The organism is Leclercia sp. UBA2479 (genome assembly GCF_002341985.1).
GTDB classification, from domain to species: domain Bacteria; phylum Pseudomonadota; class Gammaproteobacteria; order Enterobacterales; family Enterobacteriaceae; genus Enterobacter; species Enterobacter pneumoniae.
In genome coordinates, this window is sequence record NZ_DDPB01000009.1 from 1 (window position 1) to 112763 (window position 112763).

The following is a 112763-nucleotide window of genomic DNA, read 5'->3' on the forward strand; positions in this document are numbered from 1 at the left end:
GCCTCAACGGCGGCTTTGCGTGGATCTACGGGCTCCGCCGGGATGACTTCCTGCGCCCCGGCTTTACGGGCCTTGGCTCGGGCGATGGCGGCCCCAACGGCGGCTTTGCGCGGGTCGACCGGCTCTGCCGGGGCGTCAACCGGAGTTTCCTCGGCCTGTGCTTTACGGGCTTTAGCGCGAGCTATAGCCGCCTCTACGGCAGCTTTACGCGGATCCACGGTTGCTGAGGAGACCTCATCATGATCTTCCGCTTTACGCATCTCCGCCTGCGCAATCGCTTCTTCGACCGCCTCGACGGAGGGATCAATTTTCGGATCGTGAAGCTCGGCGGTTTTCTCAGCCTGACGCGCGCGGGCCTGGGCTTTACGCGCTTCCCGTGCGGCAATCGCTTCGCTGTTATCCGGACGGGTGCCGGACTGAATCACCACCTCTTCGGTGGCGTTGGCATTTTTCTCACGTACGCGCGCCAGCGCCGCCTTGATAGCATCCTGATCTTTCGCTGCAGGCTGCACCGCAGCCTGCTTGTGACGTGCCTGTCGCGCCTCTTTTTCACGCTCAAGACGAGCCTGACGGGCTTCAAAACGGGCTTTTGCTTCTGCAGCACGTTTCTCTTCCATCGAAATGGCATAAATTTCAGCCTTCTCGACGCGGAAATACTGCACCAGCGGAATATTACTTGGGCAGACCCAGGCGCACGCGCCGCACTCAATGCAGTCGGCCAGATTGTGCGCTTTGGCTTTATCGTGCAATTGACCTTTGCTGTACCAGTAGAGCTGCTGGGGCAGCAGATCCGCCGGACAAGCATCGGCACAGGCGCTACAACGGATGCAGCCTTTCTCTTCCTGCTCCTCGCCCATCTCGCTGGCCGAGGGAGCCAGCAGGCAGTTCGTAATTTTTACGACCGGGACGTCCAGCCAGGGCAGGGTAAAGCCCATCAGCGGGCCACCCATAATCACCATCTGCTCAGGGCCTGGACAGAAACCTGCCTGCTCAAGCAGATGGCGAATTGGGGTACCCAGGCGCGCCCAGACGTTACCCGGACGTGAAACGGATTCACCAGTCAGGGTCACGACACGTTCGGTCAGCGGCTCGCCGTCAATCACCGCGCGTTTAACCGCATAGGCGGTACCGACGTTTTGCATCAGCACGCCGATATCCGACGAACGACCGCCGTGAGGAACCTGCTTGCCGGTTAAAATCTGGGTGAGCTGCTTCGCACCGCCAGAGGGGTATTTCGTGGGGATCACCCGCAGGCTGATATCATGGCTGCCCGCCAGCACCGCACGCAGCATGGAGATGGCCTGCGGTTTATTATCTTCAATGCCAATCAGCACTTCGCGTGGCTGTAACACGTGCGCCAGAATGCGGATACCTTCCACAACCTGCGCTGCGCAGTCCTGCATCAGACGGTCATCGGCGGTGATATAAGGCTCGCACTCGGCGGCATTGATAATTAAGGTTTCAATCTTATCGCCACCGCCACGCAGTTTGGTGCCAGTAGGGAAACCCGCCCCGCCAAGGCCAGCCACGCCGAACTGGTGGATACGCTCAATCAGCGCCTCGCGGCTTTGGCTGCGATAATCACTCCAGCCCTCGCGCTCACACCAGCGATCCTCACCATCGGCTTCAATCACGACGCACAGTTCAGATAAGGCGGAAGGGTGGGGGACGGTATGAGGCGCGATGGCCACCACCTGACCTGACGTTGGCGCATGTACCGGCAACATCCGGCCACGACCAAAGGTCAGCGGCTGGCCGCGCAGTACAGTATCACCCGGCTTCACGCACAGTTCACCCTCAGCACCAATGTGCTGTTTAAGCGGGATGATAAAACGCGTTGCCAGCGGAATCTGACGCAGCGGCGTACCGCTGGACTGGTTTTTCATCTCCGGCGGATGAATACCGCCATCGAAATCCCAGATCTTCTCTTTTCTGAAGGCAGAAAATAACTTAAGCATGGTGTTCCACAGGAATAATACGAACCGGAATGGTTTGAAGATCCCATTTCCAGCTGTCAGTCGTAGGGCTGACCGGACGCAGCTCAATACATTGCGTTGGACACGGCGCAACGCAGAGATTACAGCCGGTGCACAGATCTTCAACCACGGTGTGCATGGCGCGGGTGGCACCGATGATGGCATCTACCGGACAGGCCTGAATACATTTGGTGCAGCCGATGCAGTTTGGCTCATCAATAACCGCCAGCATACGCACGGGCTCAGCGGCCTCTTCGCCGTCGGTCGGCTGCGGATCGACGTTAAGCAGCTCAGCGATTTTGAGCATTACCGCTTCGCCGCCAGGGGCGCAACGGTTTATTTTCTCTCCGCCGTTACCGACCGCTTCGGCATAAGGGCGGCAGCCGGGGTAGCCACACTGCCCACACTGGCTCTGCGGCAGTAGTTCATCAATTTTTTCAACAACGGGATCATCCTCGACCGCAAAGCGGCGGGAGGCATATCCAAGAATGAGGCCAAACACCAGACCCAGCACGCTGAGCGAGGCGATGGCGATCCAGATTGCATTCATTACAACTTCACCAGACCACTGAAGCCCATAAAGGCCAGAGACATCAGTCCTGCGGTCACCAGCGCGATGGCGTTACCACGAAACGGCGCCGGAACATCGGCTGCAACCATGCGTTCACGGATGGCGGCAAACAGTACCATCACCAGCGAGAAGCCAACCGCTGCAGAAAAACCATACAGCGCGGACTGCATAAAATTATGCCCAAGATTGATATTGAGCAGCGCCACGCCAAGCACCGCACAGTTAGTGGTGATCAAGGGCAGGAAGATGCCGAGCAGGCGATAGAGCGCCGGGCTGGTTTTACGCACTACCATTTCGGTGAACTGCACCACGACGGCAATGACCAGGATAAACGCCAGGGTGCGAAGATAGGTCAGACCCAGAGGAATCAGGATCCAGTTATCGATCCACCAGGCGCAGATAGAGGCGAGGGTCATGACGAAGGTGGTTGCCAGCCCCATTCCCATCGCGGTTTCGAGCTTTTTGGAAACGCCCATAAACGGGCACAGGCCGAGAAACTTCACCAGGACGAAGTTATTCACCAGCACTGTGCCGACAAAAAGCAGTAAGTAGTCAGTCATTATTCAGCCTGAAATAAAAAAGCCGCCTATTATCGGACAAAGCCCGGTAAGCGACAACAGGATAACTGTAAGGTTATTACGGGTTCACAAAGGTCTGCTTCACGCGTACAGAGCGCTTAAAGTAGGGAACGAAGAGCGCCGTAACCAGTAGCGGGAAGAGCAGTTGACGAACGGCCAGCGCATCAGAAACCGGCGAGAAAGCGAAGGCTTTCACCGCTAATAACACCGCAACCAGCAGCCAGATAATATAGTGTTTTGGTACGCATTGACGTCGCTTAAAGAAGGCGATAGTCAGCCACAGGGTGTAGTACCACATGGCGATGGCGAAACCGAAGGAAATAAACCACATCACTTTATTACTGGTATTTTGCGCACTGAGGGTCTCGAGAGCATGCGGCGTAATTAAAGCGGTTGAATAAAGCACCAGCGCCAGCGATGCGCTTAATAGTGCCACCAGCAACCAGGCCAGAGGGGCAAGTAACCAGCCTCCAATTCTTTCTCCAGCGGTTGTGGTCATGGTATCTCCCGAAAGTTAGCGCGAAATCGTAGGCAGAATAGCCGGGGCAAGATTATATAACATTTCGCGCTAATGGCTACTTTCTTATTGTACGAAGCGCCAGACGGACTTGGGCACCTCGCCGATATTAAACAAACGCCCACCGGAGACCAGTTCTGCGCGGCGGTGATCGGCGGCGCGGTACATACTAATAATATCCTGATTATCTGTAAGGGTGTAGTTCAGGTGATCAAACAATTTTTCCAGACTTTCAAGAGAATTGATCTTACGAAATTTTAATAAATAGTCCTGAACTGTCATTTTAATAAGTTTCCATTTAAGAGTTAGTAATACCAGCAGGGTAATTCGTTCGAATAATAAACGGATAAAAAAAGAGGTAAACAAATTGCACAGCGCACCATGCACAATTAAGAGTTTTCTTTGCCGATGAAGTCAGGCGTCGACCGACGCCTGGGGAAGAAGATTAGCGCTGTTCATCATCGCTGGCAATAAGCAACTGACATCATATGTCACCCTTTTTTAGGAGGGCGTTACTTATGCGGCGCCTCGCTGGTTACGGGGACGGGAGGCTGATAGTTATCAATATGGCTGGCGACACCCAGCAGGATCACAGAGACCCCCAGGACAATCCATCCCGTTAACTCAATAATTCGATTAATAATTGACGTCATCATCGTTGATATTTGTTTTATCCATAAATACAGGGGCTAAATTTTACAGCGCAGTACGCGTGGCGGCAAGCGCTTTGCGGACTGGGTTTGTGATGGTAAACAGTAGGTTATAATTTGATATAAGATTTTACTTATTTAAGGCGCGCCGGGGCTGCCTCCCCTTCGGTATTAATTTATTGTGAGGGCAGGAGAGATCGTGTGAAATAGAAGGGTCATAAGATGAGAGGCAACGTCATGAGCGATAAAATCCGCGTTGGATTAATAGGTTATGGTTACGCCAGTAAAACATTCCACGCCCCCCTGATTGCGGGAACGGCAGGAATGGAGCTGGCGGCAATATCAAGTAGTGATGCCACGAAAGTTCATGCGGACTGGCCAACCGTCCCGGTGGTTTCTGAGCCGAAGCAACTCTTCAACGACCCCAATATCGATTTAATCGTTATACCTACCCCGAATGATACACACTTCCCCCTGGCGAAAGCGGCACTCGAAGCGGGCAAACATGTCGTGGTCGATAAACCGTTTACCGTGACGTTGTCACAGGCCCGCGAGCTGGACGCGCTGGCGAAAAGCCTGGGACGTTTACTGTCGGTATTTCACAACCGTCGCTGGGATAGCGATTTCCTGACGGTAAAAGCGTTGATTGCCGAGGGTGCGCTGGGCGAAGTCGCTTTCTTTGAATCACATTTTGACCGCTTCCGTCCGCAAGTGCGCGACCGCTGGCGTGAACAGGCAGGGCCGGGCAGCGGCATTTGGTACGATTTGGCTCCCCATCTGCTGGATCAGGCGGTCAACCTGTTTGGCCTGCCGGTCAGCTTGTCGGTGGACCTGGCCCAGTTGCGCCCTGGCGCGCAGGCGACGGACTATTTCCATGCGGTTCTGAGCTATCCCCAGCGTCGCGTTGTACTGCACGGCACCATGCTGGCGGCGGCGGAATCGGCGCGCTATATCGTGCACGGTACCCGGGGTAGCTATGTGAAATACGGCCTCGACCCGCAGGAAGATCGCCTGAAGAATGGTGAGCGTCTGCCGCAGGAAGACTGGGGTTATGACATGCGTGATGGCGTGCTAACCCGCGTGGAAGGTGAAGAACGCGTCGAAGAGACCTGGCTGACGCTGCCGGGGAACTACCCTGCGTACTACGCGGGGATCCGCGATGCCCTGAACGGCGACGGCGAAAACCCGGTACCGGCCAGCCAGGCGATTCAGATTATGGAGCTGATCGAGCTCGGTATCGAGTCGGCGAAGCATCGCGCAGCATTGAATCTCACCTGATAGCCTGTTCCCTGGCGGTGGCTATGCCGCCAGGGACAACAACGCTAAACCCCGCCAGGCGGCGGGGAATCACTCAGCCGTTCTGCACGCGGGCAATCAGCGCCGTTTTTTCTGCCTGGCTGAGGAACGCAATATCCAGTCCGTTAATCTGCGCCTGGCGGATCTGCTCTCGGCTAAGCCCCGCTTGCGGTGCCGCTACGTTGTACTCATGAATGATATCCACGCCCTGAACAGCCGGGTCGTCAGTGTTAATCGAGGCCAGTACGCCCTGTTCCAGGAAGTTTTTCAGCGGATGCTGTGCCAAAGACGGCACGGTGCTGGTCTGGATATTGGAGGTCAGGCAGGATTCGATGCCGATGCGCTGCTCGGCAAGGAACGCCATCAGCGCGGGGTCTTCTACGGCTTTCACCCCGTGACCGATACGCTCAGCGCCCAGCTCACGAATCGCTTGCCAGATACTTTCAGGGCCTGCGGCTTCGCCCGCATGAACGGTAATGTGCCAGCCCGCATCACGCGCCCGGTTAAAGTGGGACAGGAAGAGGCTACCCGGGAAGCCCAGCTCGTCACCGGCAAGATCGATTGCCGTGATCTGATCGCGATGGGCCAGCAGCGCTTCCAGCTCTTGCAGGCAGGCGGACTCACCAAAGGTGCGGCTCATAATGCCAATTAAACGCGCCTCTACCGGAAACGCGTTACAGCCTTCACGTACCCCGGCGATAACCGCTTCTACCACACCGGCTACCGGCAGCTGGTGGGTCATAGCCATATACCCCGGCGAGAATCGCAGCTCCACATAATGCAGACCATTGCGCGCGGCATCTTCAATATTTTCAAATGCTACACGGCGACAGGCGTCCAGCGAGGCGAGCACTTTCACCCCCCAGTCCAGTTTGCTAAGGAAACTCACCAAATCCGGTTCGTTTTTAGTCACCTGAACGTGCGGAATTAGCGCCTCAAGCGACTGGGCGGGCAGGGTCAAATTAAACTGGCGACCAAGGTCGAGGATAGTCTGGGCGCGAATATTGCCATCAAGGTGACGATGGATGTCGGTTAAAGGCAGGCGGGTATCAATCATGGACGCACTCTTATTTAGGTGAAGTGCAGGTCATTATACAACAGGTCAATAATGTATTTAAAATGCTGCGTTAACCCGCAGGTAAAAAGGTTGCTGCGGGGGAAGCTTACCGCAGGAGCAGTTTCTTTCGCTATCCAGCGGACCGGCAGCGCAGCGTATACCCGCTATAAACACGCAGGGTCACTAACACTCCATGAGCCACTCGCGAACCGCCGCCGTTAAGCGGAAAGACTGGCTATTATCACAATAATATCCTTAACTCATTGATGTAATGAACAAATATCGACGCGGTGCGACAAAAAAGCAAGCGCCCCGGTTACGACCAGGGCGCGGCTCAGGTAGGGTATCACTCGTTTAAGGCATGAATACCGGCAATTAAGCGCGCCACCCCTTGTTCCAGTTTGCTGCGTGGACAACCCGCATTAAGGCGCACAAAGCCAACCCCCTCCTGGCCATAGGTATAGCCGGGCATTATCGCTACCTTTTGTTGCTCAATCAGCACTTTCTGCAGCGCTTTGTCGTCAATACCGAGCGGGCGAAGATCGATCCAAGCGAGGTAAGACGCTTGCGGCGGTTGCCAGTTCAACTGCGGGAAAGCGTGGTTAAGCGTCGTGGCGACGAAGCGCAGATTCTCTTCAAGATAGTGGCGAAGGGCATCCAGCCAGGGTTCGCCCTGCTGATAGGCGGCGATGTGGGCAACCAGCGCCAGCACCGACGGTGATGACAATCCATCCCGGCCTTTGAGCGCATCCAGATAAGCCGCCCGGGTCGCCTCATCCCCAATCAGACCATACGCCCCCGTGAGCGCCGGAATATTAAAGCTCTTGGAGCCCGAGGTGAGTAACGCCCATGGCCCCTGCGCCACTGCGCTCCAGGGAGTATGTTGATGGCCGCTCCAGACCATATCCATATGAATTTCGTCGCTAATTACTGCCACGTTGTGGCGTGCGCAGAGCTGGGCCATCCGGGTCAGTTCTTCCCGGGACCAGACTTTCCCCGTCGGGTTTTGCGGGCTGCACAGCAGTAAAATTTTGTTCTGCTGTTGCGCAAGAGCATGCTCCAGAGCCGTCATATCGCACTGCCAGCCCTCAGCATCCCTGTGCAGGGGGAGGGCGACAACCTGGCGTCCATTTCCTTCAATTGCTTTGTAAAACGCATCGTATGCGGGGGTATGAACCACGATGCCGTCGCCGGGCTGCGACCACTGGCGAATCAGTTCCGAGACCATATAGATAACCGACGGGCCATAAACCAGGGCCTCGGTGTCGATTGCGCAGTGAAAACGCTGGCGGAACCAGTGGGCCACGGCGGCAAGAAACGCATCATTCTTCCAGCGGCTATAGCCAAATACGGCGTGGTCAATTCGCTGATGCAGCGCGTCGATAATGCAGGGGGCGGTGGCGAAATCCATATCGGAGATGGTAAACGGCAGCAGATCGGCAGCACCGAAGCGGTCTGCCACATAATCCCACTGGGTACACCAGGTGCCGTGGCGATCCACGACGGTGGAAAAATCAAACATTTTTCGTCCTTAATGAAAAAGCCCCCTTCTGCAGAAGGGGGCGAGACGTCAGGCTTCTACCGTTCGCATCAGCGTCGCCAGCTCATCTTTTACTGACTGTACCTGTGGGCCAATGACTACCTGAAGGTTGTGCTGATTCAGCTGCACGACGCCGATGGCGCGGTTTGCCTTCAGGGCGTTGGTGTCTACCAGGGACATATCCTTAACCGACAGACGCAGGCGGGTAATGCAGTTATCCAGCGAAGTAATGTTATCAGCGCCGCCCAGCGCCGCCAGAATAGCCGGGGTATTATAGCCCGATTTACCGGTCACGCCGGCCACGGCCTGCTCAACGGCAGCCGCGGTATCGATATCGCGGCCCGGCGTCTTCAGGTTAAAGCGGGTGATGGCGAAGCGGAAAATGGCGTAATAGACCACAAACCAGATCGCGGCCACCACCGGCACCAGATACCATTTGGTCGACAGACCATGCAGGATTCCAAACACCACAAAATCGATAACGTTGCCGTCGGTATTGCCGATAGTCACGCCCAGCACCGCCATGGTAGTAAAACCAATCCCGGTCAGTACGGCGTGGATAAGGTAAAGCACCGGGGCGACGAACAGGAACAGGAATTCGATTGGCTCGGTAGTGCCGCCGACTACGCAGGCAATTACGCCGGAGATCAGCAAGCCCTTAATTTTATGTCGGTTCTCAGGGCGAGCGCAGTGGTACATCGCCAGCGCAGCACCCGGCAGGCCGCCGAGGAAAGCGGGCATTTTGCCCTGCGACAAGAAACGGGTGGCGCTTTCAGAGAAGCCGTGGGTGGTCGGGCAGCTCAGCTGCGCCTGGAAGATGGTCAGCGCCCCGCTTACGGAGTTGCCACATACGTCCATGGTGCCGCCGGCTTCGGTGAAGCGGATGAGCGCCACCAGTATATGCTGTAAACCAAAGGGCAGTAGCAGACGCTCGCCGGTACCGAAAATCATCGGTCCAAAGTCGCCCGCGCTGTTGATGATGTGACCAATGCCGGTAATACCCAGCGCAAATACGGGCCAGATCAACGGGATCACCAGACCAAACAGCCCCATCACCAGGGTAGTGATGATGGGGACAAAACGGGTGCCGCCGAAGAAAGCCAGCGCATCGGGGAGGCGGATATTGTGGAAACGCTCATGCAGTAACCAGATAATGACCCCTGCGATCACCGCCCCGAGGATACCGGTATCAATGGACTGAATGCCGATCACGTTCTGGATATTGTTGGCCTTCAGGATGGCGGCATCGGTCGTTGGCAGGATACCTTTCGCCGTCAGCCAGAAGTTGACAGCGAGGTTCATCACCGCATAACCAACGAAACCGGCAAACGCGGCCACGCCTTTATTTTCGCGCGCCAGGCCCAGCGGGATAGCGATACAAAACATGACGGGCAGGAAGCTAAACGCAAAAGAACCGACCTTGCTCATCCAGACGAAAATGGCCTTCAGCACCGGGTTGCCCAGCACCGGGATCAGACTGATTACGTCGTGACTGCTTAATGAACTGCCGATACCGAGCATAATCCCACAGAAGGAGAGCAGGGCAACGGGCAGCATGAAGGTCTTTCCTAACTGCTGGAAAAATTCCCATAGCGAGACTTTTTGTGTTGTTTTCGTCGTCATCAAACGACTCCTTTATTGTTAAAATCAGTGTAGCGGCTTCGATGCTGCGAAAAGATAAAACGTTTTATCAAGATTTAGTGCGGTGTAAATCACATTCTCAGGCTTTGACAGGCAGTATAAATATAACCTATTGATAAAACGTTTTACCGGAATGGAACACAAGGGTGGCGGGAGCGTATGGCAGTAGCAAAAAAAATCACGATTAACGATGTCGCGCTGGCGGCGGGGGTCTCTGTCAGCACGGTATCGCTGGTTCTGAGCGGCAAAGGGCGAATCTCTCCCGCGACCGGCCAGCGCGTTAACGACGCCGTGGAGCAGTTGGGTTTTGTGCGTAATCGCCAGGCGGCATCGCTGCGCGGCGGGCAGAGCGGGGTGATTGGGCTTATCGTGCGCGACCTGACCTCTCCCTTTTACGCTGAACTGACCGCGGGGCTGACCGAAGCGCTGGAGGCGCAGGGGCGGATGGTCTTTCTGCTGCATGGCGGGCGTGAGGCCGGGCAGTTAGTGCAGCGTCTCGAAATGTTATTAACTCAGGGTGTAGACGGGGTGATCATTGCCGGTGCTTCGGGAGTGAGTAGCGAGCTGTGTGAACGCGCGGCCGAAAAGGGCATCCCGCTGGTGTTTGCCTCGCGGGCAAGTTATCTCGATGAAGCCGATACGCTACGCCCGGACAATATGCAGGCCGCACAAATGCTGACCGAACATCTTATTCGCCGCGGTCATCAGCGCATCGCCTGGCTCGGCGGTAAAAGTTCTTCTCTGACCCGCGCCGAGCGCGTCGGCGGATACTGCGCCACCCTGCTGAAATATGGCCTGCCTTTCCATAGCGAGTGGGTGGTGGAGTGTGAATCCAGTCAGAAAAAAGCGGCCGAAGCGATGGGCACACTGCTGCGCCACAATCCGACCCTGAGCGCGGTGATCTGCTACAACGAAACCATTGCCATGGGGGCGTGGTTTGGCCTGATTCGCGCCGGGCGGCAGAGCGGGGAGAGCGGGGTGGGGACCTTCTTTGATCAGCAGATCGGGTTGGGAGCCTTCGCTGACGTCGCAGAAAACGCATTGGACGATCTGCCCATTGTCTGGGCGACCACGCCTGCCCGTGAAATGGGTTATCAGCTGGCAGACCGTATTATGCAGCGTATCGAAAAAACCGAATTGCCGATGGGGCATCACATTTTCCCTGCACGCCTGGTTGCAACCAGCTAAGTCGTTCTCTTCATTCCGGTTCCCGGCGACGCGTTTCGCGGGAACCGCCCCCTTGATGCAAATCTCCCCACTAATTATGTGAATGCGAATGATCTTGATAATTATTATCATTACTGAATATAATTCTGCGCAAATTAATAGCATATAAAAATAATGCTAAAAAATGGCGTCTGAAACTGGGATTACGTATGGAATACGCTTTTACTTCGTTCTTGCTCTGCAGCGCATTGCTGCTTGGCGGCTGTCACAGTCTGCCGACCGAAAAGCAGCCACTCTCCTCTATCGACACAGCGCGCGCCTCGATACGCGATACCGCAACTGGCGAGACGTTGACCCCGGAGCAACTGTTTGCCCGCCTGGCGACCGCCCCCATGGTGATTGTTGGCGAAGAGCATACCAATGTGGAACATCACCGTATTGAAAATGCGCTACTGCAAAACCTGAATAAGCGTCGTCCGCAGGGGAGCGTGTTGCTGGAGATGATCAACAGCAGCCAGCAGCAGGCGGTCAATCGGGTGAAGGAGGCGACGCAATCTGGCACGACGGTAAGCAGTAACCGCGCGGCGCATGCCTTACGCTGGGATCCAGGCTGGCCGTGGACGCTATATGGTGAACTGGTTATGACGGCATTGGAAGGACCTTATCCGCTGCTCGCCGCAAATATCAGCCGCCAGCAGGTCAGCGAACTTTACACGCACCCGGTTTTCCCTGCGGGGGAGCATGCCTCGCAGCCGAAGGTGCATGAAGCCCTGTCGGCCATCATCTGGCTGATGCACGACGGGAAGATCGAAGACGACCAGATGCGCGCGATGATCGCCATCCAGCAACAGCGAGATCGCTTTATGGCGGAACAGCTGCGCAAGGCGCCGCGCCCGGCTTTATTAATTGCAGGAGGCTACCATGCAGCGAAAGACATTGGCGTGCCGCTGCACATGGCGGATTTACACGCGGAGGCGCCGATAGTGGTCATGCTTACCACGGACGGCACCACGGTATCGGCAAAACAGGCTGATTTTGTCTGGTCGGTGCCCGTTTCCCGATGAACGCTCAGATAACGGTCCTACCGCGCGCTTCATGGCTCAGAAGCGGTGCTGCAAGCGTCCTCTTTCATTTTGCACTGGCCATGCCTTTTCTTCTTCACTTCACGCGGGAGCAGGACGCGCCGATGCCTGCCGCCGTAATGATGGAACAATCTACAGAGTTTGAGGTTTCGCTGATCCATCCCGATTCACCGCCCGGTATTAGTCAGCAGCGTAGCCTGGAGGCAATGAGTGAACAGGAGACCGCGCGGCAAAAGGAAGCGCCAGTGCTGCCTGAACGCGACGACGCTGAGGTTAAACTGGCCGCTGCCAGCCCGAATCCCGAAAGTAAAAAAAAGAGGGAAATAAAGAAAAAAGCCCAGCGAGAGCAAAAAGAGGAGAAGGGCAACGCAAGCATGACCAGTCTGGCTGCCCCGCCAGTTCAGACGGTGCAGACGCAGCGTACCGCCGCCCCGCTGGATACCGATTCGGCGCATATCAGCCAGCGTAAAATCGGCTGGGAATCGCTTGTTAAAGGCAAGATCAACAAAATGCGCAACTATCCACAAGATGCTCGTCGGCGTAAACGCTCCGGTACGGCCGTGATTATGTTTCGCGTCAATGAGCGGGGCGATGTGCTGAGCTCACAGCTGGTCTCCTCGTCCGGCACGCTGTCACTGGACAGAGCGGCACTCATGGCGCTGGAGAAGGCGAGCCCGCTCCCACCGCCGCCAAAGGAGATTGTCAAAAGCGGCATGCAAATAGTCACATTGCCGGTGGAATTTGGTTTAACAAATATCTAATAAAAAACAGATCCACGTAATTCATTTTCGCGAAGTCGATTTCATTACATGCAGGGGCGCTAATTAACTAACACGCGCTCTGCGGATTTTTTTGCTCTGAGCAATGCGCTGTCATCCTTCGAAATAAGAAGGAGGGGCGCGGCTGCTCATTTTTCCTTGAAAATAAAAATATCAGGAATTGATTATGGAAAAGTCACACATGGTTAAGGGGCTGCTGACCGGGCTGCTTATTGTGCACGGTCATGCCTTTGCGGCGGAACAGGAGGGGGAATCGGTCTTTTCACCGCTGACCATTACCGATAATCCGCTGGAGGAGAAACAACAGGTTGGCTCTTCTGTCGAGAGCTATACCCGGCCGGGCGCTTACAGCTCAAGGACGCTGAATAAAAATTTGCAGAGTCTGGATGCTTCGCTTCGCAGCATGGCGGGGACCTATACCCAAATCGATCCTTTACAGGGAACGGTGAGCGTAAATATCCGCGGGATGAACGGGCTGGGTCGCGTCAATACGATGGTGGATGGCGTTACCCAGACCTTCTTTGGGATGGCTCCGGCGAACTATCACGGCGGTGCCAACACCGCGGCAGGCGTGCCGCTCGATCCTAACTTCCTGGCCGAGGTTGATGTCACACGTGGAAATAGCGCCGGTTCTCAGGGAGTTAACGCTCTGGCCGGAAGCGCCAATATGCGTACCCTGGGCGTTGATGATGTGCTGATGGCGGGGCGACAGATCGGGGTGCTTTCACGCTTTAAGGTTGGTGATAACGGCCTGGGGCGCACCGGCATGGTGGCGGTTGCCGGGAAAACGGATCCCTTTGCCAACGGTGGCGGACTCGGGGCAATGGTCGGCATTAGCGGCACGCGGACCTATGCCACCTATAAAAACGGCGGGGGGCGCAGCAGTAAAGATTTTATCGGCGAAGATAATAAATACCTGCGCCAGGAGCCGCATTCAGAAATCTATAAACTGAATTTCAATCCGGACGAATTTAATAAAATCGAACTCTCCGGCAGAAATTACAGTAATACCTTTACCCGCAGGGATATTACCAGCGACGATTACGCTGTGCGTTATAACTATACACCGCTGAATGAGCTGATCGATTTTAATCTGCTGGCCAGCACCAGCCGCGGGAATCAATCTTATAAGCCCGAGTCGCTCTATAATTTTAACCGCTCGTCCACCACCAATAAATCCAATGCTGTCGATCTGAATAACACCAGCCGGTTTACGCTGGCAGAGGATCTGTATGCCGAATTTCAGGTAGGCGGCAAGGTGATGGACACGCGTTACAGTCGCCGTTTTGTGCAGAGTACGGAAACCGATCGCAACGCCTTTGCCCCGGCAGGAAAACAGAAGATTTCCGCCCTCTATACAGGACTGACGCTGAATAAAGATATCTACCAGCTGGATCTCAACCTCAATTATACCCGCAGCCAGGTCGAGGGGCATAAACCCGCCTGTGCCGATAACGAGAAATGTTTCCCACAGGGGGCCACCACGCTCCGGCTGGATGACACGGCCTTTAACCCGTCGGCCACGCTCTCTGCACAGGTCACCCCGTGGCTGCAACCTTTCGTGAGCTGGAGTCACTCGTCACGCGCGCCAAACGTGCAGGAGGTCTTCTTCGCTAACGAGGGCGGCGCCTCGATGAACCCCTTCCTTAAGCCCGAGAAGGCCGAGACCTGGGAGGCCGGTTTTAACGTGAACAAGAAAGGCTTGCTGCTGGAGCAGGACAGTTTCCACCTGAAGGCGCTGGCTTATCACACCCGGATAAAAGATTACATCACCAGTGAATCCTTTATGCTCTGCTACAGCGGCCAGCTCTGTCATGACCTTGAGAACTCCTTTGGTGGCTTCAACGCGAACGTCTACGTCAACACCACGTCACCTGTCACCACCAAAGGGTATGAGATCGAGGCGGGCTACGATGTGGGCTTCGCTTATGCCAACCTCGCGTGGAGCAAACAGCAGACCGACCAGCCCACTTCTATTGCCAGCACCGTTTACAGCTTCGCCTACAGCGATATGAGTGATCTTCCCGAGAGCTACGCCACGCTGGATATTGGCGGGCGTCTGTTCGATCAAAAAGTCACCCTTGGCAGCCTGGTGAAATTTACCGGTAAATCCAAACGCCTGAGCACTGAAGGGATAAGCTCCGACACCAACAGCGTTCCTAAAGAGAAGATGCCCAATATCCCGACGGTGATCGACCTCTATAGCAGTTGGCAGATGACCGACAGCGTCCTGCTGCGCTTTAGCGTACAGAACGTGACGAACCGCGATTACGCCGAAGCCCTCAATCGCATGAACCAGAGTCTCGATTACGCCCAGGAGGGCGCCAGCGTGAACACCACCGCGCGCGGGCGGACTTACGTCTTCGGCGGCGAAATTCAGTTCTGAGCATCAACTTTTTGTACACTGATCAGGAAAATTTATGAACCGTTCTCGTTTATCACTACAACTTGCCGGGCTCTGTCTGGCCACGCTCATCCCCACCCTGGCGCTGGCCATCGATCCACCCGCGCGCGAACTGACTCGCTTTGCGCTCTCAACGAACTATCTTGAGGATGCCAACGAAGGTCTTTACGAGCTGGCCTACGACAACAGCGGCCACCATCTTTTCGTCGCGGTGACAGACCGCATGAACCGGGCGGCCAATAAGGGCTTTCTCTATGCCTTTAACCCGGAAACGCTGGCGGTAGAGCAGCGTCTTGAGATGCCATACCGCGCCTTCTCTCTGGCGCTCGCCCCGACGCGGCATCGGCTTTATGTGGGCCATACCCAGTCGGCTTCGCTGCGTATCAGCCTGCTGGACAGCGAAACGGGTAAACTGCTCAACACCAGCGACAAGCTGAGTTTCAATCTCGCCAACGCGGCCGATGCGCGCTTCGAACATCTGCGTCATATGGTTTACAGCCCGGCCTCTGACACGCTTTTCGTCAGTTACAGCAATATGCTGAAAAGCGGGGAAGGAATGCAGCCAGTGCATAAATTGTTGATGCTGGATGGGGCAACCCTGGCGCTGAAGGGTGAAGTGGAGGGGGCCTATAGCGGCACCGCCTATGGCCTGACGCTGGATGATAAGACACAGAAAATCTACGTGGGCGGCCGGGATTATATCAATGAGATCGATGCGAAGACGCAGAAGGTACAACGCACCCTCGCCCTGAAGAATGTTAAGCCGCAGATCAGCAGCGTGCAGAATCTGGCCGTGGATTCGGCTTCGCAGCGCGCGTTTGTGGTGGTCTTTAACCATGAAGATCGCAGCGGCCCCGATGACGGCCTTTATATTTTCGATCTGCGCGATGGCAAACAGCTCGGCTTCGTGCACACCGGGGCGGGCGCCAATGCGGTAAAATACAACCCGAAGTATAACGAGCTTTACGTCACGAATTTTACCAGCGGTACCCTTAGCGTTATCGATGCGAAAAACTATAAGGTGACCAGAGAATTTGTGGTACCGGTCTACCCGAACCAGATGGCGCTCTCAGCGGATATGGATACGCTCTTTGTCGGCATCAAAGAGGGCTTTAACCGCGACTGGGATCCGGACGTGTTTGTGAAAGGGGCAAAAGAGCGCATTTTGCGTATCGATTTGAATAAATCCTGAAGCCAGATATAAAAAAAAGCCCCGCACTGGCGGGGCTTTTCAGGTTCAGACTTACTGCTGAGGAACAGCAGGCGCCGCAGGAGCAGCAGGTGCTGCCGGTGTCGGCAGACCCAGCGTTGGCATACCGAACATACCGATAAACTCTTCCAGCGACATCTTCTGTCCGTTCAGGGTGACCTGGCCGTTAGCGTACTGCAGGCTGGCGCCAATCACGTTATCTTGCAGGGTAGTGATGCGGAACATCTGGCCCATCGCCGCAACGCCTTTCACCTGTTGATTCGCCAGCTTGCCGGCATCCTCGTCCTTATACCCTTCCAGCTTCGCAATCTGGGTCATCAGCTCGGTCGCCATATCCACCGGCACCGTCAGTTTGCTCTCGAGCGATTTCACGCTGCGATCCACTTCCTGGGTCAGGGTCTGGGCTTCGCCGGTCGCGGTGGCCGGATCTTTCAAGAACAGCGACAGGTTGAAGTTCGTTTCGCCTTTACTGTTTTTCCAGCTCAGCGGCGCAATGGTGATCACCGGTTCGCCTTTCAGCAGCAGCGGCAGGTTGCCATAGAATGCGTCCATCACTTTCTGCTGGTACAGCGCCGGGTTGCTTTCCATCAGCGCTTTGTCCGCCAGCGCCGCCTGGCTCTGGGCGCGATACTGCTGGCTAAACTGGTGCCATGCCTGGCCATCAATATTGCCAATTTTGAGGGCCAGCTTGCCGCTGCCCAGATCCTGATTCTGCACTTTCAGGCTCTTCAGGGTGTAATCCAGCTGGCTATCGATGCTCTTGCCATCTTTAGAGACCTCGGACTTGCCGTCCAGATCCATACCCTCCAGCACCGCCATCTCTTTCCCTTCCACGGCGATGGCCAGCTTATCCAGGGTCAGTTTCTGATCGCCGATGCGTTCGTCAAAGGAGGTCAGTCGGCTGTTGCCATCGGTTTTCAGGTTGTTGAAGGTCAACTGAACCTTCTGGCCATATTCGTTAACCGCGTTCACCAGCCCGCTGGCGGCGTCACCGGTCAGCGAGAAGACGTTGCCCTCGCGATCGGCATCCAGCTTGAAGTGACCGCCGCTAAAGGCCACTTTTTCGTCGCCTTGTTCATAGTTCAGCGCCTTCAGGTCGATGTCAGAGGAGGTGTCACCGCCGTAACTGATGCGCGTATTGACCTCAAACGGGGACTGGTTCTTCGCCAGATCAAACAGCGGCTTTGTCGCTTCGTTATTCACCAGCGTGGTTTTCACCGACGCCATCGAGGGGATGAGGTTGAAATGTTTTAGCTGCGCCGCAGGGAAGGGACCATGATCGACCACCTCATCCAGCACCACGCTCTGGCCTGGCTTCAGCCAGCTCTCCTGGCTGCCTGCAACTGGCTTAACCACTAGCTGCATTTTGCTGCTAAACAGCCCGCGCTGATAATCCTGATAGCTCAGCGCCAGCCCGGCTTCCGGGGCGGTGCGCTTAATTTCGTTGTTCGCCTGCGCCACCATCTCGGCCAGACGGCTTTCCAGCTGTTTTCCGGTGTACCAGGACGCACCCGTCCAGATCACGCCTAATGCAACAATAACGCCAACCGCTACGACCGATTTTTTCATTCTGATTATCCCTAAAATGAAACCAGGCGGTAAATACCGCCTGGTGATGGAAAAGGCTCTCACTAGCTTAGCAAGAGTTGTTAAAAAATTCAGTAAGTGACTATAGCTTATTGAAAACCCGGGCCAGTCGACCCACGCCGCTAACGCTGACCGGCGGCTCACTGGCGCTGATAATGGCCGATTCGCCAGGTTTGAGCACCAGACGCTGCTCGCCCTGGCTGAGTACCGCTTCCCCTTCTACGCAGAAGAGAATTGCCGCGCTTTGCTGGGCAATCGCCGTTTCGTTGTGGCTCAGGTCGTGCAGAGCAAAGGCAAAATCATCAACCGGGATAGGGAAGTCCAGTTCCGCACCGTTTTTCACCGGCTGGGTTAACAGCTCTGCCGCCGGTTTAGCCTCGAACTTGACGTTGGCCACCAGCTCCGCGATATCGATGTACTTCGGCGTCAGGCCTGCGCGCAGCACGTTATCGGAGTTGGCCATCACCTCCAGCGCGACACCCTGCAGATACGCATGCGGCGTCTCGGCAAAGAGGAACATCGCTTCCCCTGGATTCAGCTTCACCACGTTCAGCAGCAGCGGAGAGAAGAGGCCGCTGTCGTCCGGATAGAACTGCGCAATCAGACGGATGGTCTCCCACGGCTCACCCTGCTGGCTGTTCAGCGCAGCGGCCAGCACGGCCAGCGCATGGGCTTTCTCCTCGCCCTGCATGTTCAGCAGACTGGCGAACAGCTGGCTTAGCCCTTCGGCGTTGGGATTTTCCAGGAAATGGGCGATAGCGGTATGGGCCCCGGCTACCGGCTGCAGCAACGAGACGATTTCCGAAAACTCGCGGAACGCATTCATCGCCAGGAAGGGGGTAAGGGCAAAGACCAGCTCCGGCTTATGGTTCGGGTCTTTGTAATTCCGCTCGGCGGCATCAATCGGGATACCCGCCGCGTTCTCTTTGGCAAAGCCGATTTCAGACGCCTGTTTATTCGGATGCACTTGAATGGAAAGAGGCTGTGCGGCGCAGAGCACTTTAAACAGGAAGGGCAGTTCGCCAAAACGTTGGTTAACGGCGTTGCCAAGCCATGCGGCTTTGTCACCGTCAATCACGTCACGCAAGGATTTCACTTCGCCGTGAACGTCAATCTTTGAGCTGCTCTTCGGGTGGGCACCCATCCACAGCTCGGCCATGGGCTGCTGGTCTGGGTTGGCGATACCGTAGAGTTCCGTTAACGCAGTTTTACTTCCCCAGGCATAGTTCTGCACTGAGTTGATGAGTTTTTGCATTATCAAGCCCTGTTTCATAAGTAGAATTAACTGCCCGTATTAAAGCAATAAACCGCCCGGAAGTAACCTGCGGGCGCAAAAAGTCGTACTAGTCTCAGTTTTTGTTAAAAAATTGTGTAGGATAAGCTAACTCGCTTTTATAGAGGGCAACGGAAAATTGCCCGAACCATAATCTGCAATGTCGTAAGTGAGAGCACAATGTCGAACAAACCCTTTCATTATCAAGATCCTTTCCCTCTTGCGAAGGATCAAACCGAATATTACCTGTTAACCCGCGACCACGTTTCCGTCACTGAATTTGAAGGCCAGGAGATCCTGAAAGTGGATCCGCAGGCCCTGACGCTACTGGCGCAGCAGGCCTTCCACGATGCGTCCTTTATGCTGCGCCCGGCGCACCAGCAGCAAGTAGCGGATATCCTCAGCGACCCGCAGGCCAGCGAAAATGATAAGTACGTAGCCTTGCAGTTCCTGCGTAACTCCGATATCGCCGCCAAGGGCATTCTGCCTACCTGCCAGGATACCGGCACCGCGATCATCTCCGGGAAAAAAGGTCAGCGTGTCTGGACCGGCGGCGGTGACGAAGCCGCTCTGGCTCGCGGCGTGTATAACACCTATATCGAAGACAACCTGCGCTACTCGCAAAACGCGGCGCTGGATATGTATAAAGAGGTCAACACCGGCACGAATCTGCCCGCGCAGATCGACCTCTACAGCGTGGATGGCGATGAGTATAAATTCCTCTGTATCGCCAAGGGCGGCGGCTCCGCGAACAAAACCTATCTCTACCAGGAGACCAAAGCGCTGCTAAGCCCCGGTAAGTTGAAAAACTATCTGGTGGAGAAGATGCGTACCCTGGGCACCGCGGCCTGTCCGCCGTACCACATCGCCTTTGTGATTGGCGGTACCTCCGCCGAGAGCACCCTGAAAACCGTTAAGCTGGCCTCCACAAAATATTACGATGGGCTGCCAACGGAAGGTAACGAACACGGTCAGGCGTTCCGCGATATCCAGCTGGAGCAAGAGCTGCTGACTGAAGCGCAGAATCTGGGCCTGGGGGCACAGTTTGGCGGCAAATACTTTGCGCACGATATTCGCGTGATTCGCCTGCCGCGTCACGGGGCTTCTTGCCCGGTGGGGATGGGCGTGTCGTGCTCTGCGGACCGTAACATTAAAGCTAAGATCAACCGCGACGGCATCTGGATCGAGAAGCTGGAGAACAATCCGGGTAAATACATTCCGGCCGAGCTTCGCAGAGCGGGAGAGGGTGAAGCGGTGCGTGTAGATCTGAACCGCCCGATGAGTGACATTCTGGCGCAGCTCTCTCAGTACCCGGTCTCTACCCGTCTGTCGCTTAACGGCACCATTATCGTGGGGCGCGATATCGCCCACGCGAAGCTGAAAGAGCGTCTGGATAACGGTGAAGGGCTGCCGCAGTACATTAAAGATCACCCGATCTATTACGCCGGCCCGGCCAAAACGCCAGAGGGCTATGCGTCTGGCTCCCTGGGGCCGACCACCGCAGGGCGTATGGACTCTTACGTCGATCAGCTACAGGCCAACGGCGGCAGTATGATCATGCTGGCGAAGGGTAACCGTAGCCAACAGGTGACCGATGCGTGCCATAAGCACGGCGGTTTCTATCTGGGGAGCATTGGCGGCCCGGCAGCGGTGCTGGCGCAGGGCAGTATTAAGAGCCTGGAGTGCGTTGAATACCCTGAGCTGGGGATGGAAGCCATCTGGAAAATTGAAGTAGAAGATTTCCCGGCGTTTATCCTGGTGGATGACAAAGGCAACGACTTCTTCAAACAGATCCAGTCCTCTCAGTGCGCGGCTTGCGTGAAATAAAGATGTTTCTGCCGGGTAGCCCTGGGCTACCCGGTCTTAATAAGAGCGCACAAAGCGCCATGCGTTTTCTTTGAAGCCATCAATACTTATTCCTTAAGCACGTGAGCAATCCCATTTGTTTATCAAGGAGAAAGTAATGACAACGTTACGCAGTGAGAAAGATTCCATGGGCGCCATCGACGTCCCGGCGGATAAGCTCTGGGGCGCGCAAACGCAGCGCTCGCTGGAGCACTTCCGCATCTCGACTGAAAAGATGCCCGTCTCGCTGATTCAGGCCCTGGCGCTGACCAAACGCGCCGCGGCGAAAGTAAACCAGGATCTTGGCCTGCTGGTGGCCGAGAAATCCACCGCCATTATCAGCGCCGCCGATGAAGTGCTGGCAGGTCAACATCCCGACGAGTTTCCCCTCGCCATCTGGCAAACCGGCTCTGGCACCCAAAGCAACATGAATATGAACGAAGTGCTGGCTAACCGGGCGAGCGAACTGCTGGGCGGTGTGCGTGGGATGGAGCGCAAGGTTCACCCGAACGATGACGTCAACAAAAGCCAGAGTTCTAACGACGTCTTCCCGACGGCGATGCACGTGGCGGCGGTGATCGCTCTGCGTGAGCAACTTATCCCGCAACTGAATGTGTTAAAGCAAACGCTGGCGGCGAAATCCCAGGCGTTCAGCGATATCGTCAAGATTGGTCGTACTCACCTGCAGGATGCCACCCCACTGACGCTGGGTCAGGAGATCTCAGGCTGGGTGGCGATGCTGGAGCACAACCTGCGCCATATCGAACACAGCCTGCCGCACCTGGCGGAGCTGGCGCTCGGCGGCACGGCGGTAGGCACGGGTCTGAACACCCATCCGGAATATGCCGTGCGGGTGGCTGAAGAGTTGGCGGCCATCACCGGCCAGCCGTTTGTAACCGCACCAAACAAATTTGAAGCGCTGGGCACCTGCGATGCGCTGGTTCACGCTCACGGCGCCCTGAAAGGGCTGGCCGCCTCGCTGATGAAAATTGCCAACGATGTCCGCTGGCTCGCCTCGGGCCCGCGCTGCGGCATCGGCGAAATCAGCATTCCAGAGAACGAACCGGGCAGCTCCATCATGCCGGGTAAGGTCAACCCTACCCAGTGCGAAGCCATGACCATGCTCTGCTGTCAGGTGATGGGCAACGACGTGGCGGTCAATATGGGTGGTGCATCCGGTAACTTTGAGCTGAACGTCTATCGTCCCATGGTGATCCATAACTTCCTGCAGTCGGTGCGACTGCTGGCGGACGGAATGGAGAGCTTCAACGAACATTGTGCGGTGGGCATTGAACCGAACCGGGAACGCATCAGCCAGCTGCTGAATGAGTCTCTTATGCTGGTGACCGCGCTCAATACCCATATCGGCTACGATAAGGCGGCAGAAATCGCCAAAAAAGCCCATAAAGAGGGGCTGACCCTGAAGGGAGCAGCCCTGGCGCTGGGCTATCTTAGCGAAGCCGAGTTCGACAGCTGGGTCCGTCCGGAAGAGATGGTCGGCAGCATGAAATAATCAGGTCGCCACATAGAGGTGCAGCCGCGGAATAATCAGATGCAGCGGCTGCGCCTCGGGCTTATAGCGATGCTGAATATTTTCAGCATCGTAATTGAGCAGTTCCCCGATATCCGGCATCACCGCCCCCTGATCCGCATCGTACAGCGCAATCAACGGCGTGGGGCAGGCGTACTGTACCTGCTTCTGCTGCCCGGCATACCAGACGCGGGCGATAGGCTGCACCTTCACCGGACGTTTTATTTTCAGCCGCGCATCGGCCGGCAATGCGGCGATGGCCGTGTATTCCGCCTCCAGACGCTCCAGCCACTGTTCCCGTGACCAGGGGGCGACGGTGCGGGGTGCTTTAATGCTCTTTTCCAGCATCTCCAGCACCTCGTTGCGGGTAAAGTTCTTAATGATGTGTTTATTCGCCCAGCCGAAGCGCAGCGTAGCCGGGTGGCGCAGCACCGTGAGGGTACGGTAGGCATTAAGCGTGATCAAGCCGGGCAGGTGGCGGTGCACCCATTCAAAGCGGGCGGCGGGGGCGAGGCCCGACTCCTCAACGACGATCTTCTCGAACGCCGCTTTCAGCTCATTAATCTGCGTAATGCGGTTTTCAACCGTTTCCCGCCGTTTGCTCTCTAACTGCAGGCAGATCACCCCTGGCAGCCTGACGGCGGCTTTGCTGCTGCGCCGTTCGGATTGCTGCTGAATAAACAGGTGCCGGTAGTGCTGCAAGGCCATCGAGAGCGCCTCTTGCCCAAGATGTTGTTTTACCTCAATCGTATTCAGCGGATCCTGTTCGGCCCCTTTCACCACCTCCGGCAGGGAAAACACCCGGGCGGCCAGCAGGCGGCACTGCTGAAGATCTTCGGTTAGTGAGGCCAGAGCCTGCTCCATCTCCCGGAAGGTTCCGTTAAGCCGCTCGATAAGATCGTAAGTCGCCATAGTCAGTCTCATTAGTTACAACATACTTACTGTATAGCACAGCACGCCGGGTCAGGCCAGCGTGCGCGTGGGGTCAGGCAGGGGTGGGGAGGGTAATGGCGTGGTAAACCGGCCAGCTAAAGCAAAAACGGGCGCCGCCCAGCGTGCTCTCATCGCACTGTACATCGCCGCCCATGGCCTGCGCGATTGAGTGAACAATCGCCAGCCCCAGGCCGCACCCGCCGGTAGCACGGTCGCGGCTTGGGTCAAGACGGACAAAGGGCTCGAAGACCCGCTGGCGTGATTCCGGAGCGATGCCGGGGCCATCGTCTTCCACCGTCAGGCTTGCCCGGCTTCCCGTCAGTTCCAGCACGATGTGCAACGTCTGGTTGCTGTAACGCAGCGCGTTATTCACCAGATTATCCAGCACGCGCTCCATCAGGCGCATATCCAGCGCGCCGTACTCCCCGGCGGTCACCTGGCTCAGGACCAGCGTGCGCGTGGGGGTGACGCTCTGGACGTCATCCACATAGCTGCGGATCCAGGCAGGGAGGTCAGGGGTGCTGAGCTGCAGCTCATTTTGCGGGCGATCGAGGCGGGCGTAAGTCAGAAGCTCCTCAATCAGTGCCTCAAGCTGTCCGATATCCCGGTTCAGCGCCTGCGACTCCCCGGCGGTGAGGTTTTCGCTCATCTCCAGGCGATAACGCAGGCGTACCAGCGGCGTACGCAGCTCATGGGCAATCCCATCGATAAGCTGTTTTTTGCTGGCAATCAGGGCATTGATATTGTCCGCCATCTGGTTGAACGCGACGCCGAGCCGTTCGAAGCTGGAGGCGCTGTCAAAATGGATGCGCTCGGTCAGGTGCCCCTCACCAAAACGCTGGGCGGCGGCCTCCAGCCGCAGCATCTCTTGCCAGTGAGGGCGCATCCAGATAAAGACCGGAAAGGCGAGAGAGATGGCGATAAAAGCCAGCAGGCCAATATCCAGCAACCGCATCTGATGTAAGAAATAGAGATAGGGCACAGGGCCGACTGCCAGCACGTAATGGCTGCGGGGGATGCGCTGGATGAAGGTGTATTCATCATCCAGCGCGACGATATCGCCGTCGCGAAGGCGCTGAGCGGTGGCAGCATCCAGCCGGTAATGGTTCAGCGGCTCGATGCGCAAATCGAAGGAGAGGTTCAGATCCAACTCTTTCAACGTCTGCGCCCAGTCGCGCGGCGGGATCTCGCGCAGCTCGCTGCGCATCAGGTAGAGCGAGCTTTTCATTAAATCATCCAGCGACTGTCGGCCCGCGCGCTCGGCGGTAAATTTATAGACCAGCCCGACCAGGATAGTCATCACCAGAAAGCAGACGAACAGCAGGAGATAAAACTGCACAAACAGTTTTTTCACGGATCACCACCAAAACAACGATTTAACCTTGCAGTATTGCAGCAGAGTCGTACGAAGGCGCTAGTGTATCGCTAATTGCACTGCTTCTGAACCGGGCTGCTTCAGTTACCTTATTCGTCAGGCTAACCGTGGCCGCCACTGGCGCTAAGCCTGTTGAGCCGGTTCATCTGCTCCGGTGAGAGCAGCACCTCCGCTGCCGCCAGATTTTCCCGCAGATGCGCCACCGAAGAGGTGCCGGGGATAAGCAGAATATTTGGCGAGCGATGGAGTAGCCACGCAAGGGCTATCTGCTTCGGCGTGGCGTCCGCCTCATCGGCAATCTGATTGAGCAGCGACGACTGTAGCGGTGTGAAGCCGCCTAACGGGAAGAAGGGGACGTAAGCAACGCCCAGCCCGGCAAGTGAGTCGATAAATGCGTCATCGTTTCGGCTGACGATATTGTATTGATTCTGTACACAAACAATGTCCGTGATGGCTTTAGCCTCGGCGAACTGGGCAGGCGTGATGTTGCTCAATCCCAGATGGCGAATAAGACCCTGTTCCTGCAGCCTGACCAGCGCCTCCAGAGGGGCTGCAAGCGATCCCGCTTCGGGCCCGTTTACCCCGCCAAGCCTCAGGTTAACCACATCCAGCGCCTGCAGGCCCAGCGTCTCCAGGTTTTCATGCACGGCACGTTCAAGTCCGTCCGGGCTGATCTCAGGCCGCCATGAGGCGTCAGCGCCGCGCACGTAGCCCACCTTGGTGACCAGCGTCAGGTTTTCAGGATAGGGCCAGAGCGCTTCGCGTATCAGCTGGTTGGAAACGTCAGGGCCATAAAACTGCGCCGTATCCAGATGATTTACACCGAGCGCAACAGCCTCGCGCAGTACCGAAAGGGCCGCCTCTTTATCTGGTGGGGGACCCCATACATGTGGGCCGGGTAACTGCATGGTGCCATAACCCATCCGGCCCAGATTAAGCCGGGTGCCGGCGGGGGTGTACGTTTTAGGCATGTGATTGATCATGAAATTATCCTGGAATGGGAGAAAGAAGGCCGGTGGAGCGCTTGTAGAGGCCGGGTTTGCCGGGCTAATATTGCACCGGGTGCAAATAAATATATTGCACTGAGTGCAATATTTCAATGGTGACGGAAAAGTAACGTGTCGGACGGATTAAAAAAAGCAGAAGGTACCCGTGAAAGAAAGCGACGGGAAACGCATCGAAAGCTCACCGAAAGGGGGTTAACTCTGTTTGCGCAGAAAGGGTTTGAGGGTACAACGCTGGATGACATTGCCAGTGCGGCGGGCATTGCACGCCGGACCTTTTTCCACTATTTCAGCTCCAAAGAAGAGATTATCCTCGCATGGCAGAACGGCCTGCCCGAATCTTTGTATGCAGAAATAGTCAGCCGTGGCAACAGCACGACGCCGTTCGGCGTGGTCAGTGAAGCGCTGCTGGCCATGACTATCAGCATGGATCCGGATATTGCCGCACTGATTGCCCGACTGACGCAGTCGAACGAACAACTGCGCATGGGTAATCAGATGAAGTTTCTCAGAATGGAAGAGGCCGCTTATGCCGCACTTTGCGCGCTCTGGCCTGCACCACAAGGCGCGCCGGCGCTAAAAATGGCGGCCATGGCAGCCACAGGCGCGATGCGCCTCGCAGTCGATGACTGGCTGTGCGAAGCGTGCCAAAAGCCGCTTGGCGATTACCTCAGGGCGAACATTCTCTCTTTGCAGTCTGAACTGTTTGGCGATTAAGCCCCGGGCGCCGGCCATTCCAGGGTTCGCTTAACGATCGGTCTCCCAGACAATGGCCGCGTCCACTGCAGTCAGGGCATCCTTTAACTGCGGCATGCTGACTGAACCAAGGGCGAGGCGAATGGCGTGCGGCACATGCGTTGAGGTGCAGAACGGTTCTGCCGTTGAGACCGAAATCTGTTGCTGGGCTAACTGCTGAACTAGCCGGTCAGCCCGAACCTCCTGCGGAAGCGGTAACCAGAGAAAGTAAGCGTTGGGATGGCTTACGCAGGCATAGTTAGAGAGTATTTTTCGGGCCAGCGCCTGGCGTTGACGTGCATCCCGTCTTTTGAGTGATTCGAAGCGTTTAATCGTGCCATCTTTAATCCAGCCGCAAACGATGGAGACCATCAGGGAAGGAGCATTCCATGTCGTTGCTCTGATAGCCCGTTCCAGCGCCCCCCGCATCATCACAGGGCAAACGACGACGCCGACGCGTAAGCCGGTCGCCACGTTTTTCGCGAATCCGGTTACGTAAACCGTCCGTTCGGGCGCGTAGGCGGCAAGCGGGGGCAGGGGGCGCTGAACAAGAAAAGCATAGGCTGCATCTTCAATGATGAGCAGATTGTAGGTTCTGGCGATCAGCGCGAGTTCGCGTCGTTGGGCGTCGTTCAGAACCCAGCCAAGCGGATTATGTAGCGTGGGCATCGTATATATCGCGCGAATGCGTCTGCGCTGGCACAGCTCCCTGAGCGCGTTCAGATCGGGGCCGGTAGCTTCAACAGGTATGGCGACAAGCTCCAGATGATACAGACGGGCCAGCGCGATAAAACCGGGATAGATCAGCGCATCAACAGCCACCACATCCCCCGGATTCAGTAACCCCATCACCGTAACCGTCAGACCGTGCTGGGCACCATTCACGATCAGAACGTCATCTGCAGAACGCTGAATACCGGCCGAACTAAGCCATGATGCAATGGTTTCCCTGTCGTTTTGTCTTCCGGCGTGCGGCTGATAACGCAGCAGGGAAGCCAGATCGCCTGAGGTGGCCAGTTGCCGCATGGCTTCGCGTAACTGTTCCGCCTGATCCGGCAGAGAGGGGTAGTTGAAGTTGAGGTCCAGAATATCCGAGGCTACCGCGTACTGATCAATGCCCAACCCCGCGGGCAGGGAAATTTCTCTGACGAACGTTCCTCTGCCGGTTTCTCCACTCACCAGACCCATGGCTTCCAGCTCAGCGTAAACGCGGGTAGCGGTGGCCAGCGAAATATGTTTCTCAGCAGCAAGTGCCCGGTGGGTAGGAAGACGTGTGCCCGGAGCAAGCGTGCCGCTGCGGATGGCGGAGGCAAACGCATCCACGATGGATTTATACCGCGCTTTCATAGATTGTATCCATGACGATTATTTGATTGTCATAAATGGTGGGCCTTAGCATAGCGGGCGTCAACTTAAGTCGCTGAAGTAGTGTCCTAACTTTGAGAGGTCTAAAGTGGGAACAAACGAAGTCAGTGAAACGCGCCCAGGGGGAAGATCTGGCTGGCTAAGCGGCCTGATTGGAGTGGTTATTTTCAGTGGTTCGCTCCCCGCAACCCGGATAGCGGTTCAGGAAATCGATCCCTTTTTTCTGACATTTCTGCGCGCCTCCCTTGCCGGTGGGCTGGCCTTAGCATTGGTCTTGTTTTGCCGACAACAACGCCCCAGGGCTCAACAATGCCTGTCGCTGATTATTGTCGCCCTGGGCGTAGTGGTGGGTTTTCCTTTGCTGACTGCCATGGCGCTGCAGCATGTGACCTCCGCTCACTCCATTGTATTTTTGGGGCTGTTGCCAATGGCGACCGCTACGTTTGGCGTTGTCCGAGGGGGGGAGAGGCCCCGGCTGGCTTTCTGGCTATTTTCTGCGATTGGCAGCCTGCTGGTGATGGGTTTTGCGCTGTCGCAGGGATCCACCGTCTCCTTCACGGGCGATCTGCTGATGCTGGCCGCCGTGGTTGTCTGTGGTCTTGGCTATGCTGAAGGCGCAGTGCTCTCACGTGAACTGGGAGGCTTGCAGGTGATCTGCTGGGCGTTGATCCTCTCCCTGCCGCTGATGCTGCTCGCTACTTATGCGACAATGCCAGAAAACATGGCGGTGATAAGCCTGCAAGGGTGGGCCGCGCTGGGGTATGTCTCCCTGTTCAGTATGCTGATCGGTTTTATTTTCTGGTACCGGGGACTGGCGGCTGGCGGCATTGCCGCGGTAGGGCAGCTCCAGTTGCTGCAGCCCTTCTTCGGCCTGGGCCTCTCGGCAACACTGCTCTCCGAAACAGTCAGCCCACTAATGCTATTGGTTACGCTGGGGGTGATCCTCTGCGTCATCGGATCCCGCAGGTATGCTCAGGTATGAGGGCGGGCTTCCGGGTATCGGCTATGGCCGAACACGGGTGGTGCTGTATGCACTCTGCGTCCGCCTTTGAGCCCTGCACAACCGTCAGGCGGTTTCGTTTCATGTATTACGTAAGCCGCCTGCAAGTAGGGTAAATACCTCAATCACTTTTGGCAGCGTCTGTTGCGGAGCATCGCTGGCGGCGATCAAAAGTGCCGCATTCAGCGCAGCGCTGTTCAACAGGTGAGCCGCGGCTTTCGCGTCTACCTCTTTGAGAATGTTGCGCTCGATTAGCTCAGAAACAGTCTGGCGGGTGGCTTCCAGACAGCTATTCTGGCTTGGCCATTGGGAGGGATCGCCCAAAAAAGCGGGGCCATCAAGCAGCACGATGCGCCTGACTTCAGGATCCAGGGCCATTTTTATGTAGGCAATGCCTTCTGCCAGTATCCTCTCCCAGTCGTCGCGGGCCGTCACGGCGGCCGCTTTAGCACGTTGCGCCATTTCACCATCCACCTGCGCAACAACCGCGGCGAGTAACCCTTTTTTATCGCCAAAGGTGTGGTAGAGCGCCCCGCGGGTGAGACCTACGCTTGCGGTCAACTCATCCATTGAAACCTCGGCAAAGCCTTTTTCAGCAAACGCCTTACGCGCTGCGGCAATCATTTTTGCGCGGTTTTCTTCCATCATCTCGACGCGGCGTTTCGCAGCCATAGCACTCTCCTTTTGACATACGCTGTGTATCTCACTTGACATACATCGCGTATGTGATATCTATTTAACATACATAGCGTATGTTAAACCAACTGCAGCTCTCTAGCTTATCGAATTCTACCCTGGAACAAAAAGAGGAATCCCTGTGATCCAACGCGAACCTGTTTTTCCCCCAAACCGCCATGCGCTTTATGATGCGCACGGTTATTCTGCGGCAATTCGTTCAGGCGATTTGCTTTTTGTTTCAGGCCAGGTCGGAAGTCGCGATGATGGCACACCCGAACCGGATTTTGCCGCCCAGGTTCAGTTAGCCTTCGATAACCTGGAAGCGACGCTTTCGGCGGCCGGCTGCACATTTGATGATCTTATTGATGTCACGACCTTTCATACCGATCCAGAAAACCAGTTTCCTGTCATTATGCAGGTTAAAAACGCAATATTTCAGCAGCCCCCTTATCCAAACTGGACCGCAGTTGGCGTAACCTGGCTTGCTGGGTTTGATTTTGAAATTAAGGTTATTGCCCGTATCCCTGGCGCTGCGCAATAACGCTGAATCTTTATCCACGCTGGCGGGTCGGTTGTGAGACTCGCTAGCGAAGCAGGCCAAAACGTTAATTCTCTGAAATCAAGGTTAACGACCCGCCTGGCGCTGCTCTGTAGGCGATTCCCTGGCGATAAACACCCCTGGCTAGCACAACCAGAATTAATGTCAGGCTTATCGGCTTAAGAGCCTTCTCTTCCCTGCCGTATAAAGATGCGCTACTCTGATAAATGCGTTTGCACTCAATGCGATATGGAATCTGTGTACTTGCTTAATTCATCAAAGCAGGTGGCCTGACATTTATAGGTAATTGTCATCAAAGGTTAGAGAATGAAAAAAATAACGCCTGGATATACGCCTGTCGATTTATCTCGTTGGCCCAGAAAAGAGCACTTTGAGGTATTTCAGTCCTTTGCGCAAAGTACAATCAACCAGACCGTAGAACTGGATATTAACGCGCTGCACAAACATATCAAAAACGTTGGCTGGAAGTTTTACCCGACGATAATTTTTCTTATTTCGAAAATCGTTAATAGCCATGCGGAGTTCCGCATGGCTATAAAAGATAACGAGCTTGTCATCTGGGATGAAATACATCCGCAATACACTATTTTCCATAATGAAACGGAGACCTTTTCATCATTATGGAGCCATTACGATGGCAATATTCACCATTTTCAGCAGGTCTATTCAGAAGATGTGGCACGCTATGGGGATAATTTAGCCTATTGGCCTAAAGAACAGTCGCTGGAAAATGTCTTTTTCGTCTCGGCTATTCCCTGGGTCACCTTTACCAGTTTCAATGTCAACGTCGCGAACATGCAGAACTTTTTTTCTCCGATGTTTACGCTTGGTAAATATCATCAAAAAGAGGAAAAAATGGTCTTGCCGCTCGCCGTTCAGGTGCACCATTCCGTGTGCGATGGCTTCCATCTGGCAAGACTGTATAACGAGTTGCAAGCGCTGTGTAATGACATCGAGAGCCTGGCAGATGCCCAGCAAGCGTAGAAGGGCACCTGCATAGATTCAGTCCGCAGGAGATTGTTGCAGTGACTGTAAATGACTCATTGTGTCTCCTGTTTTCTGAATGATTTCGACAACGCGGTGGCACTGTCGCGTTGAATTCAGGAACACGTTAAGACGAAGGCGGCGGAGGAAAAAGAGGGCTTTTCAGGTAGGTGTTTCTCTCTGAAAGAGAAAATGCCAGCCAAATGAGGGCGCGACCGCGTTGCCGGGATCGCGCCCATTCGTCAGGATTTAAACAGGTTTTTCAGCGTATGGGGCTGGCAACGCAGATACTGATCCGGGGCATGCACCTGGGCTCCCAGCGCAGCGGCGGCGTGCCATGGCCAGCGCGGGTTATACAGCGCGCCACGGGCAATGCCGATGAAGTCGGCGTCGCCGCTGGCCACGATCGATTCCGCATGTTCAGGCTCGGTGATGAGTCCGACCGCCACCACCGGAATGTTAACGGCCGCTTTCACCGCTCTGGCCAGTGGAACCTGGTAGCCGGGATAGACCTCAATCTTTTGATCCGGATGCAGGCCGCCGCTGGAGACGTGAATCACATCCACCCCACGCGCTTCCAGCATTTTAGAAAAGGCGACGGCCTCTTCCAGGTCAAAGCCGCCTTCCACCCAGTCCGTTGCCGAAATTCGCACGCTGATTGCTCTCTCTGCCGGGAAGGCTTCGCGTACCACGTCGAAAATTTCCAGCGGGAATCGGGCACGGTTTTCCAGGGAACCGCCGTATTCATCTGTGCGCTGGTTAGAAAGTGGAGAGAGGAACTGATGCAGCAAATAGCCATGTGCGGCATGGATCTGGATCAGGTCAATACCCAGCCGGGCGGCGCGTTTAGCAGCGCTGGCGAACTGCTCGCGGATTTCGGCTAGACCCTCCCGGTCAAGGGCGGTGGGAACGGTATAGCCTTCGCTGTAGGGGAGCGGAGAGGGGGCCAGCGTCTGCCAGCCACCCTGCTGGTCGGGTGCGATTTGTCCCGGCTTCTCCCAGGGTCTGTGGGTGGAGGCTTTACGGCCTGCATGCGCCAGCTGAATGGCAACAGGGATAGGGGACCACTTGCGAATGGTTTCCAGCACCCGGCCCATTGCCGCTTCGGTTTTATCATCATATAGCCCGACGTCCGCCCAGGTGATCCTCCCTTCCGGGGAGACGGACGCCGCCTCAATCGTCAGCAAGCCAGCACCGGAGAGGGCCAGCTGCCCCAGATGGAGCGTGTGCCAGTCAGTCATGCAGCCCTCTTCGGCGGAATACTGACACATCGGGGCGATGACGATACGGTTTTCAATTTCCAGATTACGAATACGTAACGGTGTAAACAATTTCGGTTTAGACATGCTTATCGCTCCAGCTTTAACGTAAAGATTCTCTACCTTACTGATACTTATTTCTAATCCGGTTACGCATTTGTGCCCTAAAGGCGCGGTGACTGGCAATGCAGGTCAGGGGGCTTGCTGCACGATTTTACAGTAGAGCGCTCCCAGTAGAGCCAGATCGACCAGCAGGGCGACCGCAGGGGTTACGCCCAACAGCGCAGAGACGTTCAGGATCAGCAGGCTGCTCAGGATGACAAAGAGTACAATGACAAGGCGCAGTAAACGTCCGGGACGTTCGCCCTGCCACTGGCATTGCACTGCTCTGCTCGCTACTCCCTGCCCAGCCCCAACGCAGACCATGCCGACAAGCTGCCCATACTCCTGAAGGTAATGATGCGTAGCAAAGCGTATCAGTATCAGTCCGCCAGCAGTGGCGACAAATCCATAGCATAGACGACGTAACGTCGGCAGGGGGGACATCATGCCTCTCTTTGTCAGCCGGTAGCTGCACAAGAAGGCCATCAGCCAGACTGCGGCATCTATGAGGCTGAGACTGGTTTCAGCCGTGAAAAACAGCGTCAGCTCAGCGCCCAGCAGACTGAATAGCATACAGGAGGCGATGTTTCGCGCCTCTGCCGGGAGGCGACCTGTGTTGTGTAAAGTGGACAGTGACATAAAAACCTCAGGGTAAGCGAAAATAAAATTCATCCATTAAGAGATGTGTAATAAGCTTATTGCCTGCGTTATCAGTGAATCAAAGTCATTGTTTTCAGCCATAGATGAGATTAATTCATCATGAAATTATCCCGTTTACCGCCGCTCGGCGCGCTACGCGCTTTTCATGCCGTTGCCATCGCGCTGAGCTTTAAAGAGGCTGCTAAGCAGCTTAACGTGAGTGCGACCGCTGTCAGCCATCAGATCCGGCTCATCGAATCGACGCTGGCGTGCCGGGTATTCGAACGTAATGCCCAGGGGGTAAAGATGACCCTGGCCGGGGAGCTGCTTTATGCGGGAACCTCCAGCGCGTTTACCGCGTTATCATCGGCGGTTAAGCAGATAGAGCGGGCCAGACATCCGCCTGCGCTGACGATCACTACCACCTCCAATTTTTTAACGAACTGGCTGGTGCCGCGTCTGGCGGATTTCAAGGCGCAATTTCCGCAGATAGATTTGCACCTGCACACCAGCGTTGAAAAAGTGGATTTAACACAGCGTACCGTTGATGTGGCGATCCGCTATCGCGAAACCCCTGAGGAGGGGCTGCACAACACGCTGCTGTATGAGGACAAGTTTGTCGTGGCGGCCAGCCCGGCACTCAGGTTGCAAAACCCGGAGGATCTGCTTAATGCCACGCTTTTCCATGTGGAGAACCGGCACGTACCGGCTGAATCCCCGGACTGGCAGCACTGGAAAAGGCGTTACGGGCCGGAAACGCTCAACGCCAGTAAGGGGCTCTATTTTAGCGATGAAACTCACGCGCTGCAGGCAGCCGTGGCGGGACAGGGGGTCGTCATTGCCAGCAGTCTGTTGGCGGAAGATCTGATTACGCGCAACATGCTGACGACGCCGTTTAATTGCTCGTTACCGGGTGCCAATTATTATCTGGTGACGATGAACGAGAGTGCCGGGCGGCCGGAGGTGGTGCTGCTTCGGGAGTGGATAATTCAGGAGATGCAGCGATCGACCGCCTCTGTACACGCGAACACGTAAAACGTAGCCATAAAAAAAGGGGCCTTCGGGCCCCTTGCTGTTGACTGGCACTTTACTCAGGCAGCGCGTAAACCACTACCTGGTCGCCCACCTGATCCTTCAGGATAGTGTTCCCCCCGGCAACGAACGCCACGTACTGGCGGCCTTTGTACTCATACACGGAGGGGTTGGCCACCGCAGGCGCTTCAACCTGATCGGACCATAGCTCATCGCCACTCTCCACCGAGTAGGCGCGCACTTTGGCATCCATTGAGGCACCGATGAAGACCACGCCTCCCGCCGTTACAGCCGGCCCGCCAATGGTCGGCGAGCCCCAGCTTTCCGGCATAAAGAAGCCATACTGCTGCGATGCGCCAACCGGACGACGCCATTTGACATCCCCGGTGTGCATATCCAGCGCGACAATCTCGCCGAATGGCGGTTCCCAGCACGGCATGCCCAGCCAGTTATTGGCGACCATCAGACGCAGGCCGTAAGGTGCCCCTTCCTGTGGCGCAAAGCCGCTCTCATTGCCAGCACTTTTGTCCGCCTTATCGTAATCTTCGCGGCTATAAAGCTTCACGTACTGCACGATATGTGAGGTGTTAACGATAGCAATCTGCTTATGCGGATCAAAGGCCACGCCGCCCCACTGAACGCCACCGGCGCTGTCCGGATAGGTTAATGCACCTTCACCTTTCGTGGTGGGCGGGGTATACATCCCCTCGTAGGTCAAATTGTCCCACAGGCGGCTACACTGCCCGGCGCCGACAATATCCGCCAGTTTCCAGATAGCGGGCTTTTTCGACTGATCGAGCAGCGGCGCGGGTTTGGTCGGGAACGGCTGCGTAGGCGAGAGGACTTCCCCCTGCACCGAGCCATCACCCTGTGGTACCGGACGCTCTTCGATAGGCCAGACATCTTCCCCGGTCAGGCGGTTAACCACAAACAGGAAGCCCTGTTTAGTGGCCTGAATCAGCGCCGGGATCTGCTTGCCGTCGACGGTGATATCCATCAGGGTTGGCGCAGAGTTGATATCGTAATCCCACACGTCATGGTGCACCCACTGACGGGACCAGACCACTTTACCGGTGTTGATATCCAGCGCGGTGGTGGAGGTGCCAAGAGGGATAGGCTTGGTGCGGTTACCACCCCAGTAGTTAGGTGACGGGGAGGAGACCGGCAGATAGACCAGGCCATGAGCCTCGTCGGCAGACATATGCGTCCAGACGTTGGCCGTACCGGTGCGTTTCCGGATGTCGGCCGGTATTGCATCAAAGGTCCACTCGCGCTCGCCAGTACGTGCATTAATTGAGAACACGCTGCCCGGAGGCGCTTCCGCATAGGCCCAGTCCTTACCGGCCCAGCCTACGATCAGGTGATCACCCACCACGGTTGGCGGCTGCAGGATAGAGAGCGGGAATTTGGCATTCACTGTATTCCACTGGTTAACGTCCAGCATGCCGTTATCTGCAAAGTTGCTGCATGGCTTGCCGGAGTCAGCGTCTATCGCGTAGAGCTTGCCATCGACCGTGCCCATATAGACGATCTTCTGGCAGGCTTCGCCGGCAACCGGATTTTTGGCCTGCCAGTAAGAGACGCCGCGGTTCTTCAGCACCGGCTGGGTCAACGCCTTGCGCGGTGATTTGGTGTCATAGTGCCACTTCTCTTTGCCGGTACCCGGATCCAGCGCAATCAGGCGATCGAAGGGGGTACCAATATAAAGGGTGTCATTGGCAAAAATAGGCGTCGCTGACCAGACGGTAGCGGGCGTGTCGCCTTTACCATCCGACACGTCGCCCGTATGAAACTCCCACACCTTGGTTAACTTGCCCACGTTCTCTGCCGTAATCTGCTTCAGCGGGCTGTATTTCTGCGCGTTTAGCTGCCCGTGGAAGCTGTCCCAGGTGGCCGTAGAGGGCACCAGCGGCGTAGCCGGCTGGTTGGCCGAGGCGACTTTTTGCCCCTCGCGTTTACCAGTGGAGGCTTCATCGGTAGTTTTAGTGGTGCCCGGCTGTTGTTGATCGGCCGCGTCCACATTGAGCTCTTCCTGGGTCCCCTGGGAGGCCTCAGCGGCTTTATCCTGCGCCTGCAGCGAGAGCGGAGCAACCAGCAGCGCTATCGCCGTCAGGCTGACCTTCATGAAGGGATAGTGTTTATCGTTATGCACGGGTGGCTCCTCAGACGTTGACGTGGTGATTGTGACGAACGGAATTGCTGCTCAACGCAATCAGACCAATCAGGCCGACCACCATCGCTGCCGTGATGATGTACTGGTGCAGCAGCGCGGCCGCAAAGCCAATACCCACCAGTACCACAAGGGTGATAATAATCAGGAAAATGCGGGAACCGCGACGGGAGGCGGCCCGTAACATCAGGGTAAGTACCGCCAGCACCACGCAGGCGATAGCCACGCCCAGCGCGCCGATAGTGCCGGTGACGCCGGTTAGCGGCGTCAGCCAGGCGTATAACGCCACGGCGAAGCCAATGACCGCGGCCAGCAGCAGCAACAGGCTGCCGACGCGCGAAGGTTGAGATTGCAACATACCAGGAACTCCCCCTATCAAAAAAAAGAACAAATCATCACTATGTTGTTATCGGAAACACTGCGGCCGGGACCCTGAAAGCAACCATAAATAAATCAAGGTGCTGGGAATAACGACCACAGAATTCTCTGAACGTAAATGAGTATAGAAGAGGATTTTTTTAAGGGGAGAGGAAACCTGGCGCAAAATGATGCTTTGCGTCCAGGTGATGGGTTTTACATCTCCCAGGCATGGGGTGCAAAGAGATAGCCTTTGTTACGCACGGTTTTAATACGGAACGGCTCGGTGGCATTATCGAGCAGCTTCTTACGCAGGCGCGAAATAGCCACGTCAACGCTGCGATCCAGGCCGTCATAACTGACGCCGCGCAGGTTTTTCAGTAACGCATCCCGATCCATTATCTGCCCCGCGTGGGTGGCCAGCTCCCATAACAGATCAAAATCGGCAGTTGAGAGCGCAACCTCATCGCCCGAGAGCATCACCTGGCGATTAACCGGGTCGATGGAAAGCGTACCGAAGCGCAGCATTTTATGGGGCGTTAGACCCGGGGCATCCGCCGGGGCACCCACGCGCTGGCGTAAATGCAGACGCAACCGCGCTAACAAGACGGCGGGCGGTGTCGTCTTCAGAATATAGTCATTTGCCCCCATCTCCAGCGACAAAATGTGGTTCATGTCGCTATCAAGCGAGGTGAGTAAAACGATGGGGCCGCTATATTGTGAACGCAGATCCCGGCACAGGGTCATGCCGTCTTTGCCGGGCAACATGATGTCCAGCAGCACCAGATCCGGTTTTTGCTGGGCCACCACCTCCTCGGCGCGATCGCCGCGAGGTTCAACGATGACCTCGAAATCATGTTTTCCCAGGTAGGCTGCAATCAGCTGGCCCACTTCCGGTTCATCTTCTACATATACAATCTTATTCATACAACGTCTGAGATGGCGAAAAAAGCCAACATACACCGCACTCCCTTAACCTTCCATTAATCTTTCGCAAATTGCAGCCGTTCCGTTATGCTGCTCATTATTGTGAATAAATTGTTGCAGGGAAGAGTGATGGGATTGCTCATTAAAGCCGCGCTGGGTGCGTTGGTGGTCGTACTGATAGGGGTATTGGCCAAAACCAAAAATTACTATATCGCGGGGCTCATTCCGCTCTTTCCGACCTTCGCCCTGATTGCCCACTATATCGTTGCGTCAGAACGGGGAATCGAAGCCTTACGGGCAACGATTGTCTTTGGCATGTGGTCGATCATTCCCTATTTTCTTTATCTACTGTCATTGTGGTACTTCACCGGTTTTCTGCGTTTGCCCCTGGCGCTGGGCGGGGCCGTGGTCTGCTGGAGCCTCAGCGCCTGGGTACTCATCTTCTTCTGGAGCCGTTTCCACTAACGCAGCGGGCGTCCGCCGTCGACGCCAAACGTGCGACCCGTTACGTAGCAGCTGGTAAAGATATAATCGATAAGATCGATCACCTCTTTCTCGCCCGGCGCGATCTTCATCAGCGATTTATTCAGCGCCTCACGACGGTAATCCGCGTCGTCGTGGTCGTTAAACAGAATGAGAGAGGGGGCGATGGCGTTCACTTTCACTTCCGGTGCCAGCTTGCGCGCAAATGAACGCGTCATATTATCCAGCGCCGCTTTACTGGCAGCATAAGCGATGTGCTTATCGCTGCCGCGCTCCACGACATAATCGGTGAAATGAATAATATCGCTCGCTGCATGCCCGTGCCCGCGCAGCAGATCCTGCAAAGCATGGTTAAGAAGATAGGGGGCGTGAACGTGGATCTGCAGCATGCAGGAGAGTGTCTCGCTCAGCGAGGTGCCCGGTTTTTCAGCGCGCCAGTCGCTGGCATTATGAATAATTCCGCGCAGGCCGCGATTATCGGCTTTCACTTTATCGGCAAAGGCCAGAATACCCTCGTCGGTGGAGAAGTCGGCCTGAACGCAGACCGCGCCAGCCTTGCGCAGGGTATCAATGGTGGGATATTCCGTACGATAACTGACGATTACGGGCTGGCGTAGATTTAAAAAATGGTGAGCCAGAGCGAGGCCGATACGACGGCCTCCACCGGTGATCAGAATCGGGAGCGGTTGCGCGTTTCCCATCGTTTTCTCCTTAACCGTAAGACGATGGGTAACGACAAGTTAGCCCATCAGCATCCACGTTGCCGGCACAGCGGCAACCAGTAACAAACCTATTAACCATATTTCTTTGCGCTGCAGCGAACTTTCAATCTCATGTGTTCTGCGGGCGTAGATAAACACCAGCAGGCCAGGGGCATAGAGCACTACAGAGAGCAGCAAGTGCATCGGACCGGAGGCATACAGCAGCCATAGCCCGTAAAGGCAGGCGCCGATCCCCACCGCCTGATGCAGGGGTCTGGTGGCTATTTTTAACAGATATGCGCCTACCAGGAAATACGGTACCAGAATCATCTCTGAGGCGATGGTTAACAAGGTGTTATAGTCAGAACCTGTGAGCCAGATCAGTACCAGACACGCTTGTACGCTGATATTGGTCAGCCACAGCGAGGCCGCCGGGGCATTATTTTTATTCTGGCGGGCAAACAGGCGGGGGAACGCTTTATGCGTTGCGGCCAGGAAGGGCACTTCCGCCGCCATAATTGTCCAGCTCAGGTAGGCTCCGCATACCGAGATAATCAGCCCTGCGGCAATCACCACTTCGCCCCAGTTGCCCATCATTTTGACCATCAGACCGGCCATCGACGGGTTACGCATACCAGCCAGCTCAGGACGGGCTACCACCCCCAGCGACAGCAGAGTGACCAGCAGGTAGACCCCCAGCGCCGCCAGTACGGCAAGCAGCGTGGCGCGGCCGACGTCACGCTTGTTACGGGCACGGGCAGAAACCACCACAGCCCCCTCTACGCCAATAAACACCCACAGGGTGATGAGCATAGTGTTTTTGACCTGCTCCCAGACGGGCACGCCCAGCGCCAGGCCGGAAAAATCCATACTGAAGACATCGAGGCGAAAGCCAATAAAGGCCAGCACAACAAACAAACCCAGCGGCACCAGCTTCGCCAGCGTAGCGACCAGGTTGATGCTGGCCGCCGTCTGCACGCCACGCAGCACTAACCAGTGGACAAACCACAGCAGGACCGAGGATCCCACAATAGATTGCCAGGTGTTGCCGTCGCCAAAGAGCTTCAGCTCCGGCGTATCAGTGAAGAAACTGAGGGCAGAGAAGACGATGACCAGATAGGAGACATTGGCGATCACCGCACAGAGCCAGTACCCCCACGCCGAGCAGAAGCCAATGAGCTCGCCAAAGCCTTCACGGGCGTAGGTGAAAATGCCGCCGTCAAGATCCGGGCGAAGCCGCGTGAGCAACAACATGGCGAAGGCCAGCAGCAGAATACCCGCACCGGTTATGCCCCAGCCAATCAGCAGGGCGGCAGGGCTGGCGACGGCGGCCATGTTTTGCGGCAGGCTGAATACGCCTGCCCCGAGCATGGAGCTTAATACGAGCGCAGTTAATGCACTCAGGCCAAGTTTCTTTTCCATTGGCTTCCTGTTAAAAAACGGACCGAATCCAGAATAATTATTTCGCTATGGCGCATAAAAATGGTGGATCACACTAAGGCGCGGGATTTTACGGAGTGTCAGGAAGTCATGCAATGCGCAACGCTCTAAAAGTGCATAAAAAGCATAAAAAAAGGCGGCTACGCGCCGCCTTAATCAACCTGGATAATTACTTATACAGGTCAGCACTGATGGTCATGTTATTACCACGCTCCTGCCACTGGCGGGTGATGTGGTAATACTTAGCCCCTTTTTTGGCTGCACGCTTCGCGACCTGGTAGGAGATCTCGGTCATGTTCGGGTAGTTACCCGTGAACTTAATGCTGTCGAACGGAACCATCTGCGCTGCGGTGGCGTTGTTCAGCTCTTCTACTTTCGTCCCATCCGGCAGCGTGACGCTGTAACGGCCACCTTTGGTGGTCTGGGTTTCGAAGAAACGGCCAACGTCAGAACTTGGGGTGGCAGTCGTCGCGACGCCCGGAATTTCAACGTTTTTCGCCGCTGCGCCGCCTGCAGCGATCGCCGCACGGCCTGCGTCAGAATCTGCCGGAATCACGTCAGGACTCTGCAGTACGCGTTTCTTCGCATCTTTTTTATAGATGAAAGCGGTAATACGCTGGTTACCACCCGAGTTGGCATCGATCTGACGCACAATGTAGAAAGAGTCCGCGCCTTTGTTTTTGGCCGCTTTGGTAATGGCGTCGTTCACGTCAGGCTGGCTACGGTAGAAGCCCTGAACGGTCACGGTGTCGTACGGCTCTAGTAAGATGGCCTGATCTTTTGGCAATTCCATTACGCCATTAATGACGCGATTGCCTTTGGTTTCAGCTTTTGGCGCATCTTCTTTATAGAGATCGGCAATGACGCGCTGGTTGCCGCTGTTGCCATAATCTGCGGAGTCCACTACATAAAATGATGCGGCACCTTCTTTATCCGCGCGGCGGGAAGCGGCGTCTACCCCATCGCCGATGGAATTAAAACGTCCTACGATAGTAATACGATCAAAGGGTTTTAACGCTGCCGCTTGCTCCGGCGTTAACTCTGTCGCGGCATTCGCGGACAGGGCGGTCGCAGAAAGGAGTGCGGACGCCAGGAGAGTGTTCTTAAGCTTCATAAAAATAATCCTTCGCCTTACGCAAACCAGGTACTGGTGTTGTTGTTAATTTGAAAACGTTGATGATTATTGCATTTAATCCCAGTCGCTGTCTGCGCCATTTTTCACACCGGGTGCTACCCTGCAATCCAGTTTCTATAACATTTAGTGATATGTTGAAAAAACAGGCGTTAGACCAGCAAAACTGATGAAGCCTATAACTTTCACAAGTAAAATTAATGTTAATAAGTTGATCTACGCTGGGGCTATATCGTGTTTTTCCCGCTTCGCCTGAGTATTTATCGGCTCTCGAGAAGAATTTAAGGCAAATATCTCTGTCAGCGACCCGGATCACCTATTTTTGACCGATATAAAAAGAAATACTCTTTTCTGACGGTGGATCACAGGCGTTATTTTCAGTAGGTTATAGAAAGTTTGTTACTGTTTAATTTTCTGCGGGTAATTTGTGGTTACCGCTGAGCGCTCTCAGCGGCGATGGCGCCCGTAGAAGCGACCAACAAACCATCATCACAAACCGATGGAAGGGAAAACTATGCGTATTGGGGTACCAAAAGAACGGTCGGCCAATGAAACCCGCGTTGCAGCAACACCAAAAACGGTGGAGCAACTGCTTAAACTGGGTTTTACCGTCGCGATTGAAAGCGGCGCCGGCAAGCTGGCTAGCTTCGACGATGAAGCGTTTATTCAGGCTGGTGCAGAAATTGTAGACGGCGCGGAAGTGTGGCAGTCACCCGTCATTCTGAAGGTTAACGCACCGGAAGAGAGTGAAATTGGCCTGCTTAACGCGGGTACGACGCTGGTGAGCTTTGTCTGGCCAGCGCAAAACCCGGAGCTGATGGAAAAACTCGCTGCGCGCGGCGTCACCGTGATGGCGATGGACTCCGTGCCGCGCATCTCGCGCGCCCAGTCACTGGATGCGCTGAGCTCAATGGCGAACATCGCCGGTTACCGCGCCATTGTCGAAGCGGCCCACGAGTTCGGCCGTTTCTTCACCGGACAGATCACCGCAGCCGGTAAAGTGCCACCTGCCAAGGTGATGGTCATTGGTGCGGGTGTCGCCGGTCTCGCTGCGATTGGTGCGGCTAACAGTCTGGGCGCTATTGTCCGGGCTTTTGATACCCGTCCGGAAGTGAAAGAGCAGGTGCAGAGTATGGGCGCCGAGTTCCTGGAGCTGGACTTCAAAGAAGAAGCGGGCAGCGGCGATGGCTATGCGAAGGTGATGTCAGAGGCCTTTATTAAAGCCGAGATGGCGCTGTTCGCGGCGCAGGCGAAAGAGGTGGACATTATCGTCACCACCGCGCTGATCCCAGGCAAACCTGCACCGAAGCTGATCACCCGCGAAATGGTCGACGCCATGAAACCCGGAAGCGTCATCGTTGACCTGGCGTCGCAAAACGGCGGCAACTGTGAATACACCGTGCCTGGCGTGGTGACCACCACCGATAACGGCGTTAAGGTCATCGGCTATACCGATCTGCCGGGTCGTCTGCCAACGCAGTCTTCTCAGTTGTATGGCACCAACCTCGTTAACCTGCTGAAACTGCTCTGCAAAGAGAAAGATGGCAACATCACCGTCGATTTTGAAGATGTTGTGGTGCGTGGCGTGACCGTCGTACGCGAGGGTGAAATCACCTGGCCGGCCCCGCCAATTCAGGTGTCTGCTCAGCCTCAGGCGGCGGCGAAAGCTGCACCGGAGCCGAAAGAGCCTGAAAAACCGGCATCGCCATGGCGCAAATACGCCTTTATGGCGCTGGGTATCATTCTGTTTGGCTGGCTGGCCGACGTGGCGCCAAAAGAGTTCCTCGGACATTTCACCGTCTTCGCACTCTCCTGCGTGGTGGGCTACTACGTCGTCTGGAACGTTTCTCACGCGTTGCACACACCGCTGATGTCGGTAACCAACGCCATCTCCGGGATCATCGTCGTCGGTGCACTGCTGCAGATTGGCCACGGTGGCTGGGTCAGCTTCCTGAGCTTTATCGCGGTGCTGATCGCCAGTATCAATATCTTCGGTGGTTTCACCGTGACTCAGCGCATGCTGAAAATGTTTCGTAAAGGCTAAGGGGTAGCATATGTCTGGAGGATTAGTGACAGCCGCATACATTGTTGCTGCGATCCTGTTTATTTTCAGCCTGGCGGGGCTCTCAAAGCACGAGACCTCCCAGCAGGGGAACAATTTTGGTATCGCCGGGATGGCGATTGCGCTGATTGCCACCATCTTTGGGCCGGATACAGGCAACGTGGCGTGGATTCTGGTGGCAATGATCATCGGTGGCGCAATCGGGATTCGTCTGGCGAAGCGCGTTGAGATGACCGAGATGCCGGAGCTGGTGGCAATTTTGCACAGCTTTGTCGGACTGGCGGCGGTGCTGGTAGGCTTCAACAGCTACCTGTATCACGAACCCGGCATGGAGCCGATTCTGGTGAATATTCACCTGACGGAAGTGTTCCTGGGCATCTTTATCGGTGCGGTGACCTTCACCGGTTCAATCGTGGCCTTCGGCAAACTGCGCGGCAAAATTTCGTCAAAACCGCTGATGCTGCCTAATCGCCACAAGCTGAACCTGGCGGCGCTGGTGGTATCCTTTGTACTGCTGTTGATCTTCGTGCGTACCGAAAGCGTAGGGATGCAGGTACTGGCGCTGCTGGTGATGACCATGATCGCGCTGGCGTTTGGCTGGCATCTGGTGGCTTCCATCGGCGGGGCAGATATGCCAGTCGTGGTCTCAATGCTGAACTCCTACTCGGGCTGGGCAGCGGCAGCAGCGGGCTTTATGCTGAGCAACGACCTGCTGATCGTCACCGGTGCGCTGGTGGGCTCTTCCGGTGCGATCCTCTCCTACATCATGTGTAAAGCGATGAACCGCTCGTTTATCAGCGTCATCGCCGGCGGCTTCGGTACCGACGGTTCTTCTACGGGGTCTGAAGACGAAGTGGGCGAGCATCGTGAGATTTCCGCCGAGGAGACCGCAGAAATGCTGAAAAATGCCCATTCGGTGATCATCACTCCGGGCTACGGCATGGCGGTTGCGCAAGCGCAGTATCCGGTGGCGGAAATTACCGAGAAGCTGCGGGCGCGTGGCATCAAGGTGCGCTTCGGTATTCACCCGGTTGCCGGGCGTCTTCCTGGCCATATGAACGTGCTGCTGGCAGAGGCGAAAGTCCCTTACGATATCGTGCTGGAGATGGATGAGATCAACGATGATTTCGCCGATACCGACACCGTGCTGGTTATCGGCGCGAACGATACCGTCAACCCGGCGGCGCAGGACGATCCAAAGAGTCCTATCGCCGGCATGCCGGTGCTGGAAGTATGGAAAGCGCAGAATGTTATCGTCTTCAAACGCTCTATGAATACGGGCTATGCAGGCGTTCAGAATCCATTGTTCTTCAAAGAGAACACCCACATGCTGTTTGGTGATGCCAAAGCCAGCGTGGACGCGATTCTGAAAGCGTTGTAACGCAACCATTGGCCGTAATGACAAACCGCTCTTCGGGGCGGTTTTCTTATTTCTGCGGTCAGCCTTTCTCGTCTGTCTATACTTTTAGCTTTGCGCAAGACGAGGAGGTGTAATGCAATTTCTGTCCCGCTTCGACATCATTGACCTGATGATGAGACCCACTTTCTGGATTGGCGTCGCCACCGTTATCATCGTGACGCTGTTGGTCTACTGGCTGCTTACGCGCCTGATAGGGTTTATCAAAAAAGGGATCACCACCTGGGGCGACAAGCATCCCACCACAAACCGGATGCGCTTTGTACTGATGGAGATGCTGAACAGAACCAGCCGTTTCCTGCTGTTTGTGGTGGCGCTGCTGGTCAGCCTACGATTTGTTGATTTGCCGTCCCATCTCTCCGGGACGCTGAGCCATGCCTGGTTCCTGGTCTTTGCCATTCAGGTGGCCTTGTGGCTGGATCAGGGAGTGGTCTCCTGGCTGCGTCACATCATGCTGGCGCCGGGAAGCCACAAGAACCCCGTTACCCTGGTGATCACCGGGTTGATTCTGCGGGCGGTGGTCTGGTCGGTCATGCTGCTCTCTATTCTTGCCAATGCGGGCGTCAATATCACTGCGCTGGTGGCCAGCCTGGGGGTAGGGGGTATCGCCATTGCGCTGGCGGTGCAAACGATTCTTAGCGATGTCTTTGCGTCGCTCTCCATTGGTTTTGATAAACCCTTTGAAATCGGCGATTTTGTGGTGTTTAACGATGTCGCCGGGACGGTGGAACATATTGGCCTGAAAACGACCCGTATTCGCAGCCTGAGCGGCGAACAGATTGTTTGCGGGAACGCGATTCTGCTCCAGCAAACGCTGCATAACTATAAGCGCATGCAGACGCGCCGTATCGTCTTTACGTTTGGGGTGGCCAGCGACACGCCGCCAGAAAAATTACGCGTGATTGGCGATAACGTGAAAAACATTATCACCGATGTCGGTGAAACCCGGTTTGACCGTGCCCATCTGCTGGGATTTGATACTGACAGGCTCACCTTTGAGGTGGTGCATATCGTGAACACGGCGGATTACAACAAGTACATGGATATTCAGCAGGAGATCAATATCCGGATTCTTGAAAGCCTGAATGAAGCCGGCGTTAAGCTTGCTCTGCCCAGTATGGTGCTGCACGCCCCCTGGATGCAGAAAGGCGAGAACAGACAACAAACTGCGCCTCAGCAGAGGGCAGCAGAAAGCTAAAAAAAAGCCCGCCATTGCGGCGGGCTTTTTCATCTCTAGTCGTCCTCTTCGTCATCCAGCTCAACCGGCGTCTGATACTGATCCGGTTTAATGACCAACAGGTCGCAGCGCAGATGGTCAATTACCTGTTCCGCCGTGTTACCGAGGAAGGCTGCGGAGATACCGGTGCGACCCACGGTACCTAAAACCACAATCCCCGCCTGGAGATGTTCTGCCAGATCCGGAATCACCTCTTCCGGCAATCCTTTCTCTACATGGGTGAGCTTTTCATCAATACCAAATTTCTGCCGTAGGGCCTTCATGGCCAGCAAGTGCTGTCCACGAATAGCATCGTTATAAACGCTGGGATCAAATTCCGGTAATTCGATGGCGATATTGATAGGAGTAACGGGATAAGCACCGACCAGATGCACTTCGGTATGGTTAACCTGCTCGGCGAGTTGGATGGTCTCTTTAAGCAGTTTCTCGTTCAGAGAGTTGTGATAGTCCTCTTCACTGGCGAGATTCACGGCGACTACGGCTTTGCCGCCTTCTGGCCACGGCTGATCTTTTACCATCCACACCGGGCAAGGGCATTTACGCAACAAGTGCCAGTCGGTCGGGGTGAAGATCACGGCTTCAAGTTTGTCATGCTGGTGGGCCATTTTCAGCAGTAAATCATGCTCGCCCGCAATGACTTCCTGAATAATGGCCTCGAATGGACGGTTATGCCAGACCACTTTGATATCGATAGGCACGCCGGCTTCAAGATAATATTTTGCCTGCTCGCGGATCCACGCGGTTCGTTGACTGATCACTCCCTGACGCATAGCGGTGCGCTCGTCAGGCGACAGAAGGGTGGTCATTTCGTAAGAGAAGTCATAGATCGGCAAAAACGCTTTGATTTTGCCACCAATCCGTTGATGTAAATAGACAGCTCTTCGTAACGCTGGTTGATCGTCCTGATTAGGATCGATGGCCACCAGCATGTTTTGATACTTTGCCATACAGGTCTCCTTACAACTGTCACCACAGTCTGTAATTCAAAGAGTAACCCATATATGTGGAATGAAACAGGGGGGAAGTTTTCGTCAGATCAATAAATCAGGAAATTTTACTTCCACGCCGGTTTCCCTGTGATATCACGGGCTTTAATGGTTTTAGCCGTTCACCCAAAAGAGAAAAAGCCCACTGGATGGGGCTTTTTGCCGTTTTTATTTTCAGACGTTTTTCCTGGGTTCCTAGATATCATCGCGGGTATACCCGACAACGATTTCAAGCGTATTACGAATGATATCGCAGGCTTTAGGATCCGTGGTCACATCAAGCGCATGTATCAGTTGCAAGATTAGCTCTTTATTAGACAGGCTCTCTCCACACACCATCATGCAGCGAATGGCGGCACCAAGAACCGCAGCTTCATCCTGCAGTGACCCCCCCGCCGTACTAAAATGTTGAGCCAGTCCGCGGTCATGAAGGGCATCAAAAAGGTAAGTGTGCTGAGTGCTGACATTATTCATGGAATTCTCTCTTAACGATCAAAAAACAGGGCGATGAGACTGTTGTAATGCGCGATTTCATCTTCATCAGTCGCCATCTCAATTTTGCCAAGCAGCTTCGAGCAAATAGTCATACGACTAAGTTGTACACGTTCTTTTAAAATCTCACTGACGATCGCACCCAACGTCTCTTCCGGCGTTGGGAGCATTTTTTTATTGAAATAGACTACCAGAGCAGCTTCAGCTGCTGATCTTGCGCGATTGTGACGCATTTAATCCGCCAGTTAGTTATTAGCCCAGAGTTGGAATAACCTAAATCTAAACTAGTCGCGCAAATCTGTACAGTGGTGTTGTACAACTTTTTTCGTCTTTACCTGGTTTTGTGATGTCCATAGCTCGTTCGGGTATTCATGTATGGCACACGAGAAGAGTGAAAAATAAAAAAGTGTAAACGATACTATGAGGGAATTATTGCAAAGGAAATGTTTATATATCTTTAAACGCTAGAATTTCAATAAGATGAAATTATGTGGCTGCCGATTCGCTCGAATATATAGTAAGCAGAACTTATACTTTCAATGCAGCACAAGCTGTAAACCCTACTGGAGTTTCAAATGAAATCCATACTCTCTAGCGTAAATAAAGAGCAGCCTAAACAGCCGCAAAAGATGCCTGATGATAAACAGGGCAACAAACAACAACCGAGCAAAAGTAAATAGCTCAAGCTATCCTGTCTGACGGAGGCGTAATGGCTGATCGTCCTGATTTAATTGATCCTTTACCAGAAGATGACACCGTTCCTGGTGATGATGTGCCTGATGTGCCAGATGTGAATGACCCGCTGGCGCCTGAAGATCCGGATGGTGTGAACAAACCACTCTGATCGGCTCGCATCTAAACCGCCTTCGGGCGGTTTTTTGCTGGGTGAAGTAAAGGGGAGGAGGGAATAAAAGGAGAGCCCGACCGATAATATCGCATTACCGATCGGGTATAACGTTTAAACAGGCGTTACGCGACGTTACGCGTATGGCCGGCCAGTACCGCCAGCGCTTCACCGTTTTCGATGGTGATATATTTACCTTTCACCGCCAGCATGCCGCTTTTCTGGAAACGACCCAGCAGACGGGAGATAGTCTCTACGGTGAGCCCCAAGTAGTTACCGATATCGCCACGCGTCATAGTCAGACGGAACTCGCGTGGTGAGAATCCTCGCTCGGCAAAACGGCGAGAGAGGTTATAGATAAAGGCCGCCAGGCGCTCTTCGGCATTCTTCTTGGACAGCAGCAGGATCATATCCTGATCGCCTTTGATTTCGCCGCTCATCAAACGCATCATTTGCTGACGCAGGCTCGGCATTTTGCCTGACAGGTCATCCAGAGTCTCGAACGGGATTTCACACACCATTGAGGTTTCCAGCGCCTGCGCAAAGCTTGGGTGATGGCCCGTACCGATAGCATCAAATCCAACCAAATCGCCTGCCAGGTGGAAGCCGGTGATCTGCTCGTCGCCCTGTTCGGTAATGGTGTAGCTCTTGATGGTGCCAGAGCGGATAGCGTAGAGGGATTTGAGTTCGTCGCCGGCTTTGAACAGCGTCTGACCTTTCTGAATCGGCTTTTTACGCTCGATAATATTATCAAGCTGGTCGAGTTCATGCTCATTCAGCGTAAAAGGGATACAGAGCTGGCTGATGCTGCAATCCTGACAGTGAATAGCACAACCGCCAGACTGAATGCGTCGAATAATTCGCTTTTCCGGGATCATAGGTATGCTCAAGCCTTAATTGATATTGGTCAATTTTAACATCTTTTTGGGGCTGGCGTAAGCCTGGTAAACCATCAATAAAGGCAAGAAAAGGGCATGCAGAGGCATCTTCTTGAAATTCCACAGAATGATTGAGGAGATGCCCCCTAAGACGAGGAAATTTAAGCACTAAAAGCCTGGTATTTACAACAGCAAGTAACCCTCATGGCGCAATAACCACTCCTTACGTTGCACCCCGCCAGCATAGCCAGTCAGGGTGCCGTTACGCCCAATAACGCGATGACACGGCACCACAATACTGACCGGGTTTGAACCGTTGGCCGCGCCAACCGCACGGGCGGCGCCTGGGCGTCCAAGCAGCGCAGCAAGCTGACCATAATGCATTACCTGGCCACAGGGGATCTGCCGTAGCGCTTTCCAGACTTCGCGCTGGAACGGCGTACCCGCAGTGGCGGTAGGCAGGTCATCAATGATGCTGAGCTCACCCTCAAACCAGGCGGTGAGCTTATCGCTCAGGCCGCCCGGATTGCTGGCGCCGATACGCTCGTAGCCTTGCGAGCGATAGTGGATATTGAGCAGTTCGACCATGCGGTCGCTGTGTTCTTCCCACTCTACGGCGCGAAGACAACCCTGCTCGTCCGCCAGAATCCACAGAGGCCCCAGCGGGGTCGCAATTTTGTCTTCGAGTAATCTCAGCATCCTGTTTTCCTTAGTTCAGACGTGGGTAAACCCCCGGCCCAATGGGCAGGCCGACAAGATACCATGCCACCAGCATCAGCAACCATACCCCTAAAAAGATAAGCGGATAGGGTAATACCAGCGAATAGTAGGTACCCAATTTCGCCTCAGGTTTATACCGTTGCAGGAAGCCTAAAAACAGCGGCACGAAGGGTGAAACAGGCGCCAGCGGGATCACCGACGAATCTGCCACGCGGAAGAGAATCTGCGCAAACGCCGGATGGAAGCCCAGCAGCATAAACATCGGGACAAAAATCGGTGCCAGAATCGACCAGATTGCCGAACCGCTGGCGATAAACATGCAGAGCAGAGAGGATAAAAGCGCCAGCCCGACAAAGGCAGGGACGCCGCTCAGACCGGCGGATTCAAGAATATCGGTCAGGCCTACCGCCATAAATTTGCCCATGTTGCTCCAGTTGAACATGGCAACGAACTGGGCCAGCGGGAAGACCATCACGATAAAACCGGCCATCTCTTTCATGGGCTCGATCATCAACTGCGGCAGGTCGGCCTGACGGCGGATTTTGCCCACCGCAATGCCATACGCCAGCGAGACCACAAAGAAGAAGAGAATGATCAGCGGCACGATGCCCTTAATGAAGGGTGAGGGCAGGACGGTATGCTGTACCGGGTCACGCAGAATGCCGTTTTCGGGTACCACCATCAGGGCAATCAGGCCAATAAACAGCAGTGAGACTACGCCAGCTACCCGCAGACCAAAACGCTGCGCGGGCGATAAGGTATCAAGTTTCTCCTCGCTGCTGCCTTGCCACTCACCGAGGCGCGGCTCCACAATTTTATCGGTGATCAGCCCACCCACGAGGGTAAGGAGGATGACGGAGCTGGCCATAAAGTACCAGTTGTCGATCACGCTGACGTGGAGTGATGCGTCCAGGGTTTTGGCCGCTTCAGTACTGATGCCCGAGAGCAGGACGTCGGTGGTCACGATCAAGAGATTAGCCGTAAAGCCACAGCCCACGCCGGCGATAGCCGCCAGCAACCCCGCCACCGGATGACGGCCGACGGCCAGGAAGATCAGCGCCCCCATCGGCGGCATGATTACCAGCGCGGCATCCGAGGAAATATGGCTAAAGAAGGCGATAAACAACACCATATAGCTGGCGTAACGTGCACTGACGTGCGACGCCATTTTTACCATCAGCGCTGGCAGCAGCCCCGATCGCTCTGCCAGCCCGGCCCCCAGCACCAGCGCCAGAATCGCCCCCAGCGGGGCAAAGCCGCTGAAGTTTTTAATCACATTGGGCAAAAACCAGTGCAGCCCCTCTACGCTCAGCAGGTTTTTTACGGCCACCATGCTGCCATCGGCCGGGTTGCGGGCACTGACGCCAAAGGCGGAGAGTGCGGCAGTGGCCACCATCAAAATCACAATCAAGTAGATGAACAGCAGGAAAGGGTGCGGCACTTTGTTGCCGACTCTTTCGACCCAACCATAGAGCTTACCGGATGGGGAATGCGAAGGTATGGAAGACATACTCATGGGCGTTCCTCGAACGTATTGGATGTTGTGTTGTGTTTATTATTTTAAAGGTGACGGTGTCACGCCGCGTGGGATCGGGCAGACATACGGTGTGTCGGCCACCATTTTTTCGAACTCCTCACGGCACGCCTGCAGCAGGGAACGATCCTGCAACAGGGAGAGCGCGGTCGCACCCATGACTTTCGCAGCCAGCAGCATCCCCTTATGTGCCATCGAGGTGCGCCCCTGGGCCACCAGCTGCCAGGTGTGCAACGGGGTGCCTACGGTAAAGCAGGGGCTGAAGCACTGCGCCACCGGCATCTTCCAGCTCACGTCGCCCACATCGGTCGAGCCCGCCAGGACGTTGTCGGTAACGGCATAGGGGGCCACCTCGTCTACCAGCAGGGTCTGCTGCTGTCGACGGGCAAAGGTTTTACCGGCCTCACCCCCGGTGGCGGCTATATTTTTCAGACTGTTGTGCAGATCGTTATCGGTAAGGGTGGCGCGGATCTCCGCTGCGAAGGCCCGCTCTTCATCACTCCACTGGGGCGTACCGTAATGGGTGAGAGCAGAATACATCGCGGCCTCCAGCGTGCGATTAGGCAAGTAGCTGGAGCAGGCTTTGTCGAAGCGCTGCTCGACGGTGGTTTCGGTCATCAGCGCCGCGCCTTGCGCAATCTTCTCGATACGCTGGTAGATCTGCTGCGCATCGGCCATCTCCGGCGCGCGAATGAGATAGAGCACTTCGGCCTGCGCCTGTACCACGTTCGGCGAGATACCCCCGGTATCGGTAATAGCGTAATGGACGCGGGCTTTTTCGATAATGTGTTCATTAAGGAAGTTTGTGCCGGTGGTCATCAGCGTCACGGCATCAAGGGCGCTGCGACCCAGATGAGGCGAGTTGGCGGCATGCGCCGCTGTACCCTGGAAGCGCCAGGCGGCCTGGATATTTGCCAGGGTGCTGACGTTGAACATGCCAGCAAAAGCCTCCGGATGCCAGGTGACGGCGGCATCCACATCATCGAACAGCCCTTCTCGTACCATAAAGGTTTTGCCGGAGCCACCCTCTTCGCCAGGGCAGCCGTAGAAGCGCACGGTACCGCTGCCGCCGTGTTGCTCGAGCCAGCTTTTCACCGCAACGGCACCCGCCAGGGCGGCAGTGCCGAGCAAATTATGGCCGCACCCGTGGCCGTTCGCGCCGGGGGTGTCACTCTGCTGAGTGGCACAACCCGCGCGCTGGCTAAGGCCTGCCAGCGCATCATACTCCCCCAGCAGCGCGATAACCGGTTTACCGCTGCCGAAGCTGGCAATAAAGGCATTGGGAATATCGCCGGGGGTGCGGGTTACGCTAAACCCCGCCTCCTGCAGCGCCGTGGCCAGCCGTTCGGCCGACCAGAACTCTTCAAAACGCGTTTCCGGATGATCCCAGATATCGTCAGCCATGTCGGTAAATTGCTGAGCGCGTGTTTCGATCGCATCGTCGATAAAGCGGTAAATCGCCTCCATCACACACCTCGCGCCCACGGAAAATTGAGCGCAGTACGCGCCAGGGTTTCGACCGCGATCTGCATGATCTGCTCATCGAAATCGAACTTTTCGTTGTGATGTCCGGCGCTGAGGGAGGTGCCAAAGACCATATAAGATGCCAGACCGCCGTTCTGCTGTACCCGGGCCATCATCAGGGTGGCATCTTCTGAGCCCGCCGGCGCAGCCACCTTATCAAGCACCTGTTCAACGCCAGCTACCTGTGAGGTTTGCTCTCGCAGGTAGTCGACCCATGCGGGGGATGGCGAACTGGAGGTGGCGGCGCCCATCAGGCGCATCTCGCTCTGTACGCCATACATCGCCGTTGCGCCGTCGATAACTGACTTTGCCCGTTCAAAAACATACTGGTTAATGGCCTCGGTCTCGCCGCGGGTCTCCACCTTCAGCAGGGCGGTGGCGGGCACCACGTTGCGACCGGTACCTGCCTGCATCACGCCAACATTCACCCGGGAAGCCCCTTCGCTGTGCGGCGCAATAGCGTGCAGACCCAGGGCGGCCTGCGCGGCGGCGAGCAGGGCATTGCGACCCTCTTCCGGTTTGCCGCCGGCGTGCGCCGCCACGCCGGTAAAGCGCACGTCGAATTTGGTGGTGGCCATAAAGTTATCGCTACCGCAAATCACCGTGCCCGCCGGCACGCCCGTGCCGATATGGATGGCGGTAAAGTAATCCACACCGTCCAGCGCGCCGGCGGCAACCATCGCCCGGGCCCCGCGCGTACCTTCTTCCGCAGGCTGGAAGATCAGCTTAATGGTGCCGTTAAGCTGCGCCTCGTTCTCTTTCAGGAGATGGGCCAGACCGAGACCGATAGTGGTGTGGCCGTCGTGTCCGCAGGCGTGCATCATGCCCGCGTTACAAGAGGCAAAACCTTCCCGGTAAGGGCGGTGATCCTCATGCAGGGCTTCGTCGAGATCCAGCGCATCCATATCTACCCGGTAGGCAAGCGTCGGGCCAGGACGGCCAGTCTGGAGGGTAGCCACGATCCCGCTAAAACCGCCTTCGAAGGCGCTCAGCCATTTTTCCGGCGCCCCCTGCGCACGCGCACGCGCAAATTCACGGGCAAGGGTTGCTTCATCCGGCAGGCCCATCCGGCTGTCGGCGTCCACAACGTCACGGCCCAGGGCCAGTTCATATCCTAGCCGATCAAGAATTTCAGCCACTTTTGCGGCGGTACGAAACTCCACCCAGCCGGATTCGGCATAGTGGTGGAAATCGCGCCGCCATGCGGTAAGTTGCGGAGATAACGTCTCAAGGTAGTGCGCTAATGCCTGCATCGTGTTTCCTGTCATCATTAGATTATGTGAACTCCCTCACGGTGTGATAGTTTTTACTTATCACTCACCGCTTTTTCACAGATTTAACCTTTCGGGAATTACCCTGACACAATCATTTCCATTAAAGTAGATGACAGTTTCTTTTCTCTGATAAACAACGGTTATCGGTGCAGCTATGACATTCCAGGTAAAATTTCATCAAATTCGGGCTTTTGTGGAAGTGGCGCGTCAGGGAAGCATCCGCGGCGCCAGCCGGGTATTGAATCTGTCGCAACCGGCGCTGACGAAATCAATCAAAGAGCTTGAAGAGGGGATTGCCGCCCAGCTTTTTATCCGCCGCAGTAAAGGGGTGGCGCTGACCGAATGTGGCGAGAGCTTTTATCACCATGCCAGTCTCATTCTGGAGGAGTTGCGTTCGGCGCAAGAGGACATTTTGCAACGTCAGGGGAAACTCGCGGGGCAGATTAACATCGGCATGGGGGCCAGCGTGGCACGTCTGCTGATGCCCGGGGTGATTAGTCGCTTTCATCAGCAACACCCGCAGGTGAAGGTGCGCATCATGGAAGGCCAACTGGTGTCGATGATCAATGAATTAAGGCAGGGTGAACTGGATTTTACTATCAATACCTATTACCGGGGGCCTTACGATCACGAATTTAGTTTTGAAAAACTTTTTGAGAAGCCTTTTGCAATATTCTGCCGGGCGGGGCATCCGGCGTTGGGCGCAACATCGATAAGCGAATTGTTAAAATACAGCTGGACGATGCCCACACCGCGAGGCAGTTATTATAAACAGTTGGAAGAAGTTTTTATTAATCGAGAACAATTCCCAAATATCGGCGTTGTATGCGAAACATTCTCATCCAGTATTAGTCTGGTGGCGCAAAGTGATTTTTTGAGCATATTACCGCAGGAGTTGGGGTGTGACCCGCTGCTGGCAAACCGGCTGGTGATGCTCCCGGTCAAAGAGACGCTGCCGAAGGCGACCTACTACCTCATCCAGCGCCGTGACACGCGCCAGACGCCGCTGACGACATCGTTGATCACGCAGTTCCGCCGGCATGCAAGGCAGATAAATAGTATGGCGGACGAAGGATAAAAAAATAGAGCCTGTCGACATCCAACAGACTCTACAGTACCCACAGCAATGCTCCACATGCATACACTGCTTAATCATTCCTTGTGCAGATGGATGCATTTATAACTGTTATCCCGGAATAAATAAAGAAAATAACGCATTCAGTGTCACAATTTTTATATTTGGACCCATTATTAACTATTATTAAATTTGACTTAAGTGGCGATTAAGGGGTCGGTTAATTTACTTATTTAACTTTTATTTTTATTTCACGGCAGCGTTATATTCGGCTTACCCCTGCCCATTGAGCCATCTATACTACCCAGGTATAGTAAGGGGTCAGTAGAAGCAGGAGGATTGCCATGAAACCCGATGATAGATCGCTTTTCCTTGATGCGATGCAGGACGTCCAGCCTCTGAAACGCTGCACCGATATCCACTGGCAGCCCGCCCCAAAAGCGCGTGACAAACAGTCGCTCGATCTGGAACAGCTCGATAACTTTTTGACCACTGGCTATCTCGATATTCTTCCGCTTGCAGAGCCGCTTGCCTATCAGCGCGAAGGCATCCAGCAGGGCGTAGTCGAGAAGCTACGTCTGGGGAAATATCCGCGCCAGGCCAGCCTTTCGCTGTTGCGCACCCCTGTAGAGCAGTGCCGTCAGCGGCTGTTTAGCTTCATCTGTCAGGCCGAGCGGGAGGGGCTTCGTAACCTTATCATCGTGCACGGTAAAGGCCGTGAGGCAGATTCTCACGCCAACATCGTGCGCAGCTATCTTGCTCGCTGGCTGACGGAATTCGATGCGGTTCAGGCTTTCTGCCCCGCGCAGCCTCATCATGGCGGCAGCGGAGCCTGCTATGTCGCATTGCGCAAGTCCAGCGAAGCCAAACTCGACACCCGCGAACGTCATGCCAAACGGAGCCGCTAAAGCACATTGAACGCGGCCTGACTGTTTAGCACCAGGCCTGAAAGGGCCACGCCCGTTAAAAACAGCGCCGTCAGCCGATTCACCACCGGGAGGGAGCGGGCAGATAAACAGCGGCGGACGCTCAGGATCCAGAGCGACAGAATCAGCAGATCCAGAATCACCCAGCCCAGCGTAAGCAGGGTTACGCTCAGCGCAAAATCGGGTGTTACGCGAATAAACTGTGGGAAAAAGGCGGCAAAGAAAAGGATATCTTTGGGATTGGCGATAGCGGCGAAAAACCCCACCCTAAATCCCCCGCGGCGAGGCTCGTCATGGGCCTCTGTGCCACCTTCCCGCCACAGATCCGCCGCCAGCCAACCGAGATAGAGAGAACCCGCCACGCCCGCCAGCGGAAGCGAGAGCGGATGAATGCGCACCGCTCCGCTCAGCATCACTACCGCCCCGACAATCAACATGAGCGACGCAAGATTACTCCCCGCAACGGTGATAAAAGCCGGGCGGTAACCCTGACGAAGCGCCGTATGGGTGACAAGCGCCACGACCGGACCCGGCGTAATCAATAACAGCACCACCGAAAAGAGATACGTCGCGAACAAGCTGATAACCATCACTGCCTCCGGGTAAACAAAGTGAGTGGGGAGTGTCGGCAAAAGCCGGGGAATTGAAAAACGGAAAATCCTGCGATTAAATGTGAGTAAAACTCATCATGGAAGATCGCGATGTCCTCACCCCTTCCGCCCTTATATGCGCTGCGCGCCTTTGATATCGCCGCGCTGCATGGCTCTTACACCCGTGCCGCCGAGGCGTTGCACGTTACCCCTGGCGCCATCAGTCGCCACATCCGCACCCTGGAGGCGCATTTCCGTTGCCAGCTATTCCTGCGTAAAGGGCCCCGCGTAGAGTTAACCGATGCGGGACGAACGCTGGCCAGCCAGTTGCGTACCGGATTTGTCGCGCTTGAAAGCGCTTGTGACGCCTTTCGTACTCCCCCTCAGTTCCTGCGCCTGAAGGCACCCACCACCCTGACGGTTAACTGGTTGCTTCAGGCGCTGAAAGGCTTTCATGAACGCCATAGCGTACCGGAGGTACAGGTCTCCAGCGTCTGGATGGATGTAGACCGGATCGATTTTCATCGTGAGGCTTTCGATTGCGCCATTCTGCTGGGGAACGGGCAGTTCGGCGAGCAGACCCACGCCCTGCGGCTGTTTGCGGAGCGTCTTGCCCCTGTCTGCGCACCCTCGCTGGTGGCGCAGGCGCAGCGCAATCTTCCGGGTTGCGATCTAATACATCCCTCGGCAGACCGCCGGGACTGGCGTCGTTGGCTGAAAGACACCCCGCTGGAACAGCAGGTGGATATCAGCCGCGGCCATCTCTTCGATACGCTGGAGCAGGGGAACCAGGCCGCCATCGCCGGGCATGGCGTGTCGGTGGCCGACCTGACCTTGAGTCGCCATGCGCTGGAGAAGGGGGTGCTGGCGCTGCCGTTTACCCGCCAGGTGGTGACGGGCGATGGCTACTATCTGGTCTGGCCGGAAGACAGTCCGCGCCAGAAAGAGATCGCGACGCTGCGTCACTATCTTCTGACCTGCGTACCGGAGTGCTGCGATGAACAATAACGCGTTAACCTATCAGCGTTTTGGCGAACCCGATGCCGTGCTCAGGCTGCAGAGCGAAAATAAAGGGGCGCGTGCGGCAGATGCACTTCGGGTAGAGATGCTCTACGCCCCGGTGAACGCATCCGATTTAATTCCCATTACGGGAGCCTATCGCCATCGCATCTCCCTGCCTGCCGTGGCGGGCTATGAAGGAGTGGGCAGGGTAATAGCCGCGCCGGCTGCTTTTGGTCATCTGCTGGGGCGCCGCGTGCTGCCTCTGCGGGGAGAGGGCACCTGGCAGCAGCGAGTGGACTGCCCGGCTGCGCTGGCGATCCCGGTGCCGGATGAGGTCGGTGATACGCTGGCCGCACGAGCGTTTATCAATCCGCTGGCGGCACAATTGATGCTGAAACTTTATCCTGTAACGGGCAAACAGGTGCTGCTCACCGCCGCGGGATCAGATTGTGCCCTGTTACTGGGCCAGTGGGCGCTAGGTAGCGGCGCCCGGGCTGTCTATGGCATCCACCGTTCGCCAGCACATGCCGAACGACTCGCCACACTGGGCATCATTCCTGTGGCGCAGGAGGATGCCGGGGCGGTTTGCCACGTCGCCGCCACTAGCGAGGGGGTATTCGATGCGACAGGAGGCGCACTGGCGCAAAGGTTGCTGGAACGAATGCCGAAAAAGGGAACCTTTGTGAGCTATGGACTGCTCAGCGGACAGCCCTTTACCCTGAGACACCACTACCCGCAGGTGCACTGGTTTCATGTGCGCAATACCTTTGCCACCCTGACTACCGAGCAGTGGCAGGCCGAATTTCAGGCCCTGTGGCCACGGTTGATCTCCAGCCACTCTAGCGACGCGGTGGTCTGGCCCTTTGCCGACTGGCGCGATGCGCTGACGCATTATCGCCAGCCGGGGAGAGTGGGGAAACCGCTACTTAAGCTGACGGGTGCGTAAAGGTTAGCGCGATGGCTGTACATCGCTGAGCAGCACCGCAATGCTCTGTCCCCCTGCGGTCTGCTCAAGGGCGATCTTGACCATAATCGTCAACGGCACAGAGAGCAGCATGCCCACCGGCCCCAGCAGCCAGCCCCAGAAAATCAGTGATAAAAAGACCACCAGCGTAGAAAGTCCCAGCCCGCGCCCCATCATGCGCGGCTCAAGGATATTGCCAAACAAGAGGTTAATCAGCAGATAGCCCGACAGCACAATCAGCGCATCGTAAAAACCGCTAAACGCCAGCACCTGAACAATGGGGGGAATAGCGGCCAATACCGAGCCGATATTAGGAATGTAGTTCAACGCAAAGGCCAACAATCCCCAGACGAACGCGAAGCGGACCTCCAGCAGGGTGAGCATGCCCCAGACCACCAGCCCGGTCACGACGCTGATCGCCGTTTTCAGCACCAGGTAGTGGGTTACGCTGTCGAGTGCACGCTGGATAGCGCCCATCCCTTCAGCGGGACGTGCCATGAGCGGCTGAAGTTTCGCCGGTAGTTGCGGCACTTCAATCAACATAAACACTACCGTCAGAAGCAGCAGGAAAATCGAGGTCATAGCATTCGAAAGCTGCGTCAGCAGGTTGGTCACCAGGGTCATGGCGGCGTTGGGATCGATAAATGTTTGTAATTGTTCGATCGACACATCGATACCCACGCGGTGGAGCCAGGGATCGAGCCGTTGTAACGGCGCCAGCAACGAGTCGCGGTAAACGGGCAGGGTGCGCGCCAGCTCGTTCAGTGAACTGCCCAGATATGCCAGCAGCAGGACCATGCCAAGAATAATCACGCCAATCAGGAGCGAGATAGCCAGCACGCGCGGCACGCGCAGGCGCACCATCCGCTGCACCAGCGGATTGAGTACCACGGCAATAAACAGCGCCAGAATAAAGGGAACGATAATATCGGCAGCAAAACGGATCCCGGCCAGCACGATGACCAGCATGCCCAGCATGATGACTATTTTTAATCCGTTGAGCGTGATGATAGGTTTTGCCATACGAGCTCCTGCGTTTTTTGTTAATAATAATCGCGAGGCACAGAGAAATAAATTAACCAATATCAAACGACAAGGGTAAAGAATTGAAAAGGTATTGAGTAAATATTTGCCCTGTGATAAAAATCAGCTGTGTTTAACTACCGGAGACAATTTTCATCTGCAATGACGAGAAGCAACACCGCAGATAATTGTAATTTTATGGACAATCTGTTCAGGACGCATTTGACAGCATTTACATTTGGTTTTTCCCCCTCTTTCTCTCCGCTTGCTGGTGAGCAACACTGGCGCAACGCGCTATAGATCCCTCTCTCTGCCTGAGCTGACGCTACGCGTTTAGCTTTCTATTACTATTTCTTTTTTTTAGGTTTGCTGTTCACAGCGAGCCGCGAAGGACTCTATTCTCAAGCAGGAGAAAACCATGTTTTACTGGATCTTATTAGCTCTGGCCATTATCGCTGAAATAACCGGCACGCTGTCGATGAAATGGGCAGCAACCAGTGGTGGACATGCCGGATTTATTTTAATGCTGGCGATGATTACGCTCTCTTATATATTTCTCTCATTTGCGGTAAAAAAAATCGCGCTGGGTGTCGCCTACGCACTCTGGGAAGGAATAGGTATTTTAATAATTACCCTTTTCAGCGTGATGCTGTTTGACGAAACCCTTTCAACGATGAAAATCGCCGGTCTGACGACCCTGGTCGCAGGCATTGTGCTGATTAAATCGGGCACCCGTAAAAGCAAAAAACAGAAAAACGAGGTGACCCATGCAGCAGTTTGAATGGATCCACGCCGCCTGGCTGGCGCTCGCCATCGTGCTGGAGATCGTCGCGAATATTTTCCTGAAGTTCTCTGACGGTTTTCGCCGAAAACTTCAGGGCCTCCTCTCTATCGCCGCCGTGCTGGGGGCCTTTAGCGCCTTGTCTCAGGCGGTCAAGGGGATCGATCTGTCGGTGGCCTATGCTCTGTGGGGCGGTTTCGGCATCGCAGCGACCTTAGCCGCGGGCTGGATCTTATTTGGTCAGCGCCTCAATCCTAAAGGCTGGGTCGGATTAGTGTTACTGATTGCCGGAATGGTGATGATAAAACTGGCCTGACTGTTCTGCTGCCTGCGAGAGCGGGCAGCGAAATTTGCCACCTGTGTTTGCTGAAAATTAGGTGTTCAAGAGGGGCATTGAAGAGCTAACTTAGTCAGCCGGCAGCGCATCTGGTACAGCAGGCCGGTGCCTGTTGACGACACCAGGCAGTAACGTATATTGCAGCTGGGGTGCATTACTCTTGCGCCAGAGCCTGTAATTTGTCGCGAAAGCCGGTGACGGAGAGCGCGCGGTTATCTGCCCGCCAGCGATCTTTCGCCGCCGGCGCCGAGCTTTGTACCCCAATCAACTGCCAGCCGCTGGCGGTTTTCAACATCAGAGGTGAACCGCTGTCACCCGGCAGGGTGTCGCACTGGTGCGAAAGAACACTGTTTTGCGCCCAGCCGGTGACGACGCAGTCCTGGTGCGTAAAGAGCCTGTCCAGATGATCTTCCGGGTAACCTGCCTGCGTCACTTTGCGATCGGCTGCTTTCAACGCGGCGGTGAGCGCGTCCTTATCGCCGCTAAACAGTGGTAGAGGGGTGATCCCGGACGGCGGATAACGCAACACCACCAGCCCAAAGTCCCATGAAGCCGCGGCAGGGGGAACAATCCAGCCGTCGCCATCGGCCTTCAGCCGTTTGCCTAGAGAGGCATCCACCCGCCCTTCGATACCGTGTATTTCATAACGCCATAACCCTTTTTGCGACACAAAGCGCAGGGCGAGCGCTTTATCTTCTTTCCCTTTCGGCGGGGTAAGCAGGCAGTGCCCGGCGGTCAGGGCCAGGCGTGGGGTAATGAGGGTGGCGGTGCAGAGGTTTCCGCTGGCGGTTTCAAGCTGTCCGATCGCATCCCAGGGGGCCTGGGTGGGATCGCTGACGCGCGTACGGTCATCATGACCAAAGAACAGCGTCTGAATTTCATCGGCATTCGCCGCGTCATCGCTGCCGTCGTCGGCATAAGAAAAACCTGATAAGAGACTTAACGTTCCCAGTAAAATCGCTGCAGATCTATGCATAGCTCACTCTGAAAGGGGTAATTATGATTATTAAAGTAAACCCTGTTAAATAACTATAGACGGGACCGCAAGAAAGTGGGAGCAAAATCAGCGTGCTACATTCAGGAAAGGAAAAAACTACCGGAAATCAGCGCGCACAAAATTAGGGTGATAAGAATCAGCTCAAACCGATAGCGACGCAGCATAACGCCCTCCGGAAATAAAAACGGTGCCGGAACAGATTGCGCTCCGGCACCGGGATACTGATGTGCCCTCAGGCACGCATGACCTTATGCAGCGGGCTGGGCAGCCGGTTTAGCCGCGTCGTGTTTTACCGCTTTCTTGTGATGTTTTTTCGCAGCCTGGGCTTTCTGTGCAACCGGCGCAGCTTCCTGTTTTTTCACCGCTTTTTTATGGTGTTTTTTCGCAGCCTGCGCTTTCTGCACTGCGGCTTTCTTGTGTTTTTTATGGTGCACAGTTTTCGCCGCTGGCGCCGCGCTGGTGGTTGCAGTGGCGGCAGGTGCCGCGGTGGTGGCAGCATCTGCAGCGAATGCAGCAGAAGAGAGACCCATAGCAGCGGCAACAACCAGAGCTAATACTTTTTTCATCGTTCTGTCCTCGAATTGGTTTTTCATTTAACCCCACTGCGGGGCCGTTGAAGAGACTATATCCCTGTAAATCCGAGGCTTCCGTGAGTGATTGGTATCGGCGTGTAACGATATGTACAACCTGTGCGAGTAGCGGTTTATTCAGCGACCAGCCACATATCGGCCTCATCAAACATCTCTTCCAGCATGCGGTTCAGTTTTTCACGATCGCTTTTGCTGGCATCGCTGTTGAGACTGTTGGCCTGCATCGGCTTTACCTTAACTACCGCTTCCGGGAAGATGCGGTTAACCCGGCGGGTTAATTCATTAAGGATGATCTCTTGTGCGCCAGGCAGACCCGCCACATTGCGCTTGTCGTAAATGAGTTCCACAAACATCGGTTAATCCTTGCACTGTTTTTATATCCAGTATTTAAACTGGCGCAGTCAAAAATAGCAAGCGGGAAATCGCCGGGCGGAGCGCCCGGCGCGAGAGGTCAGAGGTAACGTGAGGTGAGGTGCTGGCGGAAGTACGCACTATTCAGATCTTCGCCGGTGGCCTGCTGAATGAGCTGCGAGGTGCTGAAGCGACTCCCGTGCTGCCAAATATTCTGGCGTAGCCAGTCGAACAGGGCGCTGAAATCGCCTTCGGCGATGGCGCTGTCCAGTCCCGGCAGCGCGTTTCTGGCCGCATGGAAGAGCTGTGCGGCATACATCGCGCCCAGCGTATAAGACGGGAAGTAGCCAAAACCACCGTCGGTCCAGTGAATATCCTGCATACAGCCGTTACGGTAGTTATCTTTCGTCGATAATCCGAGCCAGGCTTGCATTTTTTCATCCCACAGGGCTGGAATATCGTCCACTTCGATATCGCCGTTAATCAGCGCACGCTCGATTTCGTAGCGCAGAACCACGTGTGCCGGGTAGCTCACTTCGTCCGCATCTACGCGGATATACCCCGGCTTAACGCGCTGGTTCCAGGCGATAAAGTTCTCTTCAGAAAACGCCGCCTGGCTGCCGAAACGTTGATGAACGGCAGGAAGCAGCTTTTTCAGAAAGGCGTTGCTGCGCCCGAGCTGCATCTCAAAAAACAGGCTTTGAGATTCATGAATGGCCGTCGAGCGCGCCAGCGCAACCGGCTGACCTTGCCAGGTGCGCGGCAGGTTCTGCTCGTAACGCGCGTGGCCGGTTTCATGCACCACGCCAAACAGGGCGCTGAGCAGATCTTCTTCGTCGTAGCGGGTCGTGATTCGCACATCTTCCGGTACGCCGCCGCAGAAGGGGTGCGCGCTCACGTCCAGGCGTCCGCCGTTAAAATCAAAGCCGAGCATCGTCATCGTCTCAAGCCCCAGCTCACGCTGAGTGGCAATCGGGAACGGCCCCTGAGGCGGCACGAACGACTGCTGGGCCTGCTTTTCGACAACCTGCGCCAGCAGTTGCGGCAGCCAGGATTTCAGATCAGCAAAGAGTACATCCAGCCGGGCGCTGGTCATGTCCGGTTCGAAAATATCCAGCAGCGCATCGTACGGGGTGCAGCCTTTCGCCTCCGCGCGCAGGCGGGCCTCTTCACGACTGAGTTTGACCACCTCTTTCAGGTTGGCCGAAAAGCCTTGCCAGTCATTTGCAGGGCGCTGGGTACGCCAGGCATGTTCACATTTGCTGCCCGCCAGCGATTTCGCTTCGACCAGGGCTTCAGGCAGGAGAGACGCCTGTTGATAATGTCGCTGCATTTCTCGCAGGTTGGCCTGTTCGACGTCGTTCAAATTCTCACTCTGAGCCGCATCCAGCCATTCGCCCACTTTTTTATCGGTGAGGATCTGGTGTTGCAACACGCTCAGCTCTGCCAGGGCTTCGCCACGTGCCGCACTCCCGCCTGGCGGCATCATGGTAAACATGTCCCAGTTGGCGATGGAGGAGAGGTGAGAGAAGCGGGAGAGACGCTGGAAAGTGCGGGTGAGTTGTTGGTAGTTATTGTTTTCCATTAAGACCTCGTGTCTGAACAAGCCAATGCCCCACGTTAGCATCAGGCTGGCGTAAACACGAGGCCGGGTTTTGTTAATGCAGCCGTTTATGCAGGCTGGCCCCCACCAACAGCGCGGCACAGAGCATCAGCGCGATAAAAGCCCCCACGCCGTTCCAGCCGTAGTGGTGCCAGAACACGCCCCCCAGCGTCCCGGCAAGACTGGATCCGAGATAGTAGCTGAAAAGGTAGAGAGAAGAGGCCTGGCCTTTTGCGCGGCGCGCACGGGGGCCAATCCAGCTACTGGCCACCGAATGGGCAGCAAAGAAGCCCGCCGAGAAGAGCAGCATCCCGGCAAAAATCACCCACAGTGGAGAGAACAGTGTCAGCAGAAGTCCGCTTAACATTATCCCCGTCGAGGCCACCATGACCGGGCCGCGGCCATAGCGGGCCGTCATGGCGCCCGCTTTCGGCGAACTCCAGGTGCCGGTCAGGTAAGCCACCGACAGCAGGCCCACCAGCGCCTGGCTCAGATGCCAGGGGGAGAGCATCAACCGGTAACCGATATAGTTAAAGAGGGTCACAAAGGCGCCCATCAGCAAAAAGCCCATCAGGAACAGGCGCGGGAGCCCTTTATCCCGCCAGTGGAGGCGAAAGTTGATAAACAGCGTTTTCGGACGCAGTGAAGTGGGGCGAAAATGGCGTGATGCCGGCAATATACGCCAGAACATCAGCGCTGCGGCCAGCGCAAAACAGCCAATGGCCGCCAGCGCAATCCGCCAGCTAAAGAAGTCGGTAAACACGCCGCTTAGCAGGCGTCCGCTCATGCCGCCAATCGAGTTTCCGCTGATATAGAGCCCCATCGAAAATGCAACAAAACTGGGGTGGATCTCCTCGCTAAGATAGGTCATCCCTACTGCCGCTACGCCGCTCAGCGATAAGCCTATCAGCGCGCGCATCAGCAAAATACCGTGCCAGCTGGTCATCAAAGTCGATAGCAGGGTACAGATCGAAGCCAACAGCAGGGCGGTAACCATCACCGGTTTACGCCCTATGGCATCGGAGAGCGGGCCGGTAAAGAGCAGTCCAATAGCCAGCATGCCGGTGGAAATCGAAAGGGAGATACTGCTGCTGGCTGGTGAAACGCCAAACTCGCTGGAGAGTACCGGCAATATCGGCTGTACGCAGTAGAGCAGGGCAAAGGTCGCCAGTCCGGCGGAAAAGAGCGCGAGGGTGACGCGCATAAATTGCGGCGTACCGCGCTTAATGAATTGTACCGGCAGCGGTCGGGCGGGTTTGACGTCGATGTCGCTTGCCGGCGCGATATCGGCGGTAGTTGTACGGCTCACTCTGTTTCCTTGGTTTAGGTTTCCGTGACGACGGGTAATGGGTATGCCCACAAGGATCAGGGTAGGAAATTGTAAATATTCTGTCTAATATATTAATAATCTCAAATGATACTTTAAATATATGAATATTGAACTGCGACATTTTCGCTACTTTATTGCCGTAGCTGAAGAGCTGCACTTTGGCCGCGCGGCGGCCAGGCTCAACATCTCGCAACCCCCGCTGAGTCAACAAATTCAAATACTCGAGCAGCAGGTCGGGGCGCGTCTGCTGGCGCGAACCAACCGAAGCGTTGCGCTTACGGCGGCGGGTAAACAGTTTCTTGCCGACAGCCGCCAGATCCTCGGTACCGTAGACGAGGCCGCCGCCCGTGCGGCACGGCTTCACCTGGGTGAAACCGGAGAGTTGCGCATCGGTTTTACCTCTTCCGCCCCCTTTATCACGGCCGTCTCGACGACGTTGTCATCGTTTCGCCGTCACTATCCCGACGTGCATATTCAGACGCGAGAGATTAACACCCGTGAGCAGATCGCTCCCCTGAACGAAGGGTCGCTGGATCTGGGGTTAATGCGCAACACCCAACTCCCGGAAAGCCTGGCCTGGCAACCTATTCTGCGAGAACCCCTGATGGCGATGATCCCCAAAGATCATCCGTTAGCGGCAAAGCCGACGGTGACGCTGGCCGAGCTGGCGCGAGAGCCGTTTGTCTTTTTTGATCCACATGTGGGCACCGGGCTTTATGACGATATTCTCGGGATAATGCGCCGTTATGGGCTGGCGCCAGTGATGGCCCAGGAGGTGGGTGAAGCGATGACGATTATTGGGCTGGTGGCGGCCGGGCTGGGGGTATCTATTCTGCCCGCCTCGTTTAAGCGGGTGCAACTCAACGAAATGCGCTGGGTCCCCCTTGCCGAACCGGATGCCGTTTCCGAAATGTGGCTGGTCTGGCCCAGGCACCACGAACTGAGCGCAGCGGCACAGCGTTTCAAAACGCAGCTGATTACTGCCGCGCCGGGGCGCTAAAATCGCCAAAATAGGGTTAAAAACGTGCTGTTAATCACAAGGCTACGTAAATATTTGACGACCGACGGTGAAGTGTTTCACCATAGCCGAAAGTTTATTTCGAAGCGCGAAAATAAGGGAGTACGTGGTGGTTGCTGATAGTCAGCCTGGGCATATTGATCAGATCAAACAGACCAATGCAGGAGCAGTATATCGCCTGATTGATCAGCTTGGTCCGGTTTCGCGTATTGACCTCTCCCGTCTTGCTCAACTGGCCCCCGCCAGTATTACAAAAATTGTCCGCGAAATGCTCGAAGCCCACCTGGTGCAAGAGACTGAGATTCAGGAGCCGGGCAGCCGTGGTCGTCCGGCAGTGGGGCTGGTGGTAGAAACCGAAGCCTGGCACTACCTGTCGCTGCGTATCAGCCGCGGTGAGATTATGCTCGCCCTGCGGGATCTCAGCAGTAAGTTAGTGGTAGAAGACCGCTTGCCGTTACCTCTCACGGCGGCGCAGCCGCTGCTGCAGCGCATTACTGCGCTTATCGATCAGTTCTTTATCAATCATCAGCAAAAACTGGAACGCCTGACCGCTATCGCTATCACGCTGCCAGGCATTATTGATACCGAAAACGGCGTGGTCCACCGCATGCCTTTTTACGAGGATGTGAAAGAGATGGCCCTGGGCGAAGTGCTGGAGAAGCATACCGGCGTGCCGGTGTACATCCAGCATGATATCAGCGCCTGGACCATGGCCGAAGCCCTGTTTGGTGCATCGCGCGGGGCGCGGGACGTTATTCAGGTGGTCATCGATCATAACGTCGGCGCCGGCGTCATTACCGATGGTCGTCTCCTGCATGCGGGCAGCAGCAGCCTGGTCGAGATTGGTCATACTCAGGTCGATCCCTATGGTAAACGCTGTTATTGCGGTAACCACGGCTGCCTGGAGACCATCGCCAGTATCGAAAGTATTATGGAGCTGGCCCAACTGCGCCTGAGCCAGTCAATGAGCTCAATGTTGCACGGCCAGCCACTCACCGTCGAGTCGCTCTGTGCCGCCGCGCAGCAGGGCGATTTGCTGGCGAAAGATATTATTACCGGGGTGGGTAATAACGTTGGGCGCATTCTCGCCATTATGGTTAACCTGTTCAACCCGCAAAAAATTCTGATTGGCTCTCCCCTGAGCCAGGCGCACGATGTCCTCTTCCCGGCTATTGCCGACTGCATCCGCCAGCAATCCTTGCCCGCCTACAGCAAACACATTGCCGTTGAAAGCACCCAGTTCACCAATCAGGGCACCATGGCCGGAGCGGCGCTGGTCAAAGATGCGATGTATAACGGCTCCTTACTGATTCGCTTACTCCAGGGTTAATTGATTTCCGATAGAGTTACCAAATATTGCGCTATCTCAAGCCGGTGATATCACGCATACCTTAGACTTCCTCCACTGAATTATTTCGTTGGTTTATATTTTCACGGCATAACGGTGGAGTAAGTGATGCTTAAGCGTTTCTTTGTTACGGGTACGGATACCTCTGTCGGCAAAACAGTGGTCTCCCGCGCCTTACTGCAGGCCCTGGCTGCGAGCGGTAAGTGCGTGGCAGGATACAAGCCAGTCGCAAAAGGCAGTAAAGAGACGCCAGAAGGATTGCGTAATAAAGACGCGCTGGTGCTGCAAAGCGTCTCTTCCCTGGCGCTGCCCTATGAGGCGATTAACCCTATTGCCCTCAGCGAAGATGAGAGCAGCGTAGCGCACAGCGGGCGTGTCGATTACACCTTGCTGTCGAACGGCCTGGCGAACTTAAGTGACAAGGTCGATCACGTGGTGGTTGAAGGCACCGGTGGCTGGCGGAGTCTGATGAACGACCTGCGTCCGCTCTCTGAATGGGTAGTCCAGGAGCAATTGCCGGTACTGATGGTGGTGGGTATTCAGGAGGGCTGCATTAACCATGCCCTTCTTACCGCCCAGGCCATCGCCAACGACGGTCTGCCGCTGGTGGGCTGGGTGGCGAACCGCATCAATCCGGGGCTGGCCCACTACGCCGAAATCATCGAGGTGCTGAGCAAAAAACTGCCGGGCCCTCTGGTGGGCGAGTTGCCTTACCTGCCGCGGGCAGAGCAGCGAGAGCTGTCGCAGTATATCGATCTAACCATGTTCGGCCGCGCGCTGGCCGTAGATCGCGTTCTGGCGTAAGGTTCGCGACAGTACCGACGCCAGCACGCAGGCAATCAGTAAGCCGGGCAGCAGCGCATACTGCCCGGTCATTTCACAGACCATCAACGTCGCCATAATCGGCGCATGGGTGGTGGCCGCCAGCAGCGTGGCCATCCCCGTTAACCCCAACAATATCGCCATCTCCGGCTGGGGGATCGCTACGCCGGCTATCCGGGCGAAGACCATTCCCAGCGCCATACCGATAAACAGCGTCGGTGTAAATACTCCACCGGGGGCGCCTGAACCGCTACTGGCTAATACCGCCAGCAATTTGCAGATCAACACGCCGCCTACGACCGCAAGCAGCGGCGGGGCTAGCAGATCCGCCTGAACCACGCTATAGCCGTTGCCCCAGACCCGGGGCGTTAACAGCGACAGTAACCCGACAATCAATCCGCCCAGCGCCAGCTGCAGCGGGGGAGAGAGCTTTAGCCGCACGAAGAGGGCGTGGCTTTGGTCCATCAACCACATTAAGAGGGGGCCGCCAAGCCCTGCCAGCAGCCCCATGGCGATCATCAGCGCATAATCGACGCCGTCGGGTAAGCCGCTCAGGTGCACCTGATACAGCTGCGTCACGCCCGGGCTGAGAAGCTGAGTGGTCAGCAGCGCCACCACAGCGGCAACCACCACCGGGCCGAGCGAGGCGAGCATCAGGGTGCCAAACAGGATTTCGGCGATAAATAAACTGCCTGCCAGTGGAGCATGATAAGCGCTGGCCATACCGGCTGCCGCACCGCAGGCTATCCACAGTTTCCACTCGCGCTGTGGGGTAAAGCGCCTGGCAAACCACGAGGCCGCCAGCGCCGCCAGCAGGATCATTGCCCCTTCGCGGCCAATGGCGCTGCCGCTCGCCACCACCAGCAACGAGGCGAGGGATTTCACCAGACTGCCGGGATAATCGAACTGCCCGTCACCGGTTTCAATCGCCTCCATATAGTCGGTGGGGGCATGCGGGCGCTGGCGCGTATAGCGTTGCCAGCCCCACAGCAGCAGACCCGCCGCCAGTCCCCCGAGCGCCGGGGTGATGGCGCGCCGCCAGGGGGCCAGACTGGCGGCCGCGTTCACCAGACTACCGCTGTCATTACTTAAAAATGCCACTTCGAGCAGGTACATCGCATGGCGAAAGACGGCCACGGCCAGTGCCGCCAGCACGCCCGTCAGGGTGGCAATCAGTAACCGACGAAACATCGCCCGGATATCGCGATAAGCATGAAGACGCTGCATAGCTCGGCAATAGAAAAGGTAGAGTGGGGTAATTGTGAGGGAAAATCGACGGTCAGGAAAGCCGTATTCGGCCCGACAGAAGCCGGGCCGGATGGGATTAAGTGTCGCTATGAATATTCAGCGCCCGGCGGGTACGACCGGAGCTGAGGTATTCGGCAATATAGTCCTGGGATATTTCGCCGTTATAGCGTCCCTCTTCATCGACGATGGGCATCCAGCTGGTATTGCTCTCGTAAAGGCGCGACAGCACAACGCGCAGGTTGTCCTCGGCTTTGCCGGTGATGCGGAACGGATGGATAATATCGCCACAGGCCCCCGTAGCATTTCGGGCTTCCCGACGCTTAACAAATCCAAGCGGCTTGCCCTGACCATCGACCACGGTGACGGCGCGAATATCGTTATCGTCCATGAGCGCGAAGGCTTCCATTAAAGCCGTATCTGGGCGCACGGTAAGGGTCGGCTGTTGGTCGGTGACATCACCCGCTGATACCAGCAGCAGACGCTTCAGGGTGCGGTCCTGGCCGACAAAAGAGCCGACAAAGTCGTTCGCCGGTTTTGCCAACAGCTCGTCAGGGCTGGCGCACTGTACAATACGCCCCTGGCGGAAGACGGCAATACGATCCCCCAGCTTGAGCGCTTCGTCGATGTCGTGGCTCACCAGCATCACCGTCTTTTTCAGCTTACGCTGCATCTCCAGGAACTGATTCTGAATCACTTCGCGGTTGATGGGGTCGACGGCGCCGAAGGGCTCATCCATCAACAGTACCGGCGGATCCGCCGCCAGGGCGCGAATCACGCCGATACGCTGCTGCTGACCGCCGGACATTTCGCGCGGATAGCGGTTCAGGAACTTGTGCGGATCCATCGCCACCATGTCCATCAACTCTGTGGCGCGTTCTTTACAACGTTTCTTGTCCCAGCCCAGCATGCGGGGGACCACGGTGATGTTCTCTTCGATGGTCATATTCGGGAAAAGACCGATCTGCTGAATCACATACCCGATGCTACGACGCAGGGTTACGGTATCCATGCCGGTGGTATCTTCACCGTTAATCAAAATTTTGCCGCTGCTGGGGGCAATCAAGCGGTTGATCATCTTCAGCGTAGTGGTTTTACCGCAGCCGGAAGGGCCCAGCAGCACACACATTTCGCCCTCGGGCACGTTCAGATTAACGTTATCTACCGCTTTCACGCCCTGACCATTTTTCTGGGCAAATTGTTTGGTGAGGTTTTCCAGTTTTATCATTATCGAATCCCCTTTGGAGTCAGAACGCGCTGCAAACGGTGCAGCAGCCAGTCCAGCACAATGGCTAACAGACAAATCATTACGGCGCCGGCAATCAGCATACGGATATCACTGCCGCCGATGCCGTTCAGTAACAGCAGCCCCAGACCGCCCGCGCCAATCACGGCGGCGATTGCCATCACCCCGATATTCATCACTACGGCGGTACGAATGCCGCCAAAGATGACCGGCAGTGCCATCGGGATCTCAACCCAGCGCAGGCGCTGCCAGAAGGTCATGCCGATACCGCGCCCCGCCTCCTGCAGACCGGACGGAAGGCTGTCGAGGGCGGTATGGGTGTTACGTACAATGGGCAGCAGTGAGTAGAGAAACACGGCGGTGATGGCAGGCAGGGCGCCAATGCCATGACCGATCAGCGAAAAGAGCGGAATCATCAGCCCGAACAGCGCAATCGACGGTATGGTCAGCAGGATGGTGGTCAGGCCAAGTATCGGCGTGGCCAGCCATTTATGGCGGACAATCAGAATCCCGAGTGGAACGCCGATGATTATCGCCAGCCCTACCGCCAGCGCGACCAGCCACAGGTGCTGGAAGGTGAGGGTCATCAGATAACCCCAGTTGTCTATGATGTAGTGAATCGTCTCCATCTCTCCTCCTTACAGCAGATTTTTGCTTCGCAGGAAGTCGCGAGCGACCTGCTGGGGTGACTGATGATCGATATCCACTTTTTTATTCAGCTCGGTGATCACCTCATTATTTAACTGGTCAGAGAGCGTGTTCAGCGCCTCCTCCAGTCCCGGGTTCGCTTTCAGCGTATCCTGGCGCACCACCGGCGTAACCGCATAGCTGGGGAAGAAGCCTTTGTCATCTTCCAGCACCTTCAGGTCGAAGCCTTTTACCCGACCATCGGTGGTGTAGATCAGGCCGGCATCGACGAAACCGTCACGAATGGCGTTATAGACCAGACCCGGATCCATCTGGCGGATCTGTGGGCGGTCAAGCTCCAGCTGGTAGGCAGCCTGCAGAGGTTTCATGCCATCGCTGCGCCCGGAAAACTCCAGATCCAACCCCAGCAGCCAGTTATTGTCCGGATCGGTTTTACGGATTTTTTCAATTCTTTCCACCATCTCCGACATGGTATTAATGTGCTCCGCTTCGGCCCGCTTGCGCTGCATGGCGAAGGCGTAGGTATTGTTCATATCGGCCGGTTTAAGCCACACCAGACCGTGCTTCGCATCCAGGCGTTTTACCGTCTCGTAAGACTCTTCGGGCGACATGCGCTTATTGATATGGTTAAAGATAATCAGCGAGGTGCCTGTGTACTCCCAGGTCATGTCAATCTGCTTGTTGATCATGGCATTACGGGAGATCACCGTCGCGATGTTGGTCTTTGGCTGAACCTCAAAGCCTTTTTTTTGCAGATACTGCACGGTCATGGCGGAGAGGATATGTTGCTCGGTGAAGCTTTTGGTCGCCAGAATCAGTGGCGCGGCCTGCGCTTGCGCGACTAAGAGCGTGGCAGCACACAGCCCTGCCAGGCGGGAAAAGAGTGTCATGGTGGCTCCTTATTATAATTATCAGGCGGTGTGCGGGCTCAGAAGACGGCCCAGCACGGCCAGCAACGTATCCAGAATCAGGGCAAACAGCGCCGTGGCGGCAGCACCCAGAATCAGCGTCGGGAAGTCGTTCAGGTAGATGCCCGGGAAGATCAGCTCGCCATAGCTGCTGGCCCCGATCAGAAACGCCAGTGGCGCGGTGCCCACGTTAATGGCGGTTGCGATGCGGATCCCCGATAAGATTACCGGCCAGGCATTGGGCAGCTCGACCTGACACAGGCGTTGCCATTTGGTCATGCCGATGCCATTTGCCGCCTCCAGTAAGGAAGAGGGAACTGAACAGAGCCCGGCGTAGGTGTTACGCACAATGGGCAGCAGCGAAGCAAGGAAAAGGGCGATGATGGCCGGAGTGTCACCGATGCCAATCACCACCATCGCCAGCGCCAGTACGGCCAGCGGTGGCAATGTATTACCGACGTTAAAGATCTGCATTACATATTCGGCAATACCGCGTGCGGCGGGACGGCTGAGGGCAATACCGCTGGGAATGCCAATCAACAAAGCAAAAAACATGGAGGAAAAGACCAGGATGAGATGCTGCTGGCCGAGATAGATCAGGTCAACCTGGCGCGCTTTTATCGTCTCAAGGCCAATTCCCCAGGTAAGCAGCCCGAGTACCACGGCGATGGCGGCGATAAATAACAGTGCGCGTGTGAAAAACGATGCGTGCATTGCGGTGTGTCTCCCTGTTGTGCATGCGTTATAGCAACCTGTTGGTCGCCTGTTGTTATGCCATGTTCCGGCAGGGTCTTTTTCAGCTATAGCAACGAGCCGGCAAAGGTGCCAGTTAATGACAAAAAGTGTTGCGCAAGGTTTAGAGGGAAAACAGGGTGTTACGCCTTATGGCATAACGTATGGCACAGGGCCGAGCAGAATAGTCTTAAACCGCGATGCTACAAGTGACAACGTCACTATGGTGGCGGCTGTCAACCCTGAAAACGCGGGTCTGGCAGCCTGGTCTGTTCGCCTGTACTCTTCGCGTTACCGTTCAGCGTCTCTTACGTGGTGACCTGAGCCAGCATAAAAAGAACTATCACAAATTCTGCAGAGGGAAGTGAGTGTGTTGCAGGGAAAAACAGGGGTGACTGGCGCACCCACGACAGCGCTAAAAATTATTGCCACGGGCATTGCGTTACCGGGAGAAAAAATCGTATCCGCAACGCTGGACCGCCAGCTCGGTAAGCCCGAAGGCTATGTTGAGCGACGCTCAAATATTCTCTGGCGCTATCATGCCACGGCAGAGGCCAGCCAGGCGGCTCTGGCGGCAGAGGCGCTGCATAACGCACTGGCCTCGGCGTCGCTCGCCCCCTCGTCCATCGACCTGCTGATTTGCGCCTCGGCCATTGCCGTTCAGGCGCTACCCTGCAGCGCGATCCATATTTTGCAGGCGGCGAATATGCCCGCAGGCGTAGCCGGATTTGACATTAACAGCAGCTGCGTGAGCTTCATCTCTGCACTGGAAGTGGCGGCCGGCCTGCTCAATAGCGGCGCTTATCGGCGTATTGCTATTGTCTCGGCGGATATCGCTTCGCGGGGTATCGACTGGGCGCATGAAGAGTCTTCGCTGATCTTTGGCGACGGCGCGGCCTGCGCTATCGTTGAACGAGGAGACGGGGCCAGCGGTATCGTCGCCAGTCTGATTGAAATGTATCCTGATGGCAGCGAGCTGTGTGAAATCCGCGCCGGTGGCACGCGACGTAACCCGCGCACGGGCATGACCGATAGCGATTTCCTGTTCCACATGCAGGGCAAACGCCTGTTCCGCTTCGCCGCATCGCTGATTGAGGACTATTTTGCACGTTTGCTGCAAAAAAGCGGTATTGCCCTTGATGAGATTGCTACCGTGGTACCCCATCAGGCCAGCCATCTTTCGCTTGAGCATATGCGTAAGCGCCTCAAGGTGCCGGAAGCGGTACTGGTCGACATCTATCGCTACTACGGTAATCAGGTGGCGGCCTCAATTCCGACTGCGTTACATGAAGCGGTCATCTCCGGGCGTTTCCAGCCGGGTAAACCCGTCATGCTGATTGGGACGGCAGCGGGGTTGACCCTTGCAGGAATGGTGCTGATCCCATGAAAATCCTGGTCACAGGCGCGACCAGCGGACTGGGTCGCAATGCGGTTTCGCAATTACTGGCGCAAGGGCATCAGGTGGTCGCCACCGGTCGCAATCGGTCGGAAGGCAACGCTTTAATGCAGGCGGGGGCGCACTTTATTCCGCTCGAGTTAACGACTGCCAGCGAGGCGGAGTGCCGCCAGTTGATGAACGGCTGCGACGCAGTATGGCACTGTGCCGCGAAATCGTCGCCCTGGGGCGGGCGCGCCGCCTTCTGGCAGGCCAATGTCGAGTCCACCCGCCGCCTGGCGCAGGCCGCTGGGGAGCTGGAAATCCCCCGCTTTATTCATATTTCGACTCCAGCCATCTATTTCGACTTTCAGCATCGCTACGATGTACAAGAGAGTGACCGGGCGCGCCATTTTTCCAGCCATTACGCCAGCAGCAAATACGCCGCTGAAGAGCGGATTCAGGCTGCGGTTGCGCGCTTCCCGGCCACCACCTTTGTGCTTCTGCGCCCGCGCGGCCTGTTCGGCCCTCACGACAGGGTGATCGTACCGCGGCTATTGCAGCAACTGCACCGCGACGGCGGCGTGCTGCGCTTGCCACGCGGCGGAGAGGCGCTTCTCGATCTGACCTATGTCGAAAACGTGGTGCACGCCATGACCCTCGCCACCGGCGAGGCCGGGCTGCGCTCCGGCAGCGTCTATAACATCACTAACCATCAGCCGCAGCAGCTTAAAACGATGCTCAACGCGCTGCTGCACCAGCAGCTTGGCCTGAACTATCGCATCCAGGCGCTGCCCTGGCCGCTAATGTCGCTGGTGGCTCGCGGTATGGAGCTAGTGGGCCATTGCAGCGGCAAGGAACCACGCATTACCCGCTATAGTGCGGGCACGGTCTGTTTCGATATGACCTTAAGTCAACAAAGGGCCATTGATGAACTGGGGTATCACCCGGTGTTTACAATGGATGATGGCATCGCACGTACCGGGGAGTGGCTAAGAACGCATGGCAACGATTACCGCCTTTGAAGTGGGCTACTGTACCCATATTGGCTGCATGGCGCTGAAAGGCGCCGGCTTTCGCGTTTGCAAATTTCCTTCCCGCGCGTGGCTGCTGGAGGCAGGGGGCAAGCGATGGCTATGGGATACGGGTTATGCCTCGTGGTTTGAGCAATATACCCGCGAAGGCGTTTTTCGCATTTATCGCCAGATGACGCCCGTCTACTTTGACCCGCAGGCGTCGCTGGCCCAACAGCTGCTCGCGCGCGGCATCACCGGCGGGGATATCGACGGCATTATTCTGTCGCATTTCCACGCCGACCATGTTGCCGGGTTACGCGATTTTCCTGGCGTAGCCTGCCTCTGCTCGGGGGAAGGCTGGCAGCAGGTGAGACATTTGCGTGGCTTTGCCGCGCTGCGGCAGGCCTTTGTCCCCGGGCTATTTCCCGCTGAGTTTGAATCGTCACTCACTTTTTTTGAACGCTTCGAATGCGTGGCGTTACCTGCGGCGCTGATGCCCTTTGATCGTGGGTATCTATTGCCCGGTAGCAATGACGAAATTCTGCTGGTGCCGTTGCCAGGCCATGCCGCAGGGCATTTTGGCGCCTTTGTGCTTACCGATGCGGGATGGACCCTACTGGCGGCAGATGCCGCCTGGTCTCCCACCAGTTACCGGGAGCTGAAAGGGCCGTCGCGTCTGGCGAACCTGGTAATGTCTGACCCGGCGGCGTTTTATCGCACGCTGGAAAATCTCAACCAGCTCTGGCAACAAGGGCAGGTGGATATCCGTCTTTGCCATGAGGGAGACTTATGATCCCGCTTCGGCTGCTATGGCGCTATTATCGCACCCGCCATCTGCGTTTTACCGACCGCGAGGCGCTGGAAGCGTGGCAGACCCGGCGCCTGGAAAGGTTTAAAAAACGGGTGCTGTCCCGAAGCCCATGGTTTCGCCGTTATCTCAGGTTACCGCTCAGCCAGTGGCCCACCATGGATAAGGCGCTGATGATGGAAAAGTTCGATGAAATGAACACCGCCGGGCTGAAGCGCGACGCGCTGATGGCCTGTGCGCTGCATAGCGAGCAGAGTCGGGATTTTCGTCCAACGACAGGGCGCTATAGCGTGGGGCTCTCGTCGGGGACCTCCGGGCGACGCGGGTTGTTTGTGGTCAGCCCGTATGAGCAGCAGGTCTGGGCCGCCGGGGTACTGGCGAAAGCGTTGCCGGATGGCCTGTTCGCCGGCGAGCGCGTGGCGCTTTTTTTGCGTGCGGATAACAACCTCTATCAGAGCGTCAATAACCGCTGGCTGAGCCTCGAGTTTTACGATCTACTGGCACCGTTTTCTGCCGGGCTTTCCCGTCTTGCACAACAATCTCCGACCCTGATCGTTGCCCCGGCGCAGGTGCTGCGCGCCCTGGCGCTGGCGGTACAGGCCGGCGAGCTGAGCTTATCGGTGAAAAAGGTCATCTCGGTAGCAGAGGTGCTGGACGAACAGGACAAAGCCTTGCTCAAACAGACTTTTGGTTCAGTGGGGGAAATCTATCAGGCAACGGAAGGTTTTCTGGCGTCAACCTGTGCTCATGGCACGCTGCATCTTAATGAAGAGTTTGTGCATATTGAGCCCCAGTGGCTGGACGATCGCCGCTTTATTCCGTTGATTACCGATTTTACGCGCACCACTCAGCCCATTGTGCGCTATCGGCTTGACGATGTGCTGGTTGCGCGCACGACACCATGCCCCTGCGGCAACGCCGCCCGCGCCATCGAGCGCATCGAAGGGCGCCGGGACGATCAACTGCAACTTCCCGATCGGGCGGGTAAGCCACAGGTGGTGTTTGCTGATGCCTGTAGCCGCGTGCTGGCCCAGACATTGCCTCTGACGGCGGACTACCGTCTGGAGCAGAACGGAGCGGCGAGCCTGACATTAATAGCGGATTGCGACAAGGCGATCCTTGAGCAGTGTCGCTCGGCTCTCAGCGAGCTCTTCACCCGCCAGGGGATCGCCCCCGCGTCGCTGGACTGGTCCTTAATTTCCCGGCCGTTACCGGCGCACTTTGCCCATAAAAGACGGCGTATCGTCCGTCGCCAGGGGGAAGCATGAATGCGATAAAACCCCGTCTGTGGCACATGCTTCTCGGCTGGGGGGCGGTGGGGGTGGCCTACGCACTCAGCGATCGTCTGCAGGGGAAGGGATATCATCTGACACCGATGGCTATCGATTCCAGTATTCCTTTCTCGCCCTCGGCAATCTGGCTCTATTTGTCGTTTTTCCTGCTGGTGCCGCTTGGGTATTTGCTGGTTCCGCGCGATCGCTTGCGCTGGCTGACATGCGCCATGCAGCTGTCGGCGCTGGGTGCAGGCGTGATTTACCTGCTCTGGCCGACCACGCTTCATTATCCCACTTATTCTTCCGACGGCAGCGCGTCGCAACTTCTGACCTGGCTTATTAGCGTCGATTCACCACAAAACTGTTTTCCATCGCTGCATGCGGCGTTAACCCTGCTTTCCGTCTGGGCTATTGCCGCCAGACGGCAGGGCGTATTGACGGTGGCAAGCCTGGTCTGGGCGCTTGCCATTGGATATTCGATCCTGCAGCTGCGCAGGCATCTGTTTATCGATCTGCTGGGCGGCGGCATGCTGGCCTGGGGATGCGGCTGGCTGGCGTTACGCCTGGAGAGGCGTCGGACATTACACAGGGAGCGTATTAATGAGTGATTTACTGGTTCCGATTATTGTTATGCTGGTTCTGGTGTTTGGCGAAGCGGGCATTTTACACCTGACCGGGCGACAAAAAATCGACTGGCACGACGTTGTCTTTAACATCAACTCCGGGCATATCGTCCTGTGGTTGTTTAGATGCACCGAGGTGCTCTGTTACGGGCTGGTCTTCAGCCGCTTCAGTCTGCACCTTTTTGATGGCGTATCACCGGTCTGGCTGTGGTTGTTCACCCTTCTGGCGTGGGATTTTGGTTTTTATTGGCTCCATCGCCTTCACCACACGCTGCGCCCTCTTTGGGCGGTACATGTGGTGCACCATCAGGGCGAGCATTTCAATCTTTCACTGGGGGTGAGGAACTCATGGTACTCCTCATTAACGGGGATCCCGTTCTTTCTGGTGTTAGCGGTGCTCGGCGTCCCGTTAAGCGTTATTTTAGTCGTCTCCGTGCTGCATTACAGCGTGCAGTTCTTTAACCACAATGCCTTAACACCAAAGTTGGGTTGGCTAGAATATCTGTTTGTTACACCGTCACATCATCGGGTACACCATTACAAGGCGCGCCGCTTTGCCGATTCCAATTACGGCGGTACCTTTATCTTTTGGGACAAGTTATTTGGTACTTTTTGTCACGTCACGCCACCCGTCGAGCCCGGTTACGGTGTGCAGGGTGAACGTCCTTCCTCTAATCCTTTGCGAGAGAGCAATGTGCCTTTCCTGCGCATGCTTGGGGTGCGAAAAACGCGTGCTCAACCGCCCCGGCGGTTTAACGCCTCAGCTACGATCGTGATCGCCGGCGCGCTCTTACTGTTTGGCCTGGTGCTGGGTTATATCCAGCTTTACGGCTACGACATTGAGCGGGTCACCACGCAGCAGACCGCGCTGTTTTTATTACTGGCCGCAGGGTCTATCGCGCTGGGCGGGATCAGCGATGGGCAGCGGTGGGGAGTGGTGCTCTGGCTGCTGGTGACGCTGGGGTTGCCGCTGCTGTTTATCGGCATCTGGGACTGGCGCCAGCCTTACTGGCTGGGGGTGATGGCCGGGCTCGTTGTGCACGCCATTGCGCTGTTGGCGGGTCAAGGGCGCAGGGTGAACGAGGCACAGCGTGAACCTGTTTAATCCGCAAAAATCGATTCGTTTTCCTGCAGACGATCCACGCCTGGTTAGGGCGTTACAGCGTGAGTCACGGGCGTTATTGGCAAAAAATAATGATCACCGCTACGCCGATGCGCGCACTGTCGGTAAAGCGCTAGCTCTGCTGGCGCTGTGTCTGCTCTGTTATGGCGTGGCGCTAATCCAGCAGCACCTGTTGCCCTTTTTTGTCTGGTATCTGCTGATGATAGTCTGCGCAATGTTACTGGCGGTGAATGTTATGCATGACGCCTCCCACAATGCCTTTCTGCGCGGCAGGAGGGCGAACCGGTGGCTAAACCGGCTCATCACGGTACCGCTGGGCATGGATCCGGACTGCTGGCGGGTGCGTCACGTACGTTTTCACCACAGTTATACCCATATCGAATGCTACGATCCTGATACCGCCGAAAACGGTCTGCTGCGCCAGAGCCCCTGGCAGCGCTGGCGGCCCATAATGCAGGCGCAGCGCTACTACTGGCCGCTGGTGGCCGCATTGACCTTTCCCTGGTATATCTGGGTGATGGACTGGCTCGACAGAGGCGGGCTGACGCCGGTCACTCCCCACCTCGAGAAGCGTGGATTCGACGGCTGGTGGGTTTTTCTCTGCGGTAAGGGGGCACACATCGCGTTCTCGCTGCTGTTACCTTGCTGGGTGATGGCAGACAGTTTTAGCACCGGAACAGTAGCGGGTGTCTATCTGGCGAGCCAGATGACCTCGTCGCTCTTCTTCGTGATGCTGGTCATCGGTACCCACTGGGCGAAAGGCCATGCGCAGTTACCTCCTGAAAACGGCAAGATGAGTGAGGGCAGGCTGGCCCATGTCTTCACTACCACCTTTGACTGGTCTACCCGTCCGGCATGGCTGGGCTACTGGCTGGGCGGGCTGAATCTTCATCTGACCCATCATCTCTTTCCGCACTGGAATCATCGTCATTATCACGATTTAAGTCAGGTGATTGAGGCCATAGCGCGTGAAGAAGGGCTGGATTACCAGCGCCTGTCGCTGCGCGACCTGCTGAAGCTCCAGCAGCGATTTTTAACACGGATGGGTGAAAAGCCAGAGGCGTAAACCTGCCCCGAAGGGCAGGTTTATCAACGATAGAGCGGCTTTTTCGCGACCGGGACGGGCAGCGCCGTTCGCCACGACTCCAGCGTCAGGCGGGCCAGTTGGGCGAGCGCGCAATAGAATGGATGCTTTGCCTCCTGTTCCAGCACGGAGAGAAAACGCTGACTCCAGGGCAGCAGATGTTCTGCCAGTAGCGCATCGCGGGCATCGTCACGCCCGTTTTCACTTAGCCAGGCGGCGAGCATCAACAGGGTACCGAAATGATCTTCGGGCTCATTTTGCTGAGCCTCAACGGTTATGGCGTTATCACGCATCCACTGGCGCAGCGCGAGCGTCGAGTCACCAAATAGCACCGATTCACGATCCAGCCAAACCGAACCCCATGGCGGAGCAGGTAGCGCATAGGGGCCGATAAAGAGCCGCTGCCAGGCTTCAGGTAACGGTTCATCGGCCGGCGCTTGCAGGATCTCAACCACAGGTTGCAGCTGTTCCGATGAAAGAGGCCAGTCGGCGGCCCAGTCCGTTGTGGAGAGGGCCGTTACCAGCGGTGCCGCCTCGGCGCTATCCGGTGCGTACCAGAACAGGGCGCCCAGAACCCGGGCGCTAAAAGCGAAAGATTCGCGATGTAAAACAGAATTCATGCCAACATCCCTTGCAGTGGCGCGGGGCAAACCCGCGCCGGTTTATCCGGCGATAGCCACGCCGGTTGTCATATGCAGACCATAAAAAAGGCCACGGCCGATTAACTCACCCACGACGACCAGAACAAGCCCCGCAGCAAGCCCCCAGGTTTTCGGCGACTGGCGTCGCAGCAGTGGGCACAGCCAGCATCCCAGCCCGGCAGCAAGCAGTATGATACGCCACACCTGCAGCGAACCATACTCCGGTAGCAGGGTACTGGCCTGCTGCACGGAGCTGTGAACAGTGGCGAGCATGTTGCTTTGCAGCACCACCACTGCCACAGCGACCAGCAGCGCCAGGACGCTTAATGCCGCCGCCTGGCTATGGACCTTCACTTTTGCCGCCTGCAATAACAGCGCAGCAAAAATCGGGCCGCCCAACAGCACCGTCAGGAAGAAGCCCAGGGTGGTATATCCATTATGCCAGGTGGGGACGGTATCGATCTGATAGACGCGGGTCATTGCCCAGACAAAACCGATCCCCAGAATTTGGGTGATCACCAGCCAGGCGGTGTAGAGCGCATCCGGCAGTTTCTTCAACATCGCCAGCAACCAGCCGAGGCCGCCTACGGCAAAGAAGAGCGAACCACTGGCGATTTCGTTACTGAGGGCAGAGTCCCCGATGCGGTTCAGGGAGTTAAAGGCCCGCAGCGGCGAGCCCAGATGCAGCACCGAGGCAATAAAGCCCGCCCCCATCACCAGCCAGACGAAGAACATCATGCGCAGGATCCGCTCCCGTGCCGGACCCTCGCTTTCCCGCATCAGGACAAAACCCATCACCAGTATTGCCCCCACGGCACACTGCCCAAATACCGTAAAAATGACCAGAGGCCATTCATGCCATCCGCTTCCCATCTCACACCTCCTTCGGATTGGCCAGATAGCCGGTGGTATCACCCGTTGGTCGGCTGTTGGCATTGGGTTTAATGACAATACTTGGTTTCGTAAAGTGCGCCGACGGCAGCGGCGCAACGGCTGCCAGCTTGCCGTGTTTCTGCCGCAGCTCGTCGATCGGGCCGAAGTCCAGTGCACGCAGCGGGCAGGACTCCACGCAGACCGGCTTTTTGCCCTCTGCCACGCGATCGTAACAGCCATCGCATTTGGTCATGTGGCCTTTGGCTGCGTTGTACTGTGGCGCGCCGTACGGGCAGGCCATATGGCAATAGCGGCAGCCAATGCAGACTTCTTCGTTAACCACCACAAAGCCGTCTTCCCGCTTGTGCATGGCGCCGCTCGGGCAGACTTTGGTGCAGGCCGGGTCTTCGCAGTGGTTACAGGCAATCGACAGATAGTAGGCAAAGACGTTCTGCTGCCAGACACCGTTATCCTCCTGCCAGTCGCCCCCTGCGTATTCATAAATGCGGCGGAAGCTCACGTCCGGGGTCAGATCTTTGTAATCTTTACAGGCCAGCTCGCAGGTTTTGCACCCGGTGCAGCGGCTGGAGTCAATATAAAATCCATACTGGGTGGTCATCGACTACTCCTTATGCCTTCTCAATTTGCACCAGGTTGGTGTGCTGAGGGTTCCCCTTCGCCAGCGGTGAGGGGCGATGCGTGGTGAGGGTGTTAACGCAGGCACCGTGATCGACGCGATCGCCATTCATGTCGGCGTTATGCCAGGCGCCCTGGCCCATCGCGCTGACGCCGGGCATGATGCGCGGCGTGACTTTTGCGGCAATACGCAGTTCGCCGCGGCCGTTAAACACCCGGACCAGATCGCCGTTTTTAATCCCACGCGACGCGGCATCGAGCGGATTGATCCACACCTCCTGGCGACAGGCGGCCTCCAGCACGTCGATGTTGCCGTAGGTTGAGTGGGTGCGTCCCTTGAAGTGGAAACCAAAAAGCTGAAGCGGATAGCGGTCACGCGCCGGATCATCCCAGCCTTCAAAGGTGTGAGCATAGATGGGCAGGGGGCTGATGGTCTCGTCTGGCGCAAGCTCCCAGCGATGGGCGATATCTGCAAGCTTGCTGGAGTAGATTTCAATTTTGCCGGAGGGCGTTTTCAGCGGGTTGTTAAGAGGGTCTTCGCGGAATTTCTTGTACGCCACAAAGTGCCCGGCAGGATCGCGTCGCTTATAGATGCCCATTTTCTTCAGCTCATCATAAGCGGGTAAAAGCGGATCCCGGGCCACCATCTTCGCATAAAGGTATTGCAGCCATTCTGACTGCGTGCGCCCCTCTGTAAATTTATCGTAGACATCCTTGCCGAGACGTTTAGCCACCTCACTCATTATCCAGTAGATAGGTTTGCGCTCAAATTTGGGCGAGGTCGCCGGTTGCAGGAAGATGAGATATCCCATATTCCCGGCGTAGTCGTTAGGGATGATATCTTCCTGCTCTACGGTCATTAAATCGGGCAGCAGCAGGTCGGCGTACTTCGCCGAGGAGGTCATAAAGTTGTCGATCACCACAATCATCTCGCATTGACTCTCGTCCTGCAGAATGGCGTGGGTTTTGTTGATATCCGAGTGCTGGTTAGTGATGCAGTTTCCGGCATAGTTCCAGATAAATTTGATGGGGACATCCAGCTTCTCTTTACCGCGTACGCCATCGCGGGTAGCGGTCATTTCCGGTCCGCGGGCGATGGCATCCGTCCAGCTAAAACAGGAGATTTGCGTTTTGACCGGATTTTCCAGCACCGGCATGCGCTCGATAGTGATGGTATAGGTAGATTCCCGCGCGCCACTGTTGCCACCATGGGTGCCGACGTTGCCGGTAAGGATTGGCAGCATTGCGATGGCGCGCGCACTCAGCTCGCCGTTGGCATGACGCTGTGGACCCCACCCCTGGCTGATATAGGCCGGTTTAGCGCTGCCGATTTCGCGCGCCAGCTTCACAATACGTTCGGCAGGAATACCGGTAATTTTGGCCGCCCATTCAGGTGTTTTGGCGAGACCGTCCTCGCCGTCCCCCAGAATCCAGGCTTTGTAATGCCCGTTGGCCGGGGCACCATCTGGCAGGGTTTTTTCGTCGTATCCCACGCAGTAGGTATCAAGAAAGGCTTGATCAACCCGATTTTCGGTAATCAATACCCAGGCCAGGGCGCTCACCAGTGCGGCGTCGGTGCCGGGACGGATGGGTATCCATTCATCTTCACGTCCGGCCGCGGTGTCGGTATAGCGCGGATCGATGACGATCATTCGGGCGTTTGAGCGCTCCCGCGCCTGTTCGAGGTAGTAGGTAATACCCCCGCCGCTCATGCGCGTCTCCGCCGGGTTGTTGCCAAACATGACGACCAGTTGGCTGTTCTCGATGTCGGAGGTGCTGTTACCCTCGTTGCTGCCGTAGGTGTAGGGCATGGCACAGGCTATCTGTGCGGTACTGTAAGTACCATAATGGCTGAGGAAGCCGCCGTAACAGTTCATCAGGCGTGCCACCAGCGAGGCATACGGGGACGAACGGGTCACGTTGCCGCCAACGATGCCAGAGGAGTAGTTGATGTAGACCGCTTCGTTACCGTACTGGCTTACCACCTTTTTCAGGCTGTCGGTCAGCAGGTTCAGGGCTTCATCCCAGCTGATACGTTCAAATTTTCCTTCGCCGCGTTTGCCCACCCGTTTCATCGGATAGTTAAGGCGATCCGGGTGATTCATACGCCGGCGGATAGAGCGGCCGCGCAGGCAGGCGCGAACCTGGTGATTGCCGTAGATATCTTCGCCGGTGTTATCGGTTTCGACCCGCCACACTTCGTCATCGCGAACGTGCAGACGCAGCGCGCAGCGGCTGCCACAGTTAACAGAACAGGCGCCCCAGACGACTTTATCTTCTGCAGGCTGCGTGGCTTGCTGAACTGCCGCAGCCGCGCTACGTAACCCAAAAGGCAAGGAAATCCCGCCCGCTGCAAGAGCGAGGGAACCGATAGCGGTGGATTTGACGAGGCTTCGGCGACTGATCGCCCCCCAGTGCTGATGATCGGACATAGCTCACTCCATCGTTATTGTTGTGCAAACAATTTCATGCCTGATGATTACCAGGCTAATGACGAAGGGAGTGTTACCTGTTTAGAGGTAGAAAATATTAATCCTTATCAATGAAGAGGGCATTTCCCCCGCCAGGGCGGGGGAAAGTTACTGGGGCTCGGTGGGAGCATTGTCTTGCGTGGCGGCACCGCTTACCGGGTAATTGCCGCTGCTGGTGCGGGTATAGAGAATTTTATAACTGTCATTAGCACAGTGACCAACAACCTGAGTATCGGGTTGATCGCTTTGGTCGTTCGGCACAATGTTGAGGGTAAAACCCGACTCGGGTACGCCATTATTGATAATTCGCTGCTGTATATCGCTTTTAACCCGTTCGCAGGAATCGGGTGCCGCCAGGGCAGCCGGAGCCACGCCAGCCAGCAGCAGTGCAGTAATCAAAGGTAACTGTTTCATAACCGCCTCCTTTAGTTTGGCATCAGGTTAATTTTAGCAGGCTTAGTGTAAACGTCTGTATTTGCTAATATGATTGAGAATTATCTCCAGATTTGGTGAGTTACGTGAAGAAAATTGCAGCCAGTTTAGCCCTGACGACACTGTTGGCGGGATGTGATAACGCCTCAGCACCGCTTTCGTTTACGCCTGAAATGGCAAGCTTTTCTAATGAATTTGACTTTGATCCCCTGCGCGGACCGGTAAAAGAGTTCAGTCAGACTCTGATGAATGAGAAAGGGGAAGTGGCGAAACGGGTCAGCGGTTCGTTATCCACCGAAGGGTGTTTCGATACCCTGGAGATCCACGACATCGAATCGAATTCGGGGGTGGCGCTGGTACTTAATGCTAACTACTACCTCGACGCGCAGACGATGCAGAAAAAGTTGCGTTTACAGGGTAAATGTCAGCTGGCAGAGATGGTTGCTTCAGGCACTTCATGGGAGACCAATGACGCCGGGTTTATTGTCAGCGCGCACGGGAAAGAGAACGATGTTAGCTATCGTTACGATGTGGATGGATATCCGTTGGGCAAGACGAGCGTTTCAGGGGAACAACGGCTGTCGGTGGCATCCAAACCTACTGCGGATCTTCGCAAGCGGCTGGATTATACCGCCGTCAGCATGCTGAACGACAAGACGCTGGGTAACGTTAAACAGAGTTGCGATTACGATCGCCATGACAACCCCGTGACCTGCGAGCTCCTGATTGTGGATCAGAGCGTAAAACCGGCGCAGGAACACAAATACACCATCAAAAACACAATTGATTACTATTGAGAAACCGCGCAGGGATCTGCGCGGTGAAGTGCAGGGCGATTAGGGTGCCAGGCTGCGGCCGGTGCGGCGGTCAAGGCAGCGCAGGGTATTGGGTTCCCAGTAGGCATTAACGTTCGCGCTTTGCTGGCACTTATCGCGCGCATCAAAGGCCACGTCCTCTTTATCCCACTCTTTCTCTGCGCGGGTATTAACTTTATGGCGCAGGCTGCGGGTGTCGTTCCACTGCTCTTTATCCATTGCAGCGTTCTGACGGCTTTGCGCGCTATCCCCGGATTCGATAATCAACTTGCTGGTATTGGCAGAGACTGGAGCGATAAACATCGCCGCCAGCAGGGCAACCAATCCGAGACGTGTACTCATTGTATTCATGGTGATTTTCTCCCGAACGGCGAAGATTCGAAAATGACGCCGTCGATTCTACAACAGTCCATTTTGAGGGCAAAACCACATCAGCTGTGTGGAACGCTTCCTTATAGAGTTGGGTATAATAACTCAACCCCCTTCAAAGTACGTTAAATATGATTAAAACAACTTTACTCTTTTTCGCCACTGCAGTTTGTGAAATTTTGGGCTGTTTCCTGCCCTGGCTCTGGCTGAAGCGGGGTGGTTCGGTGTTTCTGTTGCTGCCTGCGGCGGTAGCGCTGGCGCTGTTTGTCTGGTTATTGACTCTGCATCCGGCGGCCAGCGGCAGGGTCTATGCCGCCTACGGTGGTGTCTATGTCTGTACGGCTCTCCTCTGGTTACGGGTCGTGGATGGGATGAAACTGAGCTCGTATGACTGGGCAGGCGCGGCGATAGCGCTCTGCGGCATGCTGATTATCGTGGCAGGATGGGGGCGCCCCTGAGCGCCTCTTTTTGTGATCCGGTGAGGATTTTTTGATCGCAATACTTGTATGGTAGTAGGCTTATTGCATAAATTTCCTGCATCACAACGCAAGATGTAAGGAACCGGAACATGAAGATTGTTGGGGCTGAAGTATTTGTTACCTGCCCGGGACGTAATTTTGTCACGCTGAAAATTACCACTGACGACGGTATCGTCGGGCTCGGCGATGCCACCCTGAATGGTCGCGAGCTTTCTGTCGCCTCCTACCTGAAAGATCACCTCTGTCCGCAACTGATTGGCCGCGATGCGCATCGCATCGAGGATATCTGGCAGTTCTTCTATAAAGGCGCTTACTGGCGTCGCGGCCCGGTGACTATGTCTGCTCTTTCGGCCGTGGATATGGCGCTGTGGGACATTAAGGCTAAAGCTGCAAACATGCCGCTCTATCAGCTGTTGGGCGGCGCCTCCCGTGAAGGGGTGATGGTTTACTGCCACACCACCGGCCATAGCATTGATGATGTGCTGGAAGATTACGCCCGCCACAAAGAGATGGGCTTTAAGGCGATTCGTGTGCAGTGCGGTGTGCCGGGTATGAAAACCACCTACGGCATGTCGAAGGGCAAAGGGCTGGCCTACGAGCCTGCCACCAAAGGCAACTGGCCGGAAGAGCAGCTCTGGTCAACCGAAAAATATCTCGATTTCACACCGAAGCTGTTCGATGCCGTGCGGAATAAATTTGGTTTTAACGAGCATTTGCTGCACGACATGCACCACCGTCTGACGCCAATTGAAGCTGCGCGTTTCGGTAAGAGCATCGAGGCGTTCCGCATGTTCTGGATGGAAGATCCTACGCCGGCAGAGAACCAGGCGTGCTTCCGTTTAATTCGTCAGCATACCGTAACCCCGATTGCGGTAGGCGAAGTCTTTAATAGCATCTGGGACTGCAAACAGCTGATTGAAGAACAGCTGATCGACTATATCCGCACTACCATTACCCACGCGGGGGGGATCACCGGCATGCGTCGTATCGCCGATTTCGCCTCGCTCTACCAGGTACGTACCGGCTCGCACGGGCCGTCGGATCTGTCGCCGATCTGCCACGCGGCGGCTCTTCATTTTGACCTGTGGGTGCCGAACTTTGGCGTACAGGAGTATATGGGCTATTCCGAACAGATGCTGGAAGTCTTCCCGCATAGCTGGCGTTTCGACAACGGCTACATGCACCCAGGCGACAAGCCCGGACTCGGCATCGAGTTTGATGAAAAACTGGCCGCAAAATATCCCTACGATCCCGCCTATCTGCCGGTTGCCCGTCTGGAAGATGGCACCCTGTGGAACTGGTAAAGGAGCAGAAGATGAAAAGTATCGTCATCCAGAAACCTGAAGAGCTGGTCATTGAAGAGCGACCGCGGGCAGAGCCCGCAGCCGGGGAGGTGCGGGTTAAGGTGAAGCTGGCGGGAATTTGTGGTTCCGATAGCCATATCTATCGTGGCCATAACCCCTTCGCCAAATATCCACGGGTCATCGGTCATGAATTCTTTGGTGTGATTGATGCCGTGGGCGAGGGGGTTGACCACGCGCGCATAGGGCAGCGAGTCTCTGTCGACCCGGTGATCAGCTGCGGCCACTGCTATCCCTGTTCGGTGGGTAAGCCCAATGTCTGTACCTCACTGGTGGTGCTGGGGGTGCACCGTGACGGCGGCTTTAGCGAGTATGCCGTGGTGCCAGAAAAAAATGCCTGGCCCATCCCGGATACCATCAGCGACAGACATGCGGTCATGGTGGAGCCCTTCACGATTGCCGCGAACGTCACCGGACATGCCAGCCCTCTAGAACAGGATGTGGCCTTGATTTATGGGGCGGGCCCCATGGGCCTGGTTACCACTCAGGCGCTGAAAGAGGTGTACAACGTCAGTCAGGTCATCGTGGTCGATCGTATCGACGAGCGTCTGGAGATGGCGCAACGCAGCGGTGCGGACTGGGTGATTAACAACGGCAATCGTTCACTGCAGGCAGAGCTGGAAGCAAAAGGGATCAAACCGACGTTAATCATCGACGCGGCCTGTCATCCGTCGATTTTGCAGGAAGCCGTTACGGTGGCATCCCCTGCGGCACGTATTGTGCTGATGGGCTTTTCCAGCGAGCCAAGCCAGGTTGTCCAGCAGGGGATCACCGGCAAAGAGTTGTCGATCTTCTCGTCGCGACTGAATGCCAATAAGTTCCCGGTGGTGATTAGCTGGCTCGAGCAGGGACTTATCGACCCTGACAAACTTATTACCCATACCTTTGATTATCACGATGTTAAAGACGCCATTGAACGCTTTGAAAAAGACCAGCGGCACTGCTGCAAGGTATTACTGACGTTCTCTTAATTACGACGAATGCGGTTTGGTAGTACGCATCTTACCCTGTTGAGATAGCCAATATGACTCAAGTACAACATGAAAGAAGCACCTCTGATCTCGTCAAAGCCGCAGTCTCGGGCTGGCTTGGGACTGCACTCGAATTCATGGATTTTCAGCTCTACTCGCTGGGCGCCGCGCTGGTCTTTCACGAGATTTTCTTCCCGGAACAGTCTGCCGCAATGGCCCTGATCCTGGCGATGGGTACCTACGGCGCGGGGTATATCGCCCGTATCGTGGGGGCTTTTATCTTCGGGAAAATGGGCGACAGCATTGGCCGTAAAAAAGTGCTGTTTATCACCATTACCATGATGGGGATCTGCACCACCCTGATCGGCGTGCTGCCTACTTATGCGCAGATCGGGATTTTTGCGCCGGTGTTGCTGGTCACGCTGCGTATCATCCAGGGGCTGGGCGCCGGGGCGGAAATCTCCGGGGCAGGCACCATGCTGGCGGAGTATGCGCCGAAAGGTAAACGCGGGATCATCTCTTCACTGGTGGCGATGGGCACCAACTGCGGCACCCTGAGCGCCACTGCGATCTGGGCGATTATGTTCTTTGCCCTCGACCGGGAAGAGTTGGTGGCATGGGGCTGGCGTATCCCGTTCCTTGCAAGCGTGGTGGTCATGATCTTTGCTATCTGGTTGCGTATGAACCTGAAAGAGAGCCCGGTCTTTGAAAAGGTGAATGCCGAAGAGGCGCCAGCCGTGACTGCACCGCAGGAGAGCACTCTGGGGGCGATGTTTAAAAGCAAATCCTTCTGGCTGGCGACCGGCTTGCGCTTTGGTCAGGCGGGTAATTCCGGGTTGATTCAGACGTTCCTGGCGGGCTATCTGGTGCAGACGCTGCTGTTTAATAAGAGCATCCCTACCGATGCGCTGATGATCAGTTCGTTCCTGGGCTTTATCTCGATTCCACTGCTGGGCTGGCTCTCAGATAAGTTTGGCCGTCGCTTACCCTATATTATCCTCAATATTTCGGCCATTCTTCTGGCCTGGCCGATGCTGTCGATTATCGTCGACAAAGCCAACGCGCCAGGGGTGATCATGGCGTCCATTATCATCATCCACAACGTCGCGGTGCTGGGGCTGTTTGCACTGGAAAACATTACCATGGCGGAGATGTTTGGCTCGCGTAATCGCTTTACCCGCATGGCGATCTCGAAAGAGGCGGGGGGGCTGGTGGCGGTGGGCTTCGGTCCGGTGCTGGCAGGAATTTTCTGCAATATGACCGGTGCCTGGTGGCCGATCGCGGTCATGGTGGTGGTCTACTCGGTGATTGGTCTGGTCTCTGCGGTGCTGATGCCCGAAGTGCGTGACCGTGATCTGAGCGCCCTGGAAGATGCAGCCGAAGCAAAGCCTGCGCGGGATGGCGCGCGCGCTAAACAGGGCGCTTTATCCTGATGGCGAATGTTGTCACACAGCTTTCAATAGCTGTCACACCACTTGCCTAAAAGTTAACGTAAATCAATAACCCGGCTTCAACAATCAGTATGGTAGATGGCAGCTCTCTTTTTTATAGCTTCTACCATTCTAGTTAGTTTAGTAAGCCGGTGCCGCCGCGACTCCTCTGGGACGCGGCGACGCGCCTGAGATAAATCTTCGCTAAAAGAGTCAATTATGGAAAATCCGTTATTAAAGGCAAACGCGACGCTCCCGCGCTACGATCGAAACACCCTGCAAACGCGCATTGTTCATCTCGGTTTTGGTGCATTCCACCGTGCGCATCAGGCAGTCTACACCGATATCCTGGCGGCAGAGCAGGGCAGCGACTGGGGATACTGCGAGGTTAATTTGATCGGCGGTGAGCAGCAAATTGCCGATCTTCGCGCGCAGGATAACCTCTATACCGTAGCGGAAATGTCTGCCGATGCCTGGACTGCACGCATTGTTGGGGTGGTCACAAAAGCGCTGCATGTGGATGTGGACGGCCTGGAAACCGTGCTGGCAGCCATGTGCGACCCGCAAATCGCCATCGTTTCGCTGACCATTACGGAAAAAGGTTATTGCCATGCACCTGCCAGCGGGGAACTGATGCTCGATCATCCGTTTATCGTGGCAGACCTGCGGAACCCCATCAGCCAAAATCTGCTCCCGGCGTGGTGGTCGAGGCGCTATCTCGTCGTAAACAGCGAGGGCTGCCGGCCTTTACCGTGATGTCGTGCGACAACATGCCTGAAAATGGTCACGTTACCCGAAATGTTATTTGTGCTTACGCCCGGGCGGTAGAAAGCGAGCTGGCGGAATGGATTGAGGCGAACGTCACCTTCCCGTCCACCATGGTGGATCGTATTGTGCCTGCCGTTACCGCCGATACGCTGGATAAAATCGCGCACATCACCGGCGTACGCGACCCTGCCGGGGTTGCCTGTGAACCCTTCCGCCAGTGGGTAGTCGAGGATAACTTTGTAGCAGGGCGACCGGCGTGGGAAAAGGCAGGGGCGGAGCTGGTTTCAGACGTTGTCCCCTTCGAAGAGATGAAGCTGCGTATGTTAAACGGCAGCCACTCCTTCCTCGCCTATCTGGGCTATCTGGCGGGTTATCAGCATATCAATGACTGCATGGAAGATACGAACTACCGCCACGCAGCGCAGGCGCTGATGCTTCAGGAGCAGGCGCCCACGTTGAAGGTGAAAGGGGTAGACCTTCACCGTTATGCTGAACTGTTAATTGCCCGCTACAGCAATCCGGCGTTGCGTCACCGCACCTGGCAGATAGCCATGGACGGTAGCCAGAAACTGCCGCAGCGAATGCTCGATTCCGTGCGCTGGCATCGGGCACATCAACGTAGCTTCCCGCTGTTGGCGCTGGGCGTGGCGGGCTGGATGCGCTATGTGAGCGGAGTAGATGAGCAGGGACAACCTATCGAGGTGTGCGACCCGCTGCTGCCGGTTATTCAGGCGGCGGTACAGCACAGTGAAGAAGGGGTGAGTCGGGTCACGGCGCTGATGGGTATTGAAGCGATTTTCGGCAATGAATTACCGCAGGATGAAATCTTTGTTGAGGCGGTGAAACAGGCTTATCTCACGCTGTTGAAGCTGGGGGCGAAGGCGACGGTGGCGCAGTACGCCGCTTCCCGCTGAGTCAGGAGATGCCGCCGTGCGCGGCGGCATGATTCGGCCTCTTAATGCAAACCGAGGCGGATGAGTTCAACCGGTTCGAATCGGCCTTCTACGCCCTCGACTTCTACCGTTTTGCTGCGGCGTACCTGAGCGGCGCTCAGCCCTTCGCTATGAATCGCGCGGATGGTGCCTGTAGTGCCGGTGCTATTAATCATTACCCGGCTGCCGGTGGAAATTGCGTTACGGTTGCGGTCGTAAGTCATCATCATATTTCTCCTCTAATGCTAACCGAAGCGACGTGATGGTTCTTGCCGCTCACGGGATAGTATTAATACGCCTGTAGCGCAGCCGTTTTTTTGTTTTTGATCAAACTCACACTTTTTTATCTCACAGCAAGAATAACTCAGGCCGACATTTCTTTACCTCTTAAGGTAATTTCCTGACGGGACTGTTTAGGAATGGTTTGATTTCATCGTGTCACTCTTAATAACGGTAAGCAAACTGGCTAGCGCAATAAGGAGAGAGACGATGTACAAAAGAATATTGATGCCTGTCGATGTCTTTGAAATGGATTTAAGCGATAAAGCGGTGCGCCATGCTTCTTTTCTCGCTAAGGCTGATAATGCCACCATCACGCTATTAAACATTCTGCCGGTCAGCGGACGCGCCATGTTACGAGGTTTCTCGTCAGACATTAAAAAGTTTGAAAACTATATGACGCAAGAGTCAGAGAAGAAGATGAATGAGTTGAAGCGGCTATTCGATATTGCGCCGGAAAATATTCAGACGCGGGTACGATTCGGTAATGTGCGTGACGAAATCATTGCCATGAGTGCTGACGGTGAATATGACGTGATTGTTATTGGCTCAAAAAAACCGGGCGTCACCACCCATCTGTTAGGTTCAAACGCCGAATCCGTCTTACGCTATGCCAAAATTCCGGTATTAGTGGTTCGCTAATTATTTTGCCGCATCCTGGTAATATAACAGGATGCGTCAGCATTATTCTTCGCTAAACCAGTCGCTATTTTCTTGGCGAATTAACTGCACGGACTCGCCAATCTCCTGCAGATGCAGCGTCATCGCCTTTTCCACCGCATCCCCATCGCGTTTTTCCAGCGCGCTGAAAATATCGTAGTGTTGGCGTAACAGCATCTCGGGCGGGGAGACATGGTCAAGGCTCATATAACGCACCCGATCGATAGTCGCCTTAATGTTTTCAACCGTATCCCAGGCCAGCTGGCAGTCGGCGATTTGCGCCAGCTTCTGGTGGAATTCGTCGTCGAGCTGGAAAAAGTCATTAAGTTGCTTGCGCTCAATAGCTATACGCTGCTGGTGCAGATTTTGTTCCAGCAAATAACACTGATTGTCGTTTACCTGGCTGGCGGCGCGACGGACCACCGCACACTCAATGGCCTGGCGCACGAAGCAGCCATTACGCACCTGATTAAGCGAGATTTTATTAACATAGCTACCACGCTGCGGACGGATCTGGATGAGTCCATTTTCAGCCAGTTTGATAAAAGCTTCACGCACTGGCTGACGGGAGACGTCAAAGCGCACGGAGACCTCTTTTTCCGACAGCGGCGTTCCCGGCGGAATCAGGCAACGCACAATATCGCGGCGCAAAATGCGGTAGATTTGCTGGTTGACGGGCTGTGTAGGATTAAGTTGCGATTCTGCGGCCATGCGTTGTGATTTCTCGAAGAATTAAGCGGTAAATACTACCATTCTTTTGCCGGTCATCCCATACCCGGCCCGCAGGCCGGGAGAGGAAGATCAGCCGCGATGGACGCTCAGGCCAGCAAAGCTCTGGCTGACCGGCATCATCTCTACGGTGTTGATATTGACATGTTTCGGCAGGGTCGCGACCCACCAGACCGTCTCGGTGACATCTTCTGGGGTCAGGGCCTGGGTATTCTCGTAGGTTTTACCGGCTTTATCGTCGTCGCCTTTGAAGCGCACGTTAGAGAACTCGGTTCCGCCCACCAGACCTGGCTCGATATCGGTCACGCGAAGAGCGGTGCCGTGCAGATCGGTACGCAGGTTGAGGCTGAATTGACGAACAAAAGCTTTCGTGGCGCCATAAACGTTACCCCCTGCATAAGGCCAGCTGCCCGCAGTAGAGCCAATATTAATGACATGGCCGCGGTTACGCTCAACCATACCCGGCAGCACGGCACGGGTCATGTAGACCAGTCCTTTGTTGTTGGTGTCGATCATCGTTTCCCAGTCTTCAACGCTGGCTTTATGCGCAGGCTCCATGCCCAGCGCCAGACCGGCGTTGTTAACCAGCACATCAATTTCACGCCACTCGGCAGGGAGGTTTGCGATCATCTCTTCAATGGCGGCGCGGTTACGCACGTCCAGCTGCGCGGTCAGAATGCTGTCACCCAGCTCATCCTTCAGCTCTTGCAAACGCTCCTGACGGCGGCCCGTGGCAATCACTTTGTGACCGTTGGCCACAAAACGACGGGTAATACTTTCACCAAAACCTGCGGTCGCTCCAGTTACTAAAATAATCATCTCACTGTTCCTCAACGCTTTTTGTGTTGTACTACCATAGCATGTGATCTGACACAGGGTAAGGGCCTCTGCATGGCCTTAATGTGGGCTACTCATTGCCCCACTGATTGAGGAAGTTGGCAACGTCATCAATGCGCAGCGGGTTAATACCGGCCTCGGCGGCCATCTCTTGCTGGGCTTCTTCACTGATCTCTTCGTTATTCATTAAACGGGTGATCAGCAACTGAAAATAGTGCGCCAGCGTGTCGCGCTCGGCGTCGTTAACGGCAATGTCTGTTTCAGTGGCGTACTCGTCAACGATGTCGTAAAACTTGAGGGGAATGTCGTGGTTCATTGTTTTCTCCGAAAGAGTGCCGGGGATTGGGTTGGCTGTGAGAGATAATAGCATTGTAATGGCTCAGCCTGGCACTCTTCAGGTTTGCGGGAAGTGAGGAAAAAGAATATGTGCCCGCGTTCTTCACTGCAAAACAGCCACCTCGGGCATAAATTAGGGGTTAATTGCCAGTACCGACCTTAACAAAGGGACTGCCATAGCCTGGTCTTTTACTGATGAGTTTACCAACATATAAATCCCGAACCTCCTGTGAGGCCACTCTTCCCACAAACTCCATACGTTTGGTTTCCGGTTTGAGAGTTAGCTCACGGGTAAAGTATTGTTGTGAACCTGCTTTAATCCAGCACTCAATTTGATATACCTCCATCACAAGCCCACCGTAGGTGGCATAGGCAAATTTGAGGTTGTCATCTTTCGGAACTCTCGCCCAAACGCCGCGCGTCGCCTCATATAATGCGAGATCGCTCATGCCTGATTTGTAGGTGCTATTTAATAAGAACGCCAGCCCGGCGTGTTCCGGCGCTATTGTTGTCTCTTCTTTAAGCAGTAATTGGTGCAGTTCATCGAGCGTGATGCGGCCCATTAATGAACTACTCCCACGGACTTTATTGGTAAGCGTATCTACGCCTAGTAGATCGATACAGGTCGCTTCTACCAGTTTCGCAGCCGATTCCTCCATGCCGTGACGAAGGATGTCGATGCCCAGGCTATTTCTGGCCATAAGCGCTTTAATTTGTGTTGATTTGGGTGATTCATCGGGGCGTTTAATATGGTCAATACAGCGTACACCTTTGCCCTTGCCAATGTAAAAAGGTCTCTTCGTCTCATCCTCGAGATCATAAAAGGCGTAAACATAGGATTGCGCCATATTTAATGATTTTGCATATTTGGATAAATCCATCACAGTTCAGCTTCCTTGATTGTCAGGATAAATTACGAGTAACACTATCGGCATTTTTAAGCAGAGCTTCACTGTTTATACCGGTGCCATTTCGCCTTAAAACTAAACAACCCCTTTCCTCTATCAATTAGAAAAGAAGGTTTTGTATTTATGGTGTTCGACATTCATTTCATGATCGATTTTCCAGGTAAGACGCATAAGGCAGGTGATAACAGGTGAACGTCCCGTCTCTGGAACACCCGTTCTGGTCTTCATCTTCCCACTCTTCGCAGAACGCACGCAGGCTCTCGTCGTCAAACTCAATCGTGACAGAACCATCGTATTCCCGATCAAAGAAGAGCGACAGACTGGTGCTGCTGTGCGGCCATACCGGCTCGATCGCTATGTGGGGATAGTGTGCTTTAAACCAGCTTAATAACGCTGCTCTACCCGGCGGATTTTCACTCTTTTTAAAATTATCATCATGCTTTATGGGAAATTTGCGGCCGAAGACCACGAAATAACAATCTTTTTTCTTCTCTTCGAAATAGTTATCGAGACACCAGATAAGTTGCGGCATAAAAAGTGACGGTTGAAGACAGGGTATTGGTATTATAGCATGAAATATATCTCTCTCATAAATAAGAACTATCCTGATGAAAAAGCCTGCCTCAATTTTTATGACACATGCTGTCACTCTGACGGACTTTGATAAAGCAGCGTGCATTATTAATAAGGGTATCGTTGAACGGCTCTGCATCCAAATAAAGCCTTATTATTGCCCAACGGCCGAGTGGATTACGGCTTTTCACCAACACTACACTAACCGGTGCGCAAGTTTTGCGATCACAGCGAGGGGCGTCTGCTATCTCAGCCTCGATCAAGTTAATGTTGAAATTCACGGGCTCCAGGCGGTAATGACGCATCTGGCGCTGGTGGTAGAGCAGGTCAATATTCAACTGGGCAATGAAAGTATTCTTTCTATTGTTGATTTAGCAGATTCCGGGATGGAAATTCGGGAGGATATTTCAGGTCTGCTCGATTCTATTAGCTGGAGCTAATAAGCATGGCGGGCGTAAACGTTTTTTATTATCAACCCTGTTATTAATATTCCCGCTCTCACAGACGTGTAATCCCCGCTTGCTTTGCGTAATCAAAAAAGGAAAAAGAGAACATTCTGCCGCGCCGCCAGTTAAGAGGGCGAGGGCGCTTGCCTTGCATCGTCAGAGCGGGCGCGTAACATTCACTCTGCAGCGTGGCAATTCGCGTAGCGGTAAAGAATGGGATATTATTCGCCCCCTTTCTTACAGCAGGCGACCTGATGTCTACCATTGTTGATACCTTTATTGCACCACCGTGCCATGACGAAATAGAGATCCTTTATGAGGACGAACATTTGGTGCTGATCAACAAACCTGCCGGCTTGCTCAGTCTGTCGGGTAAAAACCCGCAGAATCTTGATTCGGTGCATTACCGCCTGGTCCAGCGATTCCCCGGATGCGCGCTGGTGCATCGTCTCGATTTTGGCACATCCGGGCTGATGGTGGTTGCTCGCACTAAACCCATTAACGCGGCGCTTTGCCAGCAGTTCAGCCAGCGCAGCGTAAAAAAAGGCTACAGCGCGCTGCTCTGTGGCCATCTTCGCCATGATGAAGGGGTAATTGATGCGCCCATTGCTAGAGATCCTGCGTTGTTTCCGTTGATGTCGATTTGCGCTATCAAGGGTAAGCCAGCACGCTCTCGCTATCGGACTCTGGAGCGTTTTTATCGCGACGGTCTGCCAGTAAGCCGGGTGGCACTTACCCCCGAGACCGGGCGAACCCATCAACTGCGCATTCATTGCCAGCACCTGGGCCACCCGATATTAGGCTGCGATCTCTACGGCGGGCGTCTGCAGCCGGGCACGGAACAGACGTTGCGGTTGATGCTGCATGCCAGCGAGCTGCATTTTGTCCATCCGGTCAGCCATGCGGTGATAGATATACATCATGCCAGCCCGTTCTGACGCGGTTTACCACATCAGGTCATCAGGGATCTTGAAATCGGCGTAAGGATCGTCCTGATCTTGCTCCTCCTGACTCAGCGCACTGTGTAACACAATACTGCCGGCATCACGCTGGGCAATTTTCTCGGCAACGCTCGCCGGGATGATGGCGTATTCGCCTTCCGGTTTGTTATCAACGGCCAGACGCGCAATGGCGAGACGTCCGTTAATCAACTGGGCCTGGGTGGTCTTATCCACTTCCAGCTTTTTAATGACGTTATTGTCGGTAAAGTTAAAGGTAATATTGCCTTTAGAGAGGGGAATGCGGTTCATTTCAATGAGCTGCTTCACCTGTGCTTTGAACTCTTTAGAGAGCACTGCCTGCTTCTGCTGTTCGCTCAGCTGCTTATCCCGCTCTTGCTGCGCCTTTTTATTCTCTTCTACGGCTTCACGCGCCTCACGGGCCTGAACGCGCGACTTCTTAGCGGTTCTCTGGACTTTGGCCATTTTCTTGCTGGTGACTAGGCCAGCTTTGAGCATTTGCTCTTGTAAGGTGAGTTTTGTCATCGTCTTCTCTGAACCCGTTAAACATTTTCCACGATTATACCTGCAATTATTAACAGGATACCAGGATTGCAGGGAGTGGCGCGCTGGCCTACTCTGGTGAGATTCACCCTATTCAGGAGTTCGTCATGTCGCAGCACAATCCTTTTTTTGAAATCAGCGCGTTACCTTACCAGGCTCCGCCTTTTGACCGTATCAACGACGACGATTATCGTCCGGCCTTTGACGAAGCGATCCGCCAGAAGCGTGAAGAGATTGACGCCATCATTAGCCAGCCCCTGCCGCCTGATTTTGACAACACGATTTTAGCGCTGGAAAAGAGCGGGGCGCTGCTGTCGCGCGTCAGTAGTGTTTTTTTCGCCATGACCTCAGCACATACCAACGACTCTCTGCAGGCGCTGGAGGAGGCGGTTTCAACCGAACTGGCGGCGCTCTCTAATGATATCTGGCTTAACGATGCCCTTTTTGACCGCGTTGAAGCTGTCTATAACCAGCGGCATGACCAGGCCCCGGATGCTGAATCCCTGCGCCTGACTGAAGAGCTTTATCAGCGTTTTATTCTGGCCGGCGCGCGGCTGGATGCCGCGGGTAAGGAAGAGCTAAAAGCGTTAAATACCGAGTCGGCGACGCTGACCAGTCAGTTCAATCAGCGGCTTCTGGCTGCGGATAAAGCGGGTGGGCTGGTGCTCGATTATCGCCATCAGCTTGATGGTCTCAGCCCGGCAGAGGTAGCCGCCGCCGCGCAGGCCGCAGAGGAAAAGGGGCTCCAGGATCGCTGGTTGATTCCGCTGCTTAACACCACCCAACAGCCCGCGTTGCAACAGCTTCGTGACAGGCAAACCCGTGAAAATCTTTTTCAGGCCAGTTGGCTGCGCACGCAGAAGGGCGATCAAAACGATACCCGCGCCATCGTCTGTCGCCTGGCCGCGCTGCGTGCCCGGCAGGCTGAACTGCTCAACTTCGAGAGTTTTGCCAACTGGAAGCTGGCCGACCAGATGGCGCAAACGCCGCAGGCGGCGCTGGAGTTTATGCGCGGCATTGTCCCGGCGGCGCGAGGGCGCGCGCTAAAAGAGCTGGCGGACATTCAGCATGTGATTGACGCTGAGCAAGGCGGCTTTACGGCTCAGGCCTGGGACTGGTCTCTCTATGCCGAGCGCGTGCGGCTGGCGAAATATGCGCTGGATGAGAGTCAGGTCAAACCTTTCTTTGAACTCAATACGGTGCTCACCGACGGCGTTTTTTGGGCGGCAAGCCAGCTCTTTGGCGTTCGCTTTGTTGAGCGTAGCGATATCCCGGTTTATCACCCGGATGTCCGCGTCTGGGAGATCTTCGATGATAACGATGACGGGCTGGCGCTATTCTATGGCGATTTCTTTGCCCGTGATTCGAAAGGCGGAGGCGCGTGGATGGGCAACTTCGTCGAGCAATCTCATGAGTTCGCCACGCGGCCGGTAATTTACAACGTCTGTAACTACCAGAAACCGGCCAATGGCCAGCCTACGCTGATCTCCTGGGACGATGTCATCACCTTGTTCCATGAATTTGGCCATACTCTGCATGGGCTTTTTGCCAGCCAGCGTTACGCCACGCTTTCAGGGACCAATACACCGCGCGATTTTGTGGAATTTCCTTCGCAGATCAACGAACACTGGGCCAGCCATCCGCAGGTTTTTGCCCACTACGCTCGTCATTTCGAGACCGGAGAGCCAATGCCGGACGCGCTGCGTGAGAAAATGCTCAGCGCCACCCAGTTTAATAAAGGCTATGACATGACCGAACTGCTGAGTGCCGCGCTGCTGGATATGAACTGGCACAGTATCAGCGCCGATAAAGCACCGCAGGATGTCGACTCCTTCGAAGCCGCAGCCCTCGAGAAAGAGCAACTCAATCTCCCGGCCATACCGCCACGCTATCGTAGCAGCTATTTTGCCCATATTTTCGGCGGCGGTTACGCGGCGGGTTATTACGCCTACCTCTGGACGCAAATGCTGGCCGACGACGGCTACCAGTGGTTTGTTGAGCAGGGCGGATTGAACCGCGAGAACGGACAGAGATTCCGCGAAGCAATTTTGTCCCGAGGGAATAGCACTGATTTAGCTGAACTTTATCGCGCGTGGCGTGGGCAGGATCCGCAGATTGAACCAATGCTGGTAAATCGCGGATTAAGTTCGTAAGGACTTTTTCAGGCTGGAAACAAAACCGGGCATCGAGTGGATGAGCCGAGCGCAACGGTCACCGCTGGTGGTGGTGGCAAATCGCAGTTGGTGATGCCCACCCTGATTCAAATGGGTTATGGCGAACGCCCTGGACAAGCGCCGTGAGTACTGGACTGGATAAGCCGCTGGGAACGGTTGTTGCTGGCGGCGGCAAATTTGGGCTGGTAGCAGCTAATTTGGTTAAACACTTTGGCGGTAACTACCAGGGCGCAGGTGTGCCTCTGGATGAACCGGCCCATACGGTTACTACCACGGATCACCATGGCCTGGTCACATCGCACCTGGTGATGCTGCGTGGTACCTGTCAGGATAGCCGGGTAGTGGATGCTCCAGCACCGGGTTTAACAGCTGGCGGCACTCATGTCGGGGAAGTGAAGACCACGCTTGCTGTCGAAGGCTACAACGAAGAACGCGCCCGGCAAGTACTCGAGTTCCTTCGCGAGTATTGCAGCGAGGACTCCGACGGCTCAGTTATAGTGGATGGCGTGCTGTATCGGATCGTTGATATTGGGATGCGCATGCTCCAGCCACACGAACTGTACCGGGCGCAGGGATTCCCGGACTGGTACGTCATCGACCGGGACTATCGCGGACTGAAGTACACGAAGGATGAGCTGGTGGCCCGGTGTGGGAATGCAGTCCCACCGTCGTATGCTGGAGCACTGGTAAGGGCAAACCTACCCGAGCTGTGCAGAACTAAGTAAGCTGCATAATCGATTAAAGTGAAGCCGCTTAAACGCGGCTTTTTAATGCAATCGCTGCATAACGCGAACAGAAGATATTATACCTATTGAACTATAGAGCCATCAAAGAAAGGCGCTTCCGAATTCTGTCAGACTGTGCTTTATGCAGTAATCCGGCCCAGAATTATGGCTCAGCCTGAGAAATTAAACCAGGCGGCAATTGAGAAAAGCCTATCCGTGATTAGATTTTTTAACCCCACCGCCCAATCAAAACGTGATACGCTTACAAAACAATAAAATGGAAGAATGTGAGCTCTGTAAAAATAGGCATCATTTTAATTGATGGGTTATGAACATTCACAACTACGGAGCGGTATAAATGAAATCCTTTGAAAAGCTAGCACTCGGATTGCTTTTTATTACGTCCTCTTCACTTGCATCCAGTGCGACCAGTGGGCTTGTATACAAATCAAACAATGAAACCTTCGTTTTGACAAAGGAATGTGTTTCAGAAGTGAGATTTTACGATGGGGTTTTCGATTCTAAAGTTTTCTACTCAACGAGTATAAGATTAAAAAACACTAAGGGCTGTGCCCAAAAGCTAAACGCCATAGTAAAAAATAACGTAGGGGGGCGCTTGCGAACATATTTTAACTCTAAGCTATTAATGGACAGTTACATCGCTAGCGCGCTATCTACGGAAAAGGGTTTCAAAATGCCTGTGGAAAATGAACAAATAGGAAAGGATATCGTTCTTTATTACAACAAGAGCAATTAAAACTACCAATTTAAAAATTATGGCCACCGCTTAATGTTATGGCCATGATTTTCACTTCACATTAGCGTTTAGGAAAATCCAAAGTTACCGTCACAGGAACAGAGTGAGATCTGACCCTTGCATAAGAGTTCCCGGCTCCTGTTGCTGTTAACGAAAATGACCCCGGCCCCATGGTTCTGATGGTTTTAATCTGGTTATACTCAGGATATTTAACCTCAACATCGAATGATGATTCTGTGTTAGATGAAGGACTGAAATTGATAGTTGAAGGTTGTGGATGCTGTAAACTCCCATTGAAACCTTCTAGTTCAACCCATTCACTCCAAGCTCCCGGAACTGCAATTACACGGCGGGATTCAAATGGGCCATTGTAGGAAGTTCGGGGCTGACAAAAAACACCGCCTCCAGCTTTGTTAGAGCGAATCTTTTTCATTGTCTCATTGATACGAGCCTCTTTCCCGTTATGAAACTGTGCAAATTTAATTCGATAAATACTATTAGCTAGAGTCTTATCCCCTTTTTTAAGAGCATCTGTAAGCTTTTTATAATCTTGGTCTTGAGTAATATAAGGGCAGTTCTTTTTGCCACAGACAACACAGATATTGTTTTCCAGTGCATCTTTGATTTCCTGTGGGAGTTTATCAGGAATTGAATTTGCGCTAATTTTCAAACTATCCCATTCCCATGTTCCTGTCATCATGTTCCATGACAAGCCTGGCTCAGGCGGAACACCTTCATCACAGTTAAAGACATCGTAATTGACGTTGAGGTTATGATCTTTAGGCATAGAAATTCCTTTTAATTAATTTCGATTATTTCTCTGATACTTGATATTTCAAGTGCTGATGAGGGAAAGTCCGTCTGTCCCTATATTTCATGGTTATAGTTTGCATGACATGCAGGCAGAAACACTGCAATGGCGGTCAAGAAAGATAACCTTGATTTTATTGATGAAACTTCCTTGTCGTAAGTCAATGCCTGCTGCTCATCCTTAAACCACAGGCATCCTGATCCGGTTAATCCCTTAACACATCAGCGCTTAGGTACTTAATTGACTGTATATTTGTACAGTCAATTAATCGTACATCGCTGATTTTTTGTTGTCAATAACAAGAATCATTATCAATTAGGGTAGGCGTGAACACTTTACACCCTATATGAGAGGGTTGAATGAGCTTGTTAGGTTTGGCGTATGAGCAACCTGACGACTATGGTACGCAGAGAGATCGGCATATTAATGGTCGCAACCGGGGTGGCCTACTTTGTGTCAGAGTCGATTAAGGAATAGACACAGCGCGGCAACAAAATACCAACCTGACAAATAGTGTCACTCCCGATAATTATATTTAGCCGCCGGGGCGGCGCTGACTCGAGACGCCTGAAGTTTTCTTATCAGTCATTTACTCCGGAATTTTTGGCTGCCTGAGGTGTAAAAAATAACGAGCAATTTTTACACGCACGTAGCGTAAAAAATTTTCTAAATCATGCAGATAAATGAACTTGCGGAAACATATATTTCGCGTGCATACTTAAGCCGAATGAACAAACACTGTTTATCCGTACAGTATTTTGATGTATGGTTTGATCGCTGCGGTAAGATTTTTGAATTCTTTGTCGGCCAACCTATTAGGAAATTAAAGCCATTTGTTATCTTGGTTTCGTAAGGGGAGCTTTCCCCGCCGGCAGAGATAAATTTGTTGATAGCAAAAAGGGGGTAGATGTGGCTGAGGTGTGTTCCGATGGAGGTGAATATTACGATCTCGTGAGGCGTTCAGACGGCGTTTCAGCCGGTTCTTTTAAGCTCCGGACCGGTGACCGAGTGCTGTTAAGCAGTGACGGCGTTGAGGTAGGGCATAAACATCTCCAGACGGACGAGCGCATCGTTGCCCGTGACACACTTGTCGAAATTGTGAAGGAGTTATCGGCCCGCAATTGACCTTTTTAGTGCCTGAATAGCATAATGTTCCTATCGGCCTGAACAACCGATAACCTGACCACGATGCGCCACGGAGACAACTCCCATGGCGCAGTTACAACTAATCAAGCAGTCCTCAGGAATCCTGATCCCCGCAACGCCGGAGACCAGCGAATTACTGCAATCAAAAATCAAGCTTGGCGCCGTACTGGTTGCCGAATTCAAACAGGTCCGTAACGCGGCTTTTCACCGTCGCTTCTTCGCGCTTCTGAATCTGGGCTTCGAATACTGGGAGCCAACCGGCGGGGCCATCTCATCCAACGAACGTAAGCTGGTGACCGGCTACGCCAAATTCCTGGCATCCTTCGGCGGGAACGAAACCGCGCTGCTGGATGCGGCTGAACAGTATCTCGATCGCATCGCCGACAAGCGCACCGGGAGCATCAGCGCCTGTAAGTCCTTCGACGCTTATCGCGCCTGGGTAGCAATCGAATCCGGCCATTACGACGCCATACAACTGCCAGATGGCACCCTTCGCAAGCATCCCCGCAGCATTGCCTTCGCCAACATGGACGAAACCGAGTTCCAGCAGCTGTATAAGGCCGCACTCGATGTTCTCTGGCGCTGGATATTGTCCAGGGCATTCAGAGACCAGCGCGAGGCCGAGAACGCCGCTGCGCAGCTCATGAGCTTCGCGGGGTGATGGCGATGAAGGAATCATGGTTCCAGCATACCGAATGCACCACTGCGCAGGCCGAACAGCTGCTAGCGGATTACCGGCGCCGCGGCGTGGAAGTTGAGCGCAGCCTGAATCCCGATTGCATCACCTGGACTGTGAGCGCCCGGTTGCCGGAAGCCAGGCGGCAAGAACGCACGCCGCGGACATTTCGCCAAAAGGGCTGGGGGTGATCATGGCTAAGAAACCCCGCCGTAAGTGCGCAAACCAGAACTGCCGCGAGTGGTTCCACCCGGTTCGTAACGGCCAGGTGGTCTGCTCTTATGAGTGCGCCACTGTTGTTGGTAAAGAGCAGACAGCAAAAAACCGGGCCGCCGAAAAACGCAAAGAGGCTCAGCAGGTGCGGGCCCATGAGAAAACCGAGCGTGCGGCCTGGCGCCAGCGTAAGGCATCAGTAAAACCGCTCAAACACTGGGTGGACCTGACCCAGCGCGCTGTTAATGACATTTGTCGTGAAACTGAACTGTCAGAAGGTAGGGGCTGCATTTCCTGTGGCACCAAAACCGCCTTTGCCTGGCATGCTGGTCATTACCGGACGACGGCTGCTGCCGGACACTTGCGCTTCACGCGTATCAACATCCATCTGCAGTGCGATGTTTGCAATGTCCATAAATCGGGAAACATCGAAAAATATCGCGCTGCGCTGGTGGAGCTATACGGCGAAGAAGTTGTAATGAGCCTGGAGAACAACAACACCCCACATCGCTGGACGGTGGATGAACTGAAAGAAATCAGGCTCACCGCTCTGGCAGACTTACGTTCACTGAAAAAGCAGGTGGCAGCATGAAACCAGAACTGATCGAATCGCTTCGCATGCGCTGGCTGCTCCTCCGCATTTATCGCCGCCCGGGTACGGTGCTGGTGGACTACAGAATTTTACGCAATTTCATTCGCATTTACCTGATGGTAGGAGCCGCAGCATGATTCACGCATAAGAAGTTGGCAAAGCAGGGGAGCATGCGCGCCTGCGCACGCTGGAGAGCGTCTGGATCCAGGGAAAGCTGCGCATGTGGGGGCGATGGTCCTATATCGGCGGAGGTAGTGCCGGGAATATGTTCAATCAGCTGCTGACCAGCAAAACGGTAAGCAAGACCGCAATCAATGAAGCCCTGCGGCGCATGAAGAAGGCCGGTATATCTAAGCCGGAGCTGGAAGAGTTCCTCCGTGAAATGCTCAGTGGCAAAAACAAAAGCGGTTTGGCATTTTGCTCTGATGAGGAGGGGCTGAAAATTGATGGTGTGATCGGCGCTGTGCTGGTCAACCCGGGCTATGCTGGCCTATTCGGCATTCTGGCGCAGCGCTACCGCTGGCGGAAGAGCAAACGGCAGATGGCTGAGGAGTTGAAGGAACAGCACCCGGACTGGAGTTATATGACGTGTCGCCGCCGGATCGATATGTGGTTAAGTCTGGCCGAATCGATGCTTTACAGGCCAATGTGTGACACTTTCGGCACAAATGGTGATAGATTTTCCTTGCAAAGTGAGCCATCTGGTGATTGAATTGTGATAGGCTCGGGACGTTAAAGCGAACTGAGCAGCAAACTTAAAAGAAGCCCGCCATTGAGCGGGTTTTTTTATTCCTAATGCCAGGTTGTCAGTTACACAAGCCGCTTGGTTTTTTAAGGGGTCCGCATTCTCCGAAATCCTGCATTACGTATCCTTTTGACTTCATGCAGTTCTCTACCTTTTTAGTTCTGGCAGTGAGCTGCTCTATCGTCTCGCCGGGCTTCAGGCAGTTGCGACAAAATTTTTTATCCCATGAATTAAGCGAAAATTTCCTGTCAACGCCGCACTCGTATAAATCGTTACGGCGAGTCTGCACATTTGTGTGACCCATAGTCTGTGGCTTTTGGAATGTCTGAACATATGGAAAGGACGTGTAATTACTTGAGTCCATATCTGCGACAACACAACCGGTTAAGCCAATACAACAAACCAGGCTGAGACTCGTTATCCTTTGCATCGTTTTTATCTCTCCATAATTACGTATTAAAACTCCCCGCGACCCGGCTTTTATCGGGCGTCCCTATTTATAGCACACAGCACCCCGAAACCAATCGGAGGTGAGAGCATGTTACGCATGGAAAAATTAACCACTGGTATCGCCTACGGAGCATCAGCAACCAACGCCGGTTACTGGAGTCTCCAGCTGCTCGATCAGGTATTACCATCGCAGTGGGCGGCCATTGGTGTACTCGGCAGCCTGGTCTTCGGGCTGCTGACTTATCTGACGAATTTGTACTTCAAAATCAAAGAGGACCGGCGCAAAGCCGCCAGGGGGGAATAGTGGCAGACAGATCAAAGCTAAGCGCCGCGGTACTGGGGCTGGTCCTCGCTGGTGCGTCAGCTTCCGCAATCCTCGATCAGTTCCTGGACGAGAAGGAAGGCAATAGCCTGAACGCCTACCGTGACGGCTCCGGCATCTGGACTATTTGCCGTGGCGCCACGCTGGTGGATGGTAAACCGGTTCGGCAGGGTTTAAAACTTACCCAGGCCAAATGTGACCAGGTAAATGCAGCTGAGCGTAATAAAGCGCTGGCCTGGGTAGATCGTAATATCCACGTGCAGCTGACTGAACCACAGAAGGCCGGGATCGCCTCGTTCTGCCCCTACAACATCGGGCCGGGTAAGTGCTTCCCCTCTACGTTTTACCAGCGCATCAATGCTGGTGACCGTAAAGGGGCATGTGAAGCAATCCGCTGGTGGATTCGTGACGGCGGCAAAGACTGCCGATTAACGAAGGGCCAAAAGAACGGCTGTTACGGGCAGGTTGAGAGGCGCTATCAAGAGAGCGCGTTAACTTGTTGGGGGATAGACAAGTGAGCCGATTCGCAGGTATCACCTGCGCTGTAATCATCATAGTTGTCAGTGCGATGGGATGGGCCATCAGCCACTATCGCGACAACGCCATCACCTACAAAGAGCAGCGCGACAAGGCAACTGAGAATCTCAGCCTTGCGAACGATACCATTGACGACATGAAGGTGCGCCAGCGTGATGTGGCCCTACTGGATGCCAAATACACGAAGGATTTAGCCGATGCGAAAAAGCAGCTTGATGATCTGCAGCGTTGCGTTAGCGCTGGTAAGTGTGGGCTGCACGTCAACGCCAAATGTCCCGCGAACGGAACGTCCAGCACCGGCGGCATGGGCGATGCTTCCAGCCCCCGACTTACAGACTCCGCTCAACGGGATTATTTCACCCTCAGAGAGCGAATCGTCACAGTGACGAAGCAAGTCGGGTATCTGCAGGACTACATCAACACTCAGTGCCTGAGATAAAAAAATGAAAAGCTTGCGGCAACTGAGGCTTTACATATTTCGCTGGCAGGCCTGGTACAGAGCTGTTAAGTAGGGCCACCCAGTTTCTTTATATGAGCGACACTTTTCCAGTTAATGATGACTGACGCTATAAGTCCAATGTACCAGGGAATGCTTGACCCCTCGAAAAATTTATCACCAATGATATCGCCCAGAGCAAGGCATGTAAAAATCGAAGAAAAATATAGCCATAAGCCAAAAATTTTGGGGGTGTTAAACATAAATATCATCCATTGACCTTGAGCTAACAAATCATCAGCTATATCAACAGATCAAATCAACTACCTGTTTCAGTACGTTACGGCAGTGCTTATCTCAAAGCTCTTTTAAAGTAGAGCGTCTGATGATGTTCTCCATTCTGCACAACACGGTTAGCCACGCTGTGAAGCGTCGCGACACTGGCCCATCAACGGCAAGGATCATGAGATGATTGCTACTATCGGGACCATCCTCGTCTGGTCCCTTATAGTTATTGCAGGCGCTGCTGTTCTATTGTTCGCATTCATCGGCTTTATGTTCTTTATCAGCTGGCCGAAGTGACGCTGACTGTTAGCCATTACAGAAGCCCTTCACAGAGGGGCTTCGATAATGGTGATGAACAGCGTAAATATACGACTGTTTTACATGATAGAATGCCACCTCATTGAAAAGGAGGTTGTATGGTAAACGATCCAAAAGACACCAACTTCAATACCCTTGATGCCGCTAGTTATGCTAACCCCGGGGCAAAAACAACGCTAACTACAGGACCCTCTGGTCATCTTTATCGGTGGGAGTGGGATGGAAAATCCCACGAACTGCTCATCCCATCCGAAAAGCTAATATTTCAAGATTTGATCCTTGAACGCCTCTTCGAGGCCGCGATTGAAATGGCCAAACGATAATATGTATTAGTGCGTTATTTGCGTAATAGTTAGTACACAGGCCACCCTTGAGTGGCTTTTTTCATTTCTATCCTCAGTTGCAGATAATCACTCACATATCCCCGAAAGCGGATAAAGAGGCTCTCAATGTCCGACATCTACCAAATCACACTAACCACACAAACAGGCGAAACCTTCAGAGGCAAGATGACTCGTAGCCAGCCCGAGCTGGTTAACGGCTTTGTGCCGCTGGCGACCGAGACGGGCGAGTGGCTGTATTTTGCCCCTGCCGATGTGAAGCGCGTGCAGTTCACGCCAGTACCAACAGAGGAAGCACCGGCAGAAACTGAGGAGTCAGCATCATGAAGAGCTCATTTATCCCGGAGTTAGCACAACAGACTTACTTTGTGTTCTATCCTTGGGCGGTTACATTCATTTTTTGTATGTAAGCTTTCTCTTTCAAATGCTCCAGTGCAGGTTTGATGCTACTCAGCCAGCCGTCATTGGTCGTATCGACATTGTGAATAAACACGTTTGCCGCCCCTCTCTCCAACAACCCTCTTGCTGAAACTTTTTCGTGGAGTAAGACGAGTGTTGGTTTTTTTAATGTTAGAGCGATAGCTGTTTCTATCTGATTCCATTCCGTAGGTAGAATAATGCCATTAGCGTCATTACCTTTGATGGAGCCTTTGTCGATGAATATTTGTGGTAGGGCAAATATGATCACACAATCACACCGAGTCATAAGTTCAACGATATCTTCAAAAGGCGTTTGCAAACATGGCTGGCTGATTCCAATAGTGTTTCCGTACATCATTAAGTCTGGAAGCATGTCGTCAAACTTACTCAGCGCTGGTCTTAAATGCTCCGGCAACCAATTGGGTCTTGAGATGAAAACATCCATCAAATCTTGTTCTTTGCTCATGGCCTTCCTCCAGCATTAAAACTTCATTTACTCACAACAATTAGAAAGACGACTGGGGTGAGTTACTCAAAATTTTACAACATTATTATTCTTAATTAGAACAAAGGATAGAGGGTGTTATGGCAAAACCCGACTGGGAGGCCATCGAAACGGCTTACCGGGTCGGAGTGATGTCCCTCCGTGAAATCGCATCTCAACATGGCATCAGCGAAGGCGCTATCCGTAAGCGTGTCAAGCGTGATGAATGGTCACGCGACCTGAATGCAAAGGTGAAAGAATGCGCTGACGATCTGGTACGCAAAGCTGAGGTACGCAAACAGGTACGCTGCGAAACGGCACTGTCTGAACGCGTACTGATTGAGGCCACTGCCGAGGTGATTGCCACGGTTCGTAAGGGACATCGTGGCGACATCCGCCGGGCGAGAACCCTGGCGAACGCCCTGTTTGATGAGCTTGAGGCCGAGTGTGCAGATGTTGAGTCTCTGCGTAAGCTGGGCGAACTAATGCTGGATCCAGACGATAACGGGCGGGACCGGCTGAACGAGCTTTATCATGCCATCATCAGCATGCCTGAGCGTGTTAAGTCGATGAAGGCCCTGAGCGAGACGCTGAAGAATCTTATTGGCCTCGAACGGCAGGCCTACAGCATGGACGAAGGCGAAAAAGATAAGGTCGTTGACGCACTGTCCGACCTGATGGATTCGCTATCTCAGGGGGGCGTAATGAAATCTGAGCACCTTAATCTGCTGGCTGATAAAGACTGGCGGCTGAACAATCTCTATTCGATCACCGACAAAGAAGGTAAGCCCACGCGCTTCAGGATGACGCCTGAGCAGCGGGCGTCGCGGAAGACATTTAATGTCTATTTTATCCTTAGTCATTGAATTTATTTGCCTTATGCCTACTATGTGACGGCACATAGCAATTAAAATGATGATAGTGAAGAAAATTTTAATTTCCTCTGATTGGGGCAGTTTTGCTCTCAGGCTGTGCTCGTTCATACGGACCAGCTGAGACAATTATTAATAAGCAGATCGTAGAGCCAAAACCGGGTGTAGAACAAACAAAGGTCACAGTTACCCGAAACAATTCATCGGTGGAGTAAGTGGAGGCACATGTAAATTCCTCGTACAGATTGATGTAGACGATATTGCTAAGTTACGCCAGAATCAGTTCGTAACAGCTTATCTGGCTAATGGACCCCATAAGCTCCGCGTAAGTAACGAATGGTATGGGCTTGCGCAAAGCGCTCGATATTGACGCTAATGGTCAAGACCAGGAATACCTCACTGAGGTTGGATTCTGGGGGCAATACAGAATGTGGCGTGTCAAATAAGCCGTACAACCAATCAACTTAAACCCGCTTCGGCGGGTTATTTTATGGACGCAATATGGAAACGATTATCGGCGCGAAGGGTGGCAGCCAGAAGCAGCATACCCCAGTGGAGCAACCCGATTTCGCGCAGTCTATGGCGCGCTGCCGTATGCTGCTGGCGCTTGGTGAGGGGGAGTTCG

Annotated in this window: 114 protein-coding genes and 4 pseudogenes (1 of these 118 running past the window's edge); 59 read left to right on the top strand and 59 right to left on the bottom strand. The window is 54.9% G+C overall.

Going from position 1 to position 112763, the window contains the following annotated elements:
- The 6 genes from rsxC to blr all read right to left on the bottom strand — a co-directional run.
- A partial coding sequence (gene rsxC, locus B3B59_RS09640) for an electron transport complex subunit RsxC (RefSeq protein ID WP_286808837.1) occupies positions 1 to 1958 on the bottom strand: 1958 nt, incomplete at its 3' end.
- Positions 1951 to 2526 carry an electron transport complex subunit RsxB gene (gene rsxB / locus B3B59_RS09645; RefSeq protein WP_212477993.1) on the bottom strand — a complete coding sequence of 192 codons (576 nt, stop codon included), beginning with the start codon at positions 2524 to 2526 and terminating at the stop codon, positions 1951 to 1953. The genes rsxB and rsxC, both read right to left, overlap by 8 nt.
- The gene (gene rsxA / locus B3B59_RS09650) at positions 2526 to 3107 is read right to left on the bottom strand and encodes an electron transport complex subunit RsxA (protein ID WP_046887210.1); all 582 of its coding nucleotides are present in this window, start codon (positions 3105 to 3107) and stop codon (positions 2526 to 2528) included. The genes rsxB and rsxA overlap by 1 nt, the downstream gene beginning before the upstream one ends.
- 76 nt (positions 3108 to 3183) lie before the next feature.
- Positions 3184 to 3624 (bottom strand): DUF2569 domain-containing protein, encoded by a 441-nt coding sequence (locus tag B3B59_RS09655; protein ID WP_040075890.1) that lies wholly within the window; start codon positions 3622 to 3624, stop codon positions 3184 to 3186.
- 84 nt (positions 3625 to 3708) lie between these two features.
- Positions 3709 to 3924 (bottom strand): transcription modulator YdgT, encoded by a 216-nt coding sequence (ydgT, locus tag B3B59_RS09660; RefSeq protein WP_040078505.1) that lies wholly within the window; start codon positions 3922 to 3924, stop codon positions 3709 to 3711.
- Between the two features lie 230 nt (positions 3925 to 4154).
- Entirely contained in the window at positions 4155 to 4283 is a 129-nt protein-coding gene (blr, locus tag B3B59_RS09665; RefSeq protein WP_172657838.1) for a division septum protein Blr, read from the bottom strand.
- Between the two features lie 246 nt (positions 4284 to 4529).
- Here blr and B3B59_RS09670 point away from each other — a divergent pair, with 246 nt between their 5' ends.
- Positions 4530 to 5570, top strand: a complete 1041-nt coding sequence (locus B3B59_RS09670) for an oxidoreductase (protein ID WP_286808838.1) — start codon at positions 4530 to 4532, stop codon at positions 5568 to 5570.
- A 73-nt stretch (positions 5571 to 5643) separates the two neighbouring features.
- On the opposite strand, the gene add is transcribed toward B3B59_RS09670, so the two are convergent.
- The 3 genes from add to malX all read right to left on the bottom strand — a co-directional run bounded on the left by add (position 5644) and on the right by malX (position 9808).
- Entirely contained in the window at positions 5644 to 6645 is a 1002-nt protein-coding gene (add, locus tag B3B59_RS09675; protein ID WP_286808839.1) for an adenosine deaminase, read from the bottom strand.
- Positions 6646 to 6991: 346 nt separating this feature from the next.
- Positions 6992 to 8167 (bottom strand): MalY/PatB family protein, encoded by a 1176-nt coding sequence (locus tag B3B59_RS09680; protein WP_286808840.1) that lies wholly within the window; start codon positions 8165 to 8167, stop codon positions 6992 to 6994.
- Between the two features lie 48 nt (positions 8168 to 8215).
- On the bottom strand, positions 8216 to 9808 hold the full coding sequence (malX, locus tag B3B59_RS09685) for a maltose/glucose-specific PTS transporter subunit IIBC (protein ID WP_046887214.1): 1593 nt from the start codon (positions 9806 to 9808) through the stop codon (positions 8216 to 8218).
- Positions 9809 to 9985: 177 nt separating this feature from the next.
- On the opposite strand from malX, the gene B3B59_RS09690 reads away from it, so the two are divergent.
- The 5 genes from B3B59_RS09690 (at position 9986) to B3B59_RS09710 (ending at position 16450) form a co-directional block, all read left to right on the top strand.
- Positions 9986 to 11014: a Mal regulon transcriptional regulator MalI gene (locus B3B59_RS09690; protein WP_207293644.1), complete on the top strand. Its 1029-nt coding sequence runs from the start codon at positions 9986 to 9988 to the stop codon at positions 11012 to 11014.
- A 188-nt stretch (positions 11015 to 11202) separates the two neighbouring features.
- A complete protein-coding gene (locus B3B59_RS09695; protein WP_286808842.1) occupies positions 11203 to 12057 on the top strand; it encodes a ChaN family lipoprotein in 855 nt (284 codons plus the stop codon).
- Positions 12054 to 12836: an energy transducer TonB family protein gene (locus B3B59_RS09700; protein WP_286808843.1), complete on the top strand. Its 783-nt coding sequence runs from the start codon at positions 12054 to 12056 to the stop codon at positions 12834 to 12836. The genes B3B59_RS09695 and B3B59_RS09700 overlap by 4 nt, the downstream gene beginning before the upstream one ends.
- Before the next feature lie 184 nt (positions 12837 to 13020).
- Entirely contained in the window at positions 13021 to 15240 is a 2220-nt protein-coding gene (locus B3B59_RS09705) for a TonB-dependent receptor domain-containing protein (RefSeq protein ID WP_286808844.1), read from the top strand.
- 34 nt (positions 15241 to 15274) lie between these two features.
- Positions 15275 to 16450: a YncE family protein gene (locus B3B59_RS09710; protein WP_286808845.1), complete on the top strand. Its 1176-nt coding sequence runs from the start codon at positions 15275 to 15277 to the stop codon at positions 16448 to 16450.
- Positions 16451 to 16501: 51 nt separating this feature from the next.
- On the opposite strand, the gene B3B59_RS09715 is transcribed toward B3B59_RS09710, so the two are convergent.
- Together B3B59_RS09715 and manA are read right to left on the bottom strand one after the other, a co-directional pair.
- A complete protein-coding gene (locus B3B59_RS09715; RefSeq protein ID WP_286808847.1) occupies positions 16502 to 18037 on the bottom strand; it encodes a YdgA family protein in 1536 nt (511 codons plus the stop codon).
- Positions 18038 to 18137: 100 nt separating this feature from the next.
- Positions 18138 to 19310 (bottom strand): mannose-6-phosphate isomerase, encoded by a 1173-nt coding sequence (manA, locus tag B3B59_RS09720; protein WP_286808849.1) that lies wholly within the window; start codon positions 19308 to 19310, stop codon positions 18138 to 18140.
- A 198-nt stretch (positions 19311 to 19508) separates the two neighbouring features.
- Between manA and fumA the strand changes: the two genes are divergently transcribed.
- Complete coding sequence (gene fumA, locus B3B59_RS09725; RefSeq protein ID WP_040075875.1) at positions 19509 to 21155, top strand: class I fumarate hydratase FumA; 1647 nt, start codon at positions 19509 to 19511, stop codon at positions 21153 to 21155.
- A gap of 136 nt (positions 21156 to 21291) precedes the next feature.
- A complete protein-coding gene (fumC, locus tag B3B59_RS09730) occupies positions 21292 to 22686 on the top strand; it encodes a class II fumarate hydratase (protein ID WP_040075874.1) in 1395 nt (464 codons plus the stop codon).
- Here fumC and tus read toward each other — a convergent pair whose 3' ends face one another.
- From tus to B3B59_RS09745, 3 genes are all read right to left on the bottom strand, one after another.
- Positions 22687 to 23616 (bottom strand): DNA replication terminus site-binding protein, encoded by a 930-nt coding sequence (gene tus, locus B3B59_RS09735; protein ID WP_286808850.1) that lies wholly within the window; start codon positions 23614 to 23616, stop codon positions 22687 to 22689.
- Positions 23617 to 23689: 73 nt separating this feature from the next.
- Positions 23690 to 24991 (bottom strand): two-component system sensor histidine kinase RstB, encoded by a 1302-nt coding sequence (gene rstB, locus B3B59_RS09740; RefSeq protein WP_046887223.1) that lies wholly within the window; start codon positions 24989 to 24991, stop codon positions 23690 to 23692.
- A gap of 122 nt (positions 24992 to 25113) precedes the next feature.
- On the bottom strand, positions 25114 to 25995 hold the full coding sequence (locus tag B3B59_RS09745) for an oxidoreductase (RefSeq protein WP_046887224.1): 882 nt from the start codon (positions 25993 to 25995) through the stop codon (positions 25114 to 25116).
- A 135-nt stretch (positions 25996 to 26130) separates the two neighbouring features.
- On the opposite strand from B3B59_RS09745, the gene B3B59_RS09750 reads away from it, so the two are divergent.
- Positions 26131 to 26733 carry a TetR/AcrR family transcriptional regulator gene (locus B3B59_RS09750; RefSeq protein WP_233804402.1) on the top strand — a complete coding sequence of 201 codons (603 nt, stop codon included), beginning with the start codon at positions 26131 to 26133 and terminating at the stop codon, positions 26731 to 26733.
- 30 nt (positions 26734 to 26763) lie between these two features.
- Here the strand turns inward: B3B59_RS09750 and B3B59_RS09755 are convergent, their stop codons facing one another.
- Positions 26764 to 28098: a PLP-dependent aminotransferase family protein gene (locus tag B3B59_RS09755; RefSeq protein WP_233804403.1), complete on the bottom strand. Its 1335-nt coding sequence runs from the start codon at positions 28096 to 28098 to the stop codon at positions 26764 to 26766.
- A 106-nt stretch (positions 28099 to 28204) separates the two neighbouring features.
- On the opposite strand from B3B59_RS09755, the gene B3B59_RS09760 reads away from it, so the two are divergent.
- Positions 28205 to 29098 (top strand): DMT family transporter, encoded by an 894-nt coding sequence (locus tag B3B59_RS09760; RefSeq protein ID WP_286808852.1) that lies wholly within the window; start codon positions 28205 to 28207, stop codon positions 29096 to 29098.
- Positions 29099 to 29197: 99 nt separating this feature from the next.
- Here the strand turns inward: B3B59_RS09760 and B3B59_RS09765 are convergent, their stop codons facing one another.
- Positions 29198 to 29788, bottom strand: coding sequence for a TetR/AcrR family transcriptional regulator (locus B3B59_RS09765; RefSeq protein WP_233804405.1), 591 nt, complete (start codon positions 29786 to 29788; stop codon positions 29198 to 29200).
- A 145-nt stretch (positions 29789 to 29933) separates the two neighbouring features.
- Between B3B59_RS09765 and B3B59_RS09770 the strand changes: the two genes are divergently transcribed.
- On the top strand, positions 29934 to 30335 hold the full coding sequence (locus B3B59_RS09770) for a RidA family protein (RefSeq protein WP_046887229.1): 402 nt from the start codon (positions 29934 to 29936) through the stop codon (positions 30333 to 30335).
- Positions 30336 to 30659: 324 nt separating this feature from the next.
- Positions 30660 to 31337, top strand: coding sequence for a type A chloramphenicol O-acetyltransferase (gene catA / locus B3B59_RS09775; protein WP_286808854.1), 678 nt, complete (start codon positions 30660 to 30662; stop codon positions 31335 to 31337).
- Between the two features lie 242 nt (positions 31338 to 31579).
- Here catA and B3B59_RS09780 read toward each other — a convergent pair whose 3' ends face one another.
- Entirely contained in the window at positions 31580 to 32683 is a 1104-nt protein-coding gene (locus B3B59_RS09780; protein WP_046887231.1) for an NADH:flavin oxidoreductase/NADH oxidase, read from the bottom strand.
- Positions 32684 to 32788: 105 nt separating this feature from the next.
- Complete coding sequence (locus tag B3B59_RS09785; RefSeq protein ID WP_286808855.1) at positions 32789 to 33337, bottom strand: hypothetical protein; 549 nt, start codon at positions 33335 to 33337, stop codon at positions 32789 to 32791.
- 120 nt (positions 33338 to 33457) lie between these two features.
- Here B3B59_RS09785 and B3B59_RS09790 point away from each other — a divergent pair, with 120 nt between their 5' ends.
- Positions 33458 to 34372 carry a LysR substrate-binding domain-containing protein gene (locus B3B59_RS09790; RefSeq protein WP_286808856.1) on the top strand — a complete coding sequence of 305 codons (915 nt, stop codon included), beginning with the start codon at positions 33458 to 33460 and terminating at the stop codon, positions 34370 to 34372.
- A 52-nt stretch (positions 34373 to 34424) separates the two neighbouring features.
- Here B3B59_RS09790 and B3B59_RS09795 read toward each other — a convergent pair whose 3' ends face one another.
- The 3 genes from B3B59_RS09795 to rstA all read right to left on the bottom strand — a co-directional run bounded on the left by B3B59_RS09795 (position 34425) and on the right by rstA (position 37823).
- Positions 34425 to 36521, bottom strand: coding sequence for a pyrroloquinoline quinone-dependent dehydrogenase (locus B3B59_RS09795; RefSeq protein ID WP_046887234.1), 2097 nt, complete (start codon positions 36519 to 36521; stop codon positions 34425 to 34427).
- 10 nt (positions 36522 to 36531) lie between these two features.
- Positions 36532 to 36897 (bottom strand): hypothetical protein, encoded by a 366-nt coding sequence (locus tag B3B59_RS09800; RefSeq protein ID WP_046887235.1) that lies wholly within the window; start codon positions 36895 to 36897, stop codon positions 36532 to 36534.
- Positions 36898 to 37112: 215 nt separating this feature from the next.
- Positions 37113 to 37823, bottom strand: a complete 711-nt coding sequence (gene rstA, locus B3B59_RS09805; RefSeq protein ID WP_046887236.1) for a two-component system response regulator RstA — start codon at positions 37821 to 37823, stop codon at positions 37113 to 37115.
- Positions 37824 to 37952: 129 nt separating this feature from the next.
- Between rstA and B3B59_RS09810 the strand changes: the two genes are divergently transcribed.
- Complete coding sequence (locus B3B59_RS09810) at positions 37953 to 38288, top strand: GlpM family protein (RefSeq protein ID WP_040075852.1); 336 nt, start codon at positions 37953 to 37955, stop codon at positions 38286 to 38288.
- Here the strand turns inward: B3B59_RS09810 and folM are convergent.
- The 3 genes from folM to ydgH all read right to left on the bottom strand — a co-directional run bounded on the left by folM (position 38285) and on the right by ydgH (position 41561).
- Positions 38285 to 39007 carry a dihydromonapterin reductase gene (gene folM / locus B3B59_RS09815; protein WP_040075851.1) on the bottom strand — a complete coding sequence of 241 codons (723 nt, stop codon included), beginning with the start codon at positions 39005 to 39007 and terminating at the stop codon, positions 38285 to 38287. The two genes, B3B59_RS09810 and folM, sit on opposite strands and share 4 nt — an antisense overlap.
- 39 nt (positions 39008 to 39046) lie before the next feature.
- Positions 39047 to 40429, bottom strand: coding sequence for an amino acid permease (locus B3B59_RS09820; RefSeq protein ID WP_286808858.1), 1383 nt, complete (start codon positions 40427 to 40429; stop codon positions 39047 to 39049).
- 187 nt (positions 40430 to 40616) lie between these two features.
- Positions 40617 to 41561 (bottom strand): DUF1471 family protein YdgH, encoded by a 945-nt coding sequence (gene ydgH / locus B3B59_RS09825; RefSeq protein ID WP_046887238.1) that lies wholly within the window; start codon positions 41559 to 41561, stop codon positions 40617 to 40619.
- Positions 41562 to 42093: 532 nt separating this feature from the next.
- On the opposite strand from ydgH, the gene pntA reads away from it, so the two are divergent.
- From pntA to B3B59_RS09840, 3 genes are all read left to right on the top strand, one after another.
- Complete coding sequence (gene pntA / locus B3B59_RS09830; protein WP_040075847.1) at positions 42094 to 43623, top strand: Re/Si-specific NAD(P)(+) transhydrogenase subunit alpha; 1530 nt, start codon at positions 42094 to 42096, stop codon at positions 43621 to 43623.
- Between the two features lie 10 nt (positions 43624 to 43633).
- The gene (pntB, locus tag B3B59_RS09835) at positions 43634 to 45022 is read left to right on the top strand and encodes a Re/Si-specific NAD(P)(+) transhydrogenase subunit beta (RefSeq protein WP_040075846.1); all 1389 of its coding nucleotides are present in this window, start codon (positions 43634 to 43636) and stop codon (positions 45020 to 45022) included.
- 112 nt (positions 45023 to 45134) lie between these two features.
- Positions 45135 to 46256, top strand: coding sequence for a mechanosensitive ion channel family protein (locus tag B3B59_RS09840; protein ID WP_046887240.1), 1122 nt, complete (start codon positions 45135 to 45137; stop codon positions 46254 to 46256).
- A 35-nt stretch (positions 46257 to 46291) separates the two neighbouring features.
- Here the strand turns inward: B3B59_RS09840 and uspE are convergent, their stop codons facing one another.
- From uspE to B3B59_RS09855, 3 genes are all read right to left on the bottom strand, one after another.
- Positions 46292 to 47242 carry a universal stress protein UspE gene (gene uspE, locus B3B59_RS09845; RefSeq protein ID WP_040075844.1) on the bottom strand — a complete coding sequence of 317 codons (951 nt, stop codon included), beginning with the start codon at positions 47240 to 47242 and terminating at the stop codon, positions 46292 to 46294.
- Positions 47243 to 47476: 234 nt separating this feature from the next.
- Positions 47477 to 47755 carry a biofilm development regulator YmgB/AriR family protein gene (locus B3B59_RS09850; protein WP_286808859.1) on the bottom strand — a complete coding sequence of 93 codons (279 nt, stop codon included), beginning with the start codon at positions 47753 to 47755 and terminating at the stop codon, positions 47477 to 47479.
- An 11-nt stretch (positions 47756 to 47766) separates the two neighbouring features.
- Positions 47767 to 48006, bottom strand: coding sequence for a hypothetical protein (locus tag B3B59_RS09855; protein ID WP_046887242.1), 240 nt, complete (start codon positions 48004 to 48006; stop codon positions 47767 to 47769).
- A 476-nt stretch (positions 48007 to 48482) separates the two neighbouring features.
- Between B3B59_RS09855 and B3B59_RS09860 the strand changes: the two genes are divergently transcribed.
- Complete coding sequence (locus B3B59_RS09860) at positions 48483 to 48617, top strand: hypothetical protein (RefSeq protein ID WP_233804409.1); 135 nt, start codon at positions 48483 to 48485, stop codon at positions 48615 to 48617.
- 125 nt (positions 48618 to 48742) lie between these two features.
- Here the strand turns inward: B3B59_RS09860 and fnr are convergent, their stop codons facing one another.
- The 5 genes from fnr to B3B59_RS09885 all read right to left on the bottom strand — a co-directional run bounded on the left by fnr (position 48743) and on the right by B3B59_RS09885 (position 54526).
- On the bottom strand, positions 48743 to 49495 hold the full coding sequence (fnr, locus tag B3B59_RS09865) for a fumarate/nitrate reduction transcriptional regulator Fnr (protein WP_040075840.1): 753 nt from the start codon (positions 49493 to 49495) through the stop codon (positions 48743 to 48745).
- 183 nt (positions 49496 to 49678) lie between these two features.
- Complete coding sequence (ogt, locus tag B3B59_RS09870) at positions 49679 to 50194, bottom strand: methylated-DNA--[protein]-cysteine S-methyltransferase (RefSeq protein ID WP_212478022.1); 516 nt, start codon at positions 50192 to 50194, stop codon at positions 49679 to 49681.
- A 10-nt stretch (positions 50195 to 50204) separates the two neighbouring features.
- Positions 50205 to 51731, bottom strand: coding sequence for a p-aminobenzoyl-glutamate transporter (abgT, locus tag B3B59_RS09875; protein WP_046887244.1), 1527 nt, complete (start codon positions 51729 to 51731; stop codon positions 50205 to 50207).
- A gap of 39 nt (positions 51732 to 51770) precedes the next feature.
- Entirely contained in the window at positions 51771 to 53216 is a 1446-nt protein-coding gene (locus B3B59_RS09880; protein ID WP_233804410.1) for a M20 family metallopeptidase, read from the bottom strand.
- Entirely contained in the window at positions 53216 to 54526 is a 1311-nt protein-coding gene (locus B3B59_RS09885) for a M20 family metallo-hydrolase (protein ID WP_286808860.1), read from the bottom strand. Before B3B59_RS09885 ends, B3B59_RS09880 begins: the two co-directional genes overlap by 1 nt.
- Positions 54527 to 54701: 175 nt before the next feature.
- Between B3B59_RS09885 and B3B59_RS09890 the strand changes: the two genes are divergently transcribed.
- Both B3B59_RS09890 and smrA read left to right on the top strand, forming a co-directional pair.
- On the top strand, positions 54702 to 55625 hold the full coding sequence (locus B3B59_RS09890; protein ID WP_046887247.1) for a LysR family transcriptional regulator: 924 nt from the start codon (positions 54702 to 54704) through the stop codon (positions 55623 to 55625).
- 341 nt (positions 55626 to 55966) lie between these two features.
- Entirely contained in the window at positions 55967 to 56530 is a 564-nt protein-coding gene (smrA, locus tag B3B59_RS09895) for a DNA endonuclease SmrA (protein WP_286808861.1), read from the top strand.
- Here the strand turns inward: smrA and B3B59_RS09900 are convergent.
- Positions 56527 to 57138, bottom strand: coding sequence for a LysE family translocator (locus B3B59_RS09900; RefSeq protein ID WP_286808862.1), 612 nt, complete (start codon positions 57136 to 57138; stop codon positions 56527 to 56529). The two genes, smrA and B3B59_RS09900, sit on opposite strands and share 4 nt — an antisense overlap.
- Positions 57139 to 57249: 111 nt before the next feature.
- Between B3B59_RS09900 and B3B59_RS09905 the strand changes: the two genes are divergently transcribed.
- On the top strand, positions 57250 to 58146 hold the full coding sequence (locus tag B3B59_RS09905; RefSeq protein ID WP_286808864.1) for a LysR substrate-binding domain-containing protein: 897 nt from the start codon (positions 57250 to 57252) through the stop codon (positions 58144 to 58146).
- Positions 58136 to 59086, top strand: coding sequence for a zinc-dependent alcohol dehydrogenase family protein (locus B3B59_RS09910; RefSeq protein ID WP_286808865.1), 951 nt, complete (start codon positions 58136 to 58138; stop codon positions 59084 to 59086). Before B3B59_RS09905 ends, B3B59_RS09910 begins: the two co-directional genes overlap by 11 nt.
- Before the next feature lie 3 nt (positions 59087 to 59089).
- On the opposite strand, the gene B3B59_RS09915 is transcribed toward B3B59_RS09910, so the two are convergent.
- Positions 59090 to 60127 carry an AI-2E family transporter gene (locus B3B59_RS09915; protein WP_286808866.1) on the bottom strand — a complete coding sequence of 346 codons (1038 nt, stop codon included), beginning with the start codon at positions 60125 to 60127 and terminating at the stop codon, positions 59090 to 59092.
- A gap of 129 nt (positions 60128 to 60256) precedes the next feature.
- On the opposite strand from B3B59_RS09915, the gene B3B59_RS20540 reads away from it, so the two are divergent.
- The 3 genes from B3B59_RS20540 to mdtI all read left to right on the top strand — a co-directional run bounded on the left by B3B59_RS20540 (position 60257) and on the right by mdtI (position 61224).
- Positions 60257 to 60427, top strand: a complete 171-nt coding sequence (locus B3B59_RS20540) for a hypothetical protein (protein WP_422655493.1) — start codon at positions 60257 to 60259, stop codon at positions 60425 to 60427.
- 118 nt (positions 60428 to 60545) lie between these two features.
- A complete protein-coding gene (gene mdtJ / locus B3B59_RS09920) occupies positions 60546 to 60908 on the top strand; it encodes a multidrug/spermidine efflux SMR transporter subunit MdtJ (RefSeq protein WP_040075826.1) in 363 nt (120 codons plus the stop codon).
- Positions 60895 to 61224, top strand: a complete 330-nt coding sequence (gene mdtI, locus B3B59_RS09925) for a multidrug/spermidine efflux SMR transporter subunit MdtI (protein ID WP_040075825.1) — start codon at positions 60895 to 60897, stop codon at positions 61222 to 61224. Before mdtJ ends, mdtI begins: the two co-directional genes overlap by 14 nt.
- A 175-nt stretch (positions 61225 to 61399) precedes the next feature.
- Here the strand turns inward: mdtI and B3B59_RS09930 are convergent, their stop codons facing one another.
- The 5 genes from B3B59_RS09930 to B3B59_RS09950 all read right to left on the bottom strand — a co-directional run bounded on the left by B3B59_RS09930 (position 61400) and on the right by B3B59_RS09950 (position 66095).
- The gene (locus B3B59_RS09930) at positions 61400 to 62221 is read right to left on the bottom strand and encodes a trypsin-like serine peptidase (protein WP_046887254.1); all 822 of its coding nucleotides are present in this window, start codon (positions 62219 to 62221) and stop codon (positions 61400 to 61402) included.
- 269 nt (positions 62222 to 62490) lie between these two features.
- On the bottom strand, positions 62491 to 62808 hold the full coding sequence (asr, locus tag B3B59_RS09935; protein ID WP_046887255.1) for an acid resistance repetitive basic protein Asr: 318 nt from the start codon (positions 62806 to 62808) through the stop codon (positions 62491 to 62493).
- A 137-nt stretch (positions 62809 to 62945) separates the two neighbouring features.
- On the bottom strand, positions 62946 to 63185 hold the full coding sequence (locus B3B59_RS09940) for a DinI family protein (RefSeq protein WP_040075822.1): 240 nt from the start codon (positions 63183 to 63185) through the stop codon (positions 62946 to 62948).
- A 98-nt stretch (positions 63186 to 63283) separates the two neighbouring features.
- Entirely contained in the window at positions 63284 to 64768 is a 1485-nt protein-coding gene (locus tag B3B59_RS09945; RefSeq protein ID WP_286808868.1) for a carboxypeptidase M32, read from the bottom strand.
- A 73-nt stretch (positions 64769 to 64841) separates the two neighbouring features.
- A complete protein-coding gene (locus B3B59_RS09950; protein WP_286808869.1) occupies positions 64842 to 66095 on the bottom strand; it encodes an MFS transporter in 1254 nt (417 codons plus the stop codon).
- A gap of 121 nt (positions 66096 to 66216) precedes the next feature.
- On the opposite strand from B3B59_RS09950, the gene B3B59_RS09955 reads away from it, so the two are divergent.
- The 3 genes from B3B59_RS09955 to bioD all read left to right on the top strand — a co-directional run bounded on the left by B3B59_RS09955 (position 66217) and on the right by bioD (position 69286).
- On the top strand, positions 66217 to 67116 hold the full coding sequence (locus B3B59_RS09955) for a LysR family transcriptional regulator (RefSeq protein ID WP_286808870.1): 900 nt from the start codon (positions 66217 to 66219) through the stop codon (positions 67114 to 67116).
- A 127-nt stretch (positions 67117 to 67243) separates the two neighbouring features.
- Positions 67244 to 68464: a sugar metabolism global transcriptional regulator Mlc gene (gene mlc / locus B3B59_RS09960; protein WP_040078502.1), complete on the top strand. Its 1221-nt coding sequence runs from the start codon at positions 67244 to 67246 to the stop codon at positions 68462 to 68464.
- Between the two features lie 126 nt (positions 68465 to 68590).
- Positions 68591 to 69286 (top strand): dethiobiotin synthase, encoded by a 696-nt coding sequence (bioD, locus tag B3B59_RS09965; RefSeq protein WP_040075818.1) that lies wholly within the window; start codon positions 68591 to 68593, stop codon positions 69284 to 69286.
- On the opposite strand, the gene clcB is transcribed toward bioD, so the two are convergent.
- The 5 genes from clcB to osmY form a co-directional block, all read right to left on the bottom strand.
- Positions 69239 to 70531, bottom strand: a complete 1293-nt coding sequence (gene clcB / locus B3B59_RS09970) for a voltage-gated ClC-type chloride channel ClcB (protein ID WP_286808871.1) — start codon at positions 70529 to 70531, stop codon at positions 69239 to 69241. The two genes, bioD and clcB, sit on opposite strands and share 48 nt — an antisense overlap.
- A gap of 97 nt (positions 70532 to 70628) precedes the next feature.
- The gene (gene osmV, locus B3B59_RS09975; RefSeq protein ID WP_046887260.1) at positions 70629 to 71777 is read right to left on the bottom strand and encodes an osmoprotectant ABC transporter ATP-binding protein OsmV; all 1149 of its coding nucleotides are present in this window, start codon (positions 71775 to 71777) and stop codon (positions 70629 to 70631) included.
- Positions 71777 to 72424: an osmoprotectant ABC transporter permease OsmW gene (gene osmW / locus B3B59_RS09980; RefSeq protein ID WP_040075814.1), complete on the bottom strand. Its 648-nt coding sequence runs from the start codon at positions 72422 to 72424 to the stop codon at positions 71777 to 71779. The genes osmV and osmW overlap by 1 nt, the downstream gene beginning before the upstream one ends.
- Positions 72425 to 72433: 9 nt before the next feature.
- A complete protein-coding gene (locus B3B59_RS09985) occupies positions 72434 to 73333 on the bottom strand; it encodes a glycine betaine ABC transporter substrate-binding protein (protein ID WP_046887261.1) in 900 nt (299 codons plus the stop codon).
- A gap of 21 nt (positions 73334 to 73354) precedes the next feature.
- Positions 73355 to 74065 (bottom strand): osmoprotectant ABC transporter permease OsmY, encoded by a 711-nt coding sequence (gene osmY / locus B3B59_RS09990; protein WP_046887262.1) that lies wholly within the window; start codon positions 74063 to 74065, stop codon positions 73355 to 73357.
- Positions 74066 to 74453: 388 nt separating this feature from the next.
- Between osmY and B3B59_RS09995 the strand changes: the two genes are divergently transcribed.
- From B3B59_RS09995 to B3B59_RS10025, 7 genes are read left to right on the top strand one after another with little or no spacing between them, the layout of a single operon-like run.
- Entirely contained in the window at positions 74454 to 75470 is a 1017-nt protein-coding gene (locus tag B3B59_RS09995) for a 3-oxoacyl-[acyl-carrier-protein] synthase III C-terminal domain-containing protein (RefSeq protein WP_253274084.1), read from the top strand.
- Positions 75467 to 76483, top strand: a complete 1017-nt coding sequence (locus B3B59_RS10000) for an NAD-dependent epimerase/dehydratase family protein (RefSeq protein ID WP_046887264.1) — start codon at positions 75467 to 75469, stop codon at positions 76481 to 76483. The genes B3B59_RS09995 and B3B59_RS10000 overlap by 4 nt, the downstream gene beginning before the upstream one ends.
- Entirely contained in the window at positions 76461 to 77267 is an 807-nt protein-coding gene (locus B3B59_RS10005) for an MBL fold metallo-hydrolase (protein ID WP_286808872.1), read from the top strand. The genes B3B59_RS10000 and B3B59_RS10005 overlap by 23 nt, the downstream gene beginning before the upstream one ends.
- Complete coding sequence (locus B3B59_RS10010) at positions 77264 to 78550, top strand: F390 synthetase-related protein (RefSeq protein ID WP_286808873.1); 1287 nt, start codon at positions 77264 to 77266, stop codon at positions 78548 to 78550. Before B3B59_RS10005 ends, B3B59_RS10010 begins: the two co-directional genes overlap by 4 nt.
- Positions 78547 to 79164, top strand: a complete 618-nt coding sequence (locus B3B59_RS10015; protein WP_286808874.1) for a phosphatase PAP2 family protein — start codon at positions 78547 to 78549, stop codon at positions 79162 to 79164. The genes B3B59_RS10010 and B3B59_RS10015 overlap by 4 nt, the downstream gene beginning before the upstream one ends.
- A complete protein-coding gene (locus B3B59_RS10020) occupies positions 79157 to 80284 on the top strand; it encodes a sterol desaturase family protein (protein WP_286808875.1) in 1128 nt (375 codons plus the stop codon). Before B3B59_RS10015 ends, B3B59_RS10020 begins: the two co-directional genes overlap by 8 nt.
- A complete protein-coding gene (locus tag B3B59_RS10025; protein WP_286808877.1) occupies positions 80271 to 81368 on the top strand; it encodes a fatty acid desaturase family protein in 1098 nt (365 codons plus the stop codon). Before B3B59_RS10020 ends, B3B59_RS10025 begins: the two co-directional genes overlap by 14 nt.
- Before the next feature lie 23 nt (positions 81369 to 81391).
- On the opposite strand, the gene dmsD is transcribed toward B3B59_RS10025, so the two are convergent.
- The 5 genes from dmsD to B3B59_RS10050 all read right to left on the bottom strand — a co-directional run bounded on the left by dmsD (position 81392) and on the right by B3B59_RS10050 (position 86421).
- A complete protein-coding gene (gene dmsD / locus B3B59_RS10030) occupies positions 81392 to 82006 on the bottom strand; it encodes a Tat proofreading chaperone DmsD (RefSeq protein WP_286808878.1) in 615 nt (204 codons plus the stop codon).
- Positions 82007 to 82048: 42 nt separating this feature from the next.
- Positions 82049 to 82900 (bottom strand): dimethyl sulfoxide reductase anchor subunit family protein, encoded by an 852-nt coding sequence (locus tag B3B59_RS10035; RefSeq protein WP_286808879.1) that lies wholly within the window; start codon positions 82898 to 82900, stop codon positions 82049 to 82051.
- A gap of 1 nt (position 82901) precedes the next feature.
- Positions 82902 to 83519, bottom strand: coding sequence for a DMSO/selenate family reductase complex B subunit (locus B3B59_RS10040; protein ID WP_040075798.1), 618 nt, complete (start codon positions 83517 to 83519; stop codon positions 82902 to 82904).
- A gap of 10 nt (positions 83520 to 83529) precedes the next feature.
- Complete coding sequence (gene ynfE, locus B3B59_RS10045) at positions 83530 to 85968, bottom strand: selenate/tellurate reductase subunit YnfE (RefSeq protein WP_286808880.1); 2439 nt, start codon at positions 85966 to 85968, stop codon at positions 83530 to 83532.
- Between the two features lie 147 nt (positions 85969 to 86115).
- The gene (locus tag B3B59_RS10050) at positions 86116 to 86421 is read right to left on the bottom strand and encodes a DUF1161 domain-containing protein (RefSeq protein WP_207293691.1); all 306 of its coding nucleotides are present in this window, start codon (positions 86419 to 86421) and stop codon (positions 86116 to 86118) included.
- A gap of 104 nt (positions 86422 to 86525) precedes the next feature.
- Between B3B59_RS10050 and B3B59_RS10055 the strand changes: the two genes are divergently transcribed.
- Positions 86526 to 87236, top strand: a complete 711-nt coding sequence (locus tag B3B59_RS10055) for a YnfC family lipoprotein (RefSeq protein WP_414671903.1) — start codon at positions 86526 to 86528, stop codon at positions 87234 to 87236.
- Positions 87237 to 87275: 39 nt separating this feature from the next.
- On the opposite strand, the gene B3B59_RS10060 is transcribed toward B3B59_RS10055, so the two are convergent.
- Entirely contained in the window at positions 87276 to 87605 is a 330-nt protein-coding gene (locus B3B59_RS10060; RefSeq protein ID WP_046885567.1) for a DUF1283 family protein, read from the bottom strand.
- Positions 87606 to 87754: 149 nt separating this feature from the next.
- Between B3B59_RS10060 and B3B59_RS10065 the strand changes: the two genes are divergently transcribed.
- The 5 genes and pseudogenes from B3B59_RS10065 to B3B59_RS10085 all read left to right on the top strand — a co-directional run bounded on the left by B3B59_RS10065 (position 87755) and on the right by B3B59_RS10085 (position 93546).
- Positions 87755 to 88081, top strand: coding sequence for a YnfA family protein (locus tag B3B59_RS10065; protein ID WP_286808882.1), 327 nt, complete (start codon positions 87755 to 87757; stop codon positions 88079 to 88081).
- Positions 88082 to 88191: 110 nt separating this feature from the next.
- Entirely contained in the window at positions 88192 to 89406 is a 1215-nt protein-coding gene (gene rspA / locus B3B59_RS10070; RefSeq protein WP_040075792.1) for a starvation-sensing protein RspA, read from the top strand.
- Between the two features lie 11 nt (positions 89407 to 89417).
- Positions 89418 to 90434: a Zn-dependent oxidoreductase gene (locus B3B59_RS10075; RefSeq protein WP_286808884.1), complete on the top strand. Its 1017-nt coding sequence runs from the start codon at positions 89418 to 89420 to the stop codon at positions 90432 to 90434.
- 53 nt (positions 90435 to 90487) lie between these two features.
- Complete coding sequence (locus tag B3B59_RS10080; protein ID WP_040075790.1) at positions 90488 to 91867, top strand: MFS transporter; 1380 nt, start codon at positions 90488 to 90490, stop codon at positions 91865 to 91867.
- Between the two features lie 216 nt (positions 91868 to 92083).
- A pseudogene (locus B3B59_RS10085) lies at positions 92084 to 93546 on the top strand (mannitol dehydrogenase family protein).
- A 41-nt stretch (positions 93547 to 93587) separates the two neighbouring features.
- On the opposite strand, the gene ydfZ reads toward B3B59_RS10085, so the two are convergent.
- Positions 93588 to 93791 (bottom strand): putative selenium delivery protein YdfZ, encoded by a 204-nt coding sequence (ydfZ, locus tag B3B59_RS10090; RefSeq protein ID WP_040075787.1) that lies wholly within the window; start codon positions 93789 to 93791, stop codon positions 93588 to 93590.
- Positions 93792 to 94053: 262 nt separating this feature from the next.
- Here ydfZ and B3B59_RS10095 point away from each other — a divergent pair, with 262 nt between their 5' ends.
- Complete coding sequence (locus B3B59_RS10095) at positions 94054 to 94485, top strand: universal stress protein (RefSeq protein ID WP_046885571.1); 432 nt, start codon at positions 94054 to 94056, stop codon at positions 94483 to 94485.
- Between the two features lie 42 nt (positions 94486 to 94527).
- Here B3B59_RS10095 and B3B59_RS10100 read toward each other — a convergent pair whose 3' ends face one another.
- The 5 genes from B3B59_RS10100 to B3B59_RS10120 all read right to left on the bottom strand — a co-directional run bounded on the left by B3B59_RS10100 (position 94528) and on the right by B3B59_RS10120 (position 97845).
- Positions 94528 to 95214, bottom strand: coding sequence for a GntR family transcriptional regulator (locus B3B59_RS10100; protein WP_040075785.1), 687 nt, complete (start codon positions 95212 to 95214; stop codon positions 94528 to 94530).
- Positions 95215 to 95304: 90 nt separating this feature from the next.
- On the bottom strand, positions 95305 to 96051 hold the full coding sequence (gene ydfG, locus B3B59_RS10105; RefSeq protein WP_046885572.1) for a bifunctional NADP-dependent 3-hydroxy acid dehydrogenase/3-hydroxypropionate dehydrogenase YdfG: 747 nt from the start codon (positions 96049 to 96051) through the stop codon (positions 95305 to 95307).
- An 88-nt stretch (positions 96052 to 96139) separates the two neighbouring features.
- Entirely contained in the window at positions 96140 to 96385 is a 246-nt protein-coding gene (locus B3B59_RS10110; protein WP_046885573.1) for a YmjA family protein, read from the bottom strand.
- A gap of 160 nt (positions 96386 to 96545) precedes the next feature.
- Entirely contained in the window at positions 96546 to 97289 is a 744-nt protein-coding gene (locus B3B59_RS10115; protein WP_286808885.1) for an LEM-3-like GIY-YIG domain-containing protein, read from the bottom strand.
- A 166-nt stretch (positions 97290 to 97455) separates the two neighbouring features.
- Positions 97456 to 97845 (bottom strand): hypothetical protein, encoded by a 390-nt coding sequence (locus B3B59_RS10120; RefSeq protein WP_286808886.1) that lies wholly within the window; start codon positions 97843 to 97845, stop codon positions 97456 to 97458.
- Positions 97846 to 97921: 76 nt separating this feature from the next.
- Here B3B59_RS10120 and B3B59_RS10125 point away from each other — a divergent pair, with 76 nt between their 5' ends.
- Together B3B59_RS10125 and B3B59_RS10130 are read left to right on the top strand one after the other, a co-directional pair.
- Positions 97922 to 98326, top strand: coding sequence for a hypothetical protein (locus B3B59_RS10125; protein ID WP_263617244.1), 405 nt, complete (start codon positions 97922 to 97924; stop codon positions 98324 to 98326).
- A gap of 260 nt (positions 98327 to 98586) precedes the next feature.
- Positions 98587 to 99270 carry an RluA family pseudouridine synthase gene (locus B3B59_RS10130; RefSeq protein ID WP_286808887.1) on the top strand — a complete coding sequence of 228 codons (684 nt, stop codon included), beginning with the start codon at positions 98587 to 98589 and terminating at the stop codon, positions 99268 to 99270.
- Between the two features lie 6 nt (positions 99271 to 99276).
- Here B3B59_RS10130 and B3B59_RS10135 read toward each other — a convergent pair whose 3' ends face one another.
- Positions 99277 to 99816: a DUF2058 domain-containing protein gene (locus B3B59_RS10135; RefSeq protein ID WP_040075776.1), complete on the bottom strand. Its 540-nt coding sequence runs from the start codon at positions 99814 to 99816 to the stop codon at positions 99277 to 99279.
- Between the two features lie 125 nt (positions 99817 to 99941).
- On the opposite strand from B3B59_RS10135, the gene dcp reads away from it, so the two are divergent.
- The 3 genes and pseudogenes from dcp (at position 99942) to B3B59_RS10150 (ending at position 103490) form a co-directional block, all read left to right on the top strand.
- The gene (dcp, locus tag B3B59_RS10140; protein ID WP_286808888.1) at positions 99942 to 101987 is read left to right on the top strand and encodes a peptidyl-dipeptidase Dcp; all 2046 of its coding nucleotides are present in this window, start codon (positions 99942 to 99944) and stop codon (positions 101985 to 101987) included.
- Between the two features lie 9 nt (positions 101988 to 101996).
- Positions 101997 to 102733: pseudogene (locus B3B59_RS10145) on the top strand (cytosine-specific modification methylase); the annotation flags it as partial.
- A gap of 358 nt (positions 102734 to 103091) precedes the next feature.
- Positions 103092 to 103490, top strand: a complete 399-nt coding sequence (locus B3B59_RS10150; RefSeq protein ID WP_286808890.1) for a hypothetical protein — start codon at positions 103092 to 103094, stop codon at positions 103488 to 103490.
- Between the two features lie 61 nt (positions 103491 to 103551).
- Here the strand turns inward: B3B59_RS10150 and B3B59_RS10155 are convergent, their stop codons facing one another.
- Complete coding sequence (locus tag B3B59_RS10155; protein ID WP_286808891.1) at positions 103552 to 104277, bottom strand: colicin Z family toxin; 726 nt, start codon at positions 104275 to 104277, stop codon at positions 103552 to 103554.
- 1234 nt (positions 104278 to 105511) lie between these two features.
- On the opposite strand from B3B59_RS10155, the gene B3B59_RS10160 reads away from it, so the two are divergent.
- The 10 genes and pseudogenes from B3B59_RS10160 to B3B59_RS10205 all read left to right on the top strand — a co-directional run bounded on the left by B3B59_RS10160 (position 105512) and on the right by B3B59_RS10205 (position 110689).
- Entirely contained in the window at positions 105512 to 106108 is a 597-nt protein-coding gene (locus B3B59_RS10160; RefSeq protein WP_233802509.1) for a DUF1367 family protein, read from the top strand.
- The gene (locus B3B59_RS10165; protein ID WP_046885583.1) at positions 106108 to 106314 is read left to right on the top strand and encodes a hypothetical protein; all 207 of its coding nucleotides are present in this window, start codon (positions 106108 to 106110) and stop codon (positions 106312 to 106314) included. The genes B3B59_RS10160 and B3B59_RS10165 overlap by 1 nt, the downstream gene beginning before the upstream one ends.
- Positions 106315 to 106316: 2 nt before the next feature.
- Positions 106317 to 106928: a recombination protein NinG gene (locus tag B3B59_RS10170; protein ID WP_046885584.1), complete on the top strand. Its 612-nt coding sequence runs from the start codon at positions 106317 to 106319 to the stop codon at positions 106926 to 106928.
- Positions 106925 to 107065: a YlcG family protein gene (locus B3B59_RS10175; RefSeq protein ID WP_046885585.1), complete on the top strand. Its 141-nt coding sequence runs from the start codon at positions 106925 to 106927 to the stop codon at positions 107063 to 107065. Before B3B59_RS10170 ends, B3B59_RS10175 begins: the two co-directional genes overlap by 4 nt.
- A gap of 11 nt (positions 107066 to 107076) precedes the next feature.
- Positions 107077 to 107640: pseudogene (locus B3B59_RS10180) on the top strand (DUF1133 family protein); the annotation flags it as partial.
- Positions 107641 to 108211: 571 nt separating this feature from the next.
- The gene (locus B3B59_RS10185) at positions 108212 to 108427 is read left to right on the top strand and encodes a class II holin family protein (protein WP_286808892.1); all 216 of its coding nucleotides are present in this window, start codon (positions 108212 to 108214) and stop codon (positions 108425 to 108427) included.
- Positions 108427 to 108963, top strand: coding sequence for a lysozyme (locus B3B59_RS10190; protein ID WP_414671904.1), 537 nt, complete (start codon positions 108427 to 108429; stop codon positions 108961 to 108963). The genes B3B59_RS10185 and B3B59_RS10190 overlap by 1 nt, the downstream gene beginning before the upstream one ends.
- Positions 108960 to 109421: a lysis protein gene (locus B3B59_RS10195; RefSeq protein ID WP_286808893.1), complete on the top strand. Its 462-nt coding sequence runs from the start codon at positions 108960 to 108962 to the stop codon at positions 109419 to 109421. The genes B3B59_RS10190 and B3B59_RS10195 overlap by 4 nt, the downstream gene beginning before the upstream one ends.
- A gap of 698 nt (positions 109422 to 110119) precedes the next feature.
- A complete protein-coding gene (locus B3B59_RS10200; protein WP_286808894.1) occupies positions 110120 to 110344 on the top strand; it encodes a hypothetical protein in 225 nt (74 codons plus the stop codon).
- A gap of 126 nt (positions 110345 to 110470) precedes the next feature.
- Positions 110471 to 110689: a hypothetical protein gene (locus tag B3B59_RS10205; RefSeq protein WP_233802499.1), complete on the top strand. Its 219-nt coding sequence runs from the start codon at positions 110471 to 110473 to the stop codon at positions 110687 to 110689.
- 46 nt (positions 110690 to 110735) lie between these two features.
- On the opposite strand, the gene B3B59_RS10210 is transcribed toward B3B59_RS10205, so the two are convergent.
- Positions 110736 to 111248 carry a hypothetical protein gene (locus B3B59_RS10210; RefSeq protein ID WP_286808896.1) on the bottom strand — a complete coding sequence of 171 codons (513 nt, stop codon included), beginning with the start codon at positions 111246 to 111248 and terminating at the stop codon, positions 110736 to 110738.
- 119 nt (positions 111249 to 111367) lie between these two features.
- On the opposite strand from B3B59_RS10210, the pseudogene B3B59_RS10215 reads away from it, so the two are divergent.
- A pseudogene (locus tag B3B59_RS10215) lies at positions 111368 to 111964 on the top strand (hypothetical protein); the annotation flags it as partial.
- Between the two features lie 675 nt (positions 111965 to 112639).
- Positions 112640 to 112763 carry the 5' portion of a hypothetical protein gene (locus B3B59_RS10220; RefSeq protein WP_046885589.1) on the top strand. Its footprint extends 110 nt past the window's final position, so the window shows 124 of its 234 coding nt (coding positions 1-124); it begins with the start codon at positions 112640 to 112642; the stop codon falls past the right edge of the window.

Coding starts and splice junctions, on each gene's coding strand:
- osmY (WP_046887262.1), bottom strand. CDS start 74,065: ATGCACGCATCGTTTTTCACACGCGCACTGTTATTTATCGCCGCCATC.
- B3B59_RS10000 (WP_046887264.1), top strand. CDS start 75,467: ATGAAAATCCTGGTCACAGGCGCGACCAGCGGACTGGGTCGCAATGCG.
- B3B59_RS09755 (WP_233804403.1), bottom strand. CDS start 28,098: ATGAAAGCGCGGTATAAATCCATCGTGGATGCGTTTGCCTCCGCCATC.
- asr (WP_046887255.1), bottom strand. CDS start 62,808: ATGAAAAAAGTATTAGCTCTGGTTGTTGCCGCTGCTATGGGTCTCTCT.
- B3B59_RS10125 (WP_263617244.1), top strand. CDS start 97,922: ATGAAAAAGCCTGCCTCAATTTTTATGACACATGCTGTCACTCTGACG.
- bioD (WP_040075818.1), top strand. CDS start 68,591: ATGCTTAAGCGTTTCTTTGTTACGGGTACGGATACCTCTGTCGGCAAA.
- B3B59_RS10160 (WP_233802509.1), top strand. CDS start 105,512: ATGGCGCAGTTACAACTAATCAAGCAGTCCTCAGGAATCCTGATCCCC.
- B3B59_RS09890 (WP_046887247.1), top strand. CDS start 54,702: ATGACATTCCAGGTAAAATTTCATCAAATTCGGGCTTTTGTGGAAGTG.
- B3B59_RS10080 (WP_040075790.1), top strand. CDS start 90,488: ATGACTCAAGTACAACATGAAAGAAGCACCTCTGATCTCGTCAAAGCC.
- B3B59_RS10185 (WP_286808892.1), top strand. CDS start 108,212: ATGTTACGCATGGAAAAATTAACCACTGGTATCGCCTACGGAGCATCA.
- folM (WP_040075851.1), bottom strand. CDS start 39,007: ATGGGAAACGCGCAACCGCTCCCGATTCTGATCACCGGTGGAGGCCGT.
- B3B59_RS09840 (WP_046887240.1), top strand. CDS start 45,135: ATGCAATTTCTGTCCCGCTTCGACATCATTGACCTGATGATGAGACCC.
- B3B59_RS09705 (WP_286808844.1), top strand. CDS start 13,021: ATGGAAAAGTCACACATGGTTAAGGGGCTGCTGACCGGGCTGCTTATT.
- B3B59_RS10040 (WP_040075798.1), bottom strand. CDS start 83,519: ATGACCACCCAGTATGGATTTTATATTGACTCCAGCCGCTGCACCGGG.
- add (WP_286808839.1), bottom strand. CDS start 6,645: ATGATTGATACCCGCCTGCCTTTAACCGACATCCATCGTCACCTTGAT.
- B3B59_RS09695 (WP_286808842.1), top strand. CDS start 11,203: ATGGAATACGCTTTTACTTCGTTCTTGCTCTGCAGCGCATTGCTGCTT.
- dcp (WP_286808888.1), top strand. CDS start 99,942: ATGTCGCAGCACAATCCTTTTTTTGAAATCAGCGCGTTACCTTACCAG.
- rsxB (WP_212477993.1), bottom strand. CDS start 2,526: ATGAATGCAATCTGGATCGCCATCGCCTCGCTCAGCGTGCTGGGTCTG.
- manA (WP_286808849.1), bottom strand. CDS start 19,310: ATGCAAAAACTCATCAACTCAGTGCAGAACTATGCCTGGGGAAGTAAA.
- fumA (WP_040075875.1), top strand. CDS start 19,509: ATGTCGAACAAACCCTTTCATTATCAAGATCCTTTCCCTCTTGCGAAG.
- B3B59_RS10165 (WP_046885583.1), top strand. CDS start 106,108: ATGGCGATGAAGGAATCATGGTTCCAGCATACCGAATGCACCACTGCG.
- B3B59_RS09940 (WP_040075822.1), bottom strand. CDS start 63,185: ATGTTTGTGGAACTCATTTACGACAAGCGCAATGTGGCGGGTCTGCCT.
- pntB (WP_040075846.1), top strand. CDS start 43,634: ATGTCTGGAGGATTAGTGACAGCCGCATACATTGTTGCTGCGATCCTG.
- B3B59_RS10155 (WP_286808891.1), bottom strand. CDS start 104,277: ATGCCTAAAGATCATAACCTCAACGTCAATTACGATGTCTTTAACTGT.
- B3B59_RS09670 (WP_286808838.1), top strand. CDS start 4,530: ATGAGCGATAAAATCCGCGTTGGATTAATAGGTTATGGTTACGCCAGT.
- B3B59_RS10130 (WP_286808887.1), top strand. CDS start 98,587: ATGTCTACCATTGTTGATACCTTTATTGCACCACCGTGCCATGACGAA.
- pntA (WP_040075847.1), top strand. CDS start 42,094: ATGCGTATTGGGGTACCAAAAGAACGGTCGGCCAATGAAACCCGCGTT.
- osmW (WP_040075814.1), bottom strand. CDS start 72,424: ATGGAGACGATTCACTACATCATAGACAACTGGGGTTATCTGATGACC.
- B3B59_RS09860 (WP_233804409.1), top strand. CDS start 48,483: ATGGCTGATCGTCCTGATTTAATTGATCCTTTACCAGAAGATGACACC.
- B3B59_RS10035 (WP_286808879.1), bottom strand. CDS start 82,900: ATGGGAAGCGGATGGCATGAATGGCCTCTGGTCATTTTTACGGTATTT.
- B3B59_RS09780 (WP_046887231.1), bottom strand. CDS start 32,683: ATGTCTAAACCGAAATTGTTTACACCGTTACGTATTCGTAATCTGGAA.
- B3B59_RS10200 (WP_286808894.1), top strand. CDS start 110,120: ATGGTAAACGATCCAAAAGACACCAACTTCAATACCCTTGATGCCGCT.
- rspA (WP_040075792.1), top strand. CDS start 88,192: ATGAAGATTGTTGGGGCTGAAGTATTTGTTACCTGCCCGGGACGTAAT.
- B3B59_RS10015 (WP_286808874.1), top strand. CDS start 78,547: ATGAATGCGATAAAACCCCGTCTGTGGCACATGCTTCTCGGCTGGGGG.
- B3B59_RS10095 (WP_046885571.1), top strand. CDS start 94,054: ATGTACAAAAGAATATTGATGCCTGTCGATGTCTTTGAAATGGATTTA.
- B3B59_RS10205 (WP_233802499.1), top strand. CDS start 110,471: ATGTCCGACATCTACCAAATCACACTAACCACACAAACAGGCGAAACC.
- B3B59_RS09930 (WP_046887254.1), bottom strand. CDS start 62,221: ATGCATAGATCTGCAGCGATTTTACTGGGAACGTTAAGTCTCTTATCA.
- ydgT (WP_040078505.1), bottom strand. CDS start 3,924: ATGACAGTTCAGGACTATTTATTAAAATTTCGTAAGATCAATTCTCTT.
- B3B59_RS10175 (WP_046885585.1), top strand. CDS start 106,925: ATGAAACCAGAACTGATCGAATCGCTTCGCATGCGCTGGCTGCTCCTC.
- B3B59_RS10005 (WP_286808872.1), top strand. CDS start 76,461: ATGGCAACGATTACCGCCTTTGAAGTGGGCTACTGTACCCATATTGGC.
- abgT (WP_046887244.1), bottom strand. CDS start 51,731: ATGAGTATGTCTTCCATACCTTCGCATTCCCCATCCGGTAAGCTCTAT.
- smrA (WP_286808861.1), top strand. CDS start 55,967: ATGAAACCCGATGATAGATCGCTTTTCCTTGATGCGATGCAGGACGTC.
- ogt (WP_212478022.1), bottom strand. CDS start 50,194: ATGCTGAGATTACTCGAAGACAAAATTGCGACCCCGCTGGGGCCTCTG.
- mdtJ (WP_040075826.1), top strand. CDS start 60,546: ATGTTTTACTGGATCTTATTAGCTCTGGCCATTATCGCTGAAATAACC.
- B3B59_RS09955 (WP_286808870.1), top strand. CDS start 66,217: ATGAATATTGAACTGCGACATTTTCGCTACTTTATTGCCGTAGCTGAA.
- ydfG (WP_046885572.1), bottom strand. CDS start 96,051: ATGATTATTTTAGTAACTGGAGCGACCGCAGGTTTTGGTGAAAGTATT.
- ynfE (WP_286808880.1), bottom strand. CDS start 85,968: ATGTCCGATCATCAGCACTGGGGGGCGATCAGTCGCCGAAGCCTCGTC.
- B3B59_RS10210 (WP_286808896.1), bottom strand. CDS start 111,248: ATGAGCAAAGAACAAGATTTGATGGATGTTTTCATCTCAAGACCCAAT.
- B3B59_RS09745 (WP_046887224.1), bottom strand. CDS start 25,995: ATGATCAATCACATGCCTAAAACGTACACCCCCGCCGGCACCCGGCTT.
- B3B59_RS09715 (WP_286808847.1), bottom strand. CDS start 18,037: ATGAAAAAATCGGTCGTAGCGGTTGGCGTTATTGTTGCATTAGGCGTG.
- B3B59_RS10010 (WP_286808873.1), top strand. CDS start 77,264: ATGATCCCGCTTCGGCTGCTATGGCGCTATTATCGCACCCGCCATCTG.
- mdtI (WP_040075825.1), top strand. CDS start 60,895: ATGCAGCAGTTTGAATGGATCCACGCCGCCTGGCTGGCGCTCGCCATC.
- B3B59_RS10135 (WP_040075776.1), bottom strand. CDS start 99,816: ATGACAAAACTCACCTTACAAGAGCAAATGCTCAAAGCTGGCCTAGTC.
- B3B59_RS09855 (WP_046887242.1), bottom strand. CDS start 48,006: ATGCGTCACAATCGCGCAAGATCAGCAGCTGAAGCTGCTCTGGTAGTC.
- B3B59_RS09680 (WP_286808840.1), bottom strand. CDS start 8,167: ATGTTTGATTTTTCCACCGTCGTGGATCGCCACGGCACCTGGTGTACC.
- B3B59_RS09655 (WP_040075890.1), bottom strand. CDS start 3,624: ATGACCACAACCGCTGGAGAAAGAATTGGAGGCTGGTTACTTGCCCCT.
- B3B59_RS10150 (WP_286808890.1), top strand. CDS start 103,092: ATGAAATCCTTTGAAAAGCTAGCACTCGGATTGCTTTTTATTACGTCC.
- B3B59_RS09880 (WP_233804410.1), bottom strand. CDS start 53,216: ATGGAGGCGATTTACCGCTTTATCGACGATGCGATCGAAACACGCGCT.
- B3B59_RS09850 (WP_286808859.1), bottom strand. CDS start 47,755: ATGAATAATGTCAGCACTCAGCACACTTACCTTTTTGATGCCCTTCAT.
- ydgH (WP_046887238.1), bottom strand. CDS start 41,561: ATGAAGCTTAAGAACACTCTCCTGGCGTCCGCACTCCTTTCTGCGACC.
- B3B59_RS09885 (WP_286808860.1), bottom strand. CDS start 54,526: ATGCAGGCATTAGCGCACTACCTTGAGACGTTATCTCCGCAACTTACC.
- fumC (WP_040075874.1), top strand. CDS start 21,292: ATGACAACGTTACGCAGTGAGAAAGATTCCATGGGCGCCATCGACGTC.
- B3B59_RS09820 (WP_286808858.1), bottom strand. CDS start 40,429: ATGGAAAAGAAACTTGGCCTGAGTGCATTAACTGCGCTCGTATTAAGC.
- B3B59_RS09985 (WP_046887261.1), bottom strand. CDS start 73,333: ATGACACTCTTTTCCCGCCTGGCAGGGCTGTGTGCTGCCACGCTCTTA.
- B3B59_RS09915 (WP_286808866.1), bottom strand. CDS start 60,127: ATGGCAAAACCTATCATCACGCTCAACGGATTAAAAATAGTCATCATG.
- B3B59_RS09945 (WP_286808868.1), bottom strand. CDS start 64,768: ATGGAAAACAATAACTACCAACAACTCACCCGCACTTTCCAGCGTCTC.
- malX (WP_046887214.1), bottom strand. CDS start 9,808: ATGACGACGAAAACAACACAAAAAGTCTCGCTATGGGAATTTTTCCAG.
- B3B59_RS10075 (WP_286808884.1), top strand. CDS start 89,418: ATGAAAAGTATCGTCATCCAGAAACCTGAAGAGCTGGTCATTGAAGAG.
- B3B59_RS10060 (WP_046885567.1), bottom strand. CDS start 87,605: ATGAATACAATGAGTACACGTCTCGGATTGGTTGCCCTGCTGGCGGCG.
- B3B59_RS09910 (WP_286808865.1), top strand. CDS start 58,136: ATGAACAATAACGCGTTAACCTATCAGCGTTTTGGCGAACCCGATGCC.
- ydfZ (WP_040075787.1), bottom strand. CDS start 93,791: ATGATGACTTACGACCGCAACCGTAACGCAATTTCCACCGGCAGCCGG.
- B3B59_RS09800 (WP_046887235.1), bottom strand. CDS start 36,897: ATGTTGCAATCTCAACCTTCGCGCGTCGGCAGCCTGTTGCTGCTGCTG.
- catA (WP_286808854.1), top strand. CDS start 30,660: ATGAAAAAAATAACGCCTGGATATACGCCTGTCGATTTATCTCGTTGG.
- fnr (WP_040075840.1), bottom strand. CDS start 49,495: ATGATCCCGGAAAAGCGAATTATTCGACGCATTCAGTCTGGCGGTTGT.
- B3B59_RS09905 (WP_286808864.1), top strand. CDS start 57,250: ATGTCCTCACCCCTTCCGCCCTTATATGCGCTGCGCGCCTTTGATATC.
- rsxA (WP_046887210.1), bottom strand. CDS start 3,107: ATGACTGACTACTTACTGCTTTTTGTCGGCACAGTGCTGGTGAATAAC.
- B3B59_RS09700 (WP_286808843.1), top strand. CDS start 12,054: ATGAACGCTCAGATAACGGTCCTACCGCGCGCTTCATGGCTCAGAAGC.
- B3B59_RS10050 (WP_207293691.1), bottom strand. CDS start 86,421: ATGAAACAGTTACCTTTGATTACTGCACTGCTGCTGGCTGGCGTGGCT.
- B3B59_RS09810 (WP_040075852.1), top strand. CDS start 37,953: ATGGGATTGCTCATTAAAGCCGCGCTGGGTGCGTTGGTGGTCGTACTG.
- B3B59_RS10170 (WP_046885584.1), top strand. CDS start 106,317: ATGGCTAAGAAACCCCGCCGTAAGTGCGCAAACCAGAACTGCCGCGAG.
- rstA (WP_046887236.1), bottom strand. CDS start 37,823: ATGAATAAGATTGTATATGTAGAAGATGAACCGGAAGTGGGCCAGCTG.
- clcB (WP_286808871.1), bottom strand. CDS start 70,531: ATGCAGCGTCTTCATGCTTATCGCGATATCCGGGCGATGTTTCGTCGG.
- B3B59_RS10110 (WP_046885573.1), bottom strand. CDS start 96,385: ATGAACCACGACATTCCCCTCAAGTTTTACGACATCGTTGACGAGTAC.
- B3B59_RS10020 (WP_286808875.1), top strand. CDS start 79,157: ATGAGTGATTTACTGGTTCCGATTATTGTTATGCTGGTTCTGGTGTTT.
- osmV (WP_046887260.1), bottom strand. CDS start 71,777: ATGATAAAACTGGAAAACCTCACCAAACAATTTGCCCAGAAAAATGGT.
- tus (WP_286808850.1), bottom strand. CDS start 23,616: ATGGCGACTTACGATCTTATCGAGCGGCTTAACGGAACCTTCCGGGAG.
- B3B59_RS09710 (WP_286808845.1), top strand. CDS start 15,275: ATGAACCGTTCTCGTTTATCACTACAACTTGCCGGGCTCTGTCTGGCC.
- B3B59_RS10100 (WP_040075785.1), bottom strand. CDS start 95,214: ATGGCCGCAGAATCGCAACTTAATCCTACACAGCCCGTCAACCAGCAA.
- dmsD (WP_286808878.1), bottom strand. CDS start 82,006: ATGAATTCTGTTTTACATCGCGAATCTTTCGCTTTTAGCGCCCGGGTT.
- B3B59_RS09790 (WP_286808856.1), top strand. CDS start 33,458: ATGAAATTATCCCGTTTACCGCCGCTCGGCGCGCTACGCGCTTTTCAT.
- B3B59_RS09765 (WP_233804405.1), bottom strand. CDS start 29,788: ATGGCTGCGAAACGCCGCGTCGAGATGATGGAAGAAAACCGCGCAAAA.
- B3B59_RS09785 (WP_286808855.1), bottom strand. CDS start 33,337: ATGTCACTGTCCACTTTACACAACACAGGTCGCCTCCCGGCAGAGGCG.
- B3B59_RS09900 (WP_286808862.1), bottom strand. CDS start 57,138: ATGGTTATCAGCTTGTTCGCGACGTATCTCTTTTCGGTGGTGCTGTTA.
- B3B59_RS09690 (WP_207293644.1), top strand. CDS start 9,986: ATGGCAGTAGCAAAAAAAATCACGATTAACGATGTCGCGCTGGCGGCG.
- B3B59_RS10120 (WP_286808886.1), bottom strand. CDS start 97,845: ATGCCGCAACTTATCTGGTGTCTCGATAACTATTTCGAAGAGAAGAAA.
- uspE (WP_040075844.1), bottom strand. CDS start 47,242: ATGGCAAAGTATCAAAACATGCTGGTGGCCATCGATCCTAATCAGGAC.
- B3B59_RS10065 (WP_286808882.1), top strand. CDS start 87,755: ATGATTAAAACAACTTTACTCTTTTTCGCCACTGCAGTTTGTGAAATT.